The sequence below is a fragment of the Haloferax sp. Atlit-6N genome (genome assembly GCF_003383195.1).
Classification (GTDB): Archaea; Halobacteriota; Halobacteria; order Halobacteriales; family Haloferacaceae; genus Haloferax; species Haloferax gibbonsii.
In genome coordinates this window covers 1,210,021-1,317,052 of sequence record NZ_QEQJ01000001.1, presented here as the reverse complement: position 1 = coordinate 1,317,052, position 107,032 = coordinate 1,210,021, and the positions used below count along the sequence as shown (strand labels likewise).

Here is a 107,032-nt window from a genome sequence, read left to right as displayed (position 1 = left end):
AAGACCGCCTCGGCATCGACATCGACGTGCGGACCCACGACGAAAAGCCCTCGTCGTCGGGCCAGCACGCGGGCGCGAACGCCGGCGGTCAGTCCGGCGCGTCCGGTTCCGGCGGCGGGGCCGGCGGGGCCGGCGAGGGCGTCGTCGTGACGCCCGAGGTCACCTCGCGGCACGTCATCGTCCGGATGGACGGCCACGTCGGCGAGACCGTCGAGGTCCGCGCGGACGACGAATACCTGTTCACGGCGACGGTCGGCCGCGGCGGGGACATTCAGGTCTCGCGCGGCAGCGCCATCGCCGAAGAACTGGAGAACGCTATCGATAGAAAACAGCAGATTACGGTCGTTCCGGCCTAGGAGAACGGCCGAATCGTCGTTTTCGTCGTCTGTCGGTCGTTTTCGACCGGGGCGACGCGTCGCAACTGGTCTCTTCCGACACCGACTGCGAAGCGTGCGGTGGTTCCGCGGCGGTTCTAGTTACTCGGCGCAGCAGGCCTTTTCCTTGCCGCCGTCGGCTTTGGCCTGCGCCTGCTGCGGCGCGAGATCGGTCAACTGATAGAGGTTCTGTCGGGCGTCGGCGAAGTAGACGTCCTCGTCGACGATACCGATTCCCTCGAGTCGTTCGAGCGCGTAGCGAACGGTTCGCGCCGAGAGCATCGACTCTTCGACGATGCCTTTCTGGGTGAGCGGACCGTTGTATTCGAGCACTTTGAAAACGAGCTTCGCACTCGGTGGGAGGTCGTCGAGACTCTCCTCTTCTGTTCCAGCCATCGTTACGAATCGAAACGCGCTACCAGCATAAACCTTGTTGGCCCGCGACCGGCCGACAACGCTTTATCCGCGCGGCGGCGGCAGGAACGAACGCCTTTTGACGCCGGATATCGCAGAGGAACACATGGCCACGGAAACGCAGACCGGTCTCTCCAGTCATATTCGAGGAGTGACGGTCACGACACTCTCCTGCCTCGCCGGCATCGCCGCCGCGGTGCTCTCCGGGGCTGTGGTGGGGACGAGTCCCGAGGCCGCGACCAATCAGTTGGCCGTGGGTATCCTCGGGGCGTTCGTCCTCGTCCAGTTCCCGGTGCTTCGCGTCGTCGGCGTCGACGTCAACGGGTTCGGCGCGAAGGACTACCTCTACGTGGTGTTCATGACCTTCGCGCTCTGGTTCATCACGTTCGCCATCCTCCTGACTTCGGGTGTTCAGATCTAACGATGGCCGACGATAGTATCGCCGTCGTCGACTTAGACCGGTGTTCCCCCGACCGCTGTAGCTACGAGTGCTCGAACTTCTGTCCGCCGAACCGGACGGGCAAAGAGTGCATCACGCTCCGCGGCGAGGACGCCGAGCAGGGCGGTCCCGACCAGGTGCGAATCTCCGAGGAAATCTGCCTCGGCGAGACCTGCGGCATCTGCGTCGAGAAGTGCCCCTTCGATGCAATCGAAATCATCAACCTCCCCTCGGAGCTCGACGAGGAGCCGACCCACCGCTACGGCGAGAACGCTTTCTCGCTGTACGGCCTTCCGGTCCCCGAGTCCGGCTCGGTCACGGGTATCCTCGGACCGAACGGCATCGGGAAGACCACAGCCGTCCGCGCCCTCGCAGGCGAGATGGTCCCCAACCTCGGCAACTACGGCGACGAGCCGACGTGGGAGGCCGTCCTCGACCGCTTCCGCGGGACCGAACTCCAGAACTACGTCGAGCAGGTCCGCGACGGCGAGGTCTCCATCGCGCGCAAGCCGCAGTACGTCGACCAGATTCCCAAGCAGTTCGACGGCTCGGCCCGCGACCTCCTGGAGGCGACCGACGAGCGCGGCGCGCTCGACTCCTACATCGACCGCCTCGACATCGGTCCCGTCGTCGACAACGACATCGAGACGCTCTCCGGCGGCGAGCTTCAGCGGGTCGCCCTCGCGGCGACGCTCGCCCGCGACCGCGACTTCTACTTCCTCGACGAGATTTCGCCGTACCTCGACATCGGCCAGCGCGTCACCGCCGCGCGGCTCATCCGCGAACTCGCGGAGGAAGAAGACCGCGCGGTGCTCGTGGTCGAACACGACCTCGCCATCCTCGACCTGCTCGCCGACACGCTCCACGTCGCCTACGGTGAGCCCGGCGCGTACGGTGTCATCACCGACCCCAAGTCGGTCAGAAACGGCATCAACGAGTACCTGAAGGGGTATCTCTCGAACGAGAACATGCGCATCCGCCCGGAGGCAATCACCTTCGAGGAGCACGCGCCGCGCGAGACGACGAAGGCCGAACCCCTCGTCGAGTACCCCGAACTCGCCAAGTCCTACGGCGACGGCGAGTTCTCCCTCGACGTCGAGGCCGGCACCATCTACAACGGCGAAGTGCTCGGCATCGTCGGCCCCAACGGCATCGGGAAGTCCACGCTCGCACAGCTCTTTACGGGCGACCTGACGCCCGATATGGGCGAACTCGACTTCGCGCTCGACATCTCGTACAAGCCGCAGTACATCGAAATCGACCAGCCGATGCGGGTCGACGCGTTCCTCTCGTCTATCACCGACCAGTTCGGTTCGTCGTACTGGAACACCGAAATCGCGAACCCGCTCCAGCTCAACCGCATCATGGAGCGCAACCTCACCGACCTCTCCGGCGGCGAGCGCCAGCGCGTCGCCATCGCGGCGTGCCTCTCGCAGGACGCCGACCTCTACCTGCTCGACGAGCCGTCGGCCCACCTCGACGTGGAACAGCGCGTGCAGGCCACCTCGGCCATCCGCCGCTACGCCGAGAACCACGACGCGACGGTCATGGTCATCGACCACGACATCTACATGATGGACCTGCTCGCGGACCGCCTGATGGTGTTCGACGGCGAGCCGTCCATCGAGGGCCACGCCTCGAAGCCCCAGGAGATGCGCGACGGCATGAACGACTTCCTGTCGGACCTCGACATCACGTTCCGCCGCGACGAGCGCACCCAGCGCCCGCGCATCAACAAGCCCGACTCGCAACTCGACCGCGAGCAGAAGCGCGCCGGCGAGTACTACTACGCCGAATAGCGAGCCGTTCGCTCGCGTTTCCACCCCTCCGTTTCTCCGTTCTTCGCTCCCTCACCCTCGGTTACGCCTCGCGCCGCGAGTGACTCCGATGTTACTACGGGCGTTTTCACGGTCACGCTCGAAGACGTGGGTATGACGAACGCTTCCCCCTCGGATGGCTCGCTCACGGACGACACCCACCTCGGCCGGGTCGCGCTCCGCGTCGGTTCGCTCGACCGCGTCGTCCCGTTCTACCGCGACGTGGTCGGCCTCGCGGTCGAGCGCGAGCGCGACGGTTCGCGGGCGGTCCTCTCGGCCGGCGAGACCCCCGTCGTCGTCCTCGACGAGGACCCCGACGCCCCGGAGCGCGGTCGCCGGGAGGCCGGGCTGTTCCACCTCGCGGTTCGCGTGCCCGACCGGGGCGCGCTCGGCGACGTGCTCTCCCGCGCCAGAACCCGCGCAACCGACGCCGGCGCGACCCTCTCCGGCGCGTCCGACCACCTCGTCAGCGAGGCGCTGTACTTCCGCGACCCGGAGGGAAACGGCGTCGAGGTCTACTACGACCGGCCCCGCGAGGAGTGGCCGTGGACCGACGACCGCCGGGTGTCGATGGACACGCTCGCGCTCGACCTCGGGTCGCTCGCCGACGACGCCGCCGGCGGGGACCGCGCGCCCGACGGCACCGACCTCGGCCACGTCCATCTCGAAGTCACGAACGTCCCCCGTTCGCGGGACTTCTACGTCGACGCGCTCGGCATGCGCGTCCGCGACGAGGGTTACCCCAGCGCGTCGTTCGTCGCCGCCGGCGAGTACCACCACCACGTCGGTCTGAACAGTTGGAACACCCGAAGCGCCCCCGCCGGCGAGGGCCGCGGCATCGAGTGGTTCGAAGTCGTCGTCCCCGACGCCGCGACGCTCGACGCGGTCCGGGAGTCGCTGGTCGACGGCGGTCACGAGTTCGACGAGGGCGGGTTCGGCGGGGACGAACCCGGCGACGGCGACGCGGCCGGCGCGGCCGGCGCGACCGACTCGCTCGTCGTCTCCGACCCTGATGGAATCGAAATCCGCGTCGTTCACGGCCGCTGACGGGTCGATTCGGCCGAACGAATCGTTTTGTCGTTGGTCGCCCAACGGGCGGGTAATGATATCGAGTGATTCGAGCGAGCGCCGCCGCGGGCTCACCCTCCGAAGCCCGGCGTTCGACGACGGAAGCCCGATACCCCGCACCCACGGCTACGCGACCGAAAACGAGAGCCCACCGCTCCGAATCGGCGGCGTTCCCCCCGGGACCGCCTCGCTCGCGCTCGTGATGGACGACCCCGACGCGGTGAAACCCGCGGGCAAGGTGTGGGACCACTGGCTGGTCTGGAACATCGACCCCGGCACCGACGCCATCGAGGCGGGCGAGACGCCGCCGGACGCGGTCGAGGGAACTAACAGCTACGGCGAGACGGGCTACGGCGGCCCGAACCCGCCGGACGGCGAGCACACCTATCGGTTCCTGTTGTACGCGCTCGACACCTCCCTCGACCTCGTCGCCGGCGCGACGAAAGCCGACCTGAAACGCGCCATCGCGGGACACGTCACCGCCGAGACGCAACTGACCGGAAAATACGCGCCCTGAGGCTGCCGAAGCCGGAGCTTCGGGTCAGCGGCCGCCGTCTGACTCGACGACCGCGCCGGTCCTCGCCTCCGTCTCCGCCCCCGGACCTGCGCCAGCGCCCGCCCCCGCGCCGCGGTCCCCGTCTTCGCCCGCCCGGAGCGTCACGTCGTAGCCGAAGGCACGAATCACGTCGAGGTTCGTCCGCACGTGGTCCGTGACGGCGGGAATCCGCACGCGACCCCCGGCGAGCGCGACCCAGACGAGCAGTTGGTCGGCCATGTGGCGGTCAACCGGCGCGTCGCCGCCGAGCCAGTCGAGAAGCGAGTCGGCCGCCCGCGACCCGACCGTCTCGGCCGGCGTGCCGCGCTCGCCGTAGGCGTCGAAGCCGGCGACGAGCGACGCGGAACCGTCGCCTGCTCTCTCGTCTTCTCCGCCCCGAGCGACGACGACCACGGCCGAACCGGGCGAGTCGCTCTCGGCCGACGAGACCGACGACCGAATCGGGAGGTCGACGCCCGCCTCGGCGAGCGCGTCGCGGACGCCCTCGACCTGTCGCTCGGCCACCGCGGCGTCCGCGAGCGACTCGCTCGCGACCGAGTAGACCCGGAGTTCGTCGGGCTCCGCGCGGCGGGTCAGTTCGACCGGTGTCGGCTCGGCCGGCGCGATGCGGAGCGAAAGCGTGCCGCCGCCGGCCGGGTAGAAGCCGCGACGAGGCACCGAGACGCCGAACTCGACGCCGAACGCCGAACACAGCGGGCGCTTCGCGTACCGGAGGTAGTCCGTCGGCGGCGACCACCGAACGTCGGTGCCGCCGGTGACGGTGAGCGAAAGCGGGTCGTCGAGAGCGACGGCCGCGGGGAGCAGCGTCTCGCAAACGAGCGTCGCGCTCCCGGCGGTGCCGACGGCCGCCTCGACCGGGTCGGCTCGGACCTCGCGGGGCGAAAAGCGGAGCGTCGACGACCCGACCTCGTCGCCGGCGACGTCGGCGTTCGAGACGGCGGCCGCGACCGAGACGCAGGCGACGTGCTGGGCCTTCAGCCCGGGCGTCGAGCGATTTCCGCGGACGTTCGCCATCTCGAACGGCTCGCCGGTCACGACCGAGAGCGCGAGGGCGGTCCTGAGGGGCTGTCCGCCGCCGTCGCGCCCGTCGAGTCGGCGCATTCAGCGGACGACGGTGACGGGGCAGGACGCCCGCTCGACCAGTTCCTTGGCGACGCTGCCGACCAGCCCCTCGTAGCGCTTCGAGAGGCCGCGGTGGCCGACGAAGATGCCGTCGGCGCCCGCCTCGTCGGCGTAGGTCGGAATCGCCTCCACGGGGTCGCCGTAGAGGAGTTCCGTAGTCGCTTCGACGCCCGCGTCGGCGGCGCGTTCGGCGGCCGCTTGCAGGACGTGTTCGGCGCGCGATTCCGCGTCTTCGAGGCTCTCGGCGACGATTCGGTCGCCGGTTCTGGCGACGCCCGCGACGGGTTCCTCGCCGCCTTCGACGAGGACCTGCGGTTCGACCGCGTGGACGATGGTGACCGTCGCACCCAGCGGTTCGAGCATCGTGAGCGCGTGGTCGAGCGCTCTGTCGGCGGCCGCAGAGCCGTCTACTGCAACGACGAAGTTCATGGTTGTACACACGTGCCGCGACGAGAAAAAGGGTGAGACGAGACGGGGCGAGCCGAGCCGAGACAAACCGAGCCCAGACGAACCGAGACCGGTTCCCGAGCGCTAGTGGACGAGCCGACTGCAGGTGCCGCAGAGGTTCTCTTCTTTCACGTCCACCTCGCGGACCGTCGGCGAGAAGGACATGACGCACTTGTTGTTGTCGCAGTGTTCGAGGCCGAGGGTGTGGCCGATCTCGTGGACGACCTCCTTTCGCACGCGGTCGGACAGCACCTCGTCGGCGGGTTTGTTCGTGATGCCGCCGTCGGTGGAGGTCTGGAGGCGGTACGTGGAGATGACGGAGCCGTTGCCGTTGAGGTACGCGAGGCCGAAGACGTAGTTTCGGCGGCGGTAGTAGAGGTCCTTTTCGGTGATGCCGATGTTCTTCTCGCCGCGACCGATGCGGCTCGCCAGCTCGATGAACTGCTCGGCCCGGTACTGGTTTCGGCTCCGGTCGAACGCGCCCTCGGGTATCGCCTGATTCGAGTGCACGGTCACGTCGCAGTCGTAGACGGAGCGGAGTCCGGCGGATGCCTCCCGCTTGACGGCCGCAGAAATATCCCCGATAGGCACGATATCGACGAGCATGCGAGGGATTAAGCGGGGACGCTTCATAAATATCCCGACGTGAAAAAATCGCTTCGCGACGCGCTCGTCGGACGGTTGTCGGGGTACGACCGCGCGGTCGAACTCGGGGTCGGTCGGGAGCCGTCGGTGGCGGCCGCCCTCGCCGACCGCGGGGTCGACGTGGTCGCCGTCGACGTGCACGAGTTCCCCGTCCCCGAGGACGTCTCGTTCGTCCGCGACGACGTGTTCGCCCGCGCTGACGCCTCCGACCTCGGCCCCTACGCCGACGCCGGCGTCGTCTACGCCCTGAACGTCCCCGTCGAACTCCACGGACCCGCGGTCGAGGTCGCCCGCCGCGCCGACGCCGACTTCCTGTTTACCACGCTCGGCTACGACGAACCCTCGATTCCGGTCGCCCGCGAGAGGCTTCCGGGCGACACGCTGTACGTCGCCGAGCACGGGCGGCGGGGCCAGCGCGCCCGGCGGGACTAGCCCGCCCGGGCCCAAGAGTAAGGCACTTGCCCGCTCGCCGCGCGGTTCCGGTATGCACGCGGACGCTGTCGTCCTCGATATCGACGGAGTGCTCGTCGACGTCGCCGACTCCTACCGGCGCGCCATCGTCGAATCCGTGGACCGACACTACGGCACGACCATCTCCCGCGACGAGGTCCAACTGTTCAAGGACGCCGGCGGCTTCAACAACGACTGGGAACTGACGTACGCGGCGGCGCTGTACGTCCTCGCCGCCCGCGAGACCGACCTGTCGGTCGCCGAGTTCACCGACGAAATCGAGGCCCGCGGCGGCGGCCTCGACGCCGCCGAGGCGACCGTCGAAGCCCTGTTTTCCGACCCGAGCGTCGTCTTCGACGAGTGGGACCCCGAGGCGCTCCGGGAGACGTTTCAGGCGCTCTATCTCGGAAGCGACCTTTACGGCGACCTCGAAGGCGGCGACCCGCCGTTCGAGGCCGCCGGCTACATCCACGACGAACCCGTGCTCCTCCGCCCGGAGACGCTCGACGCGCTCGGCGACCGCGAACTCGGCGTCGTCACCGGCCGGCCCAGCGCCGAGGCCGACATCGCGCTCGACCGCGTCGCCCTCGACGTGGCCGACGACCACCGGTTCACGATGGACGACTGGGAGGAGGGAAAGCCCCACCCGGCCGCGCTCGTGACGGTCGCAGAGCGCCTCGGCGCCGAGTCGGTCGTCTTCGTCGGCGACACCCTCGACGACGTGAAGACGGCGCTGAACGCCGACGCCGCGGACTCCGACCGCGTCTACTACGGCGTCGGCGTCCTCTCTGGCGGCCTGACCGGCGACGACGGCCGACAGAAGTTCTCCGAAATCGGCGCGGCCGCCGTCGTCGAGGACGTGAACGAGGTTCCGGACCTGCTCGACTGATGGGACACCTCCGCGCCTTCGTCGTCACGTTACTCGCGCTCGACGCGCTCGTGGTCGTCGTCGGGACGTACCTCCTCCCGCCGGACCCGTTCACGCAGTTGTTCCTCGTCGGGCCGCTGTTGCTGTTGGCCCCGGTGGTCGCGTGGTGGCTCGTCTACCGCGACGGCTTCGAGCGGGTGCAGGCGCTCGTCGAGTCCGACGACGACAGTCGATAGTTCCCCCCGGTCGCGGACACAGGCAGAACCGACCGGTCGCACAACCCTTTAGGTCGGCTCGGTCCGGAGGTGTGAGTATGCGAATCGCACTCCTCGGTGGGACCGGCGACATCGGCGAGGGCCTCGCCCTCCGCTGGGCCTACCACACCGACCACGAGGTCATCATCGGGTCGCGCGACCCCGACAAGGCCCGCGAGAAGGCCGACGAGTACGAGACCGAACTCTCCAGCCGCGGCCGCGACGTGAAGGTAAACGGCTTCACGAACGAGATGGCCGCCGACCGCGCCTCCGTGGTCGTCCTCGCCGTGCCGCCGTACCACGTCTCCGACACCGTCGAGGCCGTCGCCGACTCCCTGTCCGAGGGCGACGTGCTCGTCACGCCCGCCGCGGGCATCAAGCGCGACGACGACGGCTTCCACTACCACCCGCCGAAAGCGGGGAGCGTGACGGCGCTCGTCGCCGACGCGGCCCCCGACGACGTGCCGGTGGTCGGCGCGTTCCACAACCTCGCGGCCGGTCGACTGGCCGACCTCGACGCCGACCTCGGCATCGACACGCTCCTCGTCGCCGACGACGAGGACGCAAAGGAGACCGTGCGCCTGCTCGCCGAGGGCATCGACGGCCTCCGCGCCCTCGACGGCGGCGGCCTCGCCAACGCCGCCGAAATCGAGGCGGTGACGCCGCTTCTCATCAACGTCGCACAGAACAACGACGGCATGCACGACCTCGGAATCGAGTTCAAGTAACGGCGTTCGACCCGCGCCTGACGCGATTTCTCACGACGGTTCCGACCGCGGCACCGTCGCCGCCTCCCCGTAGAGCGTCCGCGCCACGAGCAGTCCGACGACGGCGACGAGCGCGACGCAGGCGAGGTACTCGACGCGGAAGCCGACCACCTCGGCCATCGGAACGGCCACGAGCGGGCCGAGGGTCGACCCCGAGTCGCCGAAGACGTTGTAGACGCCGCCGAGTTTGCCCACGTCGTCGGCCGGGCTGAGGTCGCCGAGGTAGGCTAACAGCGGCGGGTTCGACCCGCCGACGCCGACGCCGATGAGCGCCACGCCCGCGAGCGTCGACGGGAGCGTCGGCACGAGCGCCAGCAGGGTGAATCCGGACGCGAGGACGCCGAGCGCGGGCAGCGTCAGCGCCGCGCGGTTCGACAGGCGGTCGGAGTACCGCCCGACGACGAGCGTCGTGACGCTCGACGCGACGACGCCGACGGCCATCACGACGCCGCTGACGCCCGCCCCCGAGAGGCCGCCGAGCGAGATGTCGTTCGCCGTCGCGTACAGCACGGCCGTCGAGAGGAGGACGCCCGCAAACAGAAAGCGGACGGCGAAGTTCACGGTGCCGACGGTGAAGATGCGGATGTCCGACCGCACCAGCCGCGGCACGTCGCGGAGCGAACTCGCCGCCGTCACGTCGGTCTGCACGTCCGGGAGGACGGAGATGGCGACGAGGGCGGCGAACAGGCCCGCACAGCCCGCGACGGCGAACGCGGTGGCGTAGCCGAACGCGTCGGTGACGAGACCGCCGACGACGAGGCCCGCGGGGAACCCGAGGCTCTGGCCGCCGCGCATGTAGCCGACCCACTTCCCGCGGTTTTCGCCCGAGGTGACGTGCGTGATGGTGCTGAACGCGCCGACGAAGACGAACGCCGAGCCGACGCCCCAGCAGGCCCGCGACAGGAGGAAGATAGTCGCGCTGTCGAGCGGAATCGGGCCGGGGTTCAGCCCGAGGACGTAGCCGAACGGCGACAGCCCCTGCACGACGAACCCGGCTATCATCGGCCGGCGCGTCCCCATCCGGTCGAGTATCTGCCCGGCGGGCGTGTTCACGACCAGCCGAGTGAAGCGGTTCGCCGAGAGGATGAGGCCGACCACGAACGGCGTGATGCCGATGATGGGACCGAGCGTCGGCAGCGTCGGGAAGGCGACGCCCGCGCCGACGCCGCCGAAGAAGACGCCCGCGATGAGGCTCCCGGCGACGAACTCGACTGACGGCTCGTCGCCGCCGAACAGCCGACTCACGCGGCCGACCCTCGGGTGACGGGCGCGGCGCGGTGGGGCGTGGAGGGCGCGGGAGCGAACTGGCGGACGCGGCTTCGGGAGGCGTGCATCGAGAGAGTGCGCTATCGTGGGTGCACGCCCTTGGTGCTTTGCAATCGGGCCGTCTCGTCCGGGAACTGCGGGCGGCGAGCGGCGGCGGTCGAACGTTGCGGTCGCGGGAGCCGCCGCGGCCGTCTCAGAAGCGGGCTTTCAGCTCTTCGCGCAGGTCGTCGAGCGAGGCGTCCTTCATCGACAGCAGGACGAGCAGGTGGTAGACGAGGTCGGCGCTCTCGTAGAGCAGTTCCTCGCGGTCGTCGTCCTTGGCCGCGAGGATGGCCTCGGTCGTCTCCTCGCCGAGCTTTTCGAGGACGTAGTTCTCGCCTTTCTCGTGGGTGAAAAGCGTCGTCGTGTAGGAGCCCTCGGGGAGTTCCGCCTTGCGCGACTCGATGGTCGCAAAGAGCTCGTCTAGGACCTCGTCGGTCGGGGTGTCGGCGTCCATGGTCGCACGACGGGCGGGCGCGGAAAAAGACCCTCTGGTTCCGGTGACCGGCGGCACCCCCGTCGGGGAGTCCGCGCCGCCGGTCGAGCGCTCCGCTCAGGCGTCGACTTCGACCGCCAGTTCGTCGAAGAACGCGAGGTCGTGGATGCGGCTGTCGGGCGTCAGTTCGGGGTGGAAGGAGGTGCCGACGACGGGGCCGTCGCGGACGGCGACCGGGTTGCCGTCCCACTCGGCGAGCACCTCCACGCCGTCGCCGACCTCGTCGATGAGGGGCGCGCGGATGAACACCGCGGGGAACGGCGAGTCGAGGCCGGCCACGTCCAGCGGGGCCTCGAAGCTGTCGACCTGCCGGCCGAAGGCGTTGCGGTCGACCGTCACGTCGAGGAGGTCGAGCGTGGTCACGCGGTCGTCCTTGGCGTCGCGGGAGGCGACGATGAGGCCGGCGCAGGTGGCGAGGACGGGTTTCCCGGCGTCGACGTGGGCGCGAATCTCGTCGTCGATGCCCTCGCGTTCGAGGAGTCGGGAGATGGTCGTGGACTCGCCGCCCGGCATGAGTAACACGTCGCAGTCGGGGACGAGGCCGTCGCTTCGAATCTCGACGATTTCGGCGTCGACGCCGTGGGCCGCGGCGGCCCGCTCGACGGCGTCGGCGTGCTCGGACACGTCGCCCTGCACGGCGACGACGCCGGCGCGTAGCGTGGTCATGGAGGGGTCTCGGGAAGCCGCGGACAAAAAGCGTCCGTTCGGCGGTCGGCGCGGTTCAGAGCGCGAGCGCGTTCAGCACCAGAATGCCGATGCCGAACAGCGCTCCCGTGGCGACGACGGTCTTGGGGTCGACTCGAATCGCGTTGCGGTCCTCCGCGTCGAAGTAGCGGACGAGGCCCGCGCTCGACATCAGACCGCCGCTGTTCTGGCCCTTGCTCATGTTCCACCGTCCGTGCGTCCGCCGCGTAAACGTTTCGGCTCGCGCTCGGAACGCGCCCCGCCGCGGCCGGAAAACCTCGCTCATCGGACGAGCCCGCTCGCGGCCGTCTCGGGGGTCGACGGGTCGGAACCCGTTTTGAATGACCGGAAGCACAACCGGAGAGGTGCGGGCCCATGAGTAATCCTTATGCGCGGGGGCAGGCAAGTTGCGTCGGGATACGATGACTGTTCGACTCTTGGACTTCTACGCGGACTGGTGCGGCCCTTGTAAGACGCAGGACCCGATTCTCGACGACCTCGAGGGCGACTACGAGAACGTCGAGTTCGTCAAGGTCGACGTCGACGAGGAACAGGACGTTGCCAACCAGTATCAGGTTCGCTCGCTCCCGACGCTCATCGTCGAGAACGACGACGGCATCGTCGACCGCTTCGTGGGCGTCACCCAGCGCGACGACATCGAATCGGCGCTGAGCCAGGCCGGCGCGTAGGCGCGCCGCGGACCGCCGCGTTTTCCGACCCATCCAGATGGCCGCCGAGAGCGCCGCGAGCGCCGGCGGTGTGTCTCGCAAGCGTTATACGACCGGCGGGGGGACTCGTATGCATGGCTAGTGACGCTGCGACGAAGCGGACGCTCGAGAAGCAGATCTGCATGCGGTGCAACGCGCGCAACCCCCAGAAGGCAAAGCAGTGCCGCAAGTGCGGCTACAAGCACCTTCGACCCAAGTCGAAGGAACGCCGCGCCGCGTAAGCCCGCACGCTTCTCTCTCAGGCGTCTCGCCGATACAGTTCGACCAGCACCGCGAGCAGCGCGAGCTGGACGAGTTTGTCCACGATGCCGCCGATTCCGAAGATATTCGGCCAGTTCAGCGCGACGTAGAGGACCACCTGTCCGACGGTGAAGGGGATGCCGAGCAACACCACCCGCGAGCGGAGGCGCTCGTCGCCGCGCAGGACGCCGACGATGCCGGCGGCGAAGCCCGCCGCGGCCCCGATGAACGCGATGCCGAGCGGGTCGGCGAGGTTCGCGGCCAGCGCGCCCGCCCCGAGGACGAGGTGAATCACGCCGGTCACGGCCGCGAGGCCGACGCCGACGTAGTGCAGTCGCGTCAGGTCGCCGCCCGCGCCCCCGGTCGTGTCGGTCGCCATCTCAGGCCTCCGGGTACTTCGGTTCGCGGCGCTCCGCGCGTTCGAGCGCGCGTTCGAGCGCGTCGCGGACGGTGTCGCCCCCGACCTCGTTCTCGAAGGGGTCGCCGTGGCCGGCGTACAGCGCCTCGACGGTCGACGGGAGGCGGTCGAGGAGCGTGTGCAGGCTGCTGATGAGGCGCTCGCGGGACTGTCCCGGCATGTCGGTGCGACCGAAGCTGCCGTCGTCGAACGCGCCGTCGTTGTAGACGAACACGTCGCCGGAAAACAGCGACCGCCCGCTCACGAGCGAGACGTGGTCGTCGGCGTGACCCGGCGTGTAGATGACCTCGAACGATTCGTCGCCCATCTCGACGCGGTCGCCGTCTTCGAGTTCGTGCGTTCGAAGCGGGTGGTCGGCGTAGGCGTACACGTCCGGGGCGAACCGCTCGACCACCGCGTCGAGTTCGCCCACGTGGTCCGAGTGCTGATGGGTGACGACCACCGCGTCGAGGTCGTCGGTGTGCTCGGCGACGACCTCCTCGACGCCGGGCATCGTTCCGGCGTCGACGAGGACGGTTCGCGCGCCGAGGACGAGGTAGGCGTTGCAGGTGAAGCTCTCGGCGTCGGCGGTGACTGGGATGACTTCCATACCTCCGCGTACGCGCCCGAACGGAAAAAGTCGGACGGGCGAGACGTTCCCCGCGACACCGCAACTCGCCCCCGAACGTCGAACTCGCGCGACAAATCCTTTTTGGGGCTCGGTCGTGTACGTATGACTGTATGGGATTTGGGAGCTACGACGAGTCCGAACAAGGAGACCAGAACGTCGACTTCGACGAGGAAGACGGCGTCACGACGAGCGAGGAGAAACACGAGGGCGAGGTCGATTTCGAAATCGGCGCGTCCAACGACGAACTCCTCGACCGGCTCCAGGAGATTAAAGACGAGTGAAGCCGGGGTCTCGCGCCCTCGGGGTCGCGGAATCTTTCCCCGGGGCGGCGCGCGCACCCACAGACGACGTTGACGACGCTCATTTTTCGACAGACCCGTCTCCGGAGAGCGTGCTCTGCGGCGCGGTCGTCCGCGCCGACCGGGTCGTCGACGGCCTCGCCTTCGAGACGTGCACCGTCGGCGGCGACGACGCGACCGACGCCATCGCCTCGCTGTACGCCTCGCTCGACCGCGAGGACGTGCGCTACCTGCTCGTCTCCGGCATCGCCCCGGCGTGGTTCAACCTCGTCGACGTCGAGCGCCTCGCCGCGGACCTCGACCGCCCGGTGCTCTCGGTCTCCTTCGAGGAGAGCGAGGGGCTCGAACCCGCGCTCTCGGCTCACTTCTCGGGCGCGGCGCTCGACCGGCGACTCGCCACGTACCGCGCGGCCCCGCCCCGTCGACGGCTCGATGTGAACGGCGAGACGGTGTTCGTCCGGGCCGCCGGCTGCGACGACGACGAGGCCGCGCGGGTCGTCCGCGGGTTCACCCCGGTCGGCGGTCGTCCCGAACCGATTCGCGTGGCCCGGATGGCCGCCCGCGCCGCGCGACGCTTCGCCGGGGATTAAGCCGTCCCCGCCCTCGAACCGAGTATGGAACACATGGAGGGCCTCTGCGTGACGGGCTGCGAGCAGTGCCCCGAACTCGTCGACTCGCGGAGTCGCATCGTCAACGGGGTCGGCCCCGACGACGCCGACCTGCTCTTCCTCGGCGAAGCGCCGGGCGCGAAGGAAGACGAGGGCGGCGAGCCGTTCGTGGGTCGCTCCGGCTCTGTGCTTGACGACGCGCTCCGCGAGGCCGGCCTCGCCCGCGCCGACGTTCGCATCACCAACTGCGTGCGCTGCCGCCCGCCGGACAACCGCGACCCGACGAGCGAGGAACTGTCGAACTGCCGGGGCTACCTCGCCCGCGAACTCGAACTCGTCGACCCCGAGCTAATCGTCACCCTCGGGAAAGTGCCCTCGCAGCACCTGCTCGACCGCGGCGTCGCCATCACGAACGAGTCAGGGTCGGTCGTGGACGCCCGCGTCGGCGACGCCTCCTACCGCGTCCTCCTCTCGGTTCACCCCGCGGCGACGCTCTACGACCGGAGCCAGCGCGAGGGCTTCTTCGAGACCATCGCGCGCGCCGCCGACCTCTCGGGACTCGCCGACTCCTCGGACGGACAGGCCAGCCTCGGCGACTTCTGAGTTCGCGAGAGCGCCCGTTCACTCCGGCGCTCAGGCCGAGGCGTCGTTGACTTCGATTCGCTCGCCTACCGGTTCTTCGGGCGGTTTCGCCCGCTTTTCTGCCCGGGCGTGTTCCCTGAGGTGCGCGCCCGCGTCGAGCGCGGTTTTGACGACGACCATGACGACGAGCGCCGCGGCGGGCGCGCCCGAGGCGGCGACGAGGAACGCGCCGAGGATGATGGTCAGGTGGAGGACGATGACTCGGCGGTAGGGCTCGGACATCTGCGTGCCGGGCGAGACGCTCCGGTACTCCTCGCGGCCGACGAAGTTGGCGGCGAACGACCCGCCGTGGCTGAGGACCGTCGCGCCCGCCGCGAGGAGGACCGCGCCGAGCGGGACGCCGCCGACCGCGCCGGCCGCCCCGCCCGCGAAGGCGTCGAACGACCAGACGAACACGCCGTGGACGACCCAGAAAATCCCGTAGTGCATGGCGAAAAAGCCCGCGATGGGGACGTTCGAGGGGTAGAAGTGAAAGCCGTCGCGGGGCGATTCGGGCGGCGAGAGGTCAACCCGCCGACCGTTGATGGTGGCGTTGATGCTCGACCCGCCGTCGCCGCGGCCGCTGGCGGCGAGAATCTTCGGGACGTTCAGCAGGCCGACGACGCCGCTTTCGAGCCAGTAGGCGACGAGCAGCGCCTTCAGGCTCCAGTCGAACCAGACGACGCCGACGAGGGGGACGAGGTTCGCGACCACGAGCGCGGCGAGGGCGACGGGCGAGGCGGCGAGACCAGACCCCGAGGAGGCGGCGTGCGACGGCGAAGGAGTGGAACGCGGCGACGACGGCATAGGCTACGCTGTGAGACGCGACGGACCGATAAAAACCGTACCGCGAGAGAACCGCCGAGTCGGGTCGCCGGAGTTACTCCCAGATGGAGCGGGCCATCCGCTGGGGGAACTCGATGACGAGTTTGAGGACGCTCATGCCCTCTTCTTCCTCGCCGCGGATGTACGAGCGAACGCGCTGGCTCACGAACTCGACGGAGACGACGAGCACGAAGATGACGAGAATCGTCGCCATCATGTTCGTGTACTTGAACAGGCTCCGCTGGGTCTGCAGGACGTAGCCGATGCCACCGCCGCCGATGAGCCCCATCGTGACGGCGATGCGCGTGTTGATTTCGAGGATGTACATCGTCCACGCGATGAAGGGCGTAAAGACCTGCGAGAGCATCCCGAAGACGACCGTCTGCCGGCGGTTCGCGCCGGTCGACTCGATGGCCTCTATCGGTCCGTCTTCGACCTCTTCGAGCGCGTCGGTAAACAGGCGGCCGAGGTTGCCCATCGTGTCGGTCCCGATGGCGAGCGTCGCCGTGAACGGCGAGACGCCGCCGAGCGGGATGTAGATGAGCGCCCAGACGAGCGCCGGGATGGCGCGGATGACGCTCATCGTGCCGCGGAAGATGAAGTTGAAGGGGTAGGGCGTCACGCGCTCGGAGCCGAGGACGCCGAGGAGGAGCGCGCCGGGGATGCCGAGGACGGTTCCGGCGAAGCCCATCGCCAGCGTGACGATGGCCGCGCCGAACAGGTCCCGCTCCTGGATGAACTGCCAGTAGGAGCCGAAATCGACGAACGGGAGGCCGAACAGCGTCGTCCGCGGGAAGAAGTCCCCGAGCGCCTCCTGGAACTCGGGCCAGTAGTAGAGGATTTCCGCGACCGAGAAGCCGACCTCCGAGAGCGCCTCGAAGAAGAAAAAGCCGAAGACGACCGAGATGAGGAACGCCATCCCCCACTTGATGCGCTTGGTGAGGGTGATGTCTCGGAGCGCGCGGTCGAGCGTCCCTGACTGGGCCTCGGTGCCGCCGTCGGCTCGGGCGTCGCGGGGTCGGTCCTCGCCGCTTCGCGCGTCGTCGTCCGAGGTCGAATCGCCGCCGCTCATGCGCTCACCTCGGTCCCCTCGCGGATGTCCGCGGTCTGGACGTCGCCGTAGATGCGGTCGATGACGTCGACCGTCAGGTCCTCGCGGTAGCCGTCGAAGACGAGCTTCCCGTCGCGGAGCGCGAGGAACCGCTCGCCGAACTCCCGGGCGAGGTTCACCTGGTGGAGGCTCGCGAGCGTCGAGAGGTCGCGCTCCGCGGCCGCGCTCCGGATGTACCCCATCACCGTCTCGGCGCTGGCGGGGTCGAGGCTGGCGACGGGTTCGTCGGCCAAAAGCAGGTTCGGCCCCTGGACGAGCGCGCGGGCGATGCCGACGCGCTGTTGCTGGCCGCCGCTCATGCTTCGGGTCCGCTGGTTCGCCTGGTCGAGCAGTCCGACCGTCTCCAGCGCGCGGAGCGCCTCGAACTTGTCTTCTTCCGCGTGCCAGCCGACGAGACTACGGAAGAACGAGGTGCGGTTGAGCGCGCCGGTCAGCGCGTTGCCGTAGGCGCTGAGCTGTCCCAGCACGTAGTGTTGCTGGAAAATCATGGCCACGTCGTCGCGCGGGCCTTTGACCGGCTCGCCGTCGATTCGAATCTCGCCGGACGTCGGGTTCGTCAGGCCGTTCAGACAGCGAAGGAGCGTGGACTTCCCCGCCCCAGACTGCCCGAGGAGCACGGCGAACTCGCCGTCCTCGATGGTGAAAGAGACGTCGTCCAACGCCCGGACGTCGCCGAACGCTTTCGTGAGGTTACGTACTTCGATGGTACTCATAGTGTGTGGGCGGACTTCCCGCGTCTACGGTTCGTGGGCGCGGCACCGCCAAAATGATACTGCAATGGAATTGTTTGTGAGTTGATTACTGTCCGAGAGAGATTCCGAGCGTGTCGATGACGTTCTGAATCGGCTGGTAGTCCTCGACGGTGCCCGGCTCGACGCCGGTGAACCAGAGCTGTTGGTCGTCGGAGAGGTCCTCGTTGATGAGGTCGTCCTGCGTGACGCTCGTGAGCGCGTCCGTCAGCGACGACTTCAGTCCGGACTCCAGCTCGGAGCGCACGATTATCGGTGCGCGGGGGATGGGGTCGGAAGCCGCGAGCAGTTGGAGTTCGGGGTCCGCGGTTCCGAGGTCGCCGTCGTTCTCGGCGGAGGTGTCGAGGAACTGCTGGGGGAACTGGTCTTTCGGGACGTGCGGCGCGGTCGAGAACGCGCCCGTGCCGGCGGCGACGACCTCGTCGCGGTTGACGAGCGTCTCGCGGGCGGTCGCGTGGTCGGACCACTGGCCGGTGAAGTCGACGGGCTCGCCGTCGGGGGCGTTGCCCGTGTCGAGGCCGGCCTGATTCAGCATGAAAAGCGGGAACAGCGACCCGCTCGTCGAGAGGCGGTCGGCGAACGCGACGGTCTCGCCTTCGAGGTCGGCGAGTTCCTCGATACCGCTGTCGGGCGTCGTCGTCATGATGGAGAAGTACTTCGCCGCGCCGTAGGCGACGCGGATACCCATGACTTCGGTCACGCCCTCGTTGCCGCCCTGAATGGCGATGGTCGGCGAGGAGTCGGCGAGGTCGGCCTGCCCGGACTTGAACGCCTGGTACACCGCGGCGTAGTCCGCGGCGACCGACGATTCGACCGTCACGTCGGCCTCGGATTCGAGGTACTCGAACAGCGGCTGATACTGCTGTTTGATGTCCACGTCCGATTCGGACGGCGTGAGGAGGAAGTTGACCGAGTCCGACCCACCCGTGACGCTGCCGATACACCCGCTCAACCCCGAAACGCCGAGCGCGCCGAGCGCGCCGGTCTTCTTGAGGAAACTCCGTCGGGAAGACATGTGATTCGTCAGAACACTCAGACACACTGAGGTTAAATCTTCCTATTCTTTCTCCGTATAGATACATAGATATAAAGTCATATTGCGTACTCTGTGAGTAAACATAGAACAGTCGGGCGATTTTGTGATACCGCGTCGGTCCCGCGGTCATCGGGCGACCGTCGCCGCGACGGAAACTCACTTGCCTCCCGGTCTCGCACGTGTACGCATGAGCACGACACAGTCGCCCGAAGAGACCCTCGCCGACGTGGTGATGGTCGACTACGGGCTCGGAAACCTCCGGAGCGCCATGCGAGGGCTCGAACGCGCGGGGGCGAACGTCGTCGTCTCCGACGACCCGGCCGACTTCGACGACGCCGACGGCATCGTTCTCCCCGGCGTCGGCGCGTTCTCCGAGGGGATGGAGAACGCCGGCCCCTTCCGCGAACCGCTCGCCGAGGCCGCCGCCGACGGGACGCCCATCTTCGGTATCTGTCTCGGGATGCAGATGCTGCTGACCTCCTCCGAGGAGGCCGACCACGCGGGCGAGGGCGAGGTCGAGGGGCTCGACTTCATCCCCGGCCGCAACGTCCGCTTCGACGAGGGACAGAAGGTCCCGCACATGGGCTGGAACGAACTCAACGTCCGGCGCGACCACCCGCTCGTCGAGGGCGTCGACGGCGAGTACGCCTACTTCGTCCACTCGTACTACGCCGACCCCGACGACGAGGACGCGGTCGTCGCGTCGACCGACTACGGCGTGGAGTTCCCCGCGGTCGTCGCCAACGAGGAGGGAACCGTCTTCGGCACGCAGTTCCACCCCGAGAAGTCCGGCGAGACCGGGCTGACCATCCTCCGCAACTTCGTCGAGTTCTGCGCGGAGCGATAGGCCGAATCTGCCTGCCCCGACGGTCTTTTGTCGCCGCTTCGTGAAGGGGTGTCCATGCAGGCAGTCACGCTCGGCCCGGCGGGCACGTACTCCCATCGCGCCGCCCGCGCGGTCGCCGACGACGTCGCCTTCCGAGAATCGGTCACCTCCATCGTCCAAGCGGTCGCCGACGGGTCGTTCGAGCGCGGCGTCGTTCCCATCGAAAACAGCATCGAAGGGAGCGTCACCGAGAGCCTCGACGCCGTGGCGAACTCGGACGTGAGCGTCGTCCAGGAAATCGTCACGCCCATCCGCCACGCGCTGTTGGCCCAGAGCGCGAACTTCGACGTCGTCGCCAGCCACTCGCAGGCGCTCGCGCAGTGTCGGTCCTACCTCGAAGAGAACTACCCCGACGCGAAGCTCGAAGCCGTCGCCAGCACGGCCCGCGGCGTCGAACGCGCCCGCGCGGACCCGTCGGTCGCGGGCATCGGTCACCCCGACAACGTTGGCGACGACCTCGAAATCATCGCCGAGGACATCCAGGACCAGTCGTCGAACGCGACGCGGTTCCTCGTCATCGCGCCCGAGTCCGCCCGCTCGGACGCCGGCGGCAAGAGTTCGCTCGTCGTCTACCCCAACGCCAACTACCCCGGACTCCTCTTGGAACTGCTCGAAGCGTTCGCCGAACGCGACATCAACCTCTCGCGCATCGAGTCGCGCCCGAGCGGCAACCGCCTCGGCGACTACCTGTTCCACATCGACGCCGACGCCGGCCTCTACGAAGAGCGGATGCAGGAGGCGCTCGAAGAGGTCGAGGGCATCGCCCGCAACGGCTGGGTTCGCGTCCTCGGGTCGTACGACACGCGGCACGTCCTGTACTGAGCATCCGCGGCCCCCGTTCCGCAGTCCGGCCGGGCGCTCTCGATATGTGGGTCTGAGCACATCTTTCTTTGCCGTCGGCGACGTACTCGGACGCGTATGCAGCGAAACCCGTTCGACGAGATAGAAGACCTGTTCGACCGGATGGGCCGGTCGTTCGAGGAGTCCGGTATCGGTCGGTTCCAAGACATCTCCCTCGACGTCGTCGACGACGACGAGGTCATCGAGGTCGTCGCCGACCTCCCCGGCTTCGAGAAGGACGACCTCGACGTGAGCGTCAGCGGGCGGCGACTCACCATCGCGGCCGACCACGAGGAGTCGTCGGAGGTCGACGACGACCGGTACGTCCGCCGCGAGCGGAGCCAGCGGTCCGTCTCCCGGACGATTACGCTCCCCGCCGAGGTCGTCCGCGACGAGGTGACGGCGTCGTACAAAAACGGCGTCCTGACCGTGACGCTCCCGAAGGCCGAACCCGCGGGCGACGACTCCACGCAAATCGACATCGAGTGACGCGGCTCATCTTTTGAATATCGGTGTTTCAAGTCCTGTAGCGTGCGAATTGCTATCTACGTTCCGGAAACGATTATCTCCTCAGACGGCGTCCATATGCCTCGGTGAAAAAACACATGATGCGACGTACCAACCCCTTCGACGATTTCGAGGAACTGTTCGAGCGAATGTCCCGCCAGTTCGACGAGATGGGACGGCAGTTCGACCGTTCGGGCGTGATGGCGCAGGTCCGCCACGAGATGGCAATCGACGTCACCGACCACGACGGCGAAATCGTCGTCACCATCGACCTCCCGGGCTACGAGAAGGAGGACATCTCCCTGTCGGTCGCCAACCGCACGCTGACGGTCGACGCGACGCGCGAACTCGACGAGGAACGCGCCGACGGCGAATACCTCCGCCGCGAGCGCCGCCACGAGTCCGCCCGCCGCACGATTCGCCTCCCCGAGTCGGTCGACGAGGACGGCGCGTCCGCCGGCTACCACAACGGCGTCCTGACGGTCACCCTCCCCAAGCGCGACGTCGAACCCGACGACTCCCGCCGCATCGACATCGACTGAGCCGGCGTCGCCGCCCCGATACCCGCTGGCGCGTCGCCCGCGACAGGCTCTCTCTTGGTGGGTCGCTCGCTGCTTTCGTTTCCGTTTTCGTTCCCGTTTTCGTTTCTTTGCCCGCCCGTCGGCGCGTTTCGGTCGCGATTTGCGCCGTCAGTTCTGTACCGGTCTCGATTCTGGCGAAACGAGGACTCGACGCCGTTTCGCGGCCAGTCTCTCCCGTTTGTCTCGTGCCACCGTGTGGCAATATCTGCCGCAATCAGACAGCCACACAAGTCGAGTATAGGAGTTATTTTAGGCCGGGGTACCACTACCACGGATATGGACTACGACCCGCAGGAACTCGAAGCGCGTTGGCGGGAGCGCTGGTCCGAGACCGGCCGATACGAGGCCGACCCGGACGCAGACGCCGACGACGCGACGTTCGTGACGGTGCCCTATCCGTACCCCAGCGGCGGGATGCACATCGGGCACGCGCGGACGTACACCGTTCCCGACGTGTACGCTCGCTACCGACGACAGCAGGGCGACAACGTCCTGTTTCCCATCGCGTGGCACGTCACCGGCACGCCCATCATCGGCGCGGTCGAGCGCCTGAAAAACCGCGAGGAGAAACAGCTCTCGGTTCTGACCGACACCTACAACGTCCCCGAGGACACGCTTTCGGACCTCGAATCGCCCATGGGCTGGGCGCGGTACTTCATCGAGGAACACTACAAGAAGGGGATGCAGTCGCTCGGTCTGTCGGTGGACTGGCGGCGCGAGTTCACCACGAACAACGAGCGCTACTCGAAGTTCGTCGAGTGGCAGTACCGGACGCTCCGCGAGCGCGGGCGACTGGAGAAGGGCCTCCACCCCGTCAAGTTCTGTACGAACGAGGAACAGCCGGTCACGACCCACGACCTGCTCGAAGGCGAGAACGCCGAGTTCCAGGAGTACACGCTGGTCCGCTTCGGCTGGGAGCGAGACGGCGGCGACGTGGTCGTCCCGATGGCGACCCTGCGCCCCGAGACGGTCCGCGGCGTGACCAACGCCTACATCGACCCCGAGGCGACCTACGTGGTCGCCGAGGTCGACGGCGAGACGTGGTTCGTCTCCGAGTACGCGGCCGACAAACTCGAATATCAGGCCCGCGACGTGGAGGTTCTCGAAACCGTCGAGGGTGCCGAACTCGTCGGCCAGACGGTCGAGAACCCCGTCACCGGCGACGACGTGCTCGTCCTGCCGGCCGACTTCGTCGACGCCGACAACGCGACGGGCGTCGTCATGTCCGTCCCGGCCCACAGCCCCGACGACTACGTGGCGCTGCAGGAGGCCAAGGCCGACGCCGACTACCTCGAATCGTTCGGCATCGACCCCGCCGACGTGGCGGCCATCGAACCGATTCCGATTCTCGACATCAACTCCGAGGACGACGCGTACGGCGAGATTCCCGCGAAGTCGGCCGTCGAGAACCGCGGAATCGAGTCCTCTGACGACCCCGCCCTCGAAAAGGCCACGAAGGACCTCTACAACAAGGAGTTCCACGCGGGTCGCCTCAAAGAGTTCTACGGCGACTACGCCGGCGGCCTCGTCGAGGAGGTCCGCGACGACTACAAGGCCGACGGCATCGAGGCCGGCCAGTTCGACGTGATGCAGGAGTTCTCCGAGGAGGTCGTCTGCCGCTGCGGCGGCGACGTCGTCGTCGCCGAACAGGACACGTGGTTCCTCTCGTACGACGACGAGGACTGGAAGCGACTCGCCCACGACGTGGCCGACGGGCTGGACGCCATCCCCGAGAACACCCGCGACGAGTACCACCACACCATCGACTGGCTCAACGGGTGGCCGTGTATCCGCAACTACGGCCTCGGAACCCGCCTGCCGTGGGACGACCAGTTCGTCATCGAGCCCCTCTCGGACTCGACCATCTACATGGCGTACTACACCATCGCCCACCGCCTGCAGGAGATTCCGACCGAGGAACTCACCCAGGAGTTCTTCGACGCGCTGTTCTACGGGGCCGACGCGGTCGACGACGCCCCCGAGAAAGCGCTCGAACTGCGCGAGGAGTGGGACTACTGGTACCCCGTCGACTACCGGTTCTCCGGAAACGACCTCATCACGAACCACCTGACGTTCTACCAGTTCCACCACGGCGAACTGTTCGACGAGCCGCAGTGGCCCCAGGGCATCGTCATCATGGGCATGGGCCTGCTCGAAGGCCAGAAGATGTCGTCCTCGAAGGGTCACGTCGTCCTCCCCGGCGAGGCCATCGGCGAGTACGGCGCGGACACCGTCCGCTTCTTCCTGCTCAACTCCGCGGAGCCGTGGCAGGACTACGACTGGCGCGACGACCTCGTCGGCTCGGTTCACGACCAGCTCGAACGGTTCTGGAACCGCGCGCAGGAGATTATCGCCGACCCCGGACCGGACGAGCGGCCCGAACTGGAGACGGTCGACCGCTGGCTCCTGTCGAAGCTGCAGGACACCGTCCGCGACGTGACGACCGCGATGGACGAGTCCGAGACGCGCTCGGCCAGTCAGGCGGCGTTCTACAACTTCGAGGAGTCGCTGCGGTGGTACCGCCGCCGGACCGACCTCGACCGCCCGGCCGCGAAGTGGACGCTCCGGACGGTCCTCGAAACCCGTCTGCGCCTGCTCGCGCCGTTCATCCCGTTCATGACGAACGAGCTGCACGAGCAGTTGACCGGCACGCCCGCGGAGGACGCGCCATGGCCCGAACCGGACGCCGAGTTCGAAGACGAGCCGGTCGAACTCGAAGAGCGACAGGTCGAGCGCCTGACCGAGGACGTGCGCGACATCATCGACGTGACCGACTCCGACCCCGACACCATCCGGGTCTACGTCGCCGCCGACTGGAAGCGCGACGTGTTCGAGACGGTCGTCGACAACGGCGACAACGTCGGCGCAATCATGGGTCAGGTCATGCAGGACCCCGACCTCCGCGAGAAGGGCAACGACGTGAACGACCTCGTGCAGGACCTCGTCGACCAGACCCGCGGGCGCGACGAATCGACGCTCCGCGCGCAGCTCGAACTGGACGAGGCCGGCACCTACGAGCGCGCGGCCGACTTCCTCGCCCGCGAGTTCGACGCCGAGGTCGAGGTGTTCGCCGAGGACGACCCCGACATCGTCGACCCCGCCGACCGCGCCTCGAAGGCGATTCCGTTCCGCCCCGCGGTCCACCTCGAATAGCCGGGCGCGCCGCGACACGACCGGATTCTATTTTTCAGCGCTGATACGCAGCCGCGAGCACTGCTAAAAACGCCAACTGAGCCGACTATCCGGGCGCTCCCCTAGATTTACGGTATCACATACGATAATTAACACATGCTGTGCGAGGCATGCGAAGTCGAGATGTATCGCGTGGACGACGAAAAGCGGACCGACCTCGAAGACAGGCGGACCTACGAGTGCCCCGACTGCGGCGCGACCGAAGAGCGGGCGAAGTACCGACATTGGTGAGGTCGGCCCCGCGGTCCGGCGTTCGGTTTATCGTCTCGCCGAACTAACACTATTTCATGAGCGAAGACGACTCGCTGAGCCTCGCACAGAAGGCCTACCACACCGTTACGCCGGGGACCCGACCGCGGACGAACAGCGAGATGGACTCCATCGGGTGGACGATGTTTCTCATCCTCGTCGTCCTGATGGTTCCGTTCTTGCCCTTCATCGCCATCGTCTACGTGCTCTCGAAGGTGTTCGGCTACCTCAACGCACAGCGGGGGCCGAGCCCGTAGCTCGGGGGTCGGACCGCAAAAGAGAACGGTGAATGCCAGCAGCGTCGGGTCGGTCGACCTTACTCGGCGAGACCGAGGAGGTCGAACGCGTAGCCGTTGTCGTTCTCGAACGCGTGCTCGTAGGCGACGTGGGCCGCCGCGACGTCCTGAATCGCGAGTCCCGTGGAGTCGAAGACGCTGATGCCGTCGGCGTCGGTGCGGCCGTCGAGGTTCCCGAGGACGATGTCGCCGATTGCGCCGTAGATGTCGTCGTCGGTGAGGACGCCCTGATTGTACGGGACGTTGATTTCGCCGGAGTGGGTGGTCTGGGCGTGGTCGTCGATGACGAGCTTGGCGTCCAAGAGCACCTCGTCTGCGAGTTCGTGTTTGCCCTCGGCGTCGGCACCCATCGCGTTGATGTGGGTGTGGTCGCCGACCGCGTCGCGCGGGACGATGGGCGACTCGACGGGCGTCACCGTCGACAGCACGTCACAGCTTGCGGCCTCCTCGATGGAGCCGGCGCGGATGTCGAACTCGTCTTCGAAGGCGTCGATGAAGTCGGCGACGCGCTCCTCGTCGAGGTCGGAGATGACGACTTCCTCGATGTCGCGGACCTCGCTGATGGCGCGAAGCTGCGTGTACGACTGGACGCCCGCGCCGACGATACCCATCGAGGAGGCGTCCTCGACGGCGAGGTAGTCGGTGGCGACGGCCGCAGCCGCGCCGGTGCGGAGCATCGTGAGCTCCGTCCCGTCGAGGAGCGCCAGCGGGAAGGCGTTCTCGGGGTCGGAGTAAATCATCGTGCCCATGACGGTGGGCAGGTCGTACTTGTCGCCGTTGTCGGGGTGGACGTTGACCCACTTGATGCCAGCGGCGTCCCAGTCGCCCGCGTCTAAGTAGGCGGGCATCGACCGGAAGTCGCCGTTGTACTGCGGCAGGTCGATGTAGGACTTCGGCGGCATCTGGGCGTCGCCGGACTCGTAGGCGGCGAAGGCGTCCTCGATGGCCGAGATGAGCTCCGGCATCTGGACGTTCTCGTGAACGTCGTCCTTGTTCAACAGCAGCGTCTTGCGCATAGAGACACGTTGCCGTACCTGCTACTTAGTTCGTTCCATTTCTGAACACAAATGCAAGTGTATCTGAGAAAGTGAGATAATTATCCAACTTCTCTGACATCGGTGAATCAGCGTGGGGCTCTCGTCCGATCGTCGCGAGAGTCGGAATCGACGCTCATCGGTTGCTTCTCCCCCGCGTACCGTCGTTCGGAGGCGCAGCCGCGGCTCTTCGGATGCTCGGCAGCCGCTTTGCGCCAAAAAATGAGTGATTCGTCGCGCGGTGCAGGCGTCGGGGGATGGGTGAAAGGCGTTAGCCGATTTTCACATCGCGCCGCCCATACCGCCCATGCCGCCCATGCCACCCATGCCGCCGGGTGCGCCGCCCTCGTCGTCGTCGTCGCCGCCGGTGGAGAGGTCACCGGCCGCGATGATGTCGTCTATCTTGAGGACGAGGTTCGCGGCTTCGGAGGCGGAGGCGACGGCCTGCTCCTTCGCGTGAGCCGTCTCGACGACGCCCGCTTCGAACGCGTCTTCGACCTCGCCGGTGAAGACGTTCAGCCCGGCGCGGACCTGACCCTCTTCGTGGGCCGCGCGGAGGTCGACGAGCGTGTCGATGGAGTCGAGACCGGCGTTCTCCGCGAGGACGCGCGGGACGAGTTCGAGCGCGTCGGCGAACGCCTCGACCGCGAGCTGCTCGCGGCCGGAGACGGAGTCGGCGTAGTTGCGGAGGCGCGAGGCGAGTTCGACCTCGATAGCGCCGCCGCCGGCGAGCACTCGACCGTCGGCGACCGTCGACGCGACGACGTCGAGGGCGTCCTGGACGCCGCGTTCGAGTTCGTCGACGACGTGGTCGGTGGAGCCGCGGAGCAGGAGCGTGACGCCGTGGACGTCGTCGCCGATGCCCTCGACGTAGAACAGCTCGTCGGCCTCGTCGCGGCGGATGGAGGCGCGACCGAGGTCGCCGGCCTCGATGGAGTCGAGGTCGGAGACGACCGCCGCACCGGTGATGTTCTTGAGGAAGCGGATGTCGGACTTCTTCGTCCGGCGGACCGCGAGGATGCCCTGCTTCGCGAGGTAGTGCTGGGCGAGGTCGTCGATGCCCTTCTGGCAGAAGACCACGTCAGCGCCGGAGTCGACGATCTGGTCGACCTTCGCCTTCAGCTGGGCCTCCTCCTGGTCGAGGAACTTCTGGAGCTGGTCGGGGCTCTCGATGGAGACGTTCGTGTCGATATCGGTCTCCTCGACCTCGACGGGCTCGTTGAGCAGCAGCACGTCGGCCTCGTCGAACTGGACCGGCATGTCGTCGTGGACGGGGTCCTTGTCGATGACGGCACCGGTGAGGAGCTCGGACTCGGACGCCGAGCGACCGGTCTGCGTCTCGATGGAGATGTTCTCGAGGTCGACGACGTGGGAGCCATCGTTGGCTTCGACGGTGACCTGTCGGACGGCGCGGACGATGAGGTCCGCGAGCAGCTCCTTGTTGAGCTCGGAGCTCTTGCCCGTCATGGAGGTCTCGGCGACCTTCTTCAGGAGTTCCTCGTCGTCGGGGTCGACGCGCTCCGCGATGTTGTCGATTTCCTCGCGCGCCTTCTCGGAGGCGAGGTTGAAGCCGCGGATGATGGCCGTCGGGTGGATGTCCTGTTCGAGGAGGTCCTCGGCGTTCTTGAGGAGTTCACCCGCGATGGCGACCGCCGTCGTCGTTCCGTCGCCGGCTTCGTCCTCCTGCGTCTCGGCGACCTCGACGATCATCTCGGCCGTCGGGTTGTCGATGTCCATCTCCTTGAGGATGGTGACGCCGTCGTTCGTGATGGTGACGTCGCCCATCGAATCGACGAGCATCTTGTCCATCCCCTTCGGGCCGAGTGTAGAACGTACCGCCTCGGCGACTGCTCGTGCGGCGCGGATGTTGTACGCCTGCGCGTCGCGGTCCTTGACGCGCTGTGCATCCTCGCCCATGATGATCATCGGCTGACCCTGCTGCATTCGCTGGCTCATAGACAGGCCTTGATTGTTTGTGATTCTATAAAAAAGCTTCGCCGACGAATCGAGCACTGAACTCCGCGCGTTCGCCGCGTTATCCCGGTAACCGCGCGACAGATGCCTTCTCTCGGGTGTTCGGGGAGTTACTGTGGTACGTCATTTCACACCACAATTCTGTCCCGGCCGGGGCGCTTTATACGCTACTCTTCGACCGGCTCTTTCCAGTGGACCGTCACCGTTCCGACGGCGAACGCGTCGTCGCCGTCGTCGTCGCGGACGACTCGGATGGTGTTCGAGCCCTCGACGAGGCTCGCGCCGGTGACGGTATCGACCCAGTACTGCCAGCCGTCGCCCGGCGGGATGTCGAACCCCGAAAGCGAGTCGCCGTTGATTCGAATCTCGTGGCCGTACTCGCCCACGTCGAACGCCTGAATGCCGAGGTACGGCTCTCGCGGGTCGTCGGTCGGGACGTCGAACTCGAACGTCGCCGTCTCGTTTCCGGCGTCGTCCGCCCAGTCGAGGTCCAGCGTCTCTCCTTCGGGGTGGAGGTGCGACCCGATAAACACGGTCGCGTAGTTCGCGCGGTGGTGCACGCTCACACGTTCTGTTGCGCCCGATAAAAATTCGCGTGGTCGGCGGTCGCGCCGTCAGTCGTCGTCGGGGAGTTCGTCCGCGAGGAACTCGCCGTCGGTCTCGTCTCTCGCGGCGTCGAGCGGGGGCTCGTCGTCGTCTTCGTCTAACACCGATAACTCTCGTTCGTACAGCCGCTCGGTGAGCTGGGTCCGCTTGTTGAGGCCCTTCTTCTCGCGGCCGGTCTTGGTGTCAGGCATTGTCAATCGTGGTATCGTATCCCATGGAGATGAATGTTTTGTCCGAACAGTTGATACGGTCGCTTCTGTGGCGGTACCGTAGGTTGGGTCTGTGGTAGTGCCTCGGGTCGCGTCGAACTGGGGGTGCCCTGCCAGTTTCGACGTAAGTGGTCCTTGGCGTGCGGGGCCATAGACTCCGGCGACGGTTCTCGCCGGCCGGCGATTGCGGGAGAAGCTATGTGCTCCGGATGCGAAGGTGAGGGATTTGAGCCTCAGTCGCTCACGACTCGCGGCTCCGCCGTTCGTCTCACTGCGACACTTCGTGTCGCACATTGCTCACTCTGTTCGCTTCGCTCCTTGGTTCAGATCCTCCGGCGGCGTTCTCCCGAACTCGCCGCCCGCAGCGCGACGAGACGCGCTGCTACGTGAGTTGAGTTCGGAAGAAGCGCCAGGAGAGGGATTTGAACCCCCGATCCCAGAGGGAACACGCTTTCCAGGCGTGCGCCTTACCGCTCGGCCATCCTGGCTTACAACGCAACGTTCCCGCCTGGATAATTTAAGCCCTTCCTTTCCGTTCGAGTCGCGGTTCGATGACGTATGTCACGGACCCAACGGCGACGCCGGACGCGACCGCCACCGCGGCGACCGCCCCGAACGACACGTCGATGCCGAGTCCGAGGAGGACCGCGCCCTGCGCGAGGACGCCCACGAGGAGGAGGCTCGCTGCGCCCCACGCGAGCGCGGACCGGACGCGGCGGGCCACGTTACTCCTCGTCGACGACGGCGACGGCCTCGATTTCGACGCCGACGCCCTTCGGCAGGTTGCCGACCTCGACCGCCGAGCGGGCCGGCGGCTCCTCGTCGAAGTAGGTCGCGTACGTCTCGTTCATCTCCTCGAAGTCGTCGATGTCGGCGAGGAACACCGTCGTCTTCAGCACGTCGCTCGCGTCCGCGCCGGCCTCCGCGAGGATGGCCATCACGTTGTCGAGCGACTGCGTCGTCTGCGTCGCGATGTCCTCGTCGTCGAGGAGTTCACCGTCCGGCGTCAGCGGAATCTGCCCCGCCGTGTAGAGCAGCGAGCCGTTGGTCGTCGCCTGACTGTACGCACCGACCGCGGCCGGCGCTTCGTCGGTCTCGATGACGCGCTTCATACGCGGTGGATTTCGCCACGACGTGATAAAATAGGGTGGAACGACCGGGTCCGCGGCGGGGCGAGCCGGTCGCAGCCCGTCAGTTAGACCGACTTCCCGGAGAGGCTGATGCCGGTCGTGAGGACGCCCGAAGCGAACAACAGTCCCATCCCGAGGGCGGTGACCACGTCGCCGTCTTGGAGTGCGAACCCCGCGACGGCGACGCTGACGGCGACCAGTCCGAGGCCGAGGAGGGTCAGCGGTTTCGTGAGCGATTCGGTGGTTGGGGTTGTGTTGGGGAGCGTAGCCATGGGTGGATTGGTTGTGGGGGAAAGGTCGATTGCAGTCGGTCAGGAGTACGATTCGCCGGTTTCGATTGGCCCGCTGAACGTCGAGTAGAGGATGCCGAAGTAGGCGAACACGAGCGGCAACAACAGCGCCGACGCGACGCTCATAATGTTCAGCGGGAGCACCGAGACGATGGCGTCCGCGACGGTCAATCCGGTCGCGGGGTCGGCCAAGGGGAACATGAGCGTCGCCACGAGCGCGACGAACGCGAACACGAGGACCGGCACGGTCGCGAACGCGAGCGTGTAGCGCCCGTCGCGGAGCGCGAGCAGGTAGCCCGCCGCGGCAGCGAGGCTGACGACGACGAGCGCCAGCGGAATCGGCGCGAGGACGCCGAGGTCGGGGCGGACGGCGACGAGGTAGCCGAGCGTGACGACGACGAGCGCGAGGTAGGCGGCCATCGCGCGCGGGCCGTAGTCGGCCACGTCGCGCTGGAGGCTCCCGCGGGTCTTCATGGCGAGGAAGCCGACGCCGGCGACGACGGTGAGCGCGACGACGGCGAGGCCGACGACGACGCCGGGCAGCGACAGGAGCGACTCGACGCCGAGGAGCCAGTGGGCGACGAACACGCCGAGGAGGAACGGCGCGCTCACGCTGCCGACGACGAATGCCCGACCCCACCACGTCTGCCACGCCTCGTCGTGGCGCTGTTCGTACATCTCGGGGGCGAGCCCGCGGAGGATGAGCGCCCCGAGGATGGCGAACATGAGCAGGTAGTGGCGGCTGAAGAGGTTCGCGTACACCGCCGGGAACGCGGCGAACAGCGCGCCACCGAAGACGACGAGCCACACCTCGTTGCCGTCCCAGAAGGGGCCGATGGCGGCGAGCAGCGTCTCGCGCTCCTCGTCGTCGTCGCGGGTCGCGAAGATGGCCCCGACGCCGAAGTCGAAACCGTCGAGGAACAGGAACATCCCGAGGATGAAGAAGACGAGCCCGAACCACAGCTCCTGCAGCGGCAGGCCGAAGAGCGGGTCGGTGGCGAACGCGCCGTAGTCAGTCATCGCCGGTCACCCCCGCGGGGGAAGCGGTCTCCGCGCCCGCCGCCGTCTCGTCGACGCTCGGCGGTCCCTCGCGGATGATGCGGCGAATCACGTAGGTGTAGAGCGCGAGCAGGCCGGAGTACACGACCGCGAAGCCGACGAGCGTGAGCGTCGCCTCGAAGCCGGTGAGCCCCGGTGAGACGCCGTCTGCCGTCTTGAGGACGCCCTGGATGACCCACGGCTGTCGGCCCACCTCGGTGACTATCCAGCCGACCTCGACGGCGAAGATGCCGAGGAGCGACGACCCGACGAACGCCTTGTGCAACAGGTCGTCGTCGTACAGGTCGTCGGTCCACCAGCGGTAGGCCGCCCAGAAGGCCAACAGGATGAACCAGAAGCCGGCGGCGACCATGAGCCGGAACGACCAGAAGACGATTGCGACCGGCGGGGCCTCCGTGTCGAACTCGTTCAAGCCGGTGATTTCGGCTTGGGGGTCACCCCCGCTCGCCAGCCACGACGCCCCGCCGGGAATCCCGATGCCGAGCAGTTCCTTGGCGCGCGGGTCGGTGATGTGTTCGAGGCTCGTCGGGATGGCGAAGATGTACTCCGGGACGTAGCTGTCGGTCTCCCAGACGGCCTCCATGGCGGCGAACTTCTGCGGCTGGGTCTCGTAGACGTGGCGGCCGTAGGCGTCGCCGTGAATCGCCTGAAACGGTGCGGTCACGAGCAGGACGACGAGCGCGATTTTGAGCGTCTTCCGCCAGAAGCGCGCGCCCTCGCGGTCGTCGTCGGCGTCGATGCCGCGCTGCCAGACGTGGTACGCCGCGACGCCGGCCATGAACAGCGCGACCGACAGCACCGCGGCGTTCTGCATGTGGACGAACATCCACGGGAACCGCGGGTTGGCGTACGCCGCGATGGGGTCGACGAGCGAGACGACGAGCTGGCCGCTTTCGCGCGCGAGTTCGTATCCTCGCGGCGTCTGCATCCAGGAGTTGGCGACGAGAATCCACACCGCCGAGAGCCACGTACCGAGGCCGACGGCGACGGCCGAAACCATGTACAGGGCGTCCGAGACCTTCTCGCGGCCGAAGACGAACACCCCGAGGAACGTCGCTTCGAGCATGAACGCCATCATCCCCTCGGTGGCGAGCGGGCCGCCGAACAGCTCGCCGGCCGCCGTCGAGAACGCCGCGAAGTTCGTCCCGAACTCGAACTCGAGGACGATGCCGGTCACGGTGCCGACGACGAACGAGACGGCGAAAATCTTCGTCCAGAACCGCCTGAGCTGTTCGTACACGGGGTCGTCGGTTCGGATATCCTTCCACGTGAAGTAGATGAGGAAGGGCGCGAGGCCCATGCTCATCACCGGGAAGATGATGTGGACGATGGTCGTGAGCGCGAACTGCAGCCGACTGGCGATGACTGGGTCGAGCATGGTTGGGTGCGGGGTCGCTGGCGCCGAGGCGAACCGGGAAGCGGGGACTTCCTTGTTAAAGGCCTTCGTATTGGGGGAGAGTCAATCCCCGCATGCTTCCCACGAACTGAAAATCATCGTAGGCGGGGTCTCCCGCCCGAATTCGACATAATCGTCCGGGTAGAAACGCGGAGCTCTGTTGAAATCCTCAGACCGTGACAGGAAGTGCGCGCAACATACAAGATGAGTTCAGCACACACTCATCGGGTGGCGATGATGACACCGACCGAATCAGTGATAATCTCGACATCGGCGAGCGTGAAGCCTGCACCTGCGAGGAGATTAGCGATGGTTCCCATCGATGGCAGTGTCTCGTAATCGCTTGGGGACTGCACCGGCCCGAAGTGCATCTTGTCGGCCACGACCATGCAACGCGGATTCAACGCCGTGAGTCCGTCGATGGCAGCGCGTAATTCGTCCTCACCACCCTCGTTGTAGGCCATGTACAGAGCGTAGCTCGCAACGACGACATCCACCGGTTCCTCAACGTTCGGTTCACGAAACGACCCGCGGTCAAACGAGACGTTCTCGATACTGCGACGCTCAGCCTTCTCACGAGCGTATCGGAGCCACTCGTCGTAGATGTCCTGTCCTAACACGTGGTCACACTTCGACGCAAGTTCGAGCGCGACGATACCTGTGCCCGTACCGATATCGACTACGGTATCATCGCCCTCGATGGGTGCGTGCGTGAGGAAATAGGACAGACACCTCTGGTACACCTCGTCTGCCTCGCAGTCCGCATCGTAGTCCATCGGGGTGTAGCCGTCATACTCGTGTTCCGTGCTGGCCATCGGTACGTCGAATAGGATGTACTGGGAGATAAGGGTCTCAAGAATCATCCCTGACACGTACGGCCGATTCGCGCCCTCTGTTCAGCACGGCCTCGAAAAACTATCAGTGGCTGGTGATTTCAACAGAGCCAAAAGCGGCGTTCGTCGGATTCCACGAATCGACGAAGATATGTCCGGACAGTTCGGATTTAGAACATGAACCTCCTGTGGCAGGCCGGGTACGCCGGAGCCGTGGTTCTCGGCGTCGCGTACCTCGTTTTCCCCGCGCGAGTCCACGCGTTCGGGTTCGAGTTCCTCCGCCGCTCGCCCTCGGAGGAGTCCCGCGAGTCCGACGCTCCCGTCTGGCTCTCCCGCGGCATCGGTGCGCTCCTCGTGTTTATCGGTGTCACTGGACTCGTCTGAGCGGCCGGCCTCGAACCCGGTTCCCGACCGCTCTCGGCGACGCGGTCAGTCGAGGACTTCCACGTCGTAGCCCGCGTCGCGGAGCTCTCCGAGGAGCGAATCGACGTGGTCGGGCCCGCGCATTTCGAGGTCGATTTCCACTTCCGTCGCGTTCAGCGCGATTTTCCGGGAGGTGCGGTCGTGCCTGACGGCGTAGATGTTCGCCTTCTCCGCGGCGATGATTTCGATGAGCTGTTCGAGCGAGCCGGGGCGGTCCTTCAGTTCGGTCCGAATCTTGAGGTACCGACCCGTCTCGACGAGGCCGCGCATCACCACGGTCGTCAGCGTGTTCATGTCGATGTTGCCGCCGCACAGCGCGGGGACGACGACCTCGCCCTCCTCGTAGTCGAACTTCTGGAAGACGAGCGCCGCGAGCGCGACGGCCCCCGCGCCCTCGACCAGCGTCTTCGAGCGTTCGAGCAGGTAGGTCAGCGCCACGGCGATTTCCTCGTCGGAGACGGTGACGACCTCGTCGACGCGCTCGCGGATGACCTCGAAGGGCTTGTCGCCGATTCTGCGGACGGCGATGCCGTCGGCGATGGTGTCGACCTCGTCGATGGTCTGAATCGACCCCTTGTTCAACGAGTCCGCGGCGCTGGAGGCCTGCTCGGCCTGCACGCCGATGACGCGGGCGTCGGGGAACTGCGCTTTGATCGCCGTCGAGATGCCGGAGATGAGGCCGCCGCCGCCGATGGGGACGACCACGGTGTCGAGGTCGGGGCAGTCCTCCGCGATTTCGAGACCGATAGTTCCCTGTCCGGCCATGACGTACTCGTCGTCGAAGGCGTGGACGTAGGTCCGGCCCTCGTCCGCCTCGATTTCGTGGGCCTTGGCCTGCGCCTCGTCGTAGTCGTTGCCGTAGAGGACCACGTCGCCCCCGTAGCGTTCGGTGGCTTTCACCTTCGAAATCGGCGCGTACTCCGGCATGACGATTTTCGAGTTCACGCCCGCTCGCGACGCCGCGAGCGCGACGCCCTGCGCGTGGTTGCCGGCGCTCGCGGTCACGACGCCGGCGTCTTTCTCCTCGTCGGAGAGCGTGGTGATGCGGTTCGTCGCCCCGCGAATCTTGAACGACCCCGTGCGCTGGGAGTTCTCCAGTTTCAGGTACACCTCTGCACCCGTCATCTCCGAGAAGGTGTGCGAGTACTCCAGCGGTGTCCATCGGGCGACCGCTTCGACGCGCTCGCGGGCGGCGCGTACGTCGTCAAGCGTGAGCATGGTCAGAAATCGCCCGTGTCTGTGTTTAATCGTTCGGGAACTCGTCCGTATCAGGGCCGTGATGTCAACCCTCATGGTCGTCGGTTGAGGACTCGGATTCGGCTCCGTCGACGCGCGCCGTCGCCGTCGCTCGCCGGTCGGGAAAGGGGAAAGGGGGAATGCACGCGTGTGACGTGCAACTGTCTTTCTGGTCCCCGTGCATATAAACGTCCCCCACCCGGAGTGAAAGTGAAACCGCACGACAGCGGCGACCCATCGATCGCGTATGACACCCGTCATTCGCGCGTCGCATCGAGAGTGCCCGACGGGACCGCCGCTTCCGATACCGTCAACTGCGCGAGGTCCGTGGCCTCGGCATGAACCTCGGCCGCCTCCGGCGGGTCTGGAAGCGTATCTTCTCGCTCGCCTGGCCGGTGATGGCCGAGCAGACCGCCCAGACGGCGATGCGGACCGTGGACGTGGCCGTCACCGCCGCGCTCTCTCCCGCCGCGGTCGTCGCTATCGGCCTCGCCGACCTCTACGCCCGGTTTCCCCTCCGAATCGGTCTCGGACTCGGCGGCGGCGCAATCGCGCTCTCCAGTCAGGACACGGGGAGCGGCGCGGACGCCAACCGGAGCGAGGCAATCTCGACGGCGCTCCTCCTCGCGTTCCTCGCGGGCGTCCCGTTCCTGATTTTCGGGTTCACGCTGGGCGAGGCGGCCATCGGCGCGTTCCCCGCGAGCGACAGGGCGGTCGCCTTGGGTACGACGTACCTCGCGGTCATCTTCGCCACCTCGCCCGCCCGGTTGGTCTCGCTCGTCGGCTCGCGGTCGCTTCAGGGCGTCGGCGACACCCGGACGCCGATGCTGGTCAACGTCTTCGCCAACGTCGTCAACATCGGGCTGTCGGTCGGTCTCGGCTTCGGCCTCGTTGGCCTGCCCGCGCTCGGCGTGTTGGGCGTGGGACTCGCGACCTCGACCGCCAACGTCCTCTCGGCGGGACTGCTCCTCGCCGCGCTCGCCCGACCCGCGTCGCCGACCTCGCTGGTTCGGCCCCGCGACCGGACGGTCGCCAGCCAACTCGTGCGTATCGCCACCCCGCGGGTCGGCGAGGGCCTCGCCGCCGAACTCGCCGAGTTCCCGTTCAACGCCCTGCTCCTCGGCTTCGGCGACGCCGTCAACGCCGGCTTCCAAATCGGCCGCCGGGTCTACCAGCAGGTCGCCAGCCCGCTGGCGCGCGGCTACAACGTCGCCGCCAGCGTCCTCGTCGGGCAGGCGCTCGGGGCAGGCGACAGCGAGACCGCGCGGTATCAAGGCGGGGCGGTGGCGCTCCTGTCGGTCGCCACGGTCGGCGGTATCGGGCTCTTCCTCGCGGCGTTCACCGAGCCCATCGTCGGCCTCGTCGGCTCCGGCGGCGGCGCGGACCTCGAATGGGCCGTGAAGTTCGCCGTCGCCTACGGCCTCGCCGCGCCGGGTCTGGCGCTCTTCGTCGGTCTCTCCGGGTCGCTGCAGGGCGCGGGCGCGACGCGAATCCCCTTCGTCGCCCGGCTGACCGGGGTGTTCGGCTTCTTCGTCGGCGCGTCCTACCTGCTCGTCGAGGTGTTCGGCTACGGCCCGCTCGGCGCGCGAATCGGCATCGTCCTGTCGTTCACGTGGATGGGGCTGTTCGCGCTCGTGGCGTTCTACCACGCCGACTGGGCGGGCCACGCCGACTCGCTCATGGTCGAACGCGGGAGCGTCGGCGTCGACGACGCGGGCGAAGACGACTGACCGCGAGACGGAACCGGCGACGCGGAACGGCGCGGAGAACGCGGAAGCGGGAACGGGAGCGACCGCGGGGGACGACGCGTCGCTCCGGGAGACGGGGAACGGGAAAAAGTCGCGTGCGATTCGTCGACTCGCTGCCTATCGCTCGTCGACCGACGGGAAGTCGAGACCCTTCTCGCCGGTGTAGCGGGCGCGGGGGCGGATGAGGCGGTTGTCCTCGTACTGCTCGAGGACGTGCGCTATCCAGCCGCCGACGCGCGAGACGGCGAAGATGGGGGTGTAGAGGTCGATGGGGATGCCCATCTGGTAGTACGTCGACGCGGAGTAGAAGTCCACGTTCGGCGCGAGGCCCTTCTCCTCGCCGATGTACTCCTCGATGGCGACCGACATCTCGTACCACTTCATGTCGCCGGCGGCCTCGCCGAGCGCCTCGGACTTCGCGCCGAGAATCTTCGCGCGGGGGTCCTTGACGTTGTAGACGCGGTGGCCGAACCCGGCGACGCGCTCGCCGCGGTCGAGGGCGTCTTTGACCCACTCGGTCGGGTCCATGTCGCTGTCGTCGACGTCCTTCAGCATCCGCATGACGTTCGCGTTCGCGCCGCCGTGGAGCGACCCCGAGAGCGTGCCGATGGCGGACGTGACCGCGCTGTAGAGGTCAGAGAGCGTCGAGGACGTGACCATCGCGGAGAACGTCGAGGCGTTCAGGCCGTGGTCGGCGTGGAGCACGAGCGCCATGTCGAACGTCTCGGCGAGCACCTCGTTCGGCTCCTCGCCGTTGAGCATGTAGAGGAAGTTCGCCGCGTGATTCAGGCTCTCGTCGGGTTCGACGTAGTCGTCGCCGCGACGGAAGCGGGCGTAGGCCGCGAGCACCGACGGCATCTTCGCCGTGATGCGCTTTGCCTTCTCGAGGTTGACCTCGCGGTCGGTCACGTCCTCGAAGTCGGCGTTTTCGTCGTACGCCGACATCGAAGAGACGAGCGTTCGGAGCGCCGCCATCGGCGACTCGTCCTGCTCTGCGAGCTCGCGCGTCACGTCGAGAATCCCGTCGTCGAGGCCCCGGTGGGCCGCCAGCTCGTCGGAGAACGCGTCCAGTTCCTCGCGCGTCGGCAGCTCTCCGTGCCACAGGAGGTAGAGTACCTCCTCGTAACTTGCGTCCCGTGCGAGGTCTTCGATGTCGTAACCGCAGTAAACGAGTTGTCCCGCGTCGCCGTCGATGAAGCTGAGTTTCGATTCGGTGACCAGCACACCTTCCAGCCCCCGCTTCAGTTCGCCTGACATACCCAGAACGTTGCCTACCATATCAAAAAAGCGTTATCGTTTTCACTCATATGTTATCGACCGCCATACACATACAACGGCAGCCCCGTCTGCCGATTTCGTGGGCAGTCGGTGTCTAAAATAGTGTTCGACGATTGTCGTTGTTTTCGGTGCCCTTATACGGGGTTCACCGAGGGAGCCGCGCGCGGTTCGGGCGACCCGCGGAGTCATATGCGCCCGCGACGTAGTTCTCTCGAACCACGTGGCACCACTATTCCTGGCAAGCCTTTTGCCGTCCCGTCGTGAAGGCGGGCGCATGAATCCGGAGGACATCGAGTACGAGCCTGTCAGCGTCAAGGCCGTCCTCGCCGAGATGAAAGACACCGCGGAGTTACTCATCGACCTCTCGTACTCCGCCGTCCTCCACGCGAACGACGACCTCGCGGCCGAGGTCCTCGACCTCGAAGAGCGGATGGACATCCTCCAACTGCAGGCGCGAATGAGCCTGATGATGGCGGCCCGGAGCCCCGAGGACGCGGAGGAACTCGCGCCCGTCCTCGGCGTCGTCGGCGCGGCCGAGAAGATTTCGGACGCAGCGGGCGACATCGCCAAGGTCGTCATCGAGGACATCGGCCTCCCGGACGCCATCCGCGCGGCGCTTCCGGAGGCGGTCGAGACGACGATTCGGTGCGAACTCACCGACGAGTCGCCGTACGCGGGTCGCACGCTCGGCGACATCAACATGGAGACCGAGACGGGCGTCCGCGTCGTCGCCATCCACCGCGCCGGCGAGTGGGTGACGAACCCCGACCACGAGACGGCGCTTCGCGCCGGCGACGTGCTCCTCCTCCGCGGCCGCGACGACGGCCTCCAGACCGTCCACGAGGCCGCCACGGGCCTCCGATACGACCCGCCGGACGTGCCGGAGCCGACCATCGAGGACCTCGAACGCGCCGTCGACTCCATCGTCCTGATGAAGGACATGAGCGAACTCGCGGTCGACCTCGCCTACGGCGCGGTGCTGTTCGACAGCGAGGGCGTCGCCGAGGAGGTCGAGGAGCTCGAAGCCGAGGTGGACGCGCTCAAGTCCCGGTTCGAGGCGTGGACGCTCCGCGCGGCGAGTCGGGTCGAAGACCCCGTCTCGCTCCGCGGACTCGTCCAACTCGCGAGCGCGACCGAGATGATTTCCGACGCCGCGCTCGAAATCGCCGAGGGCGTCCTCCGCGGCATCGACGCCCACCCGGTCGTCGCCGCCGCGGTCAAGGAGTCCGACGAGGTCATCATCCGCCTGCGGGTCGCCCCGAAAAGCGACCTCGCGGAGGCGACCCTCGGCGACCGGCGCGTCAAGTCCGAGACGGGGATGCGCGTCATCGCCGTCCGCCGGGCCGGCGGCCGCGAGTGGGTCGTCTCGCCGGGGTCGGAAACGCGGCTCCACGGCGGCGACCTCATCATCGCGAAGGGGACCAGAGCCGGCGCGGAGCGACTGGGCGAACTCGTCGGCGACGAGCGCGAGTTCGACGAGTAGGCCGGGGACCGAGCCGGTCCAGGCCGACCCGACTCAGCCAGACTCGACCGACCCGACCGATTCGACGGCTCAGAGCGTTTTACTCAGTCGATACGCCGAGACGAGCGTGAGCACTGTCGCGACGAGCAGCGCCGTCGCTGAGGCGAGGACGAACGCGAGGATGAGGAACCAGCCCTCGGGGCCGAGTATCGGGTACTCGCGGGTGCCGGCGAACGGGCCGAACAGTTCGAGGACCCGAAAGAGGTAGGCGACGACGGCCAACGCGAGGCCGACGGCCGCCCCGATAGCGGCGTTTCGTGGCACGTCAAGCGCCTGTACCAGTCCCCCCGTCGGCGGCCGTTCGGGAACGTCGTCTGTCACGGTCGCCGGTAGCGGCCGCGAGACCATAGCGGCAACGCTTTCCTCGGGGGCTCAGCGGACCGAACCCCTAAAGGGAGGCCGGTCCGAGGTTGGCGATATGATTACCTTGGGAACGGCGAGTGCGGCCCCCGGGGAGATGGACGTGGGCCGTCTCGAAGTCGGCGAGTCCCGCGACGGCGGGAGCGTCGGCCTACCCGTCGCCGTCATCAACGGCGCGTCGTCGGGCAAGACGCTCTACATGCAGGCGGCCTCGGACGGAGACGAACTCAACGGCGTCGGCGTCATCCAGCGGGTCGTCCCGCAGCTCGACCCCGCGGAGATTTCCGGCGCGATTCTCGTCGTCGGCATCGTCAACTACCACGCCTTTCAGGTCGCACAGCACCGCAACCCGATAGACGACACGAAGATGAACCGGGCGTACCCCGGCGACGAGCGCGGCACCTCCTCGGAGCGCATCGCGGCCGCGACGTTCGCCGCCGCCCGCGACGCCGACCTCATCGTCGACCTCCATCAGGGCTCGACGAGCCAGATGATAGACGAGGTCCGCGTCCGCTGCGGCCGCCACCACCGGATGCACGCGAAATGCCTCCGGCTCGCCAAGACGTTCGGCTGCGGCTACGTCCTCGACCAGAAGGGCCCGGACGGCCAGCTCGCCCGCGCCGGCCCGGACGCCGGCATCCCGACTATCGACCCCGAACTCGGCGGGTGCGTCGGCTGGGACGAAGAGAGCATCGAGAAGGGCGTCCGCGGCGTCTACAACGTCCTCCGCGGCTACGACTTCCTCGACGGCGACGTGGAGCTCGAAGCCCAGACCCGCGCCCGCGGCTTCGACCAGTACGGCTCGCCGGTCGGCGGCCTCGTCCGGTTCAAGCGCGACCTCGGCGAGCGCGTCTCCGCCGGCGACGTGGTCTTCGAGGTGACGGACGTGTTCGGGAAGCTCAAAGCCCGCGTCACCGCCGACCACGACGGCATCTTCTGGCGGGCGCGCCGCCTCCCGCAGGTCGCCTCCGGCGAGTACGTCTGCTCGGTCGGCATCGACCTCGACACGTACTGACTGCTGGCTCACTTCACCCGTACCACCTCACCTCACACCCACCTCACTTCCCATGACGACATCACACGACCTCCCCGCTCGGCTCCGACTCGCGTGCGACGCCTGCGGCGAGACGTACGACGCGTGGCGCTGGCGCTGCACCTGCGGCGAGCCGCTGGACTTCGCGGCCGACCCGACGCCGTCGGCGGCCGCCCCCGGCGACGCCGACCTCGACTACCGCGACGGGCTCTGGGCGTTCGACGAGTTCCTTCCGACCGAGCCGCGCGCGACCCTCGGCGAGGGGATGACGCCCCTCGTCGACGCCGCCGAGTGGGAGGCCTCGTTCAAACTGGAGTACGTCTTCCCCTCCGGCTCGTTCAAGGACCGCGGCGCGACGACGATGCTCTCTCTCGCCGCCGAACTCGGCGTCGAGCGCGTCGTCGAGGACTCGTCGGGCAACGCGGGGGCCGCCGTCGCGACCTACGCCGCGCGCGCCGGCATCGACGCCGAAATCTACGTGCCCGCGTCGGTCAAGCCCTCGAAGCTCCGCGCCATCGAGCGCGCCGGGGCCAAACCGGTCCGCATCGAAGGCACCCGGCAGGACGTGACCGACGCCTGCGTCGAGGCCGTCGAGGCCGACGACGCGTGGTACGCGAGCCACGCGTGGAACCCCGCCTTCTTCGCGGGGACGGCCACTGTCGCCTACGAAATCGCCGCCCAGCGCGACTGGTCTGTCCCCGACGCGGTCGTCACGCCGCTCGGCCACGGGACGCTCTTCCTCGGCGCGTACCGCGGCTTCCGCGCGCTCTACGAGGCGGGCTGGACCGACCGGATGCCCGAACTGTACGGCGCGCAGGCCGCCGGCTACTCGCCCATCGCCGACGCCCGCCACCACACGCCCGACGAGACCAACGACGTGGCCGACGGCATCCAGATTCTCGAACCCGTCCGCGAGGCACAGATTCACGAGGCGCTCGACGACACCGGCGGCGACGCCATCGCGCTCTCGTCCGACGCGGTCGAAGACGAACTCGACAGGCTCCACCGCCACGGCTTCTACACGGAGCCGACCTGCGCCGTCGCGCCCGCGGCGCTCCGCGAACTGCGGCTCTCGGGCGTCCTCGACCGCGACGCCGACGTGGTCGTGCCGCTCACCGGAAGCGGACTCAAGTCGTGAATCAGCTCAGAACACGGCTAACGTAGCGTCGCTCGCGACCGAAGCCAGTCGAACAGCGACCACCCGCGCCCCGCTTTTTCGTCTGTCTCTCCGGCCCCGCCGCGTCCTCGGGCTTCGAGGTCGCGTCGTCGCTCGCGCTCCGCGTCGAGTTCGTCGCGGAGTCGCTGGTTCTCGTCGACAGCCTCGTCGAGCCGCGCCCGGAGCTCGCTGAAGCGGTCGAACGCGTCGCGCTCGCCGACCGGCGACGCGGTGGTCGGCGGCGGTCCTCGTGGCTCACTCCCCGGGTCGTCGGACCGCCCGTCGAGCGCGCTGTCGGACCGGCCGTCCCCCCGTCGGTCCTCGTCCGTGGGCGTCGCCGCGGGCCGAACCGCGCTCGACCAGCCGGACGGGTCGTAGAACTCGCTCGTCTCTCGAATCGCGCGGTGGACCGTCTTCGCGCCGTAGGTCGACCCGTCCGCGTGCGCCACCTCGTCCCACTTCGGCCGAAAGAGCCCGCAGTCCCGAAACAGGCGGCACATCTGGCGCGCGTCGCCGGCCGTCCAGAACGCGAGAATCGAACACAGCGCCGCGTCAGCCTCGTCGCGGTCGTCGTAGCCGCTCGTGTCCCCCCGCCACAGATGGGTGAACTTCACGCCGTTCACGGCGGTCGACGCGCGGTCGATAACCTCGTCGTCCGCGAGGTCGTTGCCCGGGCCGCTCACCTCGTCGAGACGTGCGTCGACGGGCGCTCGGTCCGAATCCGGCGCGACCGACTCGACCGCCGGGGTCGGCGACGGCTCCGGGTCGGATTCGAAGTACGCGCCGTGAATCGCTGCGAGCACGTCGCTCCGCTCGGCAATCGCCGCGGACGTGCCCTCGAGTCGGTCGCCGGTCACGGGGAAAAAGCCCGCGTCGTCCGAGAGTCCGAGGCTTCCGGCTCGGTCACTCCCCGACGGGAGCGTCCCGCGGACGAGGACGTGATACCCCGTCCCCGAGGGATTTACCTCCGTGCGGGAGTCGAGGCGGTCGACGAGTTCCCACGCCCAGCGCTCGGTCGCGCCGGTCTCGCTGTCCCGGCACTCGCCGATGTCGACGACGACGAACGGGTCGTCGTCGGTGAAGACGTACCCCACCCCGTCGGCGGGGCCGTCCCGCGCGGACGCGAGCGCCTCGTCGAACGTCGTCCACGTCGACGGGTCGGTCACCGACGCGGGCCCGCCGGTCGCGTCCTTCAGAACCGTCGTTTCCGCTCCACCGCGCGTCTGTGTCCGCCACCCGACCCAGTTGGCCCGTTCGAGGAGGTCGTCCGGGAGCTGTTCCCGCGTCGGGAGTGGTGGCGTCATCGCTACTCCTGGTCTCGGGAGGGGCGAGAAAGGTGTTTCCCGCGAGCTATCTGTTTTGATAATTCGGGCTGGCTGCGAGGCGTCCGCTTGCGCGGCTCACACATCGGAACACGGGCCGATGCCCGCATCTCACTCGAAAATGATTATTGCGCGCGGGGCTTGCCCGCGGATTCGGTCTCGGTCGTCTTCGCGCCCTCGTAGGTGTTGAAGCCCAGCAGGGCGTTCAGCGGGCACTTCTGGGTGACCGCCGTGGCCGCGAGGACCGCTCCGACGAGGAGCGCCGCGACCGCGACGACGAGTCCGAGGGTCCCGGCCGCGATGGTCAGGAAGCCCGCGAGGCTCGCCGCCCCGACGACGATGAGCACCGGTCCGAGGACGGCGCGCGCGATGCGGTCGTAGCCGCCGACGTTCTTCTCCATGGTTGATTCACCGGCTCTAACTACGCGCTCCGCGGCTAAATCGTACATTGGTGGTTCCCGCGCCCGGAGAAGCGTGACTGTCGGGCCGGCCGACACGTCGGCAAACACTAACTCCCTCGGCCGCGTCTCCCCGCGTATGTCCCGGCTCGCGTTCCTCCTCCCCGGCGAAGACGACACGATCGGTCGGTTTCTGACGCTCACGCTCGTGATTTACGCCCTCATCAGCGGCTTCGAAATTCTCGGCGTCCTCTGGGCGATGTGTCTCGCGATGGCCGTCTGGACGCTCGCCACCGCGATTCAGGGGCTCCGGTACGGCTACCTCGAAGGCGCGACGTAGCCGTCGGCCTGCCGCGCCCGTCCCGACCCGCCAGCGTCGTTCCGTCTCCTATCCGCGACCGCCCCAGTCTATCCAGTCTTGTTCCCAGCCGTGGCCGGCGTGCCAGCCCCGGCCCTCGTACTCGGGGTCCTCGCGTCGCGTCCGGTTTCTGACGATGCTCCCCGTCTGCTCGCCGTCCACGAGCAGCGGTTTGAACGACAGCGGGCCGAACGATTCGGCCACCTCGCCGTCCTCGACGGCGACGAGCGTCTGCTCGCCGACGCCTTTCGGCATGACGAGTCGGCCGTCGTCGGCGAGTTGCGCGAGGAGTCGCGCGGGCGGGCGGACCGCCGAGGCCTCGACGAGGATGCGGTCGAAAGGCGCGTAGTCGGCCAGCCCCTCCGCGCCGTCGCGGCAGTCCACGAGGACGCCGCCGTAGCCGGCGCGCTGGAGGTTCTCGCGCGCCTCGTACACCAGAGAGCGCGTGATGTCGACCGCGTGGACGTGAGCGTCGCCGACGATTTCGGCGAGGACCGCGGCGGTGTAGCCGACGCCCGCGCCGACGACGAGCACCTCGTCGTCCGGCTGGGGGTCGAGCGCGGAGAGGAGGCGCGCGACCGTCGTCGGCGCGAGGATGGTCGTGTTCGTGTCGCGGTGCTCGGTCGGGCGGTTCTGATACGGCGAGTCGGTGACGAACTCGTGTCGCGGGACGCTGCGCATGGCGATGGAGACGGCCTCCGGGAGCGACTCCAGCGAGTGCTCCAGGCCGTCGACCATGTCGTCGCGCAGCACCGAGTTGTCCATAGCCGAACTCGGAGGTCGGTCCTAATCAACCGCACGCTCGCCGACGACCGCCTGCAGGTCGGTTCCCGGCACGTCTCGGACCGTACAGCCGCCGAATCCGGCCGATTCGACCCACGAGCGAACCGTCGGCTCGTCGTGGAGGTCGCCGCGGCCCGTGGCGAGCGCGTCCACCGCCCGCCCCGCGGTCGCCTCGGTCGAGCAGCGCCCGTGGAGACTATCGACGAACACCGCCGCACCGCCGGGTTCGAGGGCGTCGTGCGCGCCCGAGACGAGCGCCCGCGCGCCCTCGGGGTCGCGCCCGGCGAAGGCGTCGCCGGCGAAGACGAGGCCGAATCCCGTCGCCGGCGGGTCGGTCGGGTCGCCCGCGACGAGGTCAACGCCGGCGCGCGAGAGGAGCGGCCGGACGACTTCGACGGTGTCCGCGTCGTCGACGAGCGTCACGTCGCGGCCGCGGGCGACGAACTCGCGGGCGAAGACGCCCGACGCGCCGCCGAGGTCGAGGACGCGCGTCGCGTCGGGGGCCTCGCGGACCGCGGCGGTCACGCAGGCGCGGACGACCGACTCCCCGGCGGCGTCGTGCGCGCCGAGTCGGTTCCGAAGCCAGTCGTCCGGAAACGCAGGCGACTCGCCGGTCGCCATCGTCTCCGGGAGGTCGGCGTAGAGCGAAAAGCGGTCGAGCGCGTGCGGGAGGCGACCGATGGAGCGCACGTCGCGCTTGGCGAGGAAGCCGAGCGCGCGGTTGGTTATCTCGTACTCGTCGCCGACGCGCTTGATGAAGCCCATCGCGGCCAGCGCCTCGACGGTGATGCGGGCGGCTCGGGGGTCGATACCGGCGGTCTCGGCCACGTCCTCGGCGGTGCCGGCGCTCGTCGTGAGCGCGTCGATGACGCCGCTCTCGCGGGCGGCCCACAGGAGCGCGAGCGATTCGACCGACGACTGCGACCGGTCGCGGGTAGGCATGGTCGCACCGACGGGTCGGGAGACAAAAGGTCGTGCGTTGGGCGAGCGGAACGGCTCGTCGGCGGGTCGGTGTGGTTCGGTTCCGTCTTACCAGGCCGACCACGCCGCCGAGCTCTGGTCGCGGGCGTAGACGCGTTTCGCGTCCTTCGCGTACACCATGTCGCCGGGGTGGTCGAGCTTACCGTGGCGGTACTCCGGGGCGTCCGAGCGGACGACGAGGCCTTCGATTTCGACCTCCTCGTCGCCGAACGACTCGGTCTCGCCGACGACGAACTCGTAGTCGCCGGGGACGTTGACGGTGACGCTGCGGGTGTCCTCGCGCTTGCCGTCCTTCGGGTGGATGGTGACGTTGACCGCGACGTTGTCGACGACGCGGGTCCAGACGGTCTTCACGTCTCCGACCGCGGCCTCGTCGGCGCGCTGTTCGGGGCCGACTTCGATGCCCGTGATGCGCACGAGCTGAATCGCCTCGGGCGTGTCGACGATGAACTCGTCGCCGACCTCGACGGTCGCGCCGACCGGCGCGGGCACCCCGGTCGAGACGGAGTCGCCGTCCTGCGAGACGACGACGTTCATCTCGATTTCGTCGGGAATCTCGACGTTCTCCTTGTGGACGTGGCCGCATTCGGTACACCGGACGGTCGAGTGACCGCCGGGCTTCAGCACCTCGTGGACGGTGGGTTCGTCGGGCGAACACGTCGGGCAGGAGAGGGGGACGCGCTCGCCGGCGTCGGGTAGGCTCATACGGGTCGCTAGCCCATCAGGCCGTAAAAAGCCGCCTTTCTCCGTTTCGGCGTGGGAGTCGGTGGCAGGTGTCCCGTCGGACGCACGGACGAACCGGCCGCGGTCGCGGCGCGAACCCGCTCAGGGCTGCGGCAGGTCGACTTCCTCGCCGTCGGCGTACACCGTCGGCTCGCGGATGATACCGTCGAGGTGGAGCGGCGCGTCGGTGTCGCCGCCGATGCCGGCGTCGTCGCCGATGGCGATGTGGACCGTGCCCGCGGCCTTCTCGTCGAGCAGGACGGAGCCGACGAGGTCGGTCACGCCGACGTTCGTGCCGATGCCGATTTCGGCGAGGTTGTAGGCGTCGTCGCCGACCTCCTCGGCCGCGGCCTCGACCTGCTCGCGGATGTCGTCGTCGGAAATCTCCGTGACGTAGCCGTCTTCGACCTCGAAGCGGAGTTCCCGTCCCTCGTCGAGGAGGCCGTGGGGCATCATCGTCCCGTCGACGACGTAGGTGCCCGTCGCGGACGCGGGGCTGAGGAAGATTTCGCCCGCGGGGAGGTTCGAGAACGAACCGGCCGCTGCGATTGCGCCGGTGTCGGCGAGCCACTCGCGGTCGCCGCGGACGAACGTGATGTCCGTGCCCTTCTCGGTCGTGACGCGGAGTTCGTCGGCGTCGCCGACGGCGTCGAGCATCGCCGCGCTGTGGTCGTAGATGGCGTCGTAGTCGGCGTCGAGGCCGGTGACGAACACCTCCTCGGTGATGCCCGGAAGCGTCGCGCCGCGAGCGCCGGCATCGCAGGCGTCGCCGCGAGCGCGGGTGTGGCTCAGGCTCTTCGTCGTCGGCGCGAGGAAGGCGTCGCAGGACTTCATCGCGGCAGCGACCGGCGCGGGCGGCTCCTCGCCGTGTTGGTTGCCCGGCGGGTAGCGGACGATTGTGGCGTCGTCGGTCACCTCGCCGGCGACCTCGTAGAGCGCTTCGCCGATGCGCTCGCGCTTGTCGTCGGTGACGACGACGAGCGACTCGTCGGGCTGGAGGTCGAGACACTGGCGGACCGCCGTCTCGCTGGCGGCGCGGAGGTCTGCGTCGGATTCGGGCATGGGAGAACCTGCGCCGCCGGCGCTGTTAGGCGTTCCCATCTGCCCCCTCGCGCTCGGTTTCCGCCCCGTCGCCCCGAACCGTCGGTTTCACTCGCCTCGGAGGTAATCGAGGGACTCACTCGCCCGAGAGTTAATTTCTAAGTATTAACCATCGAAATAACTATGGTCGGGCCCGGTCGTTTGTCACCCATGATACGAGTGGGTGTCAACGGCTACGGCACAATCGGAAAGCGCGTCGCCGACGCGATCAACGCGCAGCCCGACATGGAACTCATCGGCGTGGCCAAGACCCAGCCCAACTTCGAAGCGCACACCGCGGGCGAACGCGGCTACCCGATGTACGCCGCGATTCCCGAACGTTCACCGCTGTTCTCCGAGGCTGGCGTCGACCTCGCCGGCGAGGTGGACGAACTGGTCGCCAAGGCGGACGTCATCGTCGACTGCACGCCGTCGGGCATCGGCGCGGAGAACCGCGAACTGTACGAGACGCACCACACGCCCGCCATCTTCCAGGGCGGCGAGGACGCCGACGTGGCCGACGTGAGCTTCAACGCGCGGGCCAACTTCGACGCCGCCCGCGACGCCGACTACGTCCGCGTCGTCTCGTGTAACACGACCGGTCTCTCGCGCATCATCGCGCCGCTCGAAGCCGAGTACGGCGTCGAGAAGGTCCGGGCGACGCTCGTCCGCCGCGGCGGCGACCCCGGTCAGAACTCCCGCGGGCCGATAAACGACATTCTCCCGAACCCCATCAAGATTCCCTCGCACCACGGCCCCGACGTGAAGACCATCTTCCCGGACCTCGAAATCGACACGCTCGGGCTGAAGGTCCCGGCGACGCTGATGCACGTCCACGCGCTCAACGTCACGCTCGAAGACGACGTGACCGGCGCGCACGTCCGGCAACTGCTCGAAGGCGAGAACCGCGTCTACGTCATCCCGGAGGGGATGGGCATCGACGGCGCGGGCAAGCTCATGGACTTCGCGCTCGACGCGGGCCGCCCGCGCGGCGACATGTGGGAAAACTGCGTATGGGGCGAGTCCATCGGCGTCAACGGCCGGGACCTCTACCTGTTCCAGGCCATCCACCAGCAGTCCGACGTGATTCCCGAGAACGTCGACGCCATCCGCGCGATGTTCGACGTCGAAGACCAGCAGACGAGCATGGAACTCACGGACCAGACGCTCGGTATCGGTATCTCCGGTAGTCCGTCCGGATTCGCTGAGCAGGCGCGCGCGGAGTTCGCCGACGACTAATCGGCGAATCGCCCGCTCAGTTCGGTGCAGTCGCGGCTTTTTCACCCATTCGGCTGTTCGAATCCGCAGCAGACGGTGTCGTCTGACGCTGTGCGGTTAGTACAGAGAAACCACATCTCAACTAGTCCAGCGCGTGGGGTGTCGGATTCATCGGTATCAGGTTAGAATAAATATATGACGGCAGTAGCGTCTGTTACTGATATGAGCCCTCCTCTTCCCCGCCGCCGATTTCTCGCACTCGCCGGTGCAATCGGAACGGCGGCCCTGTCTGGGTGCCTCAATACTATTACGCGACGTGACCAGAACGTCTGTCCTTCGGGTTATCGAGACGTTGGGGACGTGTTTACCAATCGACCGATAGTGGACTACCTTCGATATGCGTCTCTGACAGTGCCACAATCTATCTCGCCAGGTGAGCAATTCGTCGCGACGCTCACAAACGAGTCTACTGACTCCCTCACCACACTCGGGAAACCACGATACATGATTCAGCGCTTGGTCGATAAGGGGACGTGGCGAAACACAATCGGTGTGCGAGACGAGTACGAGTGGTCATCCTCTGAACAAATACTGGCCCCTGGCGACGAGCTCCGATGGGAGATGGAACTCAGTGCGAACGACTTCTGGGGGCCATTTCAACGGTGTACGATACATACGGCAGGAACGTACCGATTCATCTACTGGGGATTCTCCGATAACGATACGGGAATCGCACTCGCCGCACCATTCGAGATCGTCGAATAAGAGTCGGAACGTTCGTACGCACTACCGAGCAGCTGTTTCACACGACAAACAGCTGACTGGGAAAACCAAACGGGCCTCCCACTCGCTTCGCTCCCTCAGAGCGACCGCGACGCCACGTTCCCGGTGTCGAGGTCCACGACCGCGACGTGGAACTCGTCGTCCGCGCCGGGAATCGGCAGGCCACCGGGGTTGATGTGCGTCGTCTTCCCGCGGTGTTCGACCACCCGCTCGTGGGTGTGGCCGCGCAGGACGAAGTCGTACGTCTCGGACTCGACGAGCGCGTCGACCAGGCCGGCCTCGGTGCCGTGGTAGACCGCTATCTCTTGGCCGTCGAGCGTCAGGTGCGCGAAGTCGTCGTGGTAGGTGCCGAACGAGTCCACCGTCTCGCGGAGCGCCCACTCGCCGTCGTTGTTGCCGCGGACGGCGTGGAAGTCGAAGTCCGCGTCGAACGGCGCGGCCGAGAAGGGCGCGACGATATCGCCGCAGTGGACGACCGCGTCCACGCCCTCGGATTCGAAGTGCGAGACCGCGGCTTCGACGTAGTCGAGGTTGTCATGCGTGTCGGAGACGACGCCGAGTTTCATGCGCGTCGGTTCGGCGGCGTCGGCTATCAACGTTGGGTGACACTTATGTCCCGCGCGGTCCCCGTTCGGGGCGTGTCAGAACGAGACGGCACCGACGGCGACGCGAGCGAGACGGACGGCTCCGACGAGACCGCCGCCGACGACGCCGGGGAAGTCGGGTCGCCGGCGCTCAGCGTGACGCTCGGCGGCGGCACGAACGTCGTCATCGGCGCGGCGATGGCGGGCTACGCGGCGTTCAGCGCCGGGTGGACGCTGGCGGTTCGCGCCTCGGGAAATTTCCCCGACGACAACGCCGTCGGCGGACTCCTCACGTTGTTGGTCTTCGCGGGCGGCGTCGCGATTCTCGTCGATGGCGCGGCCGGCGTGTTCGCCGAGAAGAGAGACGGGTGACGCTGCGCGGATTCAGTCCTGCTGCAGCGCCTCGACGCCGGCGAGCGGCGCGCCGGTCAGCGCGCGGATGTACGCGCCGCCGGCGATGGAGACGTGGCCGAAGTCGCCTTCGTCCATGCCGTACATCTCGATGGCGCGGGAGGTGTCGCCGCCGCCGACGACGGAGAAGCAGTCGGTCTCGGCGATGGCGCGGAGGACGCCGGTCGTGCCGACCGCGAAGCGCTCGTCTTCGAACAGACCGAGTGCGCCCTTCACGAACACGGCCTCGGAGTCGCGGATGATGGGGTCGTACTCGTCGACCGTCATCGAGCCGACGTCGAGGTACGCGCGGTCCTTCTCCGTGATGTTGGCGACCGCGATTTCGCCGCGGTCGTCGGTCTCGTCCTCGTAGGCGAGGTCGACGGCGAGCTTAATCTGGTCGCCGCGCTCGTCGAGGAGCGACTCGATAGTCTCGCGGTTCGCCTCCCACTGGTCGTCGAAGAAGTCCATGCCCTCGAGGTCGAAGCCCACGTCGTTGCCGGCGGCGCGGAGGAACAGTTCGCCGGCGATGCCGCCCAAGAGGAACTGGTCGACCTTGTCGCCGAGGTTGTTCATCACGTCGATGACGTCGGTGGCCTTCGTCCCGCCGACGACCATCGTCACCTGCCCGTCGAACTCGCGGGTGGCGATAGATGAGTTGGCCTCGTACTCCGTCTGCATCACGCGCCCCGCGTAGGCGGGGAGCACGAGCGGGAAGCCGACCAGCGAGGCGTGCGAGCGGTGGGCCGCCGAGTAGGCGTCGTTGACGTAGGCGTCGACGTGCTCGGCGAGGGTCCGGACGAACTCGGTGTCGGCCTTGACCTCGGGGTCCTCCTCGGGAAGCTCCTCGTCGCACATCCGCGTGTTTTCGAGGAGGAGCACCTCGCCGGCTTCGAGCGCGTCGATGGCGGCGATGGCCTCGTCGCCGTAGGTGTCGGCGACGAATCCCACGTCGCGGCCGATGTGGCTCGCGAGGATGTCGGCGTGCTGTTCGAGCGAGACGAAGTCGTCGTCGCCGGGACGGCCCTGATGGGCCATGAGGACGACGCGGTGGCCGGCCTCGGCGAGTTCGCGGACGGTCTCCGCGTGGCGGTCGAACCGTCGGTTGTCTTGGACCTCGCCGTCTTCGACCGGCGAATTGAGGTCGAGTCGGACGAGTACGCGCTGCTCCGGGTCGAGGTCATCGAGGGTCTTGAACATCGGGTGGAAGGACGTAGAGGAATTACTTAGTGGTGGGTAAGTCGCGCTGAAAGGGCGGGCGGTTCGTGGGGGCGTCTACTGGTGGGTGACGAAGTGGGCGACGTCGAGCATCCGGTTGGAGAAGCCGTACTCGTTGTCGTACCACGTCAGAATCTTGTAGAGGCCGCCGTCGTTGACCTGGTTCGTCGTGTTGAGGTCGACGGTGCTGGAGAACGGCAGGCCGAGGATGTCACGCGAGGTGACTTCGTCGTCCGTGTAGCCGAGGACGCCCGCGAGCGGGCCGGAGTCGGCCGCGGCGCGGAAGGCGTCGTTGATCTCCTCGACGGAGGGCTTGTCTTCGAGGCGGACGACGAGCTCGGTGAGCGAGCCGTTCGGCACGGGGACGCGAATCGCCATGCCGTCGAGCTTGCCGTCGAGCTGGGGCAGAATCTCGGTGGCCGCCTGCGCCGCGCCGGTCGTCGTCGGGACGATGTTCTCGGCGGCGGCGCGCCCGCGGCGCTGCTTCGCGTGGGGGCTGTCGATGAGGTTCTGGCTGCCCGTGTAGGCGTGGACGGTCGTCAGGAGACCGTTCTCGATGCCGAACTCCTCGTCGAGCACCTTCGCGACCGGCGTGACGGAGTTGGTCGTACAGGAGGCGTTCGAGACGATGTCCTCGCCGTCGTACTCGTCGTGGTTGACGCCGTAGACGATCTGCTTGACCGGCTCGTCGCCCTTCGGCGGCGCGGAGATGACGACCTTGTCCGCGCCCGCTTCGAGGTGTGCGGAGGCGTCTTCCTTCGTGCGGAAGATGCCCGTACATTCGAGCGCCACGTCCACGTCGAGTTCGCCCCACGGAAGCTCCGCGGGGGACTGGACGTTGTAGAGGCTCACCGAGGTGCCGCCGATGGACAGCGAATCGCCGTCGCGCTCGACGCCGTCGAGTCGGCCCATGACGGAGTCGTACTTCGCGAGGTACGCCATGTCGTCGAAGTCCATGACGTCGTTGATGGCGACCAGTTCGACCTTCGGGTTGTCGAGGACGGCACGGAAGATGTTTCGGCCGATGCGGCCGAAGCCGTTGAGTGCCACCCGCACCACGTCCGATTCATCCACGTTCTCGCCCGCGCTGAGGTAGGATTTTTCACTCATGTTCGAGTAGTATCCGTATTGATATGCCGGGCGCAAGAGTATATCTGTTTCGGTAAATCCGACTGAATCGAACGTTACCTTTCATCAGCGATCAATATTGACACAGAAACAAACACAACCAATCAGACACGGACGAGAGTTGACACGCCCGCACGGGGACGCGCCGTCCGTCCGTAGACGGTCGCTCGCGGCCGAATACTGGCGGTTCGCTGCCAGGTGACTGTCACAGGCAGAAACGTTTTATCCTCCGATTTCATAGCGGCCCCCATGGTCAGAGACGACCGCGACGACCCGTTCGACAACATCTTCGACGAAATCGAACGGATGATGAACGACATGACCGGAGGCGACGCCGGATTCGCCTCCGAGACCCACATCGACGTGTACGATGAGGGCTCTACACTCCGACTCGTCGCGGACCTCCCGGGCGTCGACAAAGACGCCATCGACCTCAAGTGCGACGGTGAGACGCTGACTATCAGCGCCGCCGGTGACCGCCGCGAGTACGACGAACGCATCCGCCTCCCGGCCCGCGTCGACGAGCACTCCGCATCGGCCACCTTCAACAACGGCGTCCTGCAGGTCACGTTCGACCGCGCCGAGGACTCCGCCGCAATCGACGTCGAGTAGCGACTCGACTTCGCGCGGCCCGCTCAGGACTTCTTTGCGACCCGCTCGACGAGCGCCGCCAGTCGGTCGAAAAAGCCGTCGTCGTACTTCGCGTCGTCGTCGATGGTCGGCCGGGCGTTCGTCTCCGAGACGACGACCCGCCCGTCGGATTCCAGCAGGTCAACCCCGAGATAGCGGATGCCCAACTCGTCGGCGACCGCTTCGGCGAGGTCGCGGTGTCGCTTCGGGAGGTCCGTCCCGACCGCCTCCGCGCCCCGGTGGACGTTGTGCTTCCAGCGCCCGCCGTCGCGCGCGCGCTCCGTCAGTCGGCGCTCCACCGCGCCGACGACCTCGCCGTCGAGCACCATCGCGCGGTAGTCGCTGGCGTCCGGCAGCCACTCCTGAATCAGGAACGACTTGTCGCCGGTCGCGCGGAAGTCGTGGACGAGGCTCAGCACGTCCGCGTGCCCCGAAAGCGAGTCTGGGTCGTGGGCCTTGGCGATGCCGACGCCCCGCGTCGTGGAGTTCGGCTTGACGACGACCGGATAGTCGAGACCTGCCGACTCGACGGCGTCGAGCAGGTCGGACTCGTCGGCCGGGTTGGAGACGTAGACGCTCCGCGGAACCGGCAGCCCGGCGCGTTCGAGCGTCGCGATGACGCCCGCCTTGTTCCGCGAGGTGAGCACGTCTTCGCGCGTGTTCACCCACGGGATGTCGTGTCTGGCGGTGACGACGCCGCCTTCCATCGGACGCGAGGGGTAGACGAAGCCGGCGTCGAACGACTCGGCCGGCGGCGTCGAGAGGTCGAGCGCGAACCCCTCGGCGGGGAGGTGTCCCACGTCGATGCCGCGGTCGCCGAGCGGGCCGCGCATTCGCTCGAACGTCTCGCTGGAGGTGGTGACCGCCAACCGAAGCATACGCTACGAGGCGGGGTCCCGGGGGAAAAATGGTGGGTTCGAGGCGAGGCGCGTTCCGAGCACGCGCCGGCGCGAGGTCGCGAACTTACGCGACGAGCAGCTCTTCGCCGCGCTCGACGACGATGCGGCACGGCGGCGACATCTTGTTGTACGCGCGGCGGAAGGCGTCCTTCGCGGTCGCGGCGTCCTCGACGTCGCAGTAGATGGTGAACACGGTCTCGCCCTTGGGGATGCGAGCGGCGGTCCCGACGACCTTCCCGAACGACTGGCGCATCCCGTCGGAGACACGGTCCGCACCCGCGCCGGTCGCCTGCTTGTTCTCGCGGATGACGTGGTGCGGGAACTTGCGCAGAATCATCTTGTACTGCTTTTCGCCCGCGTGCTTGAGCATGAGACGGTTGGCAGACAGACGCGCGGATTCGAGCGAACCGTGGCGAATCTGCACTTCCTCTTCGACCTTCAGGCTGATCTGGACGGGGTAGTCCTCGGGGTCAGCTTTCAGGTCGCCCATGTTGTGCTGTGCGATCTTCGAACCGGGGATACCCGTGATGTACTCGCGTCGGGTGTACGCCGGGTTCGTAATCTCCCGGTACATAGAGGCGGGTTTGTCTGACATGGTTACTTGTGAAACCGAAGGGTCAGGCGGGCTAAAAACGCTTCGAAGCTTCATTCGCCCGCCGCGGTCGTGTCAGGGGCTCGCACGTCGGTTCGCCGCGATGGGCCACCGAACCGTATCGAGTCCCGCCGGTCCCCGGCGGCGGGCGAGTCGACCCCGCGACCGGGAGACACGCTTATGCGCCGCCGTCGCTACGGTTCGGACCATGTTGCTCGTCTGCGACTGCATGCCTGCGGACGGCCCCGCGTACTTCACCGACGCGCTCGCCGACCTCGCCCTCGACGGCCGCGAGGGGACCGTTCACTCGCTCCCCGACGACGGCCTCCCGACGCTCTCGAACGTCGACGCCGTCGTGCTCACCGGGAGCACCGCGGGCATCTACGAGGCCGACGAGCGCCCGTGGCTCGCCGACGCGCGCCTGCTCGCTCGCGACCTCGTCGCCCGCGAACTGCCCACGCTCGGCGTCTGTTTCGGCCACCAGCTCGTCAACGACGCGCTCGGTGGCACCGTCGAAGCCGGCGACCAGCGCCGCGGCATCGCCGACGTCGACCTCGGCGACGACCCCCTGTTCGATGGCGTCTCCGGACGCATCCCGATGGTCCACGGCGACTACGTCGTCGCCCCCGGCGACCGCATGGAGACCGTCGCCGCCGCGGACTACTACGACCACCTCGCGACGCGCCACGAGGACGCGCCCGTCTGGACGGTCCAGTACCACCCCGAGTTCACGGCCGACCTCCTCGACCGCATCGCCGACGACTTCGGCTGGCCCGACGGCGACGCCGACCGCGACTTCGACGACGTGACGGCCGCTCGGACCGTCGAGAACTTCGTCGCCGCCGCCGGTCTGGACTGATTTAGGCCTCATCGTCGGCCGCGCCGTCTTCTTCCGCTCCGTCCCTCTCCCCGTTCCCGTCCGACCCGTCGGTTTCGCCGTCGTCCTCCTCGGCCGGCGGCTCGCCCGTCTCGGGGTCGAGCGCGACGAACTCCAGTCCCTCGCGGTCGAGCATGTCCGCCGCTCGCTCGGTCACCGAGGGAGCGACGAGGACGCCGCGAACCGGCTCGTCGTCGCCGAACTCGCGGTGGAGCGCGTCCACGTACCGTCGGAGCTGACTCGCCGCCGAGGGGCCGACGCGCCGGCGCTTCAACTCCACGACGACCGGGACGCCGTCGGCGTCCTCGCCGAAGATGTCGATTGCGCCCGCGTCGCTCTGCCGCTCGGTCTCGAGCGGCTCGAAGCCCGGTTCGAGGATGTCGGGGTCCGAGAGGATGTGCTGCCGCAGGTCCTCCTCGCTGCCGACCAGTTCGAGGTCGCTGCGGTCGTTCACGGCGTAGGCCGAACACTGCTCGACGCGCTCGAAGTGCACGTCGAGTCGCTCGTCGGGGCTCGTGCGTGTGCTCCGGACTCGAAGCCGGCCGTCGCGGACGCTCGCGGAGTGGGTACACCCCGGCGGCTGCCAGTTGACGGGCGTCCGCTTCTCGTCGGTGTGGACCAGAATCGAGCCGTCCGGCTTCAGGACGACGAGCCGGTCGCCGGGGCCGAGTTCGCTCGTCGCGCGGCCGTCGTAGTCGACCGTGCACCGGCCGAACACGGTCACCATGTCGCCGCGTTCGAAGGCGGCTTCGAGGTGGACGAGGGCGTCGCGGTGCGTCGGCCGGTGGAGTGTGTTCACCGTCATCCGGGTGTCGTCCCGCGGTTCGTCGCCGTCGGGGATAAGCCCCGCGTCGCGCGTCGGGGCCGAGCGAGCGAGCGCGCCGAGGCCGCCCGTCGGTCGCTGGTCGCCGGTCTCCGGGTCGCTGGCAGGCTTATGCCATCTCCGTGCGTATATTTCCCATGGCCCCTGACTTCGCCGAACACAACCGAATCGAGATGCCGTCGGAGGAGATAGACCGCCTGCTCCGCGAGGAGGGCGTCGGCGTTCTCTCGCTCGCCGACGACGGCGTCGCCTACGGGATTCCCCTCTCGTTCGGCTACGACGCCGACCGGGGACGACTCTACTTCGTCTTCCTCCGTCCCGGCGAGTCCTCGAAGAAGACCGAGTTCGCCGAGCGGACCGCCCGCTCGAGCTTCGCCGTCTGGAACGCTCCCTCGCGGGACGAGTGGGAGAGCGTCGTCGTCGACGGCGAACTCCGCCGGGTCGACGACGGCGACTGGGACCGCGTCCACGACGTGCTCGAAGACAACGCCTGGTATCCGACCCTCTTTTCGGAGACGGAGCCGATGCAGGACATCCTCGGGTGGGAGCTTCGCATCGACTCGCGGTCCGGTCTCCAGCGCCGGGCGTGAGCGTCCCACCCGCGGATTCTCGGTCGCGAGCGCGTGCGCGCCGATATCGTTATCGAAGGCGGGACCGTCTGGACGGCCAACCCATGCGACGGACGACGTTCGAGGAGGGACGAAAGCTCGCGGCCGCGGTGCGGACGCCGAACCCGTCGCTCGCCGGCGTCGCCCGCGACGCGACCGAGGAGGTTCTCGAACTCGTCGACGCGCCGTTCCGGGACGTGGCCGACGCCCACGAGCGGCTGTCGGCGCTCGAATCGCTCCTGTACGACCGCGGCGACCGCCGCGCCGCCTTCCTGACCATCTACGTCCGCGTGACCGCCGAGGTCGACCGCGGACTCGGCGGCGGCGAGTTCACCGACCCCGAGTGGGTCGCCGACTACCTCGTCACCTTCGCGGACCACTACCGCCGGGCGTTCCGCGCCTTCGAGCGCGGCGACCACGACGACGTGCCCGACCCGTGGCAACTCTCCTTCGAGACGGCGCTCGCCGGGGAGTCGCTCGTGGTGCAGGACGTGTTGCTCGGCGTCAACGCGCACGTGAACTACGACCTCGCGCTGGCGCTCCACGAGGTCGGCATCGACCCCGACCGACCCGCGAAGTACGACGACCACCGCCGGATAAATCGGGTCCTCCGCCGCCTCGTCGACGAGGAACAGGACCTCATCGCCGAGCGGTACGCCGACGGCGTCGCCGACATCGACGAGTCGCTGGGTCGGTTCGACGAGGCGCTGTCGTTTTTCACGCTCCGCGAGGGGCGGCGGAACGCGTGGCGCGGCGCGGTCGCGCTGACCGACGGCCGGTTCCGCCCGGTCGAGCGCGCGGTCTACTGGTACCTGCGGAGTCTCACGATGGGTGCGGGCCACTTCATCCTCGCGCCGAGTTCGAACCCCGCGGTGCGCCGCAGACTGGCCCAACTCGAAGCCGGAGACGGGTCGAGTACTTAAACCTCCCCGGATAGCGCGGGCGGAGATACCTCCCGTTGTCCGTCGTCTATCGAAGTATGAACTCCTCTTCCGCTTTCGCCGCACGTGGTGCATCGACGCTCGACCTGACCCGACCCCAGCAGGTCGCCGCGGAGCCGTCGGCCGTCCTCTCTGCGCTCAGCGACGGCGACAGCCGGCGAATCCTCGCCGCCTGCGACGGGGCCCCGCGGACCGCGCAGGAGTGCGCCGACCTCTGCGACGTGCCGCTGTCGACGGTCTACCGGAAGCTCGACCTGCTCACCGAGGCGTCGCTCCTCGACGAGCGACTGCGGATTCAGACCGCGACGCACCACCCGCGGGAGTTCGCGACCACCTTCGACACGCTCTCGTTTTCGTTCGACGACGCCGGCGTGTCGCTCGCGTTCCGGCAGGTCGCCACGGACGGCGGCGAAGACGGCGAAGAGGGGCGGTCGCGATGACGGCGACGCTCGCACCGCCGGAGGTGGACTGATGAGCGCCACGTCGCAGACGGACGACTACGAGTTCACGTGCCCGCAGTGCGGCGAGGGGTTCGCCGTCAACGACGGGATGCGCGCGGCGGTCCTCGAACGCGGCTGTCCCATCTGCGGGAGTCCGACCTCGACCGAGGCGTTCGCTCCGTGTTCCGCGTGAGGTTCCATTCTTCTCCGTGCCCGGTTGGGGCGTTCGCTCCACCGCGCCCTCGGCGTTCGAAAAACAGTAGGCTACATATACGTGTGCCACGCGTACTACGAACCACATGAGCGACAGCGCGGACTACACATTCGTCTGCCCGGAGTGTGCGGAGTCCATGCTGGTCAACGACTCCATGCGCGACGCCCTCCTCGAAAACGGCTGTGTCATCTGCAGCGCCGCGCTCACGACCGACGCCTTCTCGACCACCTGATTTTCGACCGCCTGAGCGAGTCGCGCCTGCGACCGACCCCGCCGATATCGCCCGATTGGGGTCTCTCGGACACCGCCGAGAAGTAACAGTAATTACGTCGGCCGCGAGTCTGGTGGTACGAACCGATGTCTCTGGACCAACAGACCGAACTCTCGCCCGACGAGATACGCGAGGTCCTGTCCCGTCACGAGACGGGCGTCCTCTCGCTCGCGAAGGCGGACGAACCATACGCGATTCCAATCTCCTACGGCTACGACGGCGAGAGCGGTCGCTTCTATCTCCGTCTCGTCTCCACGCCCGAAAGCGAAAAGCGGCAGTTCCTCACGTCGTCCCCGCGGGCCCGACTCGTCGTCCACGAGTCGAACGACGGGAGCTACCGGAGCATCATCGCCGAGGGGACGCTCGAACGCGTCGACCCCGACGAGCTGACCGTCGAACGCATCGTCCAGTACGGCAAGGCCAAGCGCCCGCTGTTCGAAATCTGGGGCGAGACGAAGCGCGACCTCGACATCCAGCTGTTCGAACTCGACCCCGAGACGCTCGGCGGCCGGGCCGTCGAACTGGACGCCGCGGAGTCCGACAAGTAATGTCCGCGGTCGTCGCGTCCCGCGGCGAACACCGGCGCGCCCGCGCGTAACACATGCCCGCCGGTATCCGCGCCACGGTCGAATTCGACTCGCCGTCGGTCTGCCCCGTCGCCTCGGTCGCTCACTCGACGGACTCCGTCGTCGACTCCGTCTCGACCAGCGTCGTCTCCACACCGGGCGACGTCAGCGTCTCCGAGTTCGTCCTCGAGGCCGACGACCCGCCGGAGGCGTCCGCGCTCGACCCCATCTTCTCCTACGGCTCGAAGCACCTCTACCGCTACACCCACGACGGGAGCGCCGGCTGCCCGTGCGAGTGCCTCGGCGAGTTCGGCTGTCCGGTCGACCGCTACTTCGCCCAGCGCGGCAGTCTGACGCTCGTCTTCCACGCCGCCGACTACGAACAGCTGCAGGCCGTCATCGGCGAGCTTCGCGACCGCTTTCCCGGACTCGACATCAAGCGCCTCGTGCGCTCGCCCACCGGCGACGCCCCCGGCGACAGCGTCTTCGTCGACCGCGGGAAGCTCACCGCCCGTCAGCTCGAAGTCCTCCAGACGGCCTACGACATGGGCTACTTCGAGCGCCCGCGCGGAGCCAACGCGACCGAGGTTGCGGCCGAACTCGAAATCAACCAGTCGACCTTTTCGGAACATCTCGCGGCCGCCCTGACGAAGCTGCTCGGCGACGTCCTCGAAGAGGGGTAGCGGTCGAGACGGCCGCGCCCGCGTCCGCCCGAGTATATAAACGTCCCACGCTATCGTGGTTATCCGTTGGTCCCCGTCCGTCGAGTCTACAGAAGTATGAGTCAGGCCTCGTTTCCCTTCGCCGTCCGCTCCCCGACCGCCTCGTCCGAACCCCGCGTCGTCGACGACCACGCCGCGGTCGACGCGCTCTTTTCGCTTCTCGAAGACGACGACTGCCGATGCATTCTCGACGCGACAGACGGCGTCGCCCGGTCCGCGAGCGAACTCTCGGAGGCGTGCGACCTCCCGCTCTCGACGACGTACCGAAAACTCGACCCGCTCGTGGACGCCGGCCTCCTCTCGAAGCGCCTGCGCGTTTCCCGGTCCGGCAGCCACACCGCCGAGTACGAACGCACCGTCGACGACGTGACCGTCTCCGTCACCCCGTCGGGCGTCGAGGTCCGCGTCTCGCACCGCGACGTGGCGAAGTCGGCGTCGGTGACGGTCTGAACGTTCCGCTCACCTCTTCACTCGTGAGTTTCCCCGCCGGCCGCGCCGAACCGACGCGATTTGCGGTACCTACTTAAGATTCTACTCGTCGTATGGTTGTCGTGTATTCCAACCGTATTCCCGTCCTGATTGTCGCGGTTCTCGTGCTCCTCGCCGGCTGTACCGGCGGCGCGGACGTCGCGCCGGCCGCCCCAACCGACGACATCGACGAGCCCGATGGAGGCGGCGACAGCGCGGATTCCGACGCGAGCGGAACCGACGACTTCGAACTGAGCGACCCCGAGCGTCTCCTCCGCGACGCCGGGAGCTTCTCCGTCAGTTGGTCGTACACCGGCGTCGACGCGAACGGCGTCGAGACCGAAGTCACCCGCGAGTTCTACGCCGACCTCGAAGCCGAGCGGTCGTACAGTCGAACGACCTCGGCGACCGACGGCCAACCCGACGCGGGAGGCGTCGAGCAGTACGTCGCCGACGGCGTGACGTACGTCCGGATTGGCGACGGCGACGAGGCCACGTACACCTCTTACGAGGGGTCGATGGAGGTTCTCGCCACCGCCATCGCGCTCTCGCAGGCCCGCGCGTACGGCGCTGACGACGACCTGACGTTCGCCGGCACCGAGACGTTCGACGGCGTGTCCGTCGAGCGCTACGAACTTTCGTCCGCGAGCGAGGCGCTGATTCTCGCCGGGTCGGCCGCGGCGCAGGGCGAGCCCGGGAACCTGGAGGTTACGAACTTCGAGTACGCCGTCCTCGTCGACGAAGACGGCCTCTCGCGTCACGAATCGTGGGCGTTCTCGGGGCGGATGGACGACGGCACCGAGGTCCGCGGGTCGTGGGAGTACTCGCTTACGGGCGTCGGTTCGACGACCGTTGACGAACCCGCGTGGCTCGACGAGGCGCGGGCCTAAGCGGGGTGTCGGTTTCGTTTTTCTCCCGGATTTGAACTCAGTCTGAGAAGGGTCGCCTCCCGGATTTGGACCTCACTCGCAAATCTTCGATTTGCTCGCTGGTTCAAATCCGGTCGAGTCGCATCTCCACTGCTCACGGCTCGGTCGCTCCACTCCCTCGGTAGTTCGCAGGAATATGCCGCCTCCCGGATTTGAACCGAAAGAAGACTAACTCCGTTCGACTTCTTGGGTTCAAATCAGTCCGGCGTCGTTTCTTCGATTCTTCGCTCCGCTCAGAATCTCAGAATATGCCGCCTCCCGGATTTGAACCGGGGACAGCTCGATCTTCAGTCGAGTGCTCTCCCAGTCTGAGCTAAGGCGGCGCGGTTCGACAGACGCGCAGGAGCGAAAAAACCATTTCGAATTGCGACGCTACGAGTCGCCGTACTCCGACTGCTCCCATCCCGTGACGTCGCTCGGGATGAGTTCGCCGTTGACGTGCCACTCGCGCGGGCGGAACGAGATGCCGAGCAGGGTCGCGTAGAACCCGGCGACGAGGGCGACGACGATGTTTCCGGGGACGCCGCCGACACCGGCGCTCCCGACGAGCGTCGTCCCGTCCGTGTACGCCGTGAGCTGGATGACCCACGCGACGAGCATCACGATGAACAGCGGCAGGTACACCCGGCGGAGCCGGTGGGCAAGCGCCTCCTCGAAGGGTATCTTCATGTTCGGTGTGCGGTAGTCCTCCCCGAGTTTCTCCCGCCAGTCCTCGTCGAGGACGCCGCCGTCCGGGTCGAGCGCGTACGCCCAGACGTTCTGCTGAATCATCCGGACCCGAGAGCGCCAGATGTCGTACGCGCGGAAGCGCCGCGCCTCGATACAGAGGAAGATGCTCAGCGTCACTACCCCGAGGAGGATGATGTAGTGCGGGTGCGTTTGTGCGGAAAACGACCACGTCAGAATCCCGGCCATCAGCGTAATCGCCCAGTTGCTGGTCCGGTCGAGTCGCTCGCGCCACGACTTCATCCGGTGTATCTCACCCCGGTATAGGTGCGCAAACGACGAGCCAGGGCCCATCGTCTCGTCGAAGACGCCCGCGCCGATGTGGGAGTCGTCTATTCCCGCGGGAGGTTCCAGCTCCCCGTCGTCGGACATTGTTGTTCGTTTGATGCACAACTACGAGAGGATAAGAGCCTTCTGGGTTCGACAGGTTCGTGACGCCCGGTCGGGACTGCGTCTACTCGCGGCGGGGGTCCTACAGCACAGCCTCACGGCTCAGGGGTGCGTAAAAAAACTCTCAGAAATCGATTCGTCTGTTACTGAATTCGGAAACCGAATTACAGGCGCGTGACGTTCGTCGCGCGCGGGCCCTTGGGGGCCTGTTCGATGTCGAACTCCACTTCCTGACCCTCTTCGAGGTCCGGACCGCCAACATCTTCCATGTGGAAGAACACGTCGTCGTCCGCGTCGTCAGTAGAGATGAAACCGTAGCCGCCAGTGTCGTTGAAGAAGTCGACCTTACCTTTCGCCATTGCGACTGTACAACGACCCTGCGGACGGATAACCCTTCCGCATGTCTGTGACTCACTCACCCGGTCGCCGAAACGCCGTCGCTCGCGGTCGTGAAAAACGGAGGAAAGTTCGTCAGTTTGTGAATGTACTGCGGTGAACGGAAGCCTGCTTAGAGGCGGGTGACGTTCGTCGCGCGCGGGCCCTTGGGGGCCTGCTCGATGTCGAATTCGATTTCCTGACCCTCTTCGAGGTCCGGACCGCCAACATCTTCCATGTGGAAGAACACGTCGTCGTCCGCGTCGTCAGTAGAGATGAAACCGTAGCCGCCAGTGTCGTTGAAGAAGTCGACCTTACCTTTCGCCATTGCCTTTGAATCCAGCGACCTCACGCGGATAAGTCTTCTGAAGAACGCCGCAGGTCCCTGTGCTGCTGTGTGTTCGAGTATACGGGTCTGAGCCGCCGGACTCGGGCGTTGTTCCGATTGGTCGTCGAGGACTCGACTGCCGCCTCCCGGATTTGAACCTCGCTCGCAAATCGGAGATTTGCTCGCTGATTCAGAATCCGGTCGGGTCGCATTTTCACTGCTCACGACTCAGTCGCGACGCTCCTTCGGTAGTTCGCAGGAAAATGCCGCCTCCCGGATTTGAACCGGGGACAGCTCGATCTTCAGTCGAGTGCTCTCCCAGTCTGAGCTAAGGCGGCTCGCACTCTTCCGAAGCCGGACCGCATCAAAAAGACTTTCGAATCGCCCGTCGGCGCTGGGTCAGCGGTGCCGACCGCCCGTCGCGCTCGCCCGCGCCCGCTCCGCCCGCGACCGAATCCCCTTGAGCATCTTTCGTTCCATGGCGAACTGGACCGGCTCGACGACCAAGCGGTTCATCGCGCGCCCGCGGAGCGTCTCCGACCGGCCGCGGTATCTGATGATCAACCGCGTCGCGCCGGGTGCCACCTCGTGCAACGCGAACGTCCACACCGCCGGGCTCTCGCCGGTCTCCCAGCCCGGCGCACTCAACACGAGCGTCCGCTCGGGTTCGACCAAGGCGACGCGGAACGACGGCGCGCCCGAGCCCGGCGGGCCGAGTCGTATCTCGTCGCCCACGTCGAGCCGCTGGTGTTGCGGGAGGATTTGGTCCGCGTCGTGAATCTGTAACCCGAACAGGTTCTCCAATCGCTCGTAGCTGTAGAAGCCGCCGCGGTCCTGCCCTAACTGGACGAGCCACGGCCAGACAGCCCGCGCGGGGGCCGCAATCGTAATCGCCCGCGTCGAGGTGACGTCCGCGTCGCCGACGAAATCATCGCCGGGGAGCCAGCCCGTCGCCTCGTCGTCGGTGGTCCCCCAGCGCCTGTGCCACGGTCGAACCGCGAGGAGGTACGTCCCGACGACGCCGATTCCCGCGAGACCGAGTGCCCGGATGAGTCGTCTCGTGCCCATTGCGTTCACCGTTCGTTCGCCCTTCGTGAGGGGGTGAGATAACCCTACCTCCGGGGTTCCGCGACCCACGCGACCGCGACCCAGAGCGCCCCGCCCACGACCGCACCGAGGAGGTTCGCCCCCGCATCGGCGACGCCGAACGACCGGTACGGCAGCACCGCCTGCACGAGTTCGATACCCGCCCCGAACGCGGCGGCGACGACGACGGCTCCAACGACCTCTTTGCGTCCCCTGGCGCGCACCGCGGACGCGAAGGCGAACCCGAGACCGGCGTACCCGGCCGCGTGGACCCACTTATCGAGGCCGACGAGTCCGAGCGGACCCATCGGTGTGAGGCTCCCCGGCGGCGTCGGAACGATCGACGCCACGAGGACGACGAGCGCGTAGCCGAGCGCGACGGCCGCCCGCCGAGGGGTCTCACGGAGTCGTGCGACTGTGTTCACTACTCGGTGGTGGGTTCGTGTCGGGCTAAAAGGGTTCGCGTCCTCGTGGCTCTGAGCGCGACCACACAGAACTAAATGGTCTGTGGGGCAACACTTCCGAGACGACTGTGTCACAGATGCTCCCCCGCTGGTTCACCTCCAAACCGTTCGCAGTACAGCTCATCATCCTCGCGTTGGTCTTCGACCCGCTCGGGTTCGTCGGCGGCTACCTCCTCGCCCCGTCGCTGGGTGTCGAACCGCTCCTCGGCGGCGCGTACGGTCTCGTCGCCGCCAACGTCCCGATGTCGCTTTTGGTGATGCAACGGAGTGTGTGAGTCGGCTCAGACGACACAGACTCCTCGCTATGCTCACGGCTCTGCCGTTCGCTAGCTCGTCGTGGCGTGTCGTCAGAAGTGGGCTCGGGCGGATTCGAACCACTCCGTCAACCTCGCTACGCTCGGTTGCCGCAAGGTTCTCCCGCCCTCACGGAACAGATTTGTGACTCACCGTTCGGTTCGTCACAAAATCTGATGGGCTCGGGCGGATTCGAACCACCGACCTCAGCCTTGTAAAGGCCGCGTCATAACCAACTAGACCACGAGCCCTGCATCTCAATCGAACCGGTTCGCGCTCATAACGGTTTTCGTTTCGACCGGTCCCCCGGAACCCTTAGACCCGCGGCGGCCGTCACGTCCGGCAATGACCTCTCGCGCGCGAACCGCGCTGCTCGTCGTCGCCGTCGTCGTCGCGGTCGCGAGCGTCGCGTACCTCTCCAACCCCGCGGTCGTCCCCGGCTCGACCGACGACTACGAACGGACCACGCTCACCGTCGTCGACGACGAGACCGGCGAGACGCTGGCGACCGTGGACGCCCGCGTCGCCGACACCCGCGCCAAGCGCTTTACCGGCCTGAGCGACACCGAGTCGCTCGCCGAAAACGAAGGGATGTGGTTCGTCCACGACTCGTCTGGCAACTACGCCTACGTGATGCGCGACATGGACTTCCCGCTGGACATCGTCTTCGTCGCCGAAAACGGCACCATCACGCGCATCCACCACGCCGAACTCGACCCCGAGGGAACGAGCGAGTCCGACCTCACCCGCTACCGCGGAACCGGGAAGTACGTCCTCGAACTCCCGTACGGGTACACGAACGAGACCGGCATCGACGCGGGAGACCGTGTCGAAGTCGAGTAGATGCGAAACACCCGAAGGGCCGGCGACCGTTGACCCCACTATGACAGCACACGTCGCGGCGCTCTCGGAACTCGAAGGGTGGCGCGCCGAGGGGTTCGCCGCGCGGGTCCACTACCGCGGGGCGGACGACGCCTACAGCATCGAGTACTACGAACCGTCGGACTGCGTCCTCTACTGGAAGGTAAAAGGCGACGGCGAGGTCGCGGTCCCCGTCAGTCGCGACACGGTCCCAGATCCGTTGCGCGAGCGCGTCCGACAGGACCTCGTCGAGGCGGGTATCGACCCAGAAGTGGAAAAACGAGTCGTCTGAGCGCCGGGTCCGAACCCCACTCGACCCCGCCGGTCGGAATGACAGTACGTCACGAATTCTGATACGTAATTGGTATGCATCTCACAATATCTGTATTTGTGCCGACGTGTTGTAGTTGAGAAGGTGTCATGTCGACTCGACTCACGAGGAGAAGAGCGCTTCGGGGGCTGGGCCTCGCCGCAGTTCCGGCGCTCATGCCGGGCGTACTGCAATCGGGGTCCGACGGAACGGTACTCTCGGGATGCGCGAGCATCACCGAATCGGGGCGGTACGTCCTCGACGGCAACCTCGACTGTCTGGAGGTTCTCGCCGACGACGTTCGCATCGACGGCCGGGGGTACGCCGTCGTCGGCGAGACGACGGTTTCGGGAAGTCGCGTCTCGATAACCGACATCGTGCTGACGAAGGGCGGCCGAATCACCGATTCGAGCCGGGTGTCGATAGCGGACTCGCGCGTCGTCGGCCATCCGGGTGACCAGCACGACCCGCTCTCGCAGTTCGTCCTCGCGGACTCGACGCGGTGTGAGGTGAGGAATACGAGCTTTTTCACCTGGGAGCAAGGTGTCGCTCTCAGACGCACCACTCGGACTCGGTTCGAGTCGTGTACGCTCATCAGTCCCGTCGTGCTCACGCTCGCAGACTCACACCGAAACGAGTTCGTCGACTGCGAGTTCCTCACCGAGGACTTCCCGGTGAGACTCGTCCGAAGCAATCGAAACCTGTTCCGACAGAACCTCGCCGACGGCGGTGGTCCCGGCTTCCAACTCCGCGACAGCCACCGGAACCGCTTCGTCGAGAACGAGGTGAACATTCTCATCGCCGGCTTCGAACTCGCGGGAAGCGACCGAAACGCGATTCACAAGAACGTCGTCACGACGGGACTCTTGGCTCACGGCGTCACGCTGGACGACTCCCACGACAACCGACTCATCCAGAACGACCTCTGCGGCGTCAGCCAACAGCCGGTCGTCGAATCCGGCGGTTCGACCGGGAACACGGTCCGGAACGCCCGGTGCTAATCTACCGGCGGACCCCTCCCGCACCCGAGTACTTTACTTCGAGCGCCCCCTGAACCGTTGTCGTGCCCCCTGATATCGACGACGACGACCCGTTCGAGGACCAACGAGCGCGGGTCGACAACCCGATGCGGCGGCTGTTCGCCGAGTACGGCCGCGAGAACACCTTCGAGTTCGTCGTGGGCGTCCTCGCGAGCGTCGCCGCCCGCGTGCTCGACCTCATGCCGCCGGTCATCCTCGGCCTCGCCATCGACACCATCATCCGGCAGGACAAGTCCTTCGCGGCCGGGTTTCCCGTCCTCCCCGAGGCGTGGATAGCGCCGTACGTCCCCGCGACCAGAGACGGTCAGTTCTTCTTTGCCGTCGGCATCATCGTGTTCAGTTTCACCGCCGGCGCGCTGTTCCACTGGCTCCGAAACTGGGGCTGGAACGCCTACGCCCAGCAGATTCAACACGACGTCCGGACCGACACCTACGACCGGATGCAACTGCTCAACATGGACTTCTTCGCCGACAAGCAGACCGGCGAGATGATGTCCATCCTCTCGAACGACGTGAACCGGCTCGAACGGTTCCTCAACGACGGGATGAACTCGTTTTTCCGCCTCTCCGTGATGGTCGTCGCCATCGCGGTGGTCCTCATGTCGTACAACTGGCAACTCGCGCTCGTCGCCCTGTTGCCGGTCCCGCTCATCGCGCTGTTCACGTGGAAGTTCGTCGATATCATCCAGCCGAAGTACGCCGACGTGCGCTCGTCGGTCGGCAAACTCAACTCCCGGTTGGAGAACAACCTCGGCGGCATCCAGGTCATCAAGACGTTCAACGCCGAACCCCACGAGTCCGACCGCGTCGACGGCGTCTCGATGGACTACTTCGACGCCAACTGGGACGCCATCAACACCCGAATCAAGTTCTTCCCCGCGCTCCGAATCCTCGCGGGCATCGGCTTCACCCTCACCTTCGTCGTCGGCGGCCTGTGGGTCATCAACGGAGAGGGCCCCGGTCCCTTCACCGGCGACCTCGCGGTCGGCGAGTTCGTCACCTTCATCCTGCTCACCCAGCAGTTCGTCTGGCCGCTCGCCCAGTTCGGGCAGATTATCAACATGTACCAGCGCGCCCACGCCTCCAGCGCCCGCATCTTCGGCCTGATGGACGAGCCCGCGCGGCTGGCCGAACAGCCCGACGCCCCCGACCTCGCCGTCTCCGAGGGCCGCGTCGAGTACGACGACGTGACCTTCGGCTACGGCGACGGCGAGACCATCGTCGAGGACATCTCCTTCGAGGTCGACGGCGGCGAGACGCTCGCGCTCGTCGGCCCCACGGGCGCGGGGAAATCGACGATTCTCAAGCTCCTGATGCGCATGTACGACCCCGACGAGGGGCACGTCAACATCGACGGCCAAGACGTGCGCGACGTGACCATCTCCAGCCTCCGGGAGTCCATCGCCTACGTCAGCCAGGAGACGTTCCTGTTCTACGGGACCGTCCGCGACAACATCACCTACGGGACGTTCGACGCCGACGACGAGGCGGTCGTCGCGGCCGCGAAAGCCGCCGAGGCTCACGAGTTCATCTCGAACCTCCCCGAGGGCTACGACACCAAGGTCGGCGAGCGCGGCGTGAAGCTCTCGGGCGGCCAGCGCCAGCGCGTCTCCATCGCCCGCGCCATCCTGAAGGACCCGGACATCCTCGTCCTCGACGAGGCGACCTCGGACGTGGACACCGAGACGGAGATGCTCATCCAGCGCTCGCTGGACGAACTCACGGCCGACCGGACGACGTTCAGCATCGCCCACCGCCTGTCGACTATCAAGGACGCGGAGCAAATCGTCGTCCTCGAAGACGGGCGCATCGTCGAGCGCGGGGCGCACGACGACCTCCTGTCCGAGGACGGTCTCTACGCCCATCTGTGGGGGGTTCAGGCCGGCGAAATCGACCAACTCCCCGACGAGTTCGTCGAGCGCGCGGCCCGCCGGCAGGCCGAGGTCGACGCCGGCGACGACTGAGGCTTCGCGTACCACTAAGAGGGGGCAAACACTTCTTTGCGCATGCGACTCTCCGAAGCCACTTGGACCGAGGTCGCTGCCCTCGACGGCGACCTCGCGCTCCTCCCGGTCGGAAGCACGGAACAGCACGGCCCGCACGCGCCGCTCGGAACCGACGCGCTCAACGCCGAATCGGTCGCCGAGGCGGGTGCCGACGCGTTCGACGGCGAGGTCGTCGTCGGCCCGACCATCCCGGTCGGCGTCGCCGAGGAACACCGCGCGTTCGACGGCACGCTCTGGGTCTCGCCGGACACCTTCCGCGCGTACGTCCGCGAGACTATCGAATCGCTCGCCCACCACGGCTTCGACCGCGTCGTCGTCGTCAACGGCCACGGCGGCAACATCGACGCGCTCGCGGAGCTCTGCCGGCGCGTCTCGCGGACGGGCGACGTCTACGCGGTCGCCTTCACGTGGTTCGACGCCGTCGGCGACCACTCCTCGGACATGGGCCACGGCGGCCCGCTAGAAACCGCCTTACTCCGTCACACGCACCCCGAACTGGTCCGCGAGGACCGAATCGACGAGGCCCGCGATGGGGGTGCCGACCGCTGGGGCGAGTGGGTCTCGGGCGTCAACCTCGCCCACGACTCCGACGAGTTCACCGACAACGGCGTCGTCGGCGACCCCGCCGAGGGGGACGCCGACCGCGGCGCGGAGCTGGAATCGCTCGCGGCCGAGGCGCTCGCGTCGCTCCTCGACGCGGTCGAGCGCCGGCAACTCGACTGAACGGCTCGCAAGTCGGCGCGCCGGCTCACCGGCGGGCCGGTCGGCGGGTTACTCCTCTTCCTCTTCTTCTTCGTCGTCGGCCGCTTCCGCCGCCTCCGCGGCGTCGGTGAGCGCGCCGCGGAGCTGGGGCATCGTGTTGGTGAGTTCCCCGACGAGTTCGTGGGCCTCCTCGACCATCTCGATGAGCTCCTGGAGCTCCTCGATGGCTTCTTCGAGGTCCTCGGGGTCGTCGAACGCCTCGGCGCGCTGGCCGATGACGTACCACTTCTTGGCCTGTCGGACGTGTTCGGCCGCGCCCTCGACGTCGAGCGAGGAGCGGAGACCGTTGAGGACGCCGAGGACGTTGTCGGCCTCCGCGTCCCACACGTCGTCCGGGTCGGGCAGCGCCGACCGGGCCTCGTCGAGGTGCTCCTCGACGTCGGCGCGCATCTCCGCCGCCGCCTCTCCGAACAGGTCGTCGTCGCCGAGCGTGCTTTGACTCATGCTCACACGTTCGGCGCGCGGGGGTTTAAAAACGACCCCGAAAGTGAAAGTGAAATCGAACGACTCCGCGCTCGTCGCGGGTGGATTCTCAGTCCACGTCGCCGAGGTAGACCGCGTCGCGTCCGCCGCCCATCTCGTCGGGGTCGCCGTCCCGAAGTCGGTCGCCGAGCGGGCCGGGGAAGAATCGGACCTCGCCGAGTTCGTCGAGGGGGAGCCACCGCACGCCCACCTGAACCGAATCGCGCTCTGTCGGGTCGTCCGGGTCCTCGCTCACTCGCTCGCACCAGAAGAAGTGGTCCACTTGGTGGCCGTCGTCGCCTCTGTCGTCGTAGTGCGTCGAGGGGACGAAGTCCCTGACGAACGCGAGCGACCCGACGGCGACCTCGTAGCCGGTCTCCTCGTACACTTCCCGGCGGACCGTCTCCGCGAGCGACTCGCCGCGCTGTTGGCCGCCGCCGGGCGCGACGTACCAGTCCTCGCCGTCGGTGCGGTACCGAATCGTGAGGAGTTCGCCGTCGCGGACGACGAGCCCGCGGGCGGCGCTTCGCGGCCGGGTCATTCGACCGACACGAGTTTCATCAGCGGGTAGCCGTCTTCCATCTCCATGCGCGTCCGGACGCGCACGCCCTCGTAGTCGATTTCCATCTCGACTTCCATGAACCGCCCCGTGAGTTCCGTGTAGTCGGCGGTCGACTCGGCGAGTTCGGCGTCCAGCGCGTCGTCGAGGATGCGCACGGAGACCGACTCGCAGTACGGTTGGTTCTCGATGGCCTCGGCCATGGCCCGTTCGAGGCTCCGGGCGCTGTCGGGCGAGACCGGCGTGCCGGCGAACTGGTGGTAGAGCGTTCCGAACTTGATGCCCGCCTCGAAGCAGGCCGTCTGCGGGTCTGTGACCATGCCCGGAACTCCGTCGCCCTCGGGTAAAGTTCGGCGGTTTGAGGGGTCGCGCGAGCGCGAACCGGTCCTTACTTAGCCTCTCTTGTTAGAACTTACACCGAATGGACCAGCCGGTTTTGCTGACGGGGGCTGGCGGGCGCGTCGGCCAGGCGATACTAGGGCACATCGGCGACGCCTACGACTGGCGGCTGCTGGACCGCGAGCCACTCTCCGACGAGAAGATACCCGACTCGGTCGACCCCACGGAGGTGTACGTCGCCGACGTCACCGACGAGACCGCCGTGCGAAACGCCATGGACGGCGTCGAGGCCGTCATCCACCTCGCGGGCGACCCGCGTCCCGAAGCGCCGTGGGACAGCGTCTTGCGGAACAACATCGACGGCACCCAGCAGATGTTCGACGTCGCCGTCGATGCGGGCGTCGAGAAGTTCGCGTTCGCCTCCTCGAACCACGCCGTCGGCGCGTACGAGACGATGGACCGGACCCCGGACATGTACCGTCCGCACCACGAGTTCCGACTCGACGGGACCGAACTCCCGCGCCCGAGTAACCTCTACGGCGTGAGCAAGGCCGCCGGCGAGACGCTCGGCCGGTACTACCACGACCACCACGACATCTCGGTCGTGAACGTCCGCATCGGGAACCTCACCCAGCACCACCCGCCGAAGGAGTACGAGCGCGGCCAGGCGATGTGGCTGTCGTACCGCGACTGCGCGCACCTCTTCGAGTGCTGTATCGAGGCCGACTACGACTACGAAATCGTCTACGGTATCTCCGACAACGACCGCAAGTACTACTCCATCGACCGCGCCCGCGCGGTGCTCGGCTACGACCCCCAGGACAACTCCGCCGAGTTCACCTTCGAAGGCGAACCGCTGGACGAAGCCTGATTGCGGCGTCGGAACCTCGGTTTTTAACATCGTTGCACGCCCGTTCTTCAGGCGACTCCGTCATGTAAAACAGTTGGTCTGTAGAACGCACGGATCGACCGGAAGGCTTCCAGCTTCCTAAACGACAATATTCGGGATTAGCTTCTGGGGTACATCTCGAAGAAGGTCGCGTAAGCAGTGTAGGACAGAGCGGCAACTAACAATCCAAATCCGATTGTGGCAATCCCTACGCCAGCCCAGTATAGCGACTGAACCGTAGTAACCAACGTGGGTAAGAGAAGTACCACAGAAAGAGTGAGTGCGACCAAGCTCAGAGTAGCCAATCGAAAGTCAAGACCATCCATCACAGTCGTGAGCGTGACATATTCACGATGGACTTTGTTTTCTATTTCGCCGGTTGCCGGGCCAGGCCCCTGGAATGCGTCACTACTTGGGTCGGGATACATTGACCGAGCCAACGCAGCATCCTCGTATATGTCACTAAGTACGCCCATATACAGAGCTACCGCGGGCAGTGAAAGGGCGATGACCTGAAGGACAGCCCCAGTATTGGACACAAGAAAGGACGTGGCACGAAATAGTATAGATGCATCGGATATATTGACTGCACAGAGTCAAATCCCATCGCCTACTGAGGAGCTCAAACGCCCACCGTTTTCACCTTTTCTCACTCGAACAGGCCGCTCACGTCGTCTTCGCGCCGTCGCCGACGGCGGACGTGCTCACTCAATCGCTGAAACACCAGCCCGCGCTGGGCCTCGTTGCGCACGAAGTCGAACACCATCGCCGTGAACTGCGTCTGCGTCCCGTCGGCGACCTCCTCGCGGGCGTACCCGACCGCGTCGGCGACGATAGCCTCGTCGTAGCCGTCGAGTTCCTCCGCGAGCGTCTCGGCCGCGACGGCGACCGCGTCGAAATCGAGGTCGTCGTAGGTGACGACTCGCCCGGCGAGTCGGAGCGCGAGCGGGTCGTCGGCGACGGCGGGGTCGGCTTCGAGTCGTGCGAGAAACGCCCGAACGCCGGCGAGGTCGACGCCGCGGTAGTCGTCGCCGAGGCCATCGAGGTACTCCCGCGCACTCCGGGCGAGGCCGACCGCGCCCGAGTCGTTGCCGTCGCGGGCGTGGTGGACCGCCGCGGTGAACTGGATGAGGCCGTGGAGGAACCGCTCGTCGTCGCTCCCGCGGTCGAGCGAGAGCCACGTCGCCTCCCACGCGCCGTGGGCCGCCCGGTACGCGCCCGCGTTGTAGATGGCGACGCCTGCGCGAAGCGAATCGTCCATGCGAACCGTTCGCCGTCTACGAGTAAAGATTCCGCGAAAAGCGGGGGCACCCGCTGTAGGCCTTGCATACTTATGCCTCTCGGGAACATATGTGGTATGATAGCATATGAATGCCCTCGAAACCCTCGTCCGAGGTGTCGTACGATGACCCAGTCCCCGGTTTGTATCCGCTGCGGTGAGCAGTACCTGTTCACGCGGGCGTACAAAGGCAACTACTGTCGGGACTGCCACGGGTCGTGGGCCGCGAAGCCCCGGTCCGAGGAGGCGCCTCGTCCCCGCCCACAGCGGTCTCGCACGACCGCGTCGGTCCGTCGCCGCGACGACGACGGGTCGCGCGACCTCGAACCGCCCTACGACGAGGCGTAAGCTCGTTTTTTCCGGCCAGACTGCCGAGTGCGCTCGGGAGTCCGCGTTCGGTTTCGTCAACCGCCACGTTCGTACCCGCGACGGGTAGGCACCCGTTAGCGACGGTTAGGGGACGCGTTCGCCCCGCGGATTGACCCGACCGGTGACTCTATACGCCGCCCGGACGAGCGCTATCGAAATGTCGTCCGAGTCGATTACCGTCCATCTCGTCGGGGACTCCACCATGGCCGATAAGGATGCCAACGAGCGTCCCGAAACCGGCTGGGGAATGCCCTTCGCCGACCGCTTCGACGACGCCGTCGCAGTGGCGAATCACGCCCGAAACGGCCGGAGCACCCGCACGTTTCTGGAGGAGGGCCGCTGGCGTCCCGTCGTCCGGCAGTTGACCGAGACCGACTACGTGTTCGTCCAGTTCGGCCACAACGACGAGGTGCCCTCGAAGGAACAGCACACGACCGAGGAGGCGTTCGTCGACAACCTCCGGACGTTCGTCGGCGAGACGCGCGAGCAGGGGGCGACGCCCGTGTTGCTCACCTCCATCGCGCGTCGTCACTTCGACGACGACGGCGTCCCGAAGGACACCCACCGCGAGTACGCCGACCTGACGAGAGCCGTCGCGCGCGACCGCGACGTGCCGTTTATCGACATGGACGAGCGAACGCGTTCGCTCTTGGAGGAACTCGGTCCCGCGGACTCGACGGCGCTCTACAACCATCTGGAGCCGGGCGAACATCCGAACTACCCCGATGGAATCGCCGACGACACGCACTTCAGCGAGCACGGAGCGCGCCGCATGGCCGACCTAGTGCTCGACGGGGTCGAAGAACTGGACCTCGGACTGGCCGCCCACGCCGAGTCCTGACGCGCGCTGAACTCGCTCGCGGCGATATCGCTCGCCGTTCAGATTCCGTACGGAGACTGTAGACCGACCCGGGAGAACAGAAGGCTCTCGGAGGTCAGTTCCAGAGAGAAACGTCCTGACGGAGATTTGAACTCACTTGCTCCCTTCGGTCGCTCCCTGTTCAAATCTCCTCGGTGGCCGCTCACCGCAGACAGACCGAGAGCCACAGAGGGCTCTCGGAGAATAGTGTTCTAAAGGAAAGCGTCCTGACGGAGATTTGAACTCCGGTCCCTGGCTCCGCAAGCCAGGAGGATAGTCCACTACCCTATCAGGACTGTCTTGCTGCATTCTTCGGTACTCGACGGTTACTTAAGACGGTTACGATGTGAACTCCCAGTGAACCGCGGGACCACGGCACGAGGCGGGCGTCGAACTCCGGGCACGGAACCCGGTCTCCGGCGTGAACGACGACCGCTTCTCACGCCGTCTCCGGCGCGTTTCCGTCCGCCGCGGCGACCGTGCGTACCGCACGCAAAGGACTTTTTCGCCGGCGAGCCTAGTCTCGTGTGTGAATCGACGCGCGCTCCTCCTCGGAACCCTCGGGCTGTGCACCTCGCTCGCGGGGTGCGCGAGCGGCGGCGACGACGCCGCCGAGCGGTCGACGGCGAGCACCGAGACCGAGGCTGCGTCGACGACGGAGACGCCCCGCCGTCCGCGACTCGTCGGGCGCTCGTTCACGCCCGTCCGCGCCGACGCCTGTCCGGCCGACGGGGCGCTCGCGACCGAGACCGAGACCGGGTTCTCGGTCGTCGGCTGTGTCTCGGGGGCGACCGAGTGCACCATCGCTCGACTCGCGCGGGCCGACTACGACGCCGACGCGGACACGGCCACGCTCGTCGTCGAGGCCGTCGAGCGGACCGACGTGAAGAACTGCGCCGAATCGCCGGTCGCCCGCGGCTACGAGGCGACGCTCCGGTTCGAAAGCGGCCTCCCCGGCCGGGCGGTCGTCGTCCACGACGACGCCGGCGGTCGCCGCGAGGTCGCCCGCGTCGACGCGGACGCCTGACGGTCCGAAGGTTCAAATCCGAGGCCGCGGCCACCCCCGCTATGTCGCTCGATTCGCGCGGCCGGTTCGGCGGTCCAATCCGGAGGAAAACAACGCTTAAGCGCCGCCCTTCCCTGTTCGTCCATAGTATGAGTACGACGTTTGGTCTGCCGCGACGCGCGCGCTTCGTTCCGGGAGGTGACGCCTGATGGGCGTCATTCGGGAGGTCTACGACGACCTCGACACCGATGTCGAGTTCGAGAAGTTCGAGGCGGCGGTCAACGATAAGGTCGAACAGATGGGCGGCCTCGCCGACGAGGAGACGGCGGCGATGCTCATCGCCCACGAACTGCGCGACGAGGAGGTCAACGGCATCGCCGACATCGAACCGGGCATGGAGGACGTGAAGTTCCTCGCCAAGGTCGTCAGCATCGGCGAGGTCCGGACGTTCGAACGCGACGGCGAGGACGAAGACGGGCGGGTCGTCAACATCGAGGTCGCCGACGAGACCGGTCGCATCCGCGTCTCGCTGTGGGACGAGATGGCCGCCGGCGCGAAGGAGAACCTCGAAGTCGGCACCGTCCTCCGCATCGGCGGTCGCCCGAAAGACGGCTACAACGGCGTCGAGGTCAGCGCGAGCAAGGTCGAAGAGGACCTCGACGCCGAGGTCGACGTGCAGGTGCTCGACACCTACCGCGTCGAAGACCTCGCGCTCGGCCTCTCGGACGTGAACCTCGAAGGCAAGATTCTCGACACCGGAACCGTCCGAACGTTCGACCGCGACGACGGTACCGAGGGTCGCGTCTCGAACCTCTCGGTCGGCGATCCGACCGGCCGCGTCCGCGTCACGCTCTGGGACGAGCGAGCGGACCTCGCCGAGGAACTCGAAACCGGCCAGTCGGTCGAGGTCGTCGACGGCTACGTCCGCGAGCGCGACGGCTCGCTCGAACTCCACGTCGGCTCCCGCGGCGCGGTCGAAGTCATCGACGAGGACATCGAGTACGTCCCCGAGACGACCGACATCGGCACGCTCGAACTCGGCCAGACGGTCGACATCGCCGGCGGCGTCATCGAGGCGGACGGCAAGCGCACCTTCGACCGCGACGACGGTTCCGAGGGACAGGTCCGCAACATCCGCGTCAAGGACGGCACCGGCGACATCCGGGTCGCCCTCTGGGGCGAGAAGGCCGACGCCGACGTCGACCTCGCGGACTACGTCGTCATCACCGACGTGGAGATAAAAGACGGCTGGCAGGAGGACCTCGAAGCCTCCGCCGGCTGGCGGTCGTCCGTCACCGTGATGGACGAGGCCCCCGAGGGCGCGGCCGGGACCGATGCCGGCGATTCGGGACCGACGCCGCCGAGCGACCAGGGCCTCGGCGCGTTCTCCGGCGGCGGTTCGTCCGGCGGTTCGTCCGAGTCGTCCGGTGACGCGTCCGCCGCGAACGGCGGGTCCTCGTCGGACGCGACCGCGACGGAGTCCGCCGGCGAGTCGGTCGAGTTCACCGGGACGGTCGTGCAGGCCGGGACGCCGGTCATCCTCGACGACGGCACGCAGACCAAGACCGTCGACACCGACGCCGACCTCGGCCTCGGCGACGAGGTGACGGTCTCCGGCACGGAGACCGACGGCCGCATCAGCGCCGAGACGGTCGAGGTCCACACCGGCGCACAGCGGTAACGACGAGGGCGCGACGAAACGACGGCGCTGCGAAGCGCCGAGGCGACGGCCGGTCGCCCATCGTCCCGCCGTCGGCGGGCCATCGAATCCCACTCATCGTTCGTCCGGTTTTGCGGGTTCTCACAGCGAAATCCCATCGCTCGGGAGCGCTGCGTGCGATAAAATACAGAAGGGGCCGCGACGGAAAGGATTATACGCCGCACGGACCCGATATGTGGGTATGAGTGTCGAGCTACCGTTCGCCCCGGTAGACGCGATTATCCGGCAGAACGCAGGTGAGTTGCGAGTGAGCGCCGGCGCCGCCGAGGCGCTCGCCCGCCGGATTCAGGACCGCGGCGCGGAACTCGCGATAGACGCCGCCGACCGGGCGACGGCGGACGGTCGCAAGACGTTGATGGCCGAGGACTTCGGCGTCCAGCAGGTCGTCGACCGCGACGAACTCCTCCTCCCTATCGCCCCCATCGACCGTATCGCCCGCCTCCGAATCGACGACCGCTACCGCGTCGCGATGGACGCTCGAATCGCCCTGGCCGATATCCTCGAAGACTACGCCGTCAACGTGGCGGGCGCCGCCGTCAAACTCGCCCACCACGCCGACCGGCGGACGGTCCAATCCGAGGACATCGAGACCTACTTCTCCCTCTTCGAATAATGCAATTCGGCTACAGCGAAACGTGTCTCGACCACGACACCGGGCCGCGACACCCCGAGACGGCCGACCGACTCCGAGCGATACGACGCGGGCTGGCGAAGCGCCACGGCGTCGAGTACGTCGACGCGCCCCCCGCCGAGAAATCGACCGTCGCGGCCGTCCACGAAGACGGCTACGTCGACGAGTTCCACGACTTCTGTCGCGACGGCGGCGGTAACTGGGACCCCGACACCGTCGCCGTCGAGGCGTCGTGGGACGCCGCGCTCACCTCCGCCGGCCTCGCCGAGTGGGCCGCCCGGGCCGCCCTCGACGGCGACGACGGCCGCGACACGCCGTTCTCGCTCGGCCGCCCCCCGGGCCACCACGCCGTCGAGGACGACGCCATGGGCTTTTGTTTCTTCAACAACGCCGCCGTCGCCGCGCAGGCGGTCATCGACGACGGCCTCGCCGAGCGCGTCGCCATCTTCGACTGGGACGTCCACCACGGCAACGGCACGCAGGACATCTTCTACGACCGCGGCGACGTGTTCTACACGTCCATCCACGAGGACGGCCTCTACCCCGGCACGGGCGAGGTCGAAGAGACCGGCGAGGGCGACGGCGAGGGGACGACTCTCAACGTGCCGCTCCACGCCGGCGCGGGCGACGCCGACTACGTCTACTCGTTCGACGAGGCGGTCGCCCCCGCAGTCGAACGGTTCGACCCCGACCTGTTCATCGTGAGCGCCGGCTTCGACGCCCACCGCCACGACCCCATCTCGCGGATGCGCGTCTCGACCGAGGGGTACGCGATGCTCACCGAGTGCGTCCAGGACCTCTGTGAGGCGACCGACGCCGCCATCGCTTTCGTCCTCGAAGGTGGCTACGGCCTCGACACCCTCTCCGAGGGCGTCGCGACCGTCCACGAGACGTTCGACGGTCGCATCGCCATGGACCCCGACGAAGACCCCGACGAGAAGAACGTCGAGCTAGTCGACGACGTGCGCGCCGCTCACGGTCTCGGCGCGAAGTAACGACCCAACTCGGCGCCGAACGACTCGGCGAGCGCGGCCACGTCGTCGCCGACGAGCACGTCGTAGCCGTCCTCCCTGAGCGTCGATTTCACGTGTTTTCCGAGCGCCACGTCGAACAGCGCGTCGCTTTCGAGGAAGTCGGTCGCCGAGGTGAACTCCCGCTCCCGCTCGACCACGTAGCGGTCGCCGTCGAGGAACGGTCCGTAGTGGTCGTCGCCGTCCTCGTACGCGTCGTAAAACCCCTCGGCGTGGCGTCGGACGTGGACCGGCGGCCCCTCGTGGCGCTCGACCGCGGGACGCTCGGCAACCGAGAGTTCCGCGAAGAGGACGGCCTCTGCTTCGTCGCCGGCGTCGTCGGCGGCGAACGTCGCGCGCCGGAACACGTCGAAGCCGCGCCTGTCGAGGCCGTCGGTGACGCCGGTCAGCGACTTTCTCAGCTGCGGGTAGAGCTGGTCGTCCACGAGGTCCGGGCAGTCGAAGACGACGGCGACGGCCGTGGTCCCGCGGCGGTCGAGGTGGCTCCGAACGCCGTCGGCGTCGAGCGCCGGCGGGCCGGGCCGGAAAAACAGCGATTCGCGCGGCTCAGCGAGCAGGTCGCGGGCGTAGTGCTGGAGTCGGGCGACGTTCTCAGCCGAGCAGACCGCGGCGACGTTCCGCTCGGGGTCGGTCGGGTCGATGACGACGAGCGGGTCCGAGAAACGCCGCGTTCCGTGGCTTTCCGGGTCGAAATCGACCTGCGGGCTCCAGTCGGCGGCCGCCCGAAGCAGCGGCTCGAAGCCGCCGTGTTCGACCACGAGGAGTTCGGCGAGATAGCCGGAGAAGCCCTCGGTGCGGAGGTCGCTCCCGTAGGCTCCGATACCCTTCAGGAACCGCTTGAAGACGCGCACGTCGGCCGCGAGGTCGTCGTCGAGGCGCTCGGTCAGGTAGGCGTTGTGAAAGGGCGTCCGGTCGACCGCCGAGCGGATGTCGGAGGCGGTGGGCACGTCGTAACAGGGGACGAGGTCCACGTCGAAGCCGTCGTAGTCGCCTTTCACGTAGGGATGTTCGGCGTACTCCTCGTGGCCGTCGGGGAGGACCGCGTGGCCGACTTCGAGGCCGTACGTTTCGAGCTCCTCGCGGTCGAGGTCGGCCGGGAAGCGCACGAACAGGTCGATGTCGCGGTCGCCCGAGAGCCACGTGCCGCGGGCGGTGCTGCCGACTTGGAGCGCGTCGGCGTCCACCGGCAGGTCCGCGAGGGCGTCGCGGACGCGGGATTCGAGGGCCGACGCGGCCTCCGCGAGCGCCCGACGCTCCGCCTCGTCGGGGTCGATGCGCTCGCGGACCGCGGCGACGACCGCGTCGAGGTCCGAGTTCGTCATGCCCGCTGGTTTCCCGCGGGCGGGCGAAAGCGTGACGGTGCTCCCCCGACCGCGTCAGGCGGTGGCATCCGCCAGCCGTCGGGTAAAAACGAAAGCCCTATCAAGAAACATCGAATACGAGAGAGTGCAGACGAAAGCCGCCGTAGCTCAGTTGGTAGAGCACCTCGCTGTTAACGAGGTTGTCCCAGGTTCGAGTCCTGGCGGTGGCGCTTCTCCGTTTCTCACGCCGATGAGCGGTACGTCTCCGATTCGCCGGCGGCGGCTTCTGATAAGACATAAGAGGGACGACGGGAAAGAATCGACCGAGGGCCCTTAGCTCAGTCTGGTCAGAGCGCTCGGCTCATAACCGGGTGGTCATGGGTTCGAACCCCATAGGGCCCATAATAATTTTAGTCGTTTTGTTGCTGATGAAAAAGCAACTCTACGGCCCCTCACGCGCCTAAATTCGCCGTTTCCGCGGAATCTCAAAACGCCCAAAAATCCCAATTCCATAAGCTCTGCTTACGGACCGGCCCGCGGTCGGGCGATAACTTTAGCCGGGGGTGTTCGGTAGATGTCGCAGGCTCGTCGAGCGACGAACCTGTGGCGGTACGTCGAGTACCGATGTCGGAGCTGCCACGAGTGGTGCCTCGTCGATCACTCGACGCGCGCGGCGAAGATGCGCGAGTGCAAGTACTGCGCGCGCATCCCCGCCATCGAGGACGAGACTCGAGACCATCGACTCACCTCGCTTTTGTGGGCGCACCAGCTGGCCGAGGAAACCACCGCAAGGACCGGAACAGCGGAGGGCGGGTCCCAGTCCGCCCGGAGCGGCCGGAAGCAGGGGCTTGCCCCTGACCCGGAAGGCGGTCCGCATGAGGCCGGCGGCCGCCGGCCGAAAACGAGCGGCGGTAAGGCCCAGTGCCGTCTGAGCGATTTCATCCGCACAGACGGGGGTAGCAGTGAGTAGCGAGGGCACCCCCGCACCCGGCGGTCGCGACTCACCAGCCGACGGTGTGGCCTCTCGGCCTTCCAAGGAGACTAACTCTGTAGAGCCCTCTACCACCGATTCTCCAGCAGAGGACAACTACGACGAACGAGTCCACGAACGCGTACTGGAGTTCACCGAGAAATACCCCGAACTGGCCGAAACGCCGGTGTGCGAAACACACGGTCGAAAACTCCGGCGCATCGTGACCGAAGCGGACTGGCGCGATACGTACGTTGAAGCAGAGAGCCCGATGGAAAACGGGTTCTACGTGACGGAGTTAGAGAAACGCCGCGCAGCGACGTGGGCGGACGCCCTGAGCGCGTTTCTCACCTCGCACGTCGATTACAAAGGACTGCTCGCGCGCTTCGCGAACGACGACGGCGATGAGTTCGAACTCCCGCTGACCGACGCCTGGGGCGAGACGTACTCGCGCAAGCAGTACGCTCGCGCGCTCGCGCTCCAGCGGCAGATGGGCGGCGGCGAACGCCCGTCCGGCGGCGAAGCAGTCGCGGCGTGGGGTTCGCCCGCGACCGCGATGCTCACGTTCACCGCCTCGTCCGTGCCGAACGGGGAGCGACTGCCGCCGGTCGAACACACCGACGCGCTCCACGACGCGTTTTCGTACGACGGCGTGCGCGACACGCTGCGCAACACGATGGAATATCATCTCGGCCTCGAGGCCGACGAATGGGGATACTGGCTCCAAGCAGAACCGCACGGAATGGGCGGCGACGGCAGCGGGATGAACGCGTGCTACTCGCACCTGCACGTGGGCGTCTACTTCGACGCGGCCGACCTCGACCTCGAAGTGGTCGGCCCGGAGTTCGAACGCGTGATAGACAAACACGTCGAAGAGTGCGAATACGCCTCGTTCAGTGCCCACGACTACAGAAACACGGACTACCTGAACGATTCGGACGGCTGCATCTCGCTGAACGCCGGCGTCGAAAACATGGGTTCGTACCTCGCGGCGTACATGGGCGGCTACACCGAGGAGCTGCTGGACAAGCCGGTCGAATACCTCGCGTGGGGCGCAATCTACTGGTCGGCTGCTCGACGCCGAACCTCTCGCTCGAAAATCGTCACGGAAGCCATCAAAGCGGACGCGTGCGAACAGCGCGCGGAGTCCAGCGAGTCGAACCAGACCGACGCGCACGGCGAGGCCGTCGTGTGGAACGACGGCCGCGGCCCCGACGTAGTGTGCGCGTGCTGTAACTCCGGCTGGGCCATCGACCAGGAACGGCTCGACGAACCGGTTCCTGACGACGACCTCGCCGAAGCCCTCGCGGATGGCGGCGAATCGGACGCCTCGGATTCGGAACTCTCGCTGGCTGAACGTTGGCCGAGCGCCAAAGCAGCGGCGAGTGTCGGTGAATCGCCGACAAAGACGCGGATACGGAAGCGCGTAGAAACGGAACTGAAGTACAGCGACGAGACGCCTTCGGTGGCGTCGATGCTCGGACGGAACATGATTGACCCGAAGCATGCCGAGTTCGTCGAATCGGTGATGAACGGGGAGGACGATTCCGAACCAGAATCGTTCCGCCGTGCATCGCTCTCGTCCGAGTGGCGACTGGAAGCGATTATCGACCGCGACGGCGAGGAGCACCTGCCCGGAGGTGGCGGCGTCGACATGGCTCCGCTGAAACTTCCCGTCCAGCGCATCCTCGACGAGACGAGACTACAGCACAGTCTCGGCCGTGGGGAGATGTGGCGGTGCTCGGAGTGCAACTTCGCGTACCACGACGACGGGACGATGCTTGCACGTCACCTCGTCGGAGAGCATGGTATCACGGACCCGGAGAGCGCGGATCACGTACTGCAGGTGGACGACTACTACGACGAAGATAGGGAGTGTATGCGGCACCCGGCAGTAATGAGTAACTGAAACTCATATACTCATATTCACAATGACATACAGGTAGAATATTGATGAAACTACAGAAAGAAACAACAGTATTGTTGCATTTGTCACGGCGGAACGAGTCTCACTAAAACTAGCTTCAAGTTCGCCATTGAACAAATAGTGGAGTATCACTTTGACGAGTGTATAGCAATTTATTATTTCGTATTTCGCTGAAAACCCATCATATTCTGACCATTGTACCTTGGAGAGCTCAGCATGTTGGTAAATATTCTTTACATTTAAGAAGATTGAGAATACTAATGATATCGAAACAAGAACCGCTAACGATTCCATACCTTCTGTGCTCAGGAAAAAGAGGACCTGAATAGGAACTAGTGCGTTGACCGTTTCGGCTATATTATTCACAAATGGAATGAACGGAGTCTCAGCAATTTTGTCGGCTGATATTGCACTTGCTAAACCTGTGGTAGCTTTCAGCACAAATGGGTAGAGGTAGACCACGGAACCAATCAGACACAGTAGAACGAAATTTGTTGATGCTCGGACAAATGACGAAAAGTTAGATGCGTAAACCCAAAAGATAACGTTGTCAGTCTGGCATTCGAATTCAGCTATGTCGCTTTCATCAACTTTGACAAAATTCGATCTGGCCTGCTGAATACCGAACCTTAGCACCGCACCGAGATATAATATAAGTAGAATATCTGAAATTATAATAAATCCTAACCCAACTATAGCAAATAATCCGACAGAATATAATAGGATGTCTATTAGTATCTCAGGATATCTTCTCGGGATCACCTCTAAGAAAATGACCATTAGTGTCGCAGCTCCAAACGAAAGAGAAGTGAAAACCAATGATAACCCGGTGGACCTGCCGATAGAACTGTTGAATGTCTTAAAACGAACTCTCGTGAAAGATAGCGACCTCTTCACATGTTTTAGTAATTCGGGATCGATCTCACCTGGCTCAGTTATACTTTCTATGAAATTCGATATTATTTTGGATTTAGTTTCATCTACGCCTGCTCTGATAGCTGATTTTCTCTCATGAAATTTTGATAAGATACCTGAAAGTACGTTCCTGACAGTCTCCATTGAGGTGTTGAAATGTCTGTTTGATAATAATGCTTGACCCCATTGTACTCTGTTAGGACAGTTTATGTTCAACTGAAAGCAAGTCAGCTAAACATTTTCAGTATTCAGGATAAGCAGGTATATCGAGAAAACCGCTAGCGTGGACAGGTAATTGAATTAGAGACTATTTGGACTAGTTCTTCTCCCCATTCGTCTTCTTCCAATAATTCATCTAAACTCCTTAAGTAGTTAATATATTGGCCTCGGACTAGTACCTTATATTCAGGAGCGATCTCAGGAGGCCACTGAATGTCTTGAACTACAGCATCCCGACATCGGTTTAACATGGATATTGTATGTCCTACAACTGTTGCGACAAAAGGCCACAGCGGGGCAAGTCCATTCTCATTTATTTGGCTGTCTTCCCAGCACTCAGTAAATTTTGAATAAGGTTCAGTATTGGTACGTACTGAATATCCATTTTCTCCCACATGTATTGTTTCAAGTGTTTTCCCATTATGAATAACATCATCTCTGAAGTTTCTAATCTTCTCAAACATTTCTACTTCTTCAGCGTAGAAATTGGCGATCGATGGTGTCAAACCATATTTCTGCATGATGTTTTCTTTACCGTCCGGGTTATTCACCTTTGCAACCATTGATCTGAATGAATTACTAGGTAAACTATTCTTCCCGCCATCAACCAACTCAATGTGATCCCAAGTATTCGCTATCACGAACTGAGCTAAATCATAAATACTCCTACAAACCGAGAAGATATATTCTATTTCTGTTTTTATGAACGGTTCGGTATCTAATGTACTCAAATTGGACATGTATTGAGCTGATGCCAACTTCATCATAGATGTGGAAAGGTGTCGAACATCAGTGATTATCCTACTCAAGAGCGACATAACGTCCGGCCAAGAGGCGTGCTGATAATAGAAATTGAAAAATGGCATTAAGATATCGTCCTCACTTTCGCCCTTTTTACCAAAGTACAACGAAACCACTGGCTCCGCAATAAATGGAACCACTTTCCCATCACGGATTACGTATACCAACCAGTCTTCTTGCTCAGCCCAACCGGGTAGCCCAGAAGTATCATAGTCTGGGTCGTATACCGGAATACTTGGAACAGCTCGATTACCGATATTACTCGAAATGTGTGTCAACTTTTTCAATTCGTCTCGATAGATTCCATCCTCGATTTCCATGCAGAATGTGGGTCATGTCAATACTAAAACTTCTCCCCTAGCGATTGTGTCTACAGTTTATCCTGTTTACTTTCACTAGACTATATCTCACGGTTACTGTCTTCTGGTTTCATCTATTTTCTGTATGGCATCTGAACCAATGTCGTTCGACGACTTCGAAGAAACGCAAGTCGAAGACGACTACGACGACGGAGTAGAGGAAATCAAGTTCGAAGTAGACGAGCCGGTCATCGGCGTTATCGTCGACATCGACCACGACGTGGGACCGAACGAAAACGACGTGATTCACCTCGCCCGCGGCGGCGACCTCGGCGACCGGGTGAAGTTCTGGTCGAACGGCCAGATTCGCCGGACCATCGACAAAAAGGGCCTCTCGAACGGGAGCTGGCTCGCGGTCAAGAAGACCGCCGAGACGCGGACGTACGAACTCGAAAACGACGACGGCTCGACCGAAGAACGCGAGTACCACGTGTTCGACGTGAGGGGCGAGTAATGGCGTCGCGCTACTCGCAGGGTCTCAGCGGCCTCGCGTCCGATTACGCGATGCTGCGGACCATCCCGGCGCTGCTGTCGGTCGTGTTCGTCGCGACCGGCCTGTACGCCTTCGGCGGTATCTCCGACATCACCATCACGTGGCTGTCGAACTACACGCTGACGAGCGAGCACGCGACGCTCGGCGGGATTCTCGTGTACGCTGTGGCGTTCATGTCCAGCGAGACGAAGTCGCTCGAGCACTACGAGCCGTGGGAAATGGCGTTCATCGTGGCGTCGCCCGCTGTCATCCTCGGATGGCAGTACGTGACCGAACTGAAGGATCTCCTGCTCGGACTGGGCGACCCGCTGGGCGCGCAAGTCGCGTTCCTGATTACGGTCGTCGGCTGGGCGGTCGCTGTGAGGTAACCAGACCATGACCCTTCCTTTCGGCCTCTCCAGACTCGAAGCGACTGCGACACTCGGCTACCTCGCCGCGTGTCTCGGCGCAGCCGCGTTCATCATCACGGGAGGTCTCTGATGCGCGAGTTCGCTCGACGCACCCTCGCGCTCGTCTTCGTGGTGCTGGTGGTCACGACCGCGGCGACCGGCCCGGTCGCTGCGGCCTCGACGACGGTCACCGTCGACTACGAGCACTGCGGACCGACTGACCTGCTCGAACAGACGTTTTCGATGTTGCTCGGTGGTGACAAGGAGGCCTGCTTGCAGGGCGGTGTCTCCTACGATGACCTCGAAAACATCACGTCGACCGACGGCTACGCGGCCGGTCTCGCGGTTGATGACTCCGTGGAGTCGTTCAACACGACGCTCGAAAACCGCCTACAGGACACCCGAACGGTCGCCTACTCGAAGGCGAAGATTCAGGTCGTCAACGACATCAACAACGGGACCGCTGAAACGCTCGCCAAAGAGCGCGCGAACGAGACGGTGACGGCGTATTACGCTCAAATTGAGCGCAATATCATCCGTGACTGGAACGCGAAAATGTCGGAACTGGAGTACCTGAACCAGACTGAGACTGGCTTTGCGTTCCACGAACCGAGTGACAGCGACGAATACCAAATTCCCGGTCAGTACGCTGAGAATCCTGATGGATTCCAAACGGGAGTTCACCAGATGAACTACACGCTCGTCAACGGGACGAACGTCACAATGAAATTCTGGCTCCAACCGCACAACGTCGGCGGTGACGGAACCGGCGCGAACGCTGCAGTTGGGGTCTTGCCGAAGACTTCGCTCGCGCCGGACCTGTACGCCTACTCGAACGAGCTTCACGGCTGGTCGACCGGTGGTGACTACTACTCTGCGAGTGACGGTCTTGCCGTTCAGTCGCCGTCGACCTCTAACTACACTGGTGTTCTGTACGGTGCCGACTACACCGGCCTGCTCGAAGACCTCGACACCCAACAACAGCAGGTGCAGGCGAACATGGCGCAGGTTGTCGAAGGCTACTACGCTCAGTACGCCGCTGGCGATATCGACTCGACGGACCTCGCCCGCCTCGACCCGTCGACCATCGGCGCGGAAGCGTCGACCGAGTTCAACACGACCGGCTACTACTCGTACGCGGCCGTGCAACTCGCGTCGATTGGCTACTCCGGCGACCTCAACTCCTCGCACACCATCGCGGTCGAAGGACAGAACGGGACGACCATCGTCAACGGGACGATGTTCTACACCGGCGAGGACGCCCCCGCTGGCTGGGACACCGGCTCGACCTACCAGTTCGCGGACTACAACGGGACGTTCTACTTCGCGTACCAGAACGCGAACGACAGCGGGATTTACGACCTCTCGGAGTACGGTGAGAACTTCACTATCGTCGAAGCGTTCAACGTCCACACCGGTGAGGCCGTCAACACGACCTCGACCCAGCAGTACGTCTATGAGGACACGAACGCGACCGCGCTCCAGTCGCAACTCGACCAACTGCTTGAACTCCGAGAGTGGTTCGAGCAAGAGGCTGGAACCGCAGGGTCGACCGACGGCGGTCGAAACCCGGCTGGAGGACTGAACACGCAAGTTATCGGCGGCGCGCTGCTGGTCGGCGCGGCGGCGGTGCTGCTCATCCAGCGGGAGGGCAACAAGTAGGATGTTCGTCTTCCTGCTGAAGCAGCTCCCCATCGGGCTCATCCTCGGTGTGGTCATCATCGCCGCTGGGCTCCAGTTCATCGGCGTCGACCTCATCGGGATGGGCTCGGACCTGCTGCTCGACCTGCTCGGCGTGCCCGACTGGTCGGGCGACTGGCTCGGGTCGCTGCTGTAACGCTCGCCAACCTCCCTGCCCCACCCCTACCCGTATGACTCGAATACACACCATCATACTCGTCAGTTGCATCGCTCTGCTGCTCGCCGTTCCCAGTACAGTCGTCGCTCAAGAGACCGCGAACGCGTCTGCTCCGACAGAGACGACGACAGCCGCGGCTCCGACCACGGCTTCGGAGTCGTCGAACGAGAACGAGACGACGTACTTCGGCGACGTGGCCGGCGACCCGCTGCTGCGTATCGTCGACGCTGAATACCGCGATGGCACCGCCATCATCACGCTCGAAGCGGACGCCCCGCGGCTGGTGACGGTGACCGCGCCGACCGGCTCGACCTCGGCCGGCGTCGCCTCTGGTAACATCGTCCGTCGCTCCGTGCCGAAAGGACGCTCGACGATTCGCGTCGCGTCGCCCGAACCGCGGGTGACGCTGACGACCTCGACCAGCATCAGAAACGAACAGTACACCGAAATCCGGTTCGAGGACGGCTCGGCGCTTATCGCCGGTCCGTTCACCGGAACAGACGTGCGAGACGCGGCTATCGGCGGCGCGTTCGGCACGTCGTTCGGTGCGCTCCTGATAATCGTCCGGCGGCGCTTCGGCCTCCACCGTGGCATGGAGCGTGTGGCATGAGCGACGACGCCGAAAGCGGAGCTGCGCCTCAGCGGGAAACTCCCGACGAACCAGAACTGGGCGCGGCCTCGACGACGGTCGCACCGGACCGCGACGCGGGACGGCTCGTAACAGCGTTCGTGTGGGTGATGCGCTACGGCGTTCACCTCGCCGTGGCTGGCTCGCTGCTGCTCGTGGGCCTCGTGCTCGTCTTCGACGTGCACGTGCCTCGCTCGCTCCAAATCATCGGCCTCACGGCTGGCCTCTCGGCGGTCATCGCCGGACGCTGGGTCGGCGGGCAGGCCGTCGACCTGATGGGCGGTCCACAGATGATGTGGCTCGTTGACCTCGACCTGCTCGAGCGCGACGGCGCGGGTGTCTACACCTGCCCGACGCCGCGGTGGTCCGAGTGGACAGTCGTCGACGGCCAACTGTGGTGGGCGACGCCGAACCTCGCGTTCGGCCGTGGCGTCGACCTCGACGCGCGGGAAGTCGCCGGGACGTGGGTCGGCTCGCTGCCGGACCCGGTGCTGGCGCGGGCGCTCGAATACCTCCGGTACAATCGGAAACAGTTGGAGCCGAAGGCGCGGAAGGGCGAATCGCTCGAAATCAACTCCTTCGCTATCGTCCGGGCGGCGGCGGTCAAGACCGTGAAACACGTCGTGCGGACGTTCGAGAAAGGCGCGCTGCCGGACGACGGCGACGCGCTGCACGCAGAGATTGATAGCGTGCTCGAAGATTTCGACCTGGACGGCTCGGATTCCATCTTCGACGAAGACCCGACCGAGTGGGCACCTGGTGACGGCGACCCTGCACCGGACCCACTGGCCGACCTCGACCAGCGACGGAAGCAACACGCGGCCAACGGTGAATCAGAATGAAACTCGAACTCGAACTTTCGACGCGCGAACAGTACATAATCGCCCTCTCGCTATCGGTCGGTATCGTCGCTGGCCTGTGGTTCGGTATCCTGATGATACCGCCGCGGGCGCTCGACGTGCCGATGCGCTTCCTCGAGGACGGCGCGGTGGCGGCGTCGTACTACCCGGTGACGAATATGCACGTGTTCATCTCGGCGGCCCTGCCGCTGGCGACGGCATACCTCGTGCGGAACCACGCGCGAGACGACGGGACGGACGACGCAGACGAGCTCACGCCTGACCGCTCCGACGGTGACGGAGATGGGCGCGACTCCGCTCACGACCTCGACGGCAGTTCGACCCGTGAGTTCGGCCCGCATCCCCTCGACGGAGGTGAATCCGCGTGACTGACCCGGATACTACCGCTGAGTGCGACTACTGCGGACGGCCGATGTTTCCCCGGAACCCCACGGCGAAGGGACACCTCTGCCGGCGTTGCCTCCACGACATTCAGGTGGGTGACCGGCTGTGACCGACGAACGACTGCTGACGGCGGCGAAGTTGTACGAACAAGTACGCGGGCGCATCGACGGCGACCACCGGCTGCTCGACCACGCGGGACTACCGGTCTCGAAGGGTGACCACGCGAACCTGTCGTTCCTGAACTCGCTCGACCTCACCGAGGACGACGAACTGGCCGACTCGTTCGCCGAGACCTCGCTGGGCAGGCTCGTCGATTCGTCGCTGCGGACCCAGGCCGCGACCCGCGCGGTGCAGTCGTCGCACGCGACCGCGCTTTCGTACCTCGTCGGCGTGACCCAGCAGGACCTCGACGCCAGTTCGCTGACGCTCCCGCTGCGGCTCGTCGACGAGCTGGAAAACGGCGGTGGTCTCACGACGATCACCGGCGCGGGGAACCCGAACACGGGCAAGACGAACACGATGTTCCTGCTGAACGGCGACCTCGCGCGGGCGCACTTCGGCGACGACCTGCTGGTCATCTCGAACGTCGGCACGTGGGACGGAGCGGACATCGTGGTGCGGTCGATGTACGACCTGATGGACGTGCTGCTCACCCACCGCGAACGACCGAAGACCGTCACCATCGACGAAGGTTCGACGCACTTCGACGCCCGGACGTTCAGCCGCGAAGTGGCGTCCCAGTGGACGCCGGCGATTAAGCGGTTCTCGAAGCTCGGCGTCGAGTCCGTCGGCGTGGTGAGCCACACGGGGAAGGACGTGCATCCCGAACAGAAACGGCTCTCGACGCTGTCGTTCTACAAAGAGGCGCAGGACGAAGTGACGTTCTACCGCGACTGGGACGCCGATTCAGACTCGCCCGATGGTGAGCTGTTCGGCGGCTCGCTCGTGAACCTCGAACCGACGTTAGAGAAGTACGACCCCGACGACGCCGCGCCGTGGGCGTGGAACCTGCCGAGTGACCTCTTTCAGGAGCAGTTCGAGAGCTGGGAGGAGTTTCACGAATTACTGGTCAAATAGTCTTGAAATACCGACATAGACTGTATCACAATTCAATATCATCTTCTTCCCAGAACCCTTGTCTGTGCACTTCACGCCCAATTAACCCCATTACGAGTATGGTGGCAAGCGAAAGAGCAGCGTATGGTCCTTGTGTAGCGTTTACGCTATCCAGTAAGGCAGTTGCAGCTTGGATAACACCAGTAAATACCAATCCTAGTGTTAGAGTTGCAAGTATTCTGTTTACCTTATACTGTCTTTTATGACGCTCTCTTTCCCGTTCGATTTTATCTTTCTCTGTCTGTCGCTTATGAGCAACGTCAAACCCCCTTTCAGTTAGTCTGATACTTTTCCATGATGAGTCTGGAACCTCACGAATCTCGATTAAGCCGGCTGTTTTCATCTCGTCGATTATCCGCTTCTGTGCTTCTGAATTAAGTTTCCAAAAATCACTATCAGCAGGTAGCTCTCCATCAAGATCGGAAGGTTTGGGCTCTTCACCTTCTGTGAGTGTCGTTAGATACCTGCCGTCTAATCCACCAAAATATATTGCATCAAGAATATCTGCCCAGATCGGATTTTCATCCTCCATATTGGTTCTCAATGCAATGTCGAAGGATAATATGTTTGGATGGTAACACGCTCGTAGATAATAATATTCACAGAAAGGTTCAATTCCCCACCATGTCCTCTCGTAGATAGTGTACCGCTATACGCCGGACGAAATCGACTACGAACGCGCCAACCACCAAGCGAAAGTCCAGGACCGAAAGAACCTCGACGTAAAGCGAATCGGGAACCTTGGTGAACTCGCGTTCGAACAGTTCTGCCGCGAATACCTCCCTGTTGAGCTATGGGAGTGGAAGAACGAAGAAGCGATGCGGCGATGCAACCCTGAAAGTTTCTCGTCGTACGACTTCGAAGTGTTCGGCTACGAGGTCGACGTGAAGACCTCGCGCGACGTGTCTGCGTTCCTTCCCGAAACCCTCCTCGACAACGACCCGGATGACGACATCATCGTGATGGTATGGCACCGAGACAACGAAGACAGTCTCATTCTGCTCGGCTGGGAGCGCACCGAGACGCTGAAATCGAAAGCGGCCTCGCAGGAGAAGTATTCCGGCGAAGAACCTGAGAAACTGGATCACCTCGCGGCTCGACCGATGAACGAGCTCATCGACCTCGGACCGAACACGGCGTACATGAATCAGAAGCCGAAGAATCCGTTCTCACCGGGCGACCGCGTGAAAAAGAAGGGCGACGAGAATGCGTCAGTTGCGATTGTCGTGGAGGTGCTGCCGCCGGAACAGAACACCGGCGCGTACGGTGTGGAGATGGAAGGTGAAGCGGTCAGCGTTGCGTTCCCGTCCAGCCTCGACGAAGGTCCGGGGAACTGGGAAACGATTCACCCGGCGCTGTATGCGTCGTACTGCTATGACCAAAATATCAGGCTCTACACGTACAAGCACTCGAATCTGGAGTTTGCTGAGAAGGTGTAATCCCGGACTGATGCAGTTTCAAACTTTGATCTGGTTGCTGTTGTGTAGTCGGGTGCAAATAACTTGATTAAACGATCCACTTGCAGGCCTTCAGACACTAATCTTCTTTAGGGTAGTTAGGTGTCTAGTGGCGTTATCTCACCAAAGGGATGCCCTGCGGAATATTCGAACTTCATCCCACAGCAAGAACAGGTTGTAACGTTGGTCTTTGACCATGCTTGGTCATAATACTCAAGCTCGTAGGGGTCACTCTCAATTGTTTCGTTACAGACACTACAATCAAACTTAGCGACAACTTCAATCGTTGAAATATTTGAGTAGTCTTCTGGCTCTTCTGAAACAGCCTTTAACATAATCTCAGCGCTTTCTTTATCATAATTTCGCGGCCACCACGCATCTTCCTCATCTGTTTCTGCCCCGATGAACTCTCTAACTTGTTGTTGCAACTCTTCATCAGAGTCAATTAACGTCACTAAAGTCAAACCATGGTCAGTAAGCTTGACGTACTCTGGTTTATCGCCAAGAATAACAGTATCAAAACCCCCACCGTGAGACTCAAACTGGATTCGTTTCAGCCGGTCGAAGCCGTCTTTAATGCGATCTTCTTGTATAGGATCTAAACCCAATTCCTTAGAAATTGACTTTATCTTTCCGGGGAAAACAGTATAATTCCGGGCTCGGTTCGTTCCTACGCCTCTAACACGGGACATTGCGAGGAGCCACAGGGCAGCTTCTTTACCAAGCCTCTCCACGATCTTCATCACCTCATCGTTGTCCCAAGACACAGTAACCCATGATTGTCGTATATATTAAATCCAATCAAATCTAAAACAGATTACAAGCACAAGGTTTATCGCCCAGCCCTAGTTCTCATTGTAGTGAGAGACATGGGACGGACTAGTCCGAAGGATGCTTTGGAAAGGTTATCGTGGCATCTGAACTATCACCAGAACGAAACGGTTTCCCTCAACCAAATTTCCGAGGCAACTGGCCTATCATGGGCAACCGTCCACAAATACGCACAGGTAATCGAGAATGTACAAAAGATAGCGCCTCAGATATCACTTGAGGAAAGTGGGTTATCTGTTGGCCACCAGTCAAAGATAATGGCTGAGGCCTTCAAAGATCCCTCGTCAGCATTGGCGATGTATCTACTGTTACATGCTGAAATAGAGGGTGGTGCAACCTTTCCCATAGACAAATCAGAGCACCAACAAGTGTTAGAAGAGTTCTCAGACACACTAGAGAAACTCGAAGGACTGGGTTGGGTGGAATCTACGGATGACGAAATCAGTTTGACCCAACTTGGTGTCCAGATCGTCGGGCCTCTGCGTTCAGAGATTAAGAACACCAGTCGAGATCCAAGCAGTAGCCAGATACAGGTCTACAAACAAGGTTCGAGTGTTGTCGCAGTCAACCGGGAACCAAAGTCACAATCCCGAGATACTGAGAACAAAAAAGCCGAACGGTATGAGCCACCAGCGTCTTCAAAAACGAAGGCTAAGTGGCAATCCAACGCAGGCGAATTCACTTCGTCGGAGTACACACTCTATTCATAACTATGTCTGATGAAGAAATGTCCAGAGACGACGGAACCATCCATACTGCTAGTGAGGATTCCCCCATTCTTACTGCATATGAGCCAGATTTCCAACGAGTATTTGCTCGTGGATCTCTCCTTCGGGTTGACCAAGATGACCCAGACATTGTTCAGTTGGGATTCTGGAGTACAAAAGACGAAGGTGTTCCGACTGAAGAAGAAGACCAAATCGGTACCGGGTACCGGCTTGAAACTGAGGTTATGATGACTTGGAGAAGTGCAGTAAATTTACATAACTTACTGGAGAACTACCTTGATCAGAACCTACCTGAAAGACACCAAGACCTCTTAGAATCCTCCGACTGATTCTAAGTATCAATCTACTCCACCCATCCACCCGCCCCCTTTACGGGTAAGGGTGGTGGGTGCTTCCTCACTCGCTTTTCTCTAACGTCGAGGCGTCCAAATCCTCAGAAAGGTACTGCTCTCCTGCTTCAGACAACGTGTAGACTCCGCGGGCGACTTTCGTCAGAAGACCGTACGATTCGAGCAGACTGCACCGCTGGTTGACGTAGCCCTGACTCTTGTCGATCTCTCTGCTGATGACCTTCGGTGTCCCTGTTCCTTCGTCTGAGATATACTCCAGAATCATATCATCTGCTAAGACCCACCAATCTGCCCGCTTTCTCATACAATTCTGAATACGCTGGAGTGTGATTATCATCCCGATAAGAAGACTTCACTTATCTACGCGTGTCCTGTAAAAATGCAATCCTTATCTATACCTACGAATACCGTAGGTAGAATTAAGTACAGACGCTCTGTTCTATCGGGCAACGGAAGCTACACGCAACGCTGGCTGTCGTTCAGTCGGCGTCAAAAGCGGACCCGGTGCTCCAACACCGGCCCGCGGTGGCTCCCGTAATCAGGATACGGAAGCATGTTTGCCTACACGACTCGGGCTATTGAAGCCCCACGACAGACGTCTGTTGACAGACTGACAGAATTAGGTTTCACTTTCGCTCAAACGTACACTTTCACTCCGCGGCCATGGCTCAGTACTTTAACTAGGGGTGTCGAATGGATTACCCGGCTGACGGTCCCTTTCGAGGGTGCTCAACCTACCAAAGCCAGCACCCCCGACCCGGACCGCGGCCTCACAATGGAAGCCATGAATCAGTTATCGTACCCCGGTTGTAAGCGTAGCGAATGGGCCGGAAGTGAATCCGGTTCGGAGGTGATTCGATGAGCGACGAGCTCGACCCGATTACCCCCGAGTCGGCGATGTCGTACTACCTCGATGCTCGTCGATACGACCTCTCGGACGACACGCTCCAGTCCCATCGGTACCGACTGAAATCGTTCGTCCGCTGGCTCCAGTCGCCGGACCACGGGTCGGGCGAAGTGATGAACATGAACGACGTGGACCTGCGGACGGTTCACGCGTACCGCGTGTTCAAGCGCGAGGAGAATTTCGAGGGCGACGAACCGTGCGCCGCGGTGACGATGAAGGGGCAGGTCTCGACGCTTCGGACGTTCCTGAGCTTCATCGCTGACATCGAGGGCGTCTCGGAGGAACTCGCAGAACGCATTCGGATTCCTCGAATCGACGACGGCGAGGGAGTTTCGGATGCTGTGCTCGAGGCCGAGCGTGCGCGCTCGATTCTCGATTACCTCAATCGCTGGGAGTACGCGACGGTGGAACACGTCGCGCTGCTGCTTCTCTGGAGAACATCGTGTCGGCTCGGTGGACTGCGGGCGCTCGATGTCTCTGACTTCGACCGCGAGGAGGGCGCGCTGTGCTTCCGGCACCGGCCGACTACTGGGACTGGGCTGAAGAACGGGATGCACGGCGAACGCGACGTGTCGCTGAAGCCGCACGTCGCGAAGGTCGTTGAGGAGTACGTCGACGGTCCGCACCGCGACCGGGTGACCGACGAGCACGGTCGGGCTCCGCTGATTACGACGAGCCACGGCCGGCCGTCGACGACGACGATTCGGATGTGGTGCTACAAGTGGACGCGCCCGTGCGAGATCGGCGAGGGCTGCCCGGACGACCGCGACATCGAGGAGTGCGACGCGACGTACTTGGAACACGCGAGTACGTGTCCGTTCTCGGTTTCGTCGCACCCGTTCCGTGCTGGCTCGATTACTGCGTATCGCGATGCCGGTACTCCTCGGGAGGTGCTGTCCGACCGTGGTGATGTGAGCGAGACGGTTCTGGAGAAGCACTACGACCGTGCTTCGTCTCGCCAGCGCATGCGCCGCCGACAAGACTTCATCCCGGACGATTTGTAAGGATGTTTAAATACGCACTTTCGGGCCACGTATGCCGGGCGAGAGTCCAATATGTCAAAACCCATAGGGCCCATACGTTCTCCACACGGAATCGAGCCCACAGCGCATCGGCCGATTCTGTACGATACCGCCCCTGCTCCGGCCGTTCGAAACACGAGCGGTCCGCTCGGCGGACGTGATTCGAACGGATTTCTTGACGGACCCCGTCGCCGTCCTGCGGTCTATAGAGCCGACGGCGACCGCCCGGCGACTGCTTGCGAGCCACTCTGGCGTCGTTCCCTCGCCGTCCGTCTTCGAGCGGCGCGACGGCCCGGTTGAAACGCGCGAATCGGCCCCACGAGACGCCGCGCCACCCACTCGAAAATCCATAATGAATGTGATATATTGTGCGTGCCTATCACGGACAGGTGTATTCACCGGCCCAGGTCGTGTGCCCATCTCACACACGTCATTCGTCGTTTTAGAAGCAATCAGACGGTTCCGGCAAACGATGTTTTAGGCCACACGAAAAATTGTTTGTTCTCGGATAAGTATTAAGTGGCCTCGGTCCCAACTACTGATTGTAATGAGCACGCAGAAGTCAGTCCTCAAGGAAGCAGGCAGCGTCGGCGACAACCCCGTTCGGCTCGACACCGAGAAGGCCGAACAGATAATCGAAGCGCTGAACACCGACCTCGCGGACGCCTACGTCCTCTACCACCAGCTCCACAAGCACCACTGGAACGTCGAGGGTGCCGAGCACCTCCGCATCCACGAGTTCCTCCAGGAGGCCTACGAGGAAGTCGAGGAGGCCGCGGACGAAATCGCAGAGCGCCTCCAGTCCATCGGCGGCGTCCCCCACGCCAGCATGCCGGCGCTGAGCGAGGCGGCGACCGTCGAGCCCGAGGACGAGGACGTCTACGACATCCGCACGTCGCTCTCGAACGACCTCGAGATGTACGGCGACATCATCGAGAGCTACCGCGAGCACATCGAACTCGCCGCGGGTCTCGGCGACCACGCGACGGCGCACATGCTCCGCGAGCAGCTCATCGAAATCGAAGAACACGCCCACGTCATCGACCACTACCTCGAAGACGACACGCTCGTCCAGTAAGCACCGCCGCCGACGCGTCGGAGGACGACGCCCCCGTTCCGACGTTTCCGACGTTCGACGCTTTTTCTCGCGATAGCTGCCAGCGCTGTTCAGCTACTGCGCTCGTCAGGTCCGCACTCCGCGCAACCCGGTCCGAACGGAGTTACCGCGTGACGTCGACGGTCACGTCGCTCGAAATCCAGCCGTCGCTGTTGCCCGACTCCATGAACACCGACTTCCCCGGCCCGCCCTTGCAGACGGATATCTCGGGGGAGTCGGGTCGGTCCGGTTCCGACGCGGATTCAGCGTTCGACTGCGTACCAGCGGCCATTACGAGGGTTTAGGGAAACCTAAAACAAAAAGGGTGCGGTTCTGCGGCGGTATTTGTGTGCTATTTGTTGACAACCATCAGTACTAGGGGGCGACTTTACCGCGACGTGTTCAGCTCGCGGGGCTGTCGGGGGAGGGTTGCGACGCCGATTCGGCCGATTCGGCCGCCCCGTTCGCCTCGGTCGCTTCGCCGCGGTTGTCGCCCCCGCGGAGCAGCGTCGCCGCGAGCCGTTCGGCAACCGTCGGACTGACGTTTCCGACCAGTTGCATCGCCTCCTCTTCGTGGTCGTCGACGCCGAGCACGTCCCGACAGAACCGCGAGAGGATTCGGTAGGTGTCGTAGAGCTCTCCGGCGGCGTCGCGGCCCTCGTCGGTGAGCGTCGCGCCCTCGTAGGGCTCGTAGCGAACGAGCCCCTTCGCGTCGAGGTTCTGGAGGCGCTCGGTCGCCGCGGGCGGCGAGCGGTCGAGCGCGTCGGCGACGTAGCCCGGCGAAATCGGCGTCTCCTCGTCGTCCTCCCGCTCGGCGATGTACAGCGTGAGGAGGTACTGCGGCGCGCCGATCATACGCGGCGGACGAGGTGGTCGCGAACGGCCCGCTGGCAATCCGCGCAGACGCCCGCCGCGCGGGTCGCGGCCGTCAAGACCGGGTAGTCGGTCGCGCGGTCCTCGTAGAGATACTCGGCGAGAAACCGGTGGTCGATTTCGACCGCCGCGGTGTGGCGGGTCGCCCCGTCGAGATGCCGCTGTCGCTCGCGGACGAGTCGGTCGCACGCTTCTCGGTGGTCGGCCAGCGTCTCGTGGCGCTGCCGGAGCCCCTCGAACCCCAGTTCCGAAAGCGGCGTCGCGTCCGCCCGGCCCAGCCAGTTCTCGCACTCGTCCAGCACGGCGAGCGCCGCTCGAAGCGACCGTTCCTCGGCGTCGAGCGCCCGGCGCATCCCGTCGAGGGCCCGTTGCCGGTCCGTCGCCGCCGACACGACCGCCTCCTTGACCGCCGGTGTGAACCGCCCCCCAGCGTCGGGGGAGAGCGCCGTCGCGACCTCGGGGCCGAACTCCTCGCGAATCGTCACCGCGAGCGGTTCGGACCCGTTCACGTCGGAGACGCTGTGCGGGCGTATCGTCTCCGCGAATAGCTCGCGGACCCGCCGTCGCCCCGGGCCGGCGTCTCGTCGCGTCGCGGCGGGTATCGATGTGGTCCCGCAGGCGGTCGCTCGGACGGTCCCGCTCGGTGGGCGCTCCGGCCGTGCGGCGAGCTTTCGAACGCGCCGCTCGAACCGCTCGACTGCCCGCCGCTTCGCCAGCACCTGTTCGCGCTCGCGTTCGACGCGGTCCAGCGCGTCCCTGACGCCCGCGGTGCGCTCAGCGTTCATCTCAATCTCCCTGCGAGGACGCCGTCGACGCGGTTGCCTCGGAATCCGCTCTGGTCATACCATTTAGGGCAACCTAAAACAACATAGTGTCTTCGGTTTTTAGGCCGTCCTAAATACGAGTGGCACGGAAGCGCCCGCGCGTCGAGCGTCAGGCGGTCACTCGTCGGTCGGGTCCGGTCGTTTACCCTCCGGGACGCCCCAGCCGAGTTCGGTGAGCGACGCCACGCAGACCGCCGCGACCACGACGTGCATCAGCATCAACACGAGAACGCCCGGGACCGTCGCTCCGGGATCGACGTACAGGAGTCCGAGGTCGGGTGCGAAGGACACTACGAGCACCGCCACGGCGACCCTGAGGAACGTCCGGTCCGCGTCCGCGACGCGGCCCGCGAGCAGTCCGTAGACGAGCGTCGCCGCGACCGCGCCGGCGGCCGAGAGAAACACGACCGGTGGGTACGAAAGCGGTCCGAAGACCTCGACGAGGCCCGTTTCGAGGACGAGCGTCAACAGGAGCGCGTTCGCGACGGTCGCGACCGCCGCGGTCGCCGCTCCGCGACGCATGAGGTCCGTCCACGTCGGGCGGACCGCGGGTGTCACGGTTGCCATGATATCACATAGCACGCCATGGCTGATGAATCTACGCGTCTTCGGCGGTTCGTGATTCTCGGTGAGTCCGACGCGTGGGTCGGAGGCGGCCGGCCGCCGGTCCGACTCAGTTCCCCAACTCAGTTCCCCAACTCAGTTCCCCGGCGCAGCGTCCTGATTCAGTTCTCGGTCAGGAGCCGACGGAGCACGTAGTGGAGGATACCGCCGTTTTCGACGTACGTCACCGCGGCGGGCGTGCCGACCTGCGCGGTCACGTCGAACTCGATTTCGCTTCCGTCGTCCTTCGTGGCGACCACGGTCAGTTCGTCGTTGACTTCGAGGCCGTCGTCGAGGCCGCGGATGTCGAACTGCTCGGAGCCGTCGAGGCCGAGCGACTCCCACGAGTCGCCGTCTTCGAACTGGAGCGGGAGGACGCCCATGCCGACGAGGTTGTCGCGGTAGATGCGCTCGTAGCTCTCGGCGATGGTCGCGCGGACGCCGAGGAGGTCAGTCCCCTTGGCCGCCCAGTCGCGGCTGGAACCGGTCCCGAACTCGACGCCCGAGAGGACGACGAGCGGGGTTCCCTCCTCGCGGTAGCGCTGGCTCGCCTCGAAGACGGTCGTCTCCTCACCCGTCGGGTGGTGAACCGTGTAGCCGCCCTCCACGTCGTCGAGCATCTGGTTCTCGATGCGGACGTTGGCGAACGTCCCGCGCATCATCACCTCGTGGTTCCCGCGGCGGGAGCCGTAGGTGTTGAAGTCCACGGGGTCGACGCCGTGGTCCATGAGCCACTGGCCGGCCGGGAGCTTCGACCCGAACGGCCCGGCGGGGCTGATGTGGTCGGTCGTCACCGTGTCGCCGAGCGTCAGGAGACAGCGGGCGTCCTCGATGTCGGAGACGCCGGGTTTCTCCAGCGGGAAGTCCGTGAAGAACGGCGGCTCGCGGATGTAGGTCGATTCGTCGTCCCAGTCGTACACGTCGCCGGTCGGCGCTTCGAGCGCCTCCCAGCGCTCGTCGCCCTCGAACACCTCGGCGTACTTCTCGCGGAACATCGACGGGTCGACGCTGTCGTGGATGGTCGCTCGAATCTCGTCGGCGTCCGGCCAGATGTCGGCGAGGTAGACGGCGTTGCCCTCGTCGTCGGTGCCGAGCGGGTCGGTCTCGAGGTCGATGTCCATCCGGCCGGCGAGGCCGTAGGCGACGACGAGCGGCGGGCTGGCGAGGTAGTTCGCGCGAATCTTCGGGTGGATGCGCGCCTCGAAGTTGCGGTTGCCGCTGAGGACGCTCGTCGTCCACAGCCCGTGTTCGTCGATGGCGTTCTCGATGGGTTCCGGAAGCGGGCCGGCGTTGCCGATGCAGGTCGTACAGCCGTAGCCGACCACGTCGTAGCCGAGCGCTTCGAGGTGCGGGAGCAGGTCGGCCTTCTTCAGGTACTCCGTGACGACGCGGCTCCCCGGCGCGAGGCTCGTCTTGACGTACTCGGGAACGTCGAGACCCCGCTCCAGCGCGTTGCGCGCGAGGAGGCCCGCGGCGACCATGACCGACGGGTTCGACGTGTTCGTACAGGACGTGATGGCGCTGACGACGACGCTCCCGTGGCCGATTTCGACCGTCTCGCCGCCGAGGTCGACTTCGACGCGTTTGGTCAGTTCGCCGAGGTCGGGGTCTTCGGGGGCCGTCTCGGGCGTCTCGGTCAGCGTCCCGCCGTCGCCCGCGAGTTCGCCGTCGGGGTCGCCCCCGCCCTCGCCGAGCCAGCGGGCGATGGCCTCCTCGTCGACGTCGTCGACGACCTCCTCGAACTCGCCGTGGAGCAGTTTTCGGAAGTGCGTCTTCATGTCGCCCATGGCGACGCGGTCCTGCGGGCGCTTCGGCCCGGCGAGACTCGGCTCGACGGCGGAGAGGTCGACTTCGACCGTCTCCGTGTACTCGGGGTGTTGCTCGCCGAAGAGCCCCTGCGCGTCGAGGTACTCGCGGACGAGTTCGATGTGTTCGGGCTCGCGGCCCGTGAGTTCGAGGTAGTCCAGCGTCGCCTCGTCGACCGGGAAGACGCTGATGGTCGACCCCTGTTCGGGGGCCATGTTGGAGATGGTCGCCCGGTCGGGGACCGAGAGGTTCCCCACGCCGGGGCCGAAGAACTCGACGAACCGGTCGACGACGCCGACCTCGCGGAGCTGTTCGGTGACGTGCAACACGAGGTCGGTCGCGGTCGCCCCCTCCGGCAGTTCGCCGTCGAGTCTGACGCCGACGACCTCGGGGAGCTTCATCGTGATGGGCTGGCCGAGCATCGCCGCCTCGGCCTCGATGCCGCCGACGCCCCAGCCGACGACGCCGATGCCGCCTATCATCGGCGTGTGGCTGTCGGTGCCGACGAGCGTGTCGGGGAGGAGCCAGCGGTCGCCGCGCCACTCGCGGTCGTGGACGACGCGCCCGAGGTGTTCGAGGTTCACCTGGTGGACGATGCCCGTCCCCGGCGGGACGACGCTGAAGTTGTCGAAGGCGTTCTGCGCCCACTTGAGCGCCTTGTAGCGCTCGGCGTTGCGCTCGTACTCCAGTTCGACGTTCTTCTCGTAGGCGTCGGGCGAGCCGAAGAAGTCCACCTGCACGCTGTGGTCGATGACGAGGTCACAGGGGACCTCGGGTTCGACGAGTTTCGGGTCCTTCCCGGCGCGGTCGGCGGCCGACCGGAGTGCCGCGAGGTCGACCACCGCGGGCACGCCCGTCAGGTCCTGTAGCACCACGCGAGACGGCGTGAACGGGACTTCGACGTTCGGCACGTCCGGCTCCCACGAGGCGGCGTTCCGCACGTCCTCCTCGGTGACGATGTCGCCGTCGACGTTTCGCAGCACGGATTCAAGCAGGATGCGGATGCTCACCGGCAGTCGGTCGAGTTCGCAGAGCCCCTGTTCTTCCAGAACGGTCAGGTCCGCCATCTTGTACGTGGTTCCGTCGTGTTCGAACTCACGGACGGCGTCCAGCGTATCTGCGTCGCTCATAGTCGACTGTTAGGGTCTCCGCGGGCTTGAATGCGGGACTCGTTCTCACGGCGTCGGAATCGAGGCGAACGGAGCTCCAGAGCGGCGATATGGGATCTCTGGCGGCCTGCCGCCGGCTCACGGGGGTCTGGGGCGGGACTTCCCCAGTTCGCCGGCGACGATGACGCCGCCGTGTTCGAGAAGCGAGTACGAACAGTCCCAACAGCAGTACCGAAGGTCGTGGCCGCGGGCGACGACCACGTCGGCGCGCTCGCCGCAGCGATAACAGGGCCGGTGGTCCGCCGGGTGGATGACGCGCATCGACCTCGGATTACTCCTCGGGGACGCCGGCGACCCCGACGAACTCGTTGACCTCGTCTTGGACGTACCGGCGGACGCGCTCGCAGTAGTCCCACAGGAGGTCGTTGAACTGCTCGCGCTCCGGTTCGGTCAGGCTCTCCCCGCCCCGCGACCACGACGAGGGAATCTCCGAGTGACGGGTGCAGACGACCGAAATCGGGTGATTCTTCGGGTGTCCCATGACGACCGCGTACTCGTCCGTCCCCCAGAGTCCGTCGCCGCCGTCGCCGGCGAGCTCCGCGTCCACCTCGTCGAGAAGCTGCCGCTCCTCGGCGGTGACGGCGGCGTCGTCGCCGGCGAACAGCTCGCGGTAGGCCCGGTCGCGGGCCGTGTAGGTCCACCCGTCGAGTCGCTCGCGCGCCTGTCGGAGGAGTCGTCTGTCAGCTTCCATGAGTATCTAAAGGGACGCCGAGGCCATAGTCGTACGCCCGCCCCGTCCGAGCGACCGGAGCGCGAACCGTACGGCTCGCCCCCGTCGCTGAACCCGTGGCCGTCGGTCGCTGCTGCTGACGAAACACCTATTGAACTCACGGCTCTCGAACGAGTATGTCCACCCCCGACGACACCACCGGGAACGGCGGTGACGACCCCATCTCCGTCCTCTACGTCGGCCGGGACCCGGAGTTCGTCGCCCTCGTCGCGACGGCGCTCGAACGCGAGTCCGACCGGCTCGACGTCCGGGGCGAGACCGCCGTCATCGACGGTATCTCCGTCGTCGAGGACGACGGCGTCGACTGCGTCGTCTCGGAGTACCACCTCCGGGACGGCGACGGCCTCGACCTCCTCACCGCCGTTCGCGCCCGCTCGTCCGACCTGCCGTTCATCCTCTACACCGCCCACGGCGACGAGGCGGTGGCGAGCCGCGCGATTTCGCTCGGCGTCAGCGACTACGTCCGGCGGACCGCCGGCGACGAGGACTTCCACCTCCTCGCGAGCCGCGTGTTCAACGCGGTGTCGCAGTACCGCGTCCAGGAGCGACTCACCGAGTCCGACGCGCACCTCGCGACCGTCTACGGCCGCGTCACCGACGGCATCTTCGCGTTAGACGACGACTGGGCCGTCAGCTACTGGAACGACGCGATGGCCGAGCGAACCGGCGTTCCGGCCGCGGAGGCACTCAACCGCGACTTCCGCGAGCTGTTCCCCGAGGTCGGCTCCGAGATTCACGGGGCGCTCGAAGCCGCGATGGCGTCGGGAGCCACGACGCGACTCGACACCCGAATCGACGCCTTCGACGTTCGCGTCTCGGCGCGAATCTACCCCGACGACAGCGGGGTAAGCGTCTTCATCCGAGAGGTCGCCTCCGATGCCACAGCCGCGGCGGACAGAGCCGGTACCGACGATACGAGCCTCGACGCCGGGGAAGTCGCGGACCGGTGCGACTCCGGAGCCGGAGCGAACGCGGGGACGCGTCTCCCGGGGAGAGACGCCGCCGAGCGCGAGCGCCTCGAACGGGCGCTTCGCGACCTGCAGTCGGTCGCCCGCGAACTCCTCCGCGTCGAGACGAGCGAGGCCGTCGCGGCCGTCGCCGTCGAGGCCGTCCGCGACGTGGTCGGCTGGCCCATCTCGGGCGTGTGGTTCTACGACCCCGACGACGACGCGCTCGTCCCGGTCGCGCAGTCCGACGCCGCCCGGCAGGTGTTCGGCGAGTCGCCCACCCTCCACCGCGACGGCGAGGAGACGCTCATCTGGGAGGCGTTCGACGCCAACGAGGTGCGGGTGTACGAGCGAACCGTCGGCGGGTCGGAGGTGCAGCACCCCGACTCGTCCATCGAGTCTGAGATCCACGTCCCGCTCGGCGAGTACGGCGTCCTCCTCACCGGCGACACCCGTCAGGGGGCGTTCACCGACGTCGACGTCGAACTCCTCCAACTGCTCGCGTCCACCGTCTCGTCGGCCGTCGAGCGGGCGAAGCGCGAACAGACGCTCCGCGACCGCGAGGCCGAACTCGCGGCGGCGAACGAGCGCCTCGACGAGTTCGTCTCCGTGGTCGCACACGACCTCCGAAACCCGCTTTCGGTCGCCAAGGGCTACCTCGAAATCGCGGCCGACACCGGCGACCCGGAGCACTTCGAAAAGATAGAGACGGCGCTCGAACGGATGAACGCCCTCATCAGCGACCTGCTCACGCTCGCCCGACAGGGCTCGCCGGTCACGGAGTTCGAGGCGGTCGACCTCCGGTCGAAGGTCACCCACGCGTGGAGCTTCGTCGCCACCGAGGACGCCCGTCTCGAACCGCTCGACCTCGGCGTGGTCCGCGCCGACACGGGCAGGCTCCTCCAACTGTTCGAGAACCTGTTTCGCAACGCTGTAGAACATGGTTCT

The 107,032-nt window shown here is 65.6% G+C and carries 128 protein-coding genes and 7 tRNA genes (2 of these 135 running past the window's edge); 69 read left to right on the top strand and 66 right to left on the bottom strand.

All coding sequences use genetic code 11. The annotated features are described in order from the left end of the window. Positions 1 to 356, top strand: the end of a protein-coding gene (locus tag DEQ92_RS06870) for a PINc/VapC family ATPase (RefSeq protein WP_115804473.1). The gene continues 1,534 nt to the left of window position 1, outside the view; 356 of the gene's 1,890 nt are visible here — the last part of the coding sequence; its start codon lies off the left edge, out of view; the stop codon is at positions 354 to 356. A gap of 120 nt (positions 357 to 476) precedes the next feature. Here DEQ92_RS06870 and DEQ92_RS06865 read toward each other — a convergent pair whose 3' ends face one another. Next, entirely contained in the window at positions 477 to 770 is a 294-nt protein-coding gene (locus DEQ92_RS06865; RefSeq protein ID WP_004044502.1) for a helix-turn-helix domain-containing protein, read from the bottom strand. A gap of 124 nt (positions 771 to 894) precedes the next feature. On the opposite strand from DEQ92_RS06865, the gene DEQ92_RS06860 reads away from it, so the two are divergent. From DEQ92_RS06860 to DEQ92_RS06845, 4 genes are all read left to right on the top strand, one after another. Continuing rightward, entirely contained in the window at positions 895 to 1,209 is a 315-nt protein-coding gene (locus tag DEQ92_RS06860; RefSeq protein ID WP_004973486.1) for a hypothetical protein, read from the top strand. 2 nt (positions 1,210 to 1,211) lie between these two features. Continuing rightward, a complete protein-coding gene (locus DEQ92_RS06855; RefSeq protein ID WP_004973485.1) occupies positions 1,212 to 3,026 on the top strand; it encodes a ribosome biogenesis/translation initiation ATPase RLI in 1,815 nt (604 codons plus the stop codon). Positions 3,027 to 3,158: 132 nt separating this feature from the next. Next, on the top strand, positions 3,159 to 4,091 hold the full coding sequence (locus tag DEQ92_RS06850) for a VOC family protein (protein ID WP_115804474.1): 933 nt from the start codon (positions 3,159 to 3,161) through the stop codon (positions 4,089 to 4,091). Between the two features lie 55 nt (positions 4,092 to 4,146). Further along, positions 4,147 to 4,629, top strand: a complete 483-nt coding sequence (locus DEQ92_RS06845) for a YbhB/YbcL family Raf kinase inhibitor-like protein (protein ID WP_115804475.1) — start codon at positions 4,147 to 4,149, stop codon at positions 4,627 to 4,629. Positions 4,630 to 4,653: 24 nt separating this feature from the next. Here DEQ92_RS06845 and rtcA read toward each other — a convergent pair whose 3' ends face one another. From rtcA to DEQ92_RS06830, 3 genes are all read right to left on the bottom strand, one after another. Beyond that, complete coding sequence (gene rtcA / locus DEQ92_RS06840; protein ID WP_115804476.1) at positions 4,654 to 5,769, bottom strand: RNA 3'-terminal phosphate cyclase; 1,116 nt, start codon at positions 5,767 to 5,769, stop codon at positions 4,654 to 4,656. Next, entirely contained in the window at positions 5,770 to 6,219 is a 450-nt protein-coding gene (locus tag DEQ92_RS06835; RefSeq protein ID WP_115804477.1) for a universal stress protein, read from the bottom strand. It abuts the gene before it with no gap. A gap of 102 nt (positions 6,220 to 6,321) precedes the next feature. Continuing rightward, positions 6,322 to 6,843, bottom strand: a complete 522-nt coding sequence (locus tag DEQ92_RS06830) for an archaemetzincin family Zn-dependent metalloprotease (protein ID WP_004969113.1) — start codon at positions 6,841 to 6,843, stop codon at positions 6,322 to 6,324. A gap of 39 nt (positions 6,844 to 6,882) precedes the next feature. On the opposite strand from DEQ92_RS06830, the gene DEQ92_RS06825 reads away from it, so the two are divergent. The 4 genes from DEQ92_RS06825 (at position 6,883) to npdG (ending at position 9,182) form a co-directional block, all read left to right on the top strand. Beyond that, positions 6,883 to 7,314, top strand: a complete 432-nt coding sequence (locus DEQ92_RS06825; RefSeq protein ID WP_115804478.1) for a UPF0146 family protein — start codon at positions 6,883 to 6,885, stop codon at positions 7,312 to 7,314. Between the two features lie 52 nt (positions 7,315 to 7,366). Next, positions 7,367 to 8,221, top strand: a complete 855-nt coding sequence (locus tag DEQ92_RS06820; protein WP_115820597.1) for a TIGR01548 family HAD-type hydrolase — start codon at positions 7,367 to 7,369, stop codon at positions 8,219 to 8,221. Next, a complete protein-coding gene (locus DEQ92_RS06815) occupies positions 8,221 to 8,436 on the top strand; it encodes a hypothetical protein (protein WP_004973468.1) in 216 nt (71 codons plus the stop codon). The genes DEQ92_RS06820 and DEQ92_RS06815 overlap by 1 nt, the downstream gene beginning before the upstream one ends. 77 nt (positions 8,437 to 8,513) lie before the next feature. Next, positions 8,514 to 9,182, top strand: a complete 669-nt coding sequence (gene npdG / locus DEQ92_RS06810; protein WP_004973466.1) for an NADPH-dependent F420 reductase — start codon at positions 8,514 to 8,516, stop codon at positions 9,180 to 9,182. Between the two features lie 30 nt (positions 9,183 to 9,212). Here npdG and DEQ92_RS06805 read toward each other — a convergent pair whose 3' ends face one another. The 4 genes from DEQ92_RS06805 to DEQ92_RS06790 form a co-directional block, all read right to left on the bottom strand. Beyond that, positions 9,213 to 10,466: an MFS transporter gene (locus tag DEQ92_RS06805; protein ID WP_004973464.1), complete on the bottom strand. Its 1,254-nt coding sequence runs from the start codon at positions 10,464 to 10,466 to the stop codon at positions 9,213 to 9,215. 214 nt (positions 10,467 to 10,680) lie between these two features. Then, a complete protein-coding gene (gene hisE, locus DEQ92_RS06800) occupies positions 10,681 to 10,983 on the bottom strand; it encodes a phosphoribosyl-ATP diphosphatase (protein WP_004973463.1) in 303 nt (100 codons plus the stop codon). Between the two features lie 96 nt (positions 10,984 to 11,079). Continuing rightward, the gene (pdxT, locus tag DEQ92_RS06795; protein WP_004973460.1) at positions 11,080 to 11,688 is read right to left on the bottom strand and encodes a pyridoxal 5'-phosphate synthase glutaminase subunit PdxT; all 609 of its coding nucleotides are present in this window, start codon (positions 11,686 to 11,688) and stop codon (positions 11,080 to 11,082) included. Between the two features lie 55 nt (positions 11,689 to 11,743). Further along, entirely contained in the window at positions 11,744 to 11,908 is a 165-nt protein-coding gene (locus DEQ92_RS06790) for a preprotein translocase subunit Sec61beta (RefSeq protein ID WP_049904986.1), read from the bottom strand. Positions 11,909 to 12,113: 205 nt separating this feature from the next. On the opposite strand from DEQ92_RS06790, the gene trxA reads away from it, so the two are divergent. Beyond that, on the top strand, positions 12,114 to 12,395 hold the full coding sequence (trxA, locus tag DEQ92_RS06785; RefSeq protein ID WP_394295171.1) for a thioredoxin: 282 nt from the start codon (positions 12,114 to 12,116) through the stop codon (positions 12,393 to 12,395). 113 nt (positions 12,396 to 12,508) lie between these two features. Beyond that, positions 12,509 to 12,655, top strand: a complete 147-nt coding sequence (locus DEQ92_RS06780; RefSeq protein WP_004044485.1) for a 50S ribosomal protein L40e — start codon at positions 12,509 to 12,511, stop codon at positions 12,653 to 12,655. 17 nt (positions 12,656 to 12,672) lie between these two features. On the opposite strand, the gene DEQ92_RS06775 is transcribed toward DEQ92_RS06780, so the two are convergent. Both DEQ92_RS06775 and DEQ92_RS06770 read right to left on the bottom strand, forming a co-directional pair. Then, positions 12,673 to 13,053 carry a hypothetical protein gene (locus DEQ92_RS06775; protein ID WP_004973454.1) on the bottom strand — a complete coding sequence of 127 codons (381 nt, stop codon included), beginning with the start codon at positions 13,051 to 13,053 and terminating at the stop codon, positions 12,673 to 12,675. A 1-nt stretch (position 13,054) separates the two neighbouring features. Then, positions 13,055 to 13,681 (bottom strand): MBL fold metallo-hydrolase, encoded by a 627-nt coding sequence (locus DEQ92_RS06770; protein WP_050458578.1) that lies wholly within the window; start codon positions 13,679 to 13,681, stop codon positions 13,055 to 13,057. Between the two features lie 131 nt (positions 13,682 to 13,812). On the opposite strand from DEQ92_RS06770, the gene DEQ92_RS06765 reads away from it, so the two are divergent. The 3 genes from DEQ92_RS06765 to DEQ92_RS06755 are packed head-to-tail and all read left to right on the top strand — an operon-like array spanning position 13,813 to position 15,212. Beyond that, complete coding sequence (locus DEQ92_RS06765; RefSeq protein ID WP_004044482.1) at positions 13,813 to 13,983, top strand: DUF5786 family protein; 171 nt, start codon at positions 13,813 to 13,815, stop codon at positions 13,981 to 13,983. Continuing rightward, positions 13,980 to 14,591 (top strand): DUF99 family protein, encoded by a 612-nt coding sequence (locus tag DEQ92_RS06760; RefSeq protein WP_115820596.1) that lies wholly within the window; start codon positions 13,980 to 13,982, stop codon positions 14,589 to 14,591. Before DEQ92_RS06765 ends, DEQ92_RS06760 begins: the two co-directional genes overlap by 4 nt. A 24-nt stretch (positions 14,592 to 14,615) precedes the next feature. Continuing rightward, positions 14,616 to 15,212, top strand: coding sequence for a uracil-DNA glycosylase family protein (locus tag DEQ92_RS06755; protein WP_050458580.1), 597 nt, complete (start codon positions 14,616 to 14,618; stop codon positions 15,210 to 15,212). Positions 15,213 to 15,242: 30 nt separating this feature from the next. Here the strand turns inward: DEQ92_RS06755 and DEQ92_RS06750 are convergent, their stop codons facing one another. From DEQ92_RS06750 to DEQ92_RS06735, 4 genes are all read right to left on the bottom strand, one after another. Continuing rightward, positions 15,243 to 16,037 carry a DUF6498-containing protein gene (locus tag DEQ92_RS06750; RefSeq protein ID WP_115804484.1) on the bottom strand — a complete coding sequence of 265 codons (795 nt, stop codon included), beginning with the start codon at positions 16,035 to 16,037 and terminating at the stop codon, positions 15,243 to 15,245. 73 nt (positions 16,038 to 16,110) lie between these two features. Beyond that, entirely contained in the window at positions 16,111 to 17,127 is a 1,017-nt protein-coding gene (gene phnE / locus DEQ92_RS06745; protein WP_233510259.1) for a phosphonate ABC transporter, permease protein PhnE, read from the bottom strand. Continuing rightward, positions 17,124 to 17,879 (bottom strand): phosphonate ABC transporter ATP-binding protein, encoded by a 756-nt coding sequence (locus DEQ92_RS06740; RefSeq protein ID WP_004973448.1) that lies wholly within the window; start codon positions 17,877 to 17,879, stop codon positions 17,124 to 17,126. The genes phnE and DEQ92_RS06740 overlap by 4 nt, the downstream gene beginning before the upstream one ends. 85 nt (positions 17,880 to 17,964) lie before the next feature. Continuing rightward, positions 17,965 to 18,930: a phosphate/phosphite/phosphonate ABC transporter substrate-binding protein gene (locus tag DEQ92_RS06735; RefSeq protein WP_004973447.1), complete on the bottom strand. Its 966-nt coding sequence runs from the start codon at positions 18,928 to 18,930 to the stop codon at positions 17,965 to 17,967. 208 nt (positions 18,931 to 19,138) lie between these two features. On the opposite strand from DEQ92_RS06735, the gene hisH reads away from it, so the two are divergent. From hisH to DEQ92_RS06705, 6 genes are all read left to right on the top strand, one after another. Further along, a complete protein-coding gene (gene hisH / locus DEQ92_RS06730) occupies positions 19,139 to 19,798 on the top strand; it encodes an imidazole glycerol phosphate synthase subunit HisH (RefSeq protein ID WP_004973446.1) in 660 nt (219 codons plus the stop codon). A 54-nt stretch (positions 19,799 to 19,852) separates the two neighbouring features. Continuing rightward, positions 19,853 to 20,659 carry a prephenate dehydratase gene (pheA, locus tag DEQ92_RS06725; RefSeq protein ID WP_004973442.1) on the top strand — a complete coding sequence of 269 codons (807 nt, stop codon included), beginning with the start codon at positions 19,853 to 19,855 and terminating at the stop codon, positions 20,657 to 20,659. Positions 20,660 to 20,755: 96 nt separating this feature from the next. Beyond that, entirely contained in the window at positions 20,756 to 21,166 is a 411-nt protein-coding gene (gene hsp14, locus DEQ92_RS06720; RefSeq protein WP_050458585.1) for an archaeal heat shock protein Hsp14, read from the top strand. Positions 21,167 to 21,282: 116 nt separating this feature from the next. After that, positions 21,283 to 21,726: an archaeal heat shock protein Hsp14 gene (hsp14, locus tag DEQ92_RS06715; RefSeq protein WP_004973439.1), complete on the top strand. Its 444-nt coding sequence runs from the start codon at positions 21,283 to 21,285 to the stop codon at positions 21,724 to 21,726. A 315-nt stretch (positions 21,727 to 22,041) separates the two neighbouring features. Beyond that, on the top strand, positions 22,042 to 24,918 hold the full coding sequence (gene leuS, locus DEQ92_RS06710) for a leucine--tRNA ligase (RefSeq protein WP_115804485.1): 2,877 nt from the start codon (positions 22,042 to 22,044) through the stop codon (positions 24,916 to 24,918). A 326-nt stretch (positions 24,919 to 25,244) separates the two neighbouring features. Then, positions 25,245 to 25,463: a hypothetical protein gene (locus DEQ92_RS06705; protein WP_004973435.1), complete on the top strand. Its 219-nt coding sequence runs from the start codon at positions 25,245 to 25,247 to the stop codon at positions 25,461 to 25,463. Between the two features lie 59 nt (positions 25,464 to 25,522). Here the strand turns inward: DEQ92_RS06705 and DEQ92_RS06700 are convergent, their stop codons facing one another. The 11 genes from DEQ92_RS06700 to DEQ92_RS06650 all read right to left on the bottom strand — a co-directional run bounded on the left by DEQ92_RS06700 (position 25,523) and on the right by DEQ92_RS06650 (position 34,063). Next, complete coding sequence (locus DEQ92_RS06700) at positions 25,523 to 26,518, bottom strand: alanine dehydrogenase (protein ID WP_004973433.1); 996 nt, start codon at positions 26,516 to 26,518, stop codon at positions 25,523 to 25,525. A 300-nt stretch (positions 26,519 to 26,818) separates the two neighbouring features. Beyond that, positions 26,819 to 28,462: a thermosome subunit beta gene (gene thsB / locus DEQ92_RS06695; RefSeq protein WP_004973432.1), complete on the bottom strand. Its 1,644-nt coding sequence runs from the start codon at positions 28,460 to 28,462 to the stop codon at positions 26,819 to 26,821. A gap of 215 nt (positions 28,463 to 28,677) precedes the next feature. After that, positions 28,678 to 29,070, bottom strand: a complete 393-nt coding sequence (locus DEQ92_RS06690; RefSeq protein ID WP_049904984.1) for a hypothetical protein — start codon at positions 29,068 to 29,070, stop codon at positions 28,678 to 28,680. A 54-nt stretch (positions 29,071 to 29,124) separates the two neighbouring features. Then, the gene (locus DEQ92_RS06685) at positions 29,125 to 29,307 is read right to left on the bottom strand and encodes a hypothetical protein (RefSeq protein ID WP_004973428.1); all 183 of its coding nucleotides are present in this window, start codon (positions 29,305 to 29,307) and stop codon (positions 29,125 to 29,127) included. A 425-nt stretch (positions 29,308 to 29,732) separates the two neighbouring features. Next, positions 29,733 to 29,813: transfer RNA gene (locus tag DEQ92_RS06680), tRNA-Ser, on the bottom strand. 29 nt (positions 29,814 to 29,842) lie between these two features. Beyond that, positions 29,843 to 30,049, bottom strand: coding sequence for a hypothetical protein (locus DEQ92_RS06675; RefSeq protein ID WP_004973426.1), 207 nt, complete (start codon positions 30,047 to 30,049; stop codon positions 29,843 to 29,845). A gap of 1 nt (position 30,050) precedes the next feature. After that, positions 30,051 to 30,437 carry a RidA family protein gene (locus DEQ92_RS06670; RefSeq protein WP_008091676.1) on the bottom strand — a complete coding sequence of 129 codons (387 nt, stop codon included), beginning with the start codon at positions 30,435 to 30,437 and terminating at the stop codon, positions 30,051 to 30,053. Between the two features lie 83 nt (positions 30,438 to 30,520). Beyond that, positions 30,521 to 30,727: a hypothetical protein gene (locus DEQ92_RS06665; RefSeq protein ID WP_008091679.1), complete on the bottom strand. Its 207-nt coding sequence runs from the start codon at positions 30,725 to 30,727 to the stop codon at positions 30,521 to 30,523. 39 nt (positions 30,728 to 30,766) lie between these two features. Next, positions 30,767 to 31,765: a cytochrome d ubiquinol oxidase subunit II gene (locus DEQ92_RS06660; protein WP_115818958.1), complete on the bottom strand. Its 999-nt coding sequence runs from the start codon at positions 31,763 to 31,765 to the stop codon at positions 30,767 to 30,769. Next, on the bottom strand, positions 31,758 to 33,182 hold the full coding sequence (locus DEQ92_RS06655) for a cytochrome ubiquinol oxidase subunit I (protein WP_008091682.1): 1,425 nt from the start codon (positions 33,180 to 33,182) through the stop codon (positions 31,758 to 31,760). Before DEQ92_RS06655 ends, DEQ92_RS06660 begins: the two co-directional genes overlap by 8 nt. Before the next feature lie 239 nt (positions 33,183 to 33,421). Beyond that, the gene (locus DEQ92_RS06650) at positions 33,422 to 34,063 is read right to left on the bottom strand and encodes a class I SAM-dependent methyltransferase (RefSeq protein ID WP_049968038.1); all 642 of its coding nucleotides are present in this window, start codon (positions 34,061 to 34,063) and stop codon (positions 33,422 to 33,424) included. Between the two features lie 147 nt (positions 34,064 to 34,210). Between DEQ92_RS06650 and DEQ92_RS06645 the strand changes: the two genes are divergently transcribed. After that, positions 34,211 to 34,417: a hypothetical protein gene (locus DEQ92_RS06645; RefSeq protein WP_008091685.1), complete on the top strand. Its 207-nt coding sequence runs from the start codon at positions 34,211 to 34,213 to the stop codon at positions 34,415 to 34,417. A gap of 45 nt (positions 34,418 to 34,462) precedes the next feature. Here the strand turns inward: DEQ92_RS06645 and ilvA are convergent, their stop codons facing one another. Beyond that, positions 34,463 to 35,674, bottom strand: coding sequence for a threonine ammonia-lyase (ilvA, locus tag DEQ92_RS06640; protein ID WP_004973413.1), 1,212 nt, complete (start codon positions 35,672 to 35,674; stop codon positions 34,463 to 34,465). A 356-nt stretch (positions 35,675 to 36,030) separates the two neighbouring features. On the opposite strand from ilvA, the gene DEQ92_RS06635 reads away from it, so the two are divergent. Next, positions 36,031 to 37,422 carry an MATE family efflux transporter gene (locus DEQ92_RS06635; RefSeq protein ID WP_050458589.1) on the top strand — a complete coding sequence of 464 codons (1,392 nt, stop codon included), beginning with the start codon at positions 36,031 to 36,033 and terminating at the stop codon, positions 37,420 to 37,422. Between the two features lie 135 nt (positions 37,423 to 37,557). On the opposite strand, the gene citZ is transcribed toward DEQ92_RS06635, so the two are convergent. Then, positions 37,558 to 38,697: a citrate synthase gene (gene citZ / locus DEQ92_RS06630; protein ID WP_004973409.1), complete on the bottom strand. Its 1,140-nt coding sequence runs from the start codon at positions 38,695 to 38,697 to the stop codon at positions 37,558 to 37,560. A 295-nt stretch (positions 38,698 to 38,992) separates the two neighbouring features. Here citZ and DEQ92_RS06625 point away from each other — a divergent pair, with 295 nt between their 5' ends. Next, on the top strand, positions 38,993 to 40,201 hold the full coding sequence (locus DEQ92_RS06625; protein WP_050458590.1) for a potassium channel family protein: 1,209 nt from the start codon (positions 38,993 to 38,995) through the stop codon (positions 40,199 to 40,201). A 69-nt stretch (positions 40,202 to 40,270) separates the two neighbouring features. Here DEQ92_RS06625 and DEQ92_RS06620 read toward each other — a convergent pair whose 3' ends face one another. Beyond that, complete coding sequence (locus tag DEQ92_RS06620; protein WP_004973404.1) at positions 40,271 to 40,588, bottom strand: hypothetical protein; 318 nt, start codon at positions 40,586 to 40,588, stop codon at positions 40,271 to 40,273. Between the two features lie 70 nt (positions 40,589 to 40,658). Between DEQ92_RS06620 and DEQ92_RS06615 the strand changes: the two genes are divergently transcribed. Together DEQ92_RS06615 and DEQ92_RS06610 are read left to right on the top strand one after the other, a co-directional pair. Beyond that, positions 40,659 to 41,615 (top strand): succinylglutamate desuccinylase/aspartoacylase family protein, encoded by a 957-nt coding sequence (locus DEQ92_RS06615; protein WP_004973402.1) that lies wholly within the window; start codon positions 40,659 to 40,661, stop codon positions 41,613 to 41,615. A 52-nt stretch (positions 41,616 to 41,667) separates the two neighbouring features. Then, the gene (locus DEQ92_RS06610) at positions 41,668 to 42,771 is read left to right on the top strand and encodes a pyridoxal-phosphate dependent enzyme (protein WP_115804490.1); all 1,104 of its coding nucleotides are present in this window, start codon (positions 41,668 to 41,670) and stop codon (positions 42,769 to 42,771) included. A gap of 17 nt (positions 42,772 to 42,788) precedes the next feature. Here the strand turns inward: DEQ92_RS06610 and DEQ92_RS06605 are convergent, their stop codons facing one another. Both DEQ92_RS06605 and DEQ92_RS06600 read right to left on the bottom strand, forming a co-directional pair. After that, on the bottom strand, positions 42,789 to 44,093 hold the full coding sequence (locus tag DEQ92_RS06605) for a hypothetical protein (RefSeq protein WP_115820595.1): 1,305 nt from the start codon (positions 44,091 to 44,093) through the stop codon (positions 42,789 to 42,791). 143 nt (positions 44,094 to 44,236) lie between these two features. Further along, positions 44,237 to 44,512, bottom strand: a complete 276-nt coding sequence (locus tag DEQ92_RS06600) for a DUF2892 domain-containing protein (protein ID WP_004973397.1) — start codon at positions 44,510 to 44,512, stop codon at positions 44,237 to 44,239. Positions 44,513 to 44,648: 136 nt separating this feature from the next. Between DEQ92_RS06600 and DEQ92_RS06595 the strand changes: the two genes are divergently transcribed. Then, positions 44,649 to 44,849 carry a hypothetical protein gene (locus DEQ92_RS06595; RefSeq protein ID WP_050458596.1) on the top strand — a complete coding sequence of 67 codons (201 nt, stop codon included), beginning with the start codon at positions 44,649 to 44,651 and terminating at the stop codon, positions 44,847 to 44,849. Positions 44,850 to 44,897: 48 nt separating this feature from the next. Here the strand turns inward: DEQ92_RS06595 and DEQ92_RS06590 are convergent, their stop codons facing one another. The 4 genes from DEQ92_RS06590 to DEQ92_RS06575 form a co-directional block, all read right to left on the bottom strand. Next, positions 44,898 to 45,632: a protein-L-isoaspartate O-methyltransferase gene (locus tag DEQ92_RS06590; RefSeq protein WP_004973396.1), complete on the bottom strand. Its 735-nt coding sequence runs from the start codon at positions 45,630 to 45,632 to the stop codon at positions 44,898 to 44,900. 21 nt (positions 45,633 to 45,653) lie between these two features. Next, positions 45,654 to 46,592 carry a bifunctional 2-polyprenyl-6-hydroxyphenol methylase/3-demethylubiquinol 3-O-methyltransferase UbiG gene (locus DEQ92_RS06585; protein WP_115820594.1) on the bottom strand — a complete coding sequence of 313 codons (939 nt, stop codon included), beginning with the start codon at positions 46,590 to 46,592 and terminating at the stop codon, positions 45,654 to 45,656. Positions 46,593 to 46,679: 87 nt separating this feature from the next. After that, positions 46,680 to 47,336: an HVO_0476 family zinc finger protein gene (locus tag DEQ92_RS06580; RefSeq protein WP_004973393.1), complete on the bottom strand. Its 657-nt coding sequence runs from the start codon at positions 47,334 to 47,336 to the stop codon at positions 46,680 to 46,682. 120 nt (positions 47,337 to 47,456) lie between these two features. After that, complete coding sequence (locus DEQ92_RS06575) at positions 47,457 to 48,416, bottom strand: aminopeptidase (RefSeq protein WP_004973391.1); 960 nt, start codon at positions 48,414 to 48,416, stop codon at positions 47,457 to 47,459. Positions 48,417 to 48,605: 189 nt separating this feature from the next. Between DEQ92_RS06575 and DEQ92_RS06570 the strand changes: the two genes are divergently transcribed. Further along, positions 48,606 to 49,673, top strand: a complete 1,068-nt coding sequence (locus tag DEQ92_RS06570; RefSeq protein WP_049904983.1) for a type II glyceraldehyde-3-phosphate dehydrogenase — start codon at positions 48,606 to 48,608, stop codon at positions 49,671 to 49,673. Between the two features lie 839 nt (positions 49,674 to 50,512). Here DEQ92_RS06570 and DEQ92_RS06560 read toward each other — a convergent pair. After that, positions 50,513 to 51,001: a metallophosphoesterase gene (locus DEQ92_RS06560; RefSeq protein ID WP_115804493.1), complete on the bottom strand. Its 489-nt coding sequence runs from the start codon at positions 50,999 to 51,001 to the stop codon at positions 50,513 to 50,515. Positions 51,002 to 51,073: 72 nt separating this feature from the next. Here DEQ92_RS06560 and DEQ92_RS06555 point away from each other — a divergent pair, with 72 nt between their 5' ends. After that, complete coding sequence (locus DEQ92_RS06555) at positions 51,074 to 51,391, top strand: hypothetical protein (RefSeq protein ID WP_231608292.1); 318 nt, start codon at positions 51,074 to 51,076, stop codon at positions 51,389 to 51,391. A 12-nt stretch (positions 51,392 to 51,403) separates the two neighbouring features. On the opposite strand, the gene DEQ92_RS06550 is transcribed toward DEQ92_RS06555, so the two are convergent. Beyond that, positions 51,404 to 52,609 (bottom strand): phosphoglycerate kinase, encoded by a 1,206-nt coding sequence (locus tag DEQ92_RS06550; RefSeq protein ID WP_004973381.1) that lies wholly within the window; start codon positions 52,607 to 52,609, stop codon positions 51,404 to 51,406. 75 nt (positions 52,610 to 52,684) lie between these two features. Next, on the bottom strand, positions 52,685 to 53,737 hold the full coding sequence (gene gap / locus DEQ92_RS06545; RefSeq protein ID WP_004044440.1) for a type I glyceraldehyde-3-phosphate dehydrogenase: 1,053 nt from the start codon (positions 53,735 to 53,737) through the stop codon (positions 52,685 to 52,687). A gap of 267 nt (positions 53,738 to 54,004) precedes the next feature. Here gap and DEQ92_RS06540 point away from each other — a divergent pair, with 267 nt between their 5' ends. Beyond that, entirely contained in the window at positions 54,005 to 54,367 is a 363-nt protein-coding gene (locus DEQ92_RS06540) for an Hsp20/alpha crystallin family protein (RefSeq protein WP_004970480.1), read from the top strand. 23 nt (positions 54,368 to 54,390) lie between these two features. Here the strand turns inward: DEQ92_RS06540 and DEQ92_RS06535 are convergent, their stop codons facing one another. Both DEQ92_RS06535 and DEQ92_RS06530 read right to left on the bottom strand, forming a co-directional pair. Further along, on the bottom strand, positions 54,391 to 55,263 hold the full coding sequence (locus DEQ92_RS06535) for a RimK family alpha-L-glutamate ligase (RefSeq protein ID WP_115820593.1): 873 nt from the start codon (positions 55,261 to 55,263) through the stop codon (positions 54,391 to 54,393). Between the two features lie 85 nt (positions 55,264 to 55,348). Continuing rightward, positions 55,349 to 55,879 (bottom strand): 50S ribosomal protein L16, encoded by a 531-nt coding sequence (locus DEQ92_RS06530; RefSeq protein ID WP_004973379.1) that lies wholly within the window; start codon positions 55,877 to 55,879, stop codon positions 55,349 to 55,351. A 205-nt stretch (positions 55,880 to 56,084) separates the two neighbouring features. On the opposite strand from DEQ92_RS06530, the gene DEQ92_RS06525 reads away from it, so the two are divergent. Continuing rightward, the gene (locus DEQ92_RS06525; RefSeq protein ID WP_115820592.1) at positions 56,085 to 56,735 is read left to right on the top strand and encodes a type 1 glutamine amidotransferase; all 651 of its coding nucleotides are present in this window, start codon (positions 56,085 to 56,087) and stop codon (positions 56,733 to 56,735) included. A 1-nt stretch (position 56,736) separates the two neighbouring features. Here DEQ92_RS06525 and nucS read toward each other — a convergent pair whose 3' ends face one another. Further along, on the bottom strand, positions 56,737 to 57,558 hold the full coding sequence (gene nucS / locus DEQ92_RS06520) for an endonuclease NucS (RefSeq protein WP_115820591.1): 822 nt from the start codon (positions 57,556 to 57,558) through the stop codon (positions 56,737 to 56,739). Positions 57,559 to 57,713: 155 nt separating this feature from the next. Here nucS and DEQ92_RS06515 point away from each other — a divergent pair, with 155 nt between their 5' ends. The 9 genes from DEQ92_RS06515 to DEQ92_RS06480 all read left to right on the top strand — a co-directional run bounded on the left by DEQ92_RS06515 (position 57,714) and on the right by DEQ92_RS06480 (position 62,696). Next, positions 57,714 to 58,166 (top strand): pyridoxamine 5'-phosphate oxidase family protein, encoded by a 453-nt coding sequence (locus DEQ92_RS06515; RefSeq protein ID WP_115820590.1) that lies wholly within the window; start codon positions 57,714 to 57,716, stop codon positions 58,164 to 58,166. An 83-nt stretch (positions 58,167 to 58,249) separates the two neighbouring features. Next, on the top strand, positions 58,250 to 59,107 hold the full coding sequence (locus DEQ92_RS06510) for a DUF5995 family protein (RefSeq protein ID WP_115820589.1): 858 nt from the start codon (positions 58,250 to 58,252) through the stop codon (positions 59,105 to 59,107). A 56-nt stretch (positions 59,108 to 59,163) separates the two neighbouring features. After that, positions 59,164 to 59,565: a helix-turn-helix domain-containing protein gene (locus DEQ92_RS06505; RefSeq protein WP_115820588.1), complete on the top strand. Its 402-nt coding sequence runs from the start codon at positions 59,164 to 59,166 to the stop codon at positions 59,563 to 59,565. A 31-nt stretch (positions 59,566 to 59,596) separates the two neighbouring features. Further along, entirely contained in the window at positions 59,597 to 59,758 is a 162-nt protein-coding gene (locus tag DEQ92_RS06500; RefSeq protein ID WP_115820587.1) for a zinc ribbon domain-containing protein, read from the top strand. Positions 59,759 to 59,864: 106 nt separating this feature from the next. After that, on the top strand, positions 59,865 to 60,011 hold the full coding sequence (locus tag DEQ92_RS23805; RefSeq protein ID WP_004973360.1) for a hypothetical protein: 147 nt from the start codon (positions 59,865 to 59,867) through the stop codon (positions 60,009 to 60,011). Positions 60,012 to 60,136: 125 nt separating this feature from the next. Then, the gene (locus DEQ92_RS06495; RefSeq protein WP_004973359.1) at positions 60,137 to 60,598 is read left to right on the top strand and encodes a pyridoxamine 5'-phosphate oxidase family protein; all 462 of its coding nucleotides are present in this window, start codon (positions 60,137 to 60,139) and stop codon (positions 60,596 to 60,598) included. A gap of 53 nt (positions 60,599 to 60,651) precedes the next feature. Further along, positions 60,652 to 61,299: a DNA-binding protein gene (locus tag DEQ92_RS06490; RefSeq protein WP_004973358.1), complete on the top strand. Its 648-nt coding sequence runs from the start codon at positions 60,652 to 60,654 to the stop codon at positions 61,297 to 61,299. 96 nt (positions 61,300 to 61,395) lie between these two features. Further along, positions 61,396 to 61,788, top strand: a complete 393-nt coding sequence (locus tag DEQ92_RS06485) for a helix-turn-helix domain-containing protein (RefSeq protein WP_004973356.1) — start codon at positions 61,396 to 61,398, stop codon at positions 61,786 to 61,788. Between the two features lie 101 nt (positions 61,789 to 61,889). Further along, positions 61,890 to 62,696, top strand: coding sequence for a hypothetical protein (locus tag DEQ92_RS06480; RefSeq protein WP_049905020.1), 807 nt, complete (start codon positions 61,890 to 61,892; stop codon positions 62,694 to 62,696). Positions 62,697 to 62,984: 288 nt separating this feature from the next. Here the strand turns inward: DEQ92_RS06480 and DEQ92_RS06475 are convergent. The 7 genes from DEQ92_RS06475 to DEQ92_RS06445 form a co-directional block, all read right to left on the bottom strand. Continuing rightward, a tRNA-Phe gene (locus DEQ92_RS06475) sits at positions 62,985 to 63,058 on the bottom strand. Between the two features lie 49 nt (positions 63,059 to 63,107). Next, on the bottom strand, positions 63,108 to 63,833 hold the full coding sequence (locus DEQ92_RS06470) for a DUF2270 domain-containing protein (RefSeq protein WP_004973353.1): 726 nt from the start codon (positions 63,831 to 63,833) through the stop codon (positions 63,108 to 63,110). Positions 63,834 to 64,015: 182 nt separating this feature from the next. After that, entirely contained in the window at positions 64,016 to 64,210 is a 195-nt protein-coding gene (locus DEQ92_RS06465; RefSeq protein ID WP_004057909.1) for a cold-shock protein, read from the bottom strand. A gap of 149 nt (positions 64,211 to 64,359) precedes the next feature. Beyond that, complete coding sequence (locus tag DEQ92_RS06460) at positions 64,360 to 64,554, bottom strand: cold-shock protein (protein WP_004057907.1); 195 nt, start codon at positions 64,552 to 64,554, stop codon at positions 64,360 to 64,362. A 264-nt stretch (positions 64,555 to 64,818) separates the two neighbouring features. After that, positions 64,819 to 64,892, bottom strand: a tRNA-Phe gene (locus DEQ92_RS06455). Between the two features lie 61 nt (positions 64,893 to 64,953). Further along, on the bottom strand, positions 64,954 to 65,622 hold the full coding sequence (locus tag DEQ92_RS06450) for a hypothetical protein (protein ID WP_004973350.1): 669 nt from the start codon (positions 65,620 to 65,622) through the stop codon (positions 64,954 to 64,956). A gap of 44 nt (positions 65,623 to 65,666) precedes the next feature. Next, positions 65,667 to 66,065, bottom strand: a complete 399-nt coding sequence (locus tag DEQ92_RS06445) for a VanZ family protein (RefSeq protein ID WP_004973346.1) — start codon at positions 66,063 to 66,065, stop codon at positions 65,667 to 65,669. A gap of 116 nt (positions 66,066 to 66,181) precedes the next feature. Between DEQ92_RS06445 and DEQ92_RS06440 the strand changes: the two genes are divergently transcribed. Next, positions 66,182 to 66,379, top strand: a complete 198-nt coding sequence (locus tag DEQ92_RS06440) for a hypothetical protein (protein WP_004973344.1) — start codon at positions 66,182 to 66,184, stop codon at positions 66,377 to 66,379. A gap of 196 nt (positions 66,380 to 66,575) precedes the next feature. Here DEQ92_RS06440 and DEQ92_RS06435 read toward each other — a convergent pair. Next, a tRNA-Val gene (locus DEQ92_RS06435) sits at positions 66,576 to 66,649 on the bottom strand. Between the two features lie 94 nt (positions 66,650 to 66,743). Here DEQ92_RS06435 and DEQ92_RS06430 point away from each other — a divergent pair. From DEQ92_RS06430 to DEQ92_RS06410, 5 genes are all read left to right on the top strand, one after another. Beyond that, positions 66,744 to 67,241: a DUF192 domain-containing protein gene (locus tag DEQ92_RS06430; protein ID WP_115820586.1), complete on the top strand. Its 498-nt coding sequence runs from the start codon at positions 66,744 to 66,746 to the stop codon at positions 67,239 to 67,241. A 40-nt stretch (positions 67,242 to 67,281) separates the two neighbouring features. After that, positions 67,282 to 67,551, top strand: a complete 270-nt coding sequence (locus DEQ92_RS06425) for a hypothetical protein (protein WP_004973340.1) — start codon at positions 67,282 to 67,284, stop codon at positions 67,549 to 67,551. Positions 67,552 to 67,679: 128 nt separating this feature from the next. Beyond that, positions 67,680 to 68,570 (top strand): NosD domain-containing protein, encoded by an 891-nt coding sequence (locus tag DEQ92_RS06420; protein WP_115820585.1) that lies wholly within the window; start codon positions 67,680 to 67,682, stop codon positions 68,568 to 68,570. A 125-nt stretch (positions 68,571 to 68,695) separates the two neighbouring features. Next, positions 68,696 to 70,573 carry an ABC transporter ATP-binding protein gene (locus tag DEQ92_RS06415; protein ID WP_394338711.1) on the top strand — a complete coding sequence of 626 codons (1,878 nt, stop codon included), beginning with the start codon at positions 68,696 to 68,698 and terminating at the stop codon, positions 70,571 to 70,573. Between the two features lie 42 nt (positions 70,574 to 70,615). Then, on the top strand, positions 70,616 to 71,338 hold the full coding sequence (locus DEQ92_RS06410) for a creatininase family protein (RefSeq protein ID WP_004973334.1): 723 nt from the start codon (positions 70,616 to 70,618) through the stop codon (positions 71,336 to 71,338). Between the two features lie 48 nt (positions 71,339 to 71,386). Here DEQ92_RS06410 and DEQ92_RS06405 read toward each other — a convergent pair whose 3' ends face one another. From DEQ92_RS06405 to DEQ92_RS06395, 3 genes are all read right to left on the bottom strand, one after another. Then, positions 71,387 to 71,821 (bottom strand): DUF5790 family protein, encoded by a 435-nt coding sequence (locus DEQ92_RS06405; RefSeq protein ID WP_004973330.1) that lies wholly within the window; start codon positions 71,819 to 71,821, stop codon positions 71,387 to 71,389. A gap of 88 nt (positions 71,822 to 71,909) precedes the next feature. Further along, entirely contained in the window at positions 71,910 to 72,380 is a 471-nt protein-coding gene (locus DEQ92_RS06400) for an NUDIX domain-containing protein (protein ID WP_004973329.1), read from the bottom strand. Continuing rightward, on the bottom strand, positions 72,377 to 72,718 hold the full coding sequence (locus DEQ92_RS06395; RefSeq protein ID WP_004973327.1) for a dihydroneopterin aldolase family protein: 342 nt from the start codon (positions 72,716 to 72,718) through the stop codon (positions 72,377 to 72,379). The genes DEQ92_RS06400 and DEQ92_RS06395 overlap by 4 nt, the downstream gene beginning before the upstream one ends. A gap of 101 nt (positions 72,719 to 72,819) precedes the next feature. On the opposite strand from DEQ92_RS06395, the gene azf reads away from it, so the two are divergent. Continuing rightward, a complete protein-coding gene (gene azf, locus DEQ92_RS06390; protein WP_050458618.1) occupies positions 72,820 to 73,608 on the top strand; it encodes an NAD-dependent glucose-6-phosphate dehydrogenase in 789 nt (262 codons plus the stop codon). A gap of 667 nt (positions 73,609 to 74,275) precedes the next feature. On the opposite strand, the gene DEQ92_RS06380 is transcribed toward azf, so the two are convergent. Further along, entirely contained in the window at positions 74,276 to 74,887 is a 612-nt protein-coding gene (locus DEQ92_RS06380; RefSeq protein WP_115820582.1) for a DUF309 domain-containing protein, read from the bottom strand. A gap of 144 nt (positions 74,888 to 75,031) precedes the next feature. Here DEQ92_RS06380 and DEQ92_RS06375 point away from each other — a divergent pair, with 144 nt between their 5' ends. Together DEQ92_RS06375 and DEQ92_RS06370 are read left to right on the top strand one after the other, a co-directional pair. After that, positions 75,032 to 75,253: a hypothetical protein gene (locus DEQ92_RS06375; RefSeq protein WP_050458621.1), complete on the top strand. Its 222-nt coding sequence runs from the start codon at positions 75,032 to 75,034 to the stop codon at positions 75,251 to 75,253. 178 nt (positions 75,254 to 75,431) lie between these two features. Continuing rightward, positions 75,432 to 76,115 carry a rhamnogalacturonan acetylesterase gene (locus DEQ92_RS06370; RefSeq protein WP_004973314.1) on the top strand — a complete coding sequence of 228 codons (684 nt, stop codon included), beginning with the start codon at positions 75,432 to 75,434 and terminating at the stop codon, positions 76,113 to 76,115. Positions 76,116 to 76,356: 241 nt separating this feature from the next. Here the strand turns inward: DEQ92_RS06370 and DEQ92_RS06365 are convergent. Then, a tRNA-Arg gene (locus DEQ92_RS06365) sits at positions 76,357 to 76,429 on the bottom strand. Positions 76,430 to 76,662: 233 nt separating this feature from the next. On the opposite strand from DEQ92_RS06365, the gene DEQ92_RS06360 reads away from it, so the two are divergent. The 4 genes from DEQ92_RS06360 (at position 76,663) to DEQ92_RS06345 (ending at position 80,485) form a co-directional block, all read left to right on the top strand. Further along, on the top strand, positions 76,663 to 77,160 hold the full coding sequence (locus DEQ92_RS06360; RefSeq protein WP_115820581.1) for a hypothetical protein: 498 nt from the start codon (positions 76,663 to 76,665) through the stop codon (positions 77,158 to 77,160). Between the two features lie 187 nt (positions 77,161 to 77,347). Further along, positions 77,348 to 78,820 carry a single-stranded DNA binding protein gene (locus DEQ92_RS06355; protein ID WP_115820580.1) on the top strand — a complete coding sequence of 491 codons (1,473 nt, stop codon included), beginning with the start codon at positions 77,348 to 77,350 and terminating at the stop codon, positions 78,818 to 78,820. Positions 78,821 to 79,040: 220 nt separating this feature from the next. Next, complete coding sequence (locus tag DEQ92_RS06350) at positions 79,041 to 79,472, top strand: histone (protein WP_004973309.1); 432 nt, start codon at positions 79,041 to 79,043, stop codon at positions 79,470 to 79,472. Further along, entirely contained in the window at positions 79,472 to 80,485 is a 1,014-nt protein-coding gene (locus DEQ92_RS06345) for a histone deacetylase (RefSeq protein ID WP_115820579.1), read from the top strand. The genes DEQ92_RS06350 and DEQ92_RS06345 overlap by 1 nt, the downstream gene beginning before the upstream one ends. Here the strand turns inward: DEQ92_RS06345 and cca are convergent. Next, positions 80,464 to 81,843, bottom strand: coding sequence for a CCA tRNA nucleotidyltransferase (gene cca, locus DEQ92_RS06340; protein WP_115820578.1), 1,380 nt, complete (start codon positions 81,841 to 81,843; stop codon positions 80,464 to 80,466). The two genes, DEQ92_RS06345 and cca, sit on opposite strands and share 22 nt — an antisense overlap. Positions 81,844 to 81,979: 136 nt before the next feature. Between cca and DEQ92_RS06335 the strand changes: the two genes are divergently transcribed. From DEQ92_RS06335 to DEQ92_RS06320, 3 genes are all read left to right on the top strand, one after another. Continuing rightward, positions 81,980 to 82,052: transfer RNA gene (locus DEQ92_RS06335), tRNA-Asn, on the top strand. A 97-nt stretch (positions 82,053 to 82,149) separates the two neighbouring features. Then, positions 82,150 to 82,224, top strand: a tRNA-Ile gene (locus tag DEQ92_RS06330). A gap of 755 nt (positions 82,225 to 82,979) precedes the next feature. Continuing rightward, positions 82,980 to 84,701: a hypothetical protein gene (locus tag DEQ92_RS06320; RefSeq protein ID WP_233516834.1), complete on the top strand. Its 1,722-nt coding sequence runs from the start codon at positions 82,980 to 82,982 to the stop codon at positions 84,699 to 84,701. A gap of 3 nt (positions 84,702 to 84,704) precedes the next feature. On the opposite strand, the gene DEQ92_RS23185 is transcribed toward DEQ92_RS06320, so the two are convergent. Together DEQ92_RS23185 and DEQ92_RS23180 are read right to left on the bottom strand one after the other, a co-directional pair. Continuing rightward, positions 84,705 to 85,778, bottom strand: a complete 1,074-nt coding sequence (locus tag DEQ92_RS23185; protein ID WP_147299481.1) for a hypothetical protein — start codon at positions 85,776 to 85,778, stop codon at positions 84,705 to 84,707. Between the two features lie 134 nt (positions 85,779 to 85,912). Then, positions 85,913 to 86,974, bottom strand: coding sequence for a hypothetical protein (locus DEQ92_RS23180; RefSeq protein ID WP_147299480.1), 1,062 nt, complete (start codon positions 86,972 to 86,974; stop codon positions 85,913 to 85,915). A gap of 124 nt (positions 86,975 to 87,098) precedes the next feature. On the opposite strand from DEQ92_RS23180, the gene DEQ92_RS06315 reads away from it, so the two are divergent. From DEQ92_RS06315 to DEQ92_RS06285, 8 genes are all read left to right on the top strand, one after another. Beyond that, positions 87,099 to 87,467, top strand: a complete 369-nt coding sequence (locus DEQ92_RS06315; protein ID WP_233510298.1) for a hypothetical protein — start codon at positions 87,099 to 87,101, stop codon at positions 87,465 to 87,467. Continuing rightward, positions 87,467 to 87,874 (top strand): hypothetical protein, encoded by a 408-nt coding sequence (locus DEQ92_RS06310; RefSeq protein WP_004977079.1) that lies wholly within the window; start codon positions 87,467 to 87,469, stop codon positions 87,872 to 87,874. Before DEQ92_RS06315 ends, DEQ92_RS06310 begins: the two co-directional genes overlap by 1 nt. Positions 87,875 to 87,985: 111 nt before the next feature. Further along, positions 87,986 to 89,557 (top strand): hypothetical protein, encoded by a 1,572-nt coding sequence (locus DEQ92_RS06305; RefSeq protein WP_115820576.1) that lies wholly within the window; start codon positions 87,986 to 87,988, stop codon positions 89,555 to 89,557. Position 89,558: 1 nt separating this feature from the next. Next, positions 89,559 to 89,732 carry a hypothetical protein gene (locus tag DEQ92_RS23800; RefSeq protein WP_004977081.1) on the top strand — a complete coding sequence of 58 codons (174 nt, stop codon included), beginning with the start codon at positions 89,559 to 89,561 and terminating at the stop codon, positions 89,730 to 89,732. Between the two features lie 34 nt (positions 89,733 to 89,766). Next, positions 89,767 to 90,363: a hypothetical protein gene (locus DEQ92_RS06300; protein WP_115804818.1), complete on the top strand. Its 597-nt coding sequence runs from the start codon at positions 89,767 to 89,769 to the stop codon at positions 90,361 to 90,363. Further along, positions 90,360 to 91,223, top strand: coding sequence for a hypothetical protein (locus DEQ92_RS06295; protein ID WP_233516833.1), 864 nt, complete (start codon positions 90,360 to 90,362; stop codon positions 91,221 to 91,223). Before DEQ92_RS06300 ends, DEQ92_RS06295 begins: the two co-directional genes overlap by 4 nt. Then, entirely contained in the window at positions 91,220 to 91,609 is a 390-nt protein-coding gene (locus DEQ92_RS06290; RefSeq protein ID WP_115820575.1) for a hypothetical protein, read from the top strand. Before DEQ92_RS06295 ends, DEQ92_RS06290 begins: the two co-directional genes overlap by 4 nt. A gap of 121 nt (positions 91,610 to 91,730) precedes the next feature. Then, a complete protein-coding gene (locus DEQ92_RS06285) occupies positions 91,731 to 92,702 on the top strand; it encodes a hypothetical protein (protein ID WP_115820574.1) in 972 nt (323 codons plus the stop codon). 25 nt (positions 92,703 to 92,727) lie between these two features. On the opposite strand, the gene DEQ92_RS23175 is transcribed toward DEQ92_RS06285, so the two are convergent. Then, positions 92,728 to 93,273, bottom strand: coding sequence for a hypothetical protein (locus DEQ92_RS23175; protein WP_147299479.1), 546 nt, complete (start codon positions 93,271 to 93,273; stop codon positions 92,728 to 92,730). A gap of 109 nt (positions 93,274 to 93,382) precedes the next feature. Between DEQ92_RS23175 and DEQ92_RS06280 the strand changes: the two genes are divergently transcribed. Then, positions 93,383 to 94,180 (top strand): hypothetical protein, encoded by a 798-nt coding sequence (locus DEQ92_RS06280; protein ID WP_115820573.1) that lies wholly within the window; start codon positions 93,383 to 93,385, stop codon positions 94,178 to 94,180. A gap of 116 nt (positions 94,181 to 94,296) precedes the next feature. On the opposite strand, the gene DEQ92_RS23170 is transcribed toward DEQ92_RS06280, so the two are convergent. Continuing rightward, positions 94,297 to 94,965 carry a hypothetical protein gene (locus DEQ92_RS23170; protein ID WP_147299478.1) on the bottom strand — a complete coding sequence of 223 codons (669 nt, stop codon included), beginning with the start codon at positions 94,963 to 94,965 and terminating at the stop codon, positions 94,297 to 94,299. A 93-nt stretch (positions 94,966 to 95,058) separates the two neighbouring features. Between DEQ92_RS23170 and DEQ92_RS23165 the strand changes: the two genes are divergently transcribed. Together DEQ92_RS23165 and DEQ92_RS06275 are read left to right on the top strand one after the other, a co-directional pair. Beyond that, complete coding sequence (locus DEQ92_RS23165; RefSeq protein WP_147299477.1) at positions 95,059 to 95,739, top strand: hypothetical protein; 681 nt, start codon at positions 95,059 to 95,061, stop codon at positions 95,737 to 95,739. 17 nt (positions 95,740 to 95,756) lie between these two features. Next, positions 95,757 to 96,086: a hypothetical protein gene (locus tag DEQ92_RS06275; RefSeq protein WP_199522897.1), complete on the top strand. Its 330-nt coding sequence runs from the start codon at positions 95,757 to 95,759 to the stop codon at positions 96,084 to 96,086. Between the two features lie 67 nt (positions 96,087 to 96,153). Here the strand turns inward: DEQ92_RS06275 and DEQ92_RS06270 are convergent, their stop codons facing one another. After that, positions 96,154 to 96,411, bottom strand: coding sequence for a hypothetical protein (locus DEQ92_RS06270; RefSeq protein WP_115820683.1), 258 nt, complete (start codon positions 96,409 to 96,411; stop codon positions 96,154 to 96,156). 554 nt (positions 96,412 to 96,965) lie between these two features. Here DEQ92_RS06270 and DEQ92_RS06265 point away from each other — a divergent pair. Together DEQ92_RS06265 and dpsA are read left to right on the top strand one after the other, a co-directional pair. Then, the gene (locus DEQ92_RS06265; protein ID WP_115820571.1) at positions 96,966 to 98,018 is read left to right on the top strand and encodes a site-specific integrase; all 1,053 of its coding nucleotides are present in this window, start codon (positions 96,966 to 96,968) and stop codon (positions 98,016 to 98,018) included. 565 nt (positions 98,019 to 98,583) lie between these two features. Continuing rightward, on the top strand, positions 98,584 to 99,114 hold the full coding sequence (gene dpsA, locus DEQ92_RS06260; protein WP_004065235.1) for a DNA starvation/stationary phase protection protein DpsA: 531 nt from the start codon (positions 98,584 to 98,586) through the stop codon (positions 99,112 to 99,114). Between the two features lie 142 nt (positions 99,115 to 99,256). Here the strand turns inward: dpsA and DEQ92_RS23795 are convergent, their stop codons facing one another. The 7 genes from DEQ92_RS23795 to DEQ92_RS06230 all read right to left on the bottom strand — a co-directional run bounded on the left by DEQ92_RS23795 (position 99,257) and on the right by DEQ92_RS06230 (position 105,098). Then, positions 99,257 to 99,424, bottom strand: coding sequence for a hypothetical protein (locus DEQ92_RS23795; protein ID WP_004973301.1), 168 nt, complete (start codon positions 99,422 to 99,424; stop codon positions 99,257 to 99,259). Between the two features lie 110 nt (positions 99,425 to 99,534). Continuing rightward, positions 99,535 to 99,987: a metal-dependent transcriptional regulator gene (locus tag DEQ92_RS06255; RefSeq protein WP_004973299.1), complete on the bottom strand. Its 453-nt coding sequence runs from the start codon at positions 99,985 to 99,987 to the stop codon at positions 99,535 to 99,537. Further along, positions 99,984 to 100,790, bottom strand: a complete 807-nt coding sequence (locus tag DEQ92_RS06250) for a hypothetical protein (protein WP_115820570.1) — start codon at positions 100,788 to 100,790, stop codon at positions 99,984 to 99,986. The genes DEQ92_RS06255 and DEQ92_RS06250 overlap by 4 nt, the downstream gene beginning before the upstream one ends. A 156-nt stretch (positions 100,791 to 100,946) precedes the next feature. Beyond that, a complete protein-coding gene (locus DEQ92_RS06245) occupies positions 100,947 to 101,396 on the bottom strand; it encodes a DUF6069 family protein (RefSeq protein WP_049904976.1) in 450 nt (149 codons plus the stop codon). A 158-nt stretch (positions 101,397 to 101,554) separates the two neighbouring features. After that, a complete protein-coding gene (locus tag DEQ92_RS06240; protein WP_115820569.1) occupies positions 101,555 to 104,368 on the bottom strand; it encodes an aconitate hydratase in 2,814 nt (937 codons plus the stop codon). 117 nt (positions 104,369 to 104,485) lie between these two features. Further along, positions 104,486 to 104,668 (bottom strand): hypothetical protein, encoded by a 183-nt coding sequence (locus tag DEQ92_RS06235; RefSeq protein ID WP_004973290.1) that lies wholly within the window; start codon positions 104,666 to 104,668, stop codon positions 104,486 to 104,488. A 10-nt stretch (positions 104,669 to 104,678) separates the two neighbouring features. Then, positions 104,679 to 105,098 (bottom strand): hypothetical protein, encoded by a 420-nt coding sequence (locus DEQ92_RS06230; protein ID WP_050458631.1) that lies wholly within the window; start codon positions 105,096 to 105,098, stop codon positions 104,679 to 104,681. 155 nt (positions 105,099 to 105,253) lie between these two features. Here DEQ92_RS06230 and DEQ92_RS06225 point away from each other — a divergent pair, with 155 nt between their 5' ends. Next, positions 105,254 to 107,032: the 5' portion of an ATP-binding protein gene (locus DEQ92_RS06225; RefSeq protein ID WP_115820568.1), read on the top strand. 360 nt of this gene lie beyond the right edge of the window; 1,779 of the gene's 2,139 nt are visible here — the first part of the coding sequence; it begins with the start codon at positions 105,254 to 105,256; its stop codon lies off the right edge, out of view.

Coding starts and splice junctions, on each gene's coding strand:
- DEQ92_RS23175 (WP_147299479.1), bottom strand. CDS start 93,273: ATGGAGGATGAAAATCCGATCTGGGCAGATATTCTTGATGCAATATAT.
- DEQ92_RS06305 (WP_115820576.1), top strand. CDS start 87,986: ATGCGCGAGTTCGCTCGACGCACCCTCGCGCTCGTCTTCGTGGTGCTG.
- DEQ92_RS06415 (WP_394338711.1), top strand. CDS start 68,696: ATGCGGCGGCTGTTCGCCGAGTACGGCCGCGAGAACACCTTCGAGTTC.
- DEQ92_RS06650 (WP_049968038.1), bottom strand. CDS start 34,063: ATGATTCTTGAGACCCTTATCTCCCAGTACATCCTATTCGACGTACCG.
- DEQ92_RS06355 (WP_115820580.1), top strand. CDS start 77,348: ATGGGCGTCATTCGGGAGGTCTACGACGACCTCGACACCGATGTCGAG.
- DEQ92_RS06775 (WP_004973454.1), bottom strand. CDS start 13,053: ATGGCGACCGACACGACCGGGGGCGCGGGCGGCGACCTGACGCGACTG.
- DEQ92_RS06850 (WP_115804474.1), top strand. CDS start 3,159: ATGACGAACGCTTCCCCCTCGGATGGCTCGCTCACGGACGACACCCAC.
- DEQ92_RS06560 (WP_115804493.1), bottom strand. CDS start 51,001: ATGAAACTCGGCGTCGTCTCCGACACGCATGACAACCTCGACTACGTC.
- DEQ92_RS06460 (WP_004057907.1), bottom strand. CDS start 64,554: ATGGCGAAAGGTAAGGTCGACTTCTTCAACGACACTGGCGGCTACGGT.
- DEQ92_RS06755 (WP_050458580.1), top strand. CDS start 14,616: ATGGAACACATGGAGGGCCTCTGCGTGACGGGCTGCGAGCAGTGCCCC.
- pheA (WP_004973442.1), top strand. CDS start 19,853: ATGCAGGCAGTCACGCTCGGCCCGGCGGGCACGTACTCCCATCGCGCC.
- DEQ92_RS06510 (WP_115820589.1), top strand. CDS start 58,250: ATGCGACGGACGACGTTCGAGGAGGGACGAAAGCTCGCGGCCGCGGTG.
- DEQ92_RS06310 (WP_004977079.1), top strand. CDS start 87,467: ATGGCGTCGCGCTACTCGCAGGGTCTCAGCGGCCTCGCGTCCGATTAC.
- DEQ92_RS23185 (WP_147299481.1), bottom strand. CDS start 85,778: ATGGAGACTGTCAGGAACGTACTTTCAGGTATCTTATCAAAATTTCAT.
- DEQ92_RS06395 (WP_004973327.1), bottom strand. CDS start 72,718: ATGGTCACAGACCCGCAGACGGCCTGCTTCGAGGCGGGCATCAAGTTC.
- DEQ92_RS06250 (WP_115820570.1), bottom strand. CDS start 100,790: ATGAACGCTGAGCGCACCGCGGGCGTCAGGGACGCGCTGGACCGCGTC.
- DEQ92_RS06750 (WP_115804484.1), bottom strand. CDS start 16,037: ATGCCGTCGTCGCCGCGTTCCACTCCTTCGCCGTCGCACGCCGCCTCC.
- DEQ92_RS06465 (WP_004057909.1), bottom strand. CDS start 64,210: ATGGCGAAAGGTAAGGTCGACTTCTTCAACGACACTGGCGGCTACGGT.
- dpsA (WP_004065235.1), top strand. CDS start 98,584: ATGAGCACGCAGAAGTCAGTCCTCAAGGAAGCAGGCAGCGTCGGCGAC.
- DEQ92_RS06370 (WP_004973314.1), top strand. CDS start 75,432: ATGTCGTCCGAGTCGATTACCGTCCATCTCGTCGGGGACTCCACCATG.
- DEQ92_RS06540 (WP_004970480.1), top strand. CDS start 54,005: ATGGTCAGAGACGACCGCGACGACCCGTTCGACAACATCTTCGACGAA.
- DEQ92_RS06655 (WP_008091682.1), bottom strand. CDS start 33,182: ATGCTCGACCCAGTCATCGCCAGTCGGCTGCAGTTCGCGCTCACGACC.
- DEQ92_RS06420 (WP_115820585.1), top strand. CDS start 67,680: ATGTCGACTCGACTCACGAGGAGAAGAGCGCTTCGGGGGCTGGGCCTC.
- DEQ92_RS06600 (WP_004973397.1), bottom strand. CDS start 44,512: ATGGAGAAGAACGTCGGCGGCTACGACCGCATCGCGCGCGCCGTCCTC.
- pdxT (WP_004973460.1), bottom strand. CDS start 11,688: ATGACCACGCTACGCGCCGGCGTCGTCGCCGTGCAGGGCGACGTGTCC.
- DEQ92_RS06700 (WP_004973433.1), bottom strand. CDS start 26,518: ATGCGCAAGACGCTGCTGTTGAACAAGGACGACGTTCACGAGAACGTC.
- DEQ92_RS06515 (WP_115820590.1), top strand. CDS start 57,714: ATGGCCCCTGACTTCGCCGAACACAACCGAATCGAGATGCCGTCGGAG.
- DEQ92_RS06620 (WP_004973404.1), bottom strand. CDS start 40,588: ATGGTCTCGCGGCCGCTACCGGCGACCGTGACAGACGACGTTCCCGAA.
- DEQ92_RS06645 (WP_008091685.1), top strand. CDS start 34,211: ATGAACCTCCTGTGGCAGGCCGGGTACGCCGGAGCCGTGGTTCTCGGC.
- DEQ92_RS06380 (WP_115820582.1), bottom strand. CDS start 74,887: ATGGACGATTCGCTTCGCGCAGGCGTCGCCATCTACAACGCGGGCGCG.
- DEQ92_RS06585 (WP_115820594.1), bottom strand. CDS start 46,592: ATGCCTACCCGCGACCGGTCGCAGTCGTCGGTCGAATCGCTCGCGCTC.
- DEQ92_RS23805 (WP_004973360.1), top strand. CDS start 59,865: ATGAGCGACAGCGCGGACTACACATTCGTCTGCCCGGAGTGTGCGGAG.
- DEQ92_RS06440 (WP_004973344.1), top strand. CDS start 66,182: ATGCTCCCCCGCTGGTTCACCTCCAAACCGTTCGCAGTACAGCTCATC.
- DEQ92_RS06270 (WP_115820683.1), bottom strand. CDS start 96,411: ATGAGAAAGCGGGCAGATTGGTGGGTCTTAGCAGATGATATGATTCTG.
- DEQ92_RS06735 (WP_004973447.1), bottom strand. CDS start 18,930: ATGTCTTCCCGACGGAGTTTCCTCAAGAAGACCGGCGCGCTCGGCGCG.
- DEQ92_RS06830 (WP_004969113.1), bottom strand. CDS start 6,843: ATGCTCGTCGATATCGTGCCTATCGGGGATATTTCTGCGGCCGTCAAG.
- DEQ92_RS06410 (WP_004973334.1), top strand. CDS start 70,616: ATGCGACTCTCCGAAGCCACTTGGACCGAGGTCGCTGCCCTCGACGGC.
- DEQ92_RS06705 (WP_004973435.1), top strand. CDS start 25,245: ATGAGCGAAGACGACTCGCTGAGCCTCGCACAGAAGGCCTACCACACC.
- DEQ92_RS06505 (WP_115820588.1), top strand. CDS start 59,164: ATGAACTCCTCTTCCGCTTTCGCCGCACGTGGTGCATCGACGCTCGAC.
- phnE (WP_233510259.1), bottom strand. CDS start 17,127: ATGAGCGGCGGCGATTCGACCTCGGACGACGACGCGCGAAGCGGCGAG.
- DEQ92_RS06345 (WP_115820579.1), top strand. CDS start 79,472: ATGCAATTCGGCTACAGCGAAACGTGTCTCGACCACGACACCGGGCCG.
- leuS (WP_115804485.1), top strand. CDS start 22,042: ATGGACTACGACCCGCAGGAACTCGAAGCGCGTTGGCGGGAGCGCTGG.
- DEQ92_RS06570 (WP_049904983.1), top strand. CDS start 48,606: ATGATACGAGTGGGTGTCAACGGCTACGGCACAATCGGAAAGCGCGTC.
- DEQ92_RS06580 (WP_004973393.1), bottom strand. CDS start 47,336: ATGAGCCTACCCGACGCCGGCGAGCGCGTCCCCCTCTCCTGCCCGACG.
- DEQ92_RS06740 (WP_004973448.1), bottom strand. CDS start 17,879: ATGAGTACCATCGAAGTACGTAACCTCACGAAAGCGTTCGGCGACGTC.
- DEQ92_RS06820 (WP_115820597.1), top strand. CDS start 7,367: ATGCACGCGGACGCTGTCGTCCTCGATATCGACGGAGTGCTCGTCGAC.
- DEQ92_RS06670 (WP_008091676.1), bottom strand. CDS start 30,437: ATGAAGCGCGTCATCGAGACCGACGAAGCGCCGGCCGCGGTCGGTGCG.
- DEQ92_RS06665 (WP_008091679.1), bottom strand. CDS start 30,727: ATGGCTACGCTCCCCAACACAACCCCAACCACCGAATCGCTCACGAAA.
- cca (WP_115820578.1), bottom strand. CDS start 81,843: ATGACGAACTCGGACCTCGACGCGGTCGTCGCCGCGGTCCGCGAGCGC.
- DEQ92_RS06485 (WP_004973356.1), top strand. CDS start 61,396: ATGAGTCAGGCCTCGTTTCCCTTCGCCGTCCGCTCCCCGACCGCCTCG.
- DEQ92_RS06590 (WP_004973396.1), bottom strand. CDS start 45,632: ATGGACAACTCGGTGCTGCGCGACGACATGGTCGACGGCCTGGAGCAC.
- DEQ92_RS23795 (WP_004973301.1), bottom strand. CDS start 99,424: ATGGCCGCTGGTACGCAGTCGAACGCTGAATCCGCGTCGGAACCGGAC.
- npdG (WP_004973466.1), top strand. CDS start 8,514: ATGCGAATCGCACTCCTCGGTGGGACCGGCGACATCGGCGAGGGCCTC.
- DEQ92_RS06865 (WP_004044502.1), bottom strand. CDS start 770: ATGGCTGGAACAGAAGAGGAGAGTCTCGACGACCTCCCACCGAGTGCG.
- hisH (WP_004973446.1), top strand. CDS start 19,139: ATGAGCACGACACAGTCGCCCGAAGAGACCCTCGCCGACGTGGTGATG.
- DEQ92_RS06575 (WP_004973391.1), bottom strand. CDS start 48,416: ATGCCCGAATCCGACGCAGACCTCCGCGCCGCCAGCGAGACGGCGGTC.
- hsp14 (WP_050458585.1), top strand. CDS start 20,756: ATGCAGCGAAACCCGTTCGACGAGATAGAAGACCTGTTCGACCGGATG.
- DEQ92_RS06855 (WP_004973485.1), top strand. CDS start 1,212: ATGGCCGACGATAGTATCGCCGTCGTCGACTTAGACCGGTGTTCCCCC.
- DEQ92_RS06635 (WP_050458589.1), top strand. CDS start 36,031: ATGAACCTCGGCCGCCTCCGGCGGGTCTGGAAGCGTATCTTCTCGCTC.
- DEQ92_RS06615 (WP_004973402.1), top strand. CDS start 40,659: ATGATTACCTTGGGAACGGCGAGTGCGGCCCCCGGGGAGATGGACGTG.
- DEQ92_RS06265 (WP_115820571.1), top strand. CDS start 96,966: ATGAGCGACGAGCTCGACCCGATTACCCCCGAGTCGGCGATGTCGTAC.
- DEQ92_RS06550 (WP_004973381.1), bottom strand. CDS start 52,609: ATGTTCAAGACCCTCGATGACCTCGACCCGGAGCAGCGCGTACTCGTC.
- DEQ92_RS06405 (WP_004973330.1), bottom strand. CDS start 71,821: ATGAGTCAAAGCACGCTCGGCGACGACGACCTGTTCGGAGAGGCGGCG.
- DEQ92_RS06255 (WP_004973299.1), bottom strand. CDS start 99,987: ATGATCGGCGCGCCGCAGTACCTCCTCACGCTGTACATCGCCGAGCGG.
- DEQ92_RS06790 (WP_049904986.1), bottom strand. CDS start 11,908: ATGAGCAAGGGCCAGAACAGCGGCGGTCTGATGTCGAGCGCGGGCCTC.
- DEQ92_RS06815 (WP_004973468.1), top strand. CDS start 8,221: ATGGGACACCTCCGCGCCTTCGTCGTCACGTTACTCGCGCTCGACGCG.
- citZ (WP_004973409.1), bottom strand. CDS start 38,697: ATGTCAGGCGAACTGAAGCGGGGGCTGGAAGGTGTGCTGGTCACCGAA.
- DEQ92_RS06275 (WP_199522897.1), top strand. CDS start 95,757: ATGTCCAGAGACGACGGAACCATCCATACTGCTAGTGAGGATTCCCCC.
- hsp14 (WP_004973439.1), top strand. CDS start 21,283: ATGATGCGACGTACCAACCCCTTCGACGATTTCGAGGAACTGTTCGAG.
- DEQ92_RS06350 (WP_004973309.1), top strand. CDS start 79,041: ATGAGTGTCGAGCTACCGTTCGCCCCGGTAGACGCGATTATCCGGCAG.
- DEQ92_RS06780 (WP_004044485.1), top strand. CDS start 12,509: ATGGCTAGTGACGCTGCGACGAAGCGGACGCTCGAGAAGCAGATCTGC.
- DEQ92_RS06400 (WP_004973329.1), bottom strand. CDS start 72,380: ATGACCCGGCCGCGAAGCGCCGCCCGCGGGCTCGTCGTCCGCGACGGC.
- DEQ92_RS23180 (WP_147299480.1), bottom strand. CDS start 86,974: ATGGAAATCGAGGATGGAATCTATCGAGACGAATTGAAAAAGTTGACA.
- DEQ92_RS06375 (WP_050458621.1), top strand. CDS start 75,032: ATGACCCAGTCCCCGGTTTGTATCCGCTGCGGTGAGCAGTACCTGTTC.
- DEQ92_RS06625 (WP_050458590.1), top strand. CDS start 38,993: ATGAATCCGGAGGACATCGAGTACGAGCCTGTCAGCGTCAAGGCCGTC.
- hisE (WP_004973463.1), bottom strand. CDS start 10,983: ATGGACGCCGACACCCCGACCGACGAGGTCCTAGACGAGCTCTTTGCG.
- DEQ92_RS06315 (WP_233510298.1), top strand. CDS start 87,099: ATGGCATCTGAACCAATGTCGTTCGACGACTTCGAAGAAACGCAAGTC.
- DEQ92_RS06500 (WP_115820587.1), top strand. CDS start 59,597: ATGAGCGCCACGTCGCAGACGGACGACTACGAGTTCACGTGCCCGCAG.
- DEQ92_RS06490 (WP_004973358.1), top strand. CDS start 60,652: ATGCCCGCCGGTATCCGCGCCACGGTCGAATTCGACTCGCCGTCGGTC.
- DEQ92_RS06530 (WP_004973379.1), bottom strand. CDS start 55,879: ATGTCAGACAAACCCGCCTCTATGTACCGGGAGATTACGAACCCGGCG.
- DEQ92_RS06770 (WP_050458578.1), bottom strand. CDS start 13,681: ATGGAAGTCATCCCAGTCACCGCCGACGCCGAGAGCTTCACCTGCAAC.
- DEQ92_RS06660 (WP_115818958.1), bottom strand. CDS start 31,765: ATGACTGACTACGGCGCGTTCGCCACCGACCCGCTCTTCGGCCTGCCG.
- DEQ92_RS06845 (WP_115804475.1), top strand. CDS start 4,147: ATGATATCGAGTGATTCGAGCGAGCGCCGCCGCGGGCTCACCCTCCGA.
- DEQ92_RS06610 (WP_115804490.1), top strand. CDS start 41,668: ATGACGACATCACACGACCTCCCCGCTCGGCTCCGACTCGCGTGCGAC.
- thsB (WP_004973432.1), bottom strand. CDS start 28,462: ATGATCATCATGGGCGAGGATGCACAGCGCGTCAAGGACCGCGACGCG.
- DEQ92_RS06230 (WP_050458631.1), bottom strand. CDS start 105,098: ATGGAAGCTGACAGACGACTCCTCCGACAGGCGCGCGAGCGACTCGAC.
- DEQ92_RS06860 (WP_004973486.1), top strand. CDS start 895: ATGGCCACGGAAACGCAGACCGGTCTCTCCAGTCATATTCGAGGAGTG.
- gap (WP_004044440.1), bottom strand. CDS start 53,737: ATGAGTGAAAAATCCTACCTCAGCGCGGGCGAGAACGTGGATGAATCG.
- ilvA (WP_004973413.1), bottom strand. CDS start 35,674: ATGCTCACGCTTGACGACGTACGCGCCGCCCGCGAGCGCGTCGAAGCG.
- DEQ92_RS06685 (WP_004973428.1), bottom strand. CDS start 29,307: ATGCCTGACACCAAGACCGGCCGCGAGAAGAAGGGCCTCAACAAGCGG.
- DEQ92_RS06290 (WP_115820575.1), top strand. CDS start 91,220: ATGAAACTCGAACTCGAACTTTCGACGCGCGAACAGTACATAATCGCC.
- DEQ92_RS06240 (WP_115820569.1), bottom strand. CDS start 104,368: ATGAGCGACGCAGATACGCTGGACGCCGTCCGTGAGTTCGAACACGAC.
- DEQ92_RS23800 (WP_004977081.1), top strand. CDS start 89,559: ATGTTCGTCTTCCTGCTGAAGCAGCTCCCCATCGGGCTCATCCTCGGT.
- DEQ92_RS06235 (WP_004973290.1), bottom strand. CDS start 104,668: ATGCGCGTCATCCACCCGGCGGACCACCGGCCCTGTTATCGCTGCGGC.
- DEQ92_RS06595 (WP_050458596.1), top strand. CDS start 44,649: ATGTCCCGGCTCGCGTTCCTCCTCCCCGGCGAAGACGACACGATCGGT.
- DEQ92_RS06245 (WP_049904976.1), bottom strand. CDS start 101,396: ATGGCAACCGTGACACCCGCGGTCCGCCCGACGTGGACGGACCTCATG.
- DEQ92_RS06525 (WP_115820592.1), top strand. CDS start 56,085: ATGTTGCTCGTCTGCGACTGCATGCCTGCGGACGGCCCCGCGTACTTC.
- DEQ92_RS06605 (WP_115820595.1), bottom strand. CDS start 44,093: ATGACGCCACCACTCCCGACGCGGGAACAGCTCCCGGACGACCTCCTC.
- DEQ92_RS06765 (WP_004044482.1), top strand. CDS start 13,813: ATGGGATTTGGGAGCTACGACGAGTCCGAACAAGGAGACCAGAACGTC.
- DEQ92_RS06535 (WP_115820593.1), bottom strand. CDS start 55,263: ATGCTTCGGTTGGCGGTCACCACCTCCAGCGAGACGTTCGAGCGAATG.
- DEQ92_RS06300 (WP_115804818.1), top strand. CDS start 89,767: ATGACTCGAATACACACCATCATACTCGTCAGTTGCATCGCTCTGCTG.
- DEQ92_RS06450 (WP_004973350.1), bottom strand. CDS start 65,622: ATGGGCACGAGACGACTCATCCGGGCACTCGGTCTCGCGGGAATCGGC.
- DEQ92_RS06430 (WP_115820586.1), top strand. CDS start 66,744: ATGACCTCTCGCGCGCGAACCGCGCTGCTCGTCGTCGCCGTCGTCGTC.
- DEQ92_RS06835 (WP_115804477.1), bottom strand. CDS start 6,219: ATGAACTTCGTCGTTGCAGTAGACGGCTCTGCGGCCGCCGACAGAGCG.
- rtcA (WP_115804476.1), bottom strand. CDS start 5,769: ATGCGCCGACTCGACGGGCGCGACGGCGGCGGACAGCCCCTCAGGACC.
- DEQ92_RS06495 (WP_004973359.1), top strand. CDS start 60,137: ATGTCTCTGGACCAACAGACCGAACTCTCGCCCGACGAGATACGCGAG.
- azf (WP_050458618.1), top strand. CDS start 72,820: ATGGACCAGCCGGTTTTGCTGACGGGGGCTGGCGGGCGCGTCGGCCAG.
- DEQ92_RS06295 (WP_233516833.1), top strand. CDS start 90,360: ATGAGCGACGACGCCGAAAGCGGAGCTGCGCCTCAGCGGGAAACTCCC.
- nucS (WP_115820591.1), bottom strand. CDS start 57,558: ATGACGGTGAACACACTCCACCGGCCGACGCACCGCGACGCCCTCGTC.
- DEQ92_RS06470 (WP_004973353.1), bottom strand. CDS start 63,833: ATGTCCGACGACGGGGAGCTGGAACCTCCCGCGGGAATAGACGACTCC.
- DEQ92_RS06425 (WP_004973340.1), top strand. CDS start 67,282: ATGACAGCACACGTCGCGGCGCTCTCGGAACTCGAAGGGTGGCGCGCC.